99 protein-coding genes, 3 tRNA genes and 2 riboswitches are annotated in these 115,343 nt (G+C 35.0%); of the genes, 49 read left to right on the top strand and 53 right to left on the bottom strand.

Annotation, left to right across the window (positions count from 1 at the left end):
- Positions 1–117: 117 nt before the first annotated feature.
- A complete protein-coding gene (locus tag BZG02_RS14100; protein WP_101262085.1) occupies positions 118–927 on the bottom strand; it encodes an SDR family oxidoreductase in 810 nt (269 codons plus the stop codon).
- Positions 928–1,324: 397 nt separating this feature from the next.
- Between BZG02_RS14100 and BZG02_RS14095 the strand changes: the two genes are divergently transcribed.
- From BZG02_RS14095 to BZG02_RS14085, 3 genes are all read left to right on the top strand, one after another.
- Positions 1,325–1,397 (top strand) — tRNA-Lys (locus tag BZG02_RS14095).
- Between the two features lie 33 nt (positions 1,398–1,430).
- Positions 1,431–1,503 (top strand) — tRNA-Lys (locus tag BZG02_RS14090).
- A gap of 33 nt (positions 1,504–1,536) precedes the next feature.
- Positions 1,537–1,609, top strand: a tRNA-Lys gene (locus BZG02_RS14085).
- A gap of 72 nt (positions 1,610–1,681) precedes the next feature.
- On the opposite strand, the gene BZG02_RS14080 is transcribed toward BZG02_RS14085, so the two are convergent.
- A complete protein-coding gene (locus BZG02_RS14080) occupies positions 1,682–3,280 on the bottom strand; it encodes a hypothetical protein (protein ID WP_101262084.1) in 1,599 nt (532 codons plus the stop codon).
- A gap of 243 nt (positions 3,281–3,523) precedes the next feature.
- Here BZG02_RS14080 and BZG02_RS14075 point away from each other — a divergent pair, with 243 nt between their 5' ends.
- The 9 genes from BZG02_RS14075 (at position 3,524) to tenA (BZG02_RS14035) (ending at position 14,469) form a co-directional block, all read left to right on the top strand.
- Positions 3,524–5,722, top strand: a complete 2,199-nt coding sequence (locus BZG02_RS14075; RefSeq protein ID WP_101262083.1) for a glycoside hydrolase family 3 C-terminal domain-containing protein — start codon at positions 3,524–3,526, stop codon at positions 5,720–5,722.
- A 52-nt stretch (positions 5,723–5,774) separates the two neighbouring features.
- Positions 5,775–8,858 (top strand): VPS10 domain-containing protein, encoded by a 3,084-nt coding sequence (locus tag BZG02_RS14070; RefSeq protein ID WP_101262082.1) that lies wholly within the window; start codon positions 5,775–5,777, stop codon positions 8,856–8,858.
- Positions 8,859–9,035: 177 nt separating this feature from the next.
- Positions 9,036–9,132, top strand: a riboswitch (TPP riboswitch).
- Between the two features lie 68 nt (positions 9,133–9,200).
- Entirely contained in the window at positions 9,201–9,908 is a 708-nt protein-coding gene (locus tag BZG02_RS14065) for a class I SAM-dependent methyltransferase (protein WP_101262081.1), read from the top strand.
- Between the two features lie 5 nt (positions 9,909–9,913).
- Positions 9,914–10,711: a hydroxyethylthiazole kinase gene (gene thiM, locus BZG02_RS14060; RefSeq protein WP_101262080.1), complete on the top strand. Its 798-nt coding sequence runs from the start codon at positions 9,914–9,916 to the stop codon at positions 10,709–10,711.
- Positions 10,704–11,363 carry a thiaminase II gene (tenA, locus tag BZG02_RS14055; protein ID WP_101262079.1) on the top strand — a complete coding sequence of 220 codons (660 nt, stop codon included), beginning with the start codon at positions 10,704–10,706 and terminating at the stop codon, positions 11,361–11,363. The genes thiM and tenA (BZG02_RS14055) overlap by 8 nt, the downstream gene beginning before the upstream one ends.
- Positions 11,363–11,995: a thiamine phosphate synthase gene (gene thiE / locus BZG02_RS14050; protein WP_101262137.1), complete on the top strand. Its 633-nt coding sequence runs from the start codon at positions 11,363–11,365 to the stop codon at positions 11,993–11,995. The genes tenA (BZG02_RS14055) and thiE overlap by 1 nt, the downstream gene beginning before the upstream one ends.
- Before the next feature lie 5 nt (positions 11,996–12,000).
- On the top strand, positions 12,001–13,008 hold the full coding sequence (gene thiL / locus BZG02_RS14045; protein WP_101262078.1) for a thiamine-phosphate kinase: 1,008 nt from the start codon (positions 12,001–12,003) through the stop codon (positions 13,006–13,008).
- A gap of 4 nt (positions 13,009–13,012) precedes the next feature.
- Positions 13,013–13,825, top strand: a complete 813-nt coding sequence (gene thiD, locus BZG02_RS14040; RefSeq protein ID WP_101262138.1) for a bifunctional hydroxymethylpyrimidine kinase/phosphomethylpyrimidine kinase — start codon at positions 13,013–13,015, stop codon at positions 13,823–13,825.
- Positions 13,813–14,469: a thiaminase II gene (tenA, locus tag BZG02_RS14035; protein WP_101262077.1), complete on the top strand. Its 657-nt coding sequence runs from the start codon at positions 13,813–13,815 to the stop codon at positions 14,467–14,469. The genes thiD and tenA (BZG02_RS14035) overlap by 13 nt, the downstream gene beginning before the upstream one ends.
- Positions 14,470–14,739: 270 nt before the next feature.
- On the opposite strand, the gene BZG02_RS14030 is transcribed toward tenA (BZG02_RS14035), so the two are convergent.
- Positions 14,740–16,107, bottom strand: a complete 1,368-nt coding sequence (locus tag BZG02_RS14030; protein WP_180335731.1) for a peroxiredoxin family protein — start codon at positions 16,105–16,107, stop codon at positions 14,740–14,742.
- 319 nt (positions 16,108–16,426) lie between these two features.
- Between BZG02_RS14030 and BZG02_RS14025 the strand changes: the two genes are divergently transcribed.
- From BZG02_RS14025 to BZG02_RS14005, 5 genes are all read left to right on the top strand, one after another.
- Positions 16,427–17,443, top strand: a complete 1,017-nt coding sequence (locus tag BZG02_RS14025; RefSeq protein WP_101262075.1) for a family 16 glycosylhydrolase — start codon at positions 16,427–16,429, stop codon at positions 17,441–17,443.
- 474 nt (positions 17,444–17,917) lie between these two features.
- Positions 17,918–18,484: an RNA polymerase sigma factor gene (locus BZG02_RS14020; protein WP_101262074.1), complete on the top strand. Its 567-nt coding sequence runs from the start codon at positions 17,918–17,920 to the stop codon at positions 18,482–18,484.
- Between the two features lie 103 nt (positions 18,485–18,587).
- Positions 18,588–19,133 carry a hypothetical protein gene (locus tag BZG02_RS14015; protein WP_101262073.1) on the top strand — a complete coding sequence of 182 codons (546 nt, stop codon included), beginning with the start codon at positions 18,588–18,590 and terminating at the stop codon, positions 19,131–19,133.
- 49 nt (positions 19,134–19,182) lie between these two features.
- Positions 19,183–20,244, top strand: a complete 1,062-nt coding sequence (locus BZG02_RS14010) for a hypothetical protein (RefSeq protein WP_101262072.1) — start codon at positions 19,183–19,185, stop codon at positions 20,242–20,244.
- Positions 20,245–20,397: 153 nt separating this feature from the next.
- Positions 20,398–22,170: an aminopeptidase P family protein gene (locus tag BZG02_RS14005; RefSeq protein ID WP_101262071.1), complete on the top strand. Its 1,773-nt coding sequence runs from the start codon at positions 20,398–20,400 to the stop codon at positions 22,168–22,170.
- A gap of 35 nt (positions 22,171–22,205) precedes the next feature.
- Here BZG02_RS14005 and BZG02_RS14000 read toward each other — a convergent pair whose 3' ends face one another.
- The 4 genes from BZG02_RS14000 to BZG02_RS13985 form a co-directional block, all read right to left on the bottom strand.
- Positions 22,206–22,616 (bottom strand): secondary thiamine-phosphate synthase enzyme YjbQ, encoded by a 411-nt coding sequence (locus tag BZG02_RS14000; RefSeq protein WP_101262070.1) that lies wholly within the window; start codon positions 22,614–22,616, stop codon positions 22,206–22,208.
- A 132-nt stretch (positions 22,617–22,748) separates the two neighbouring features.
- Positions 22,749–23,189 (bottom strand): hypothetical protein, encoded by a 441-nt coding sequence (locus tag BZG02_RS13995; RefSeq protein WP_101262069.1) that lies wholly within the window; start codon positions 23,187–23,189, stop codon positions 22,749–22,751.
- A gap of 468 nt (positions 23,190–23,657) precedes the next feature.
- Positions 23,658–24,083 carry an arsenate reductase/protein-tyrosine-phosphatase family protein gene (locus tag BZG02_RS13990; protein ID WP_101262068.1) on the bottom strand — a complete coding sequence of 142 codons (426 nt, stop codon included), beginning with the start codon at positions 24,081–24,083 and terminating at the stop codon, positions 23,658–23,660.
- 81 nt (positions 24,084–24,164) lie between these two features.
- Positions 24,165–25,394 (bottom strand): dipeptidase, encoded by a 1,230-nt coding sequence (locus tag BZG02_RS13985; RefSeq protein ID WP_101262067.1) that lies wholly within the window; start codon positions 25,392–25,394, stop codon positions 24,165–24,167.
- Positions 25,395–25,579: 185 nt separating this feature from the next.
- On the opposite strand from BZG02_RS13985, the gene BZG02_RS13980 reads away from it, so the two are divergent.
- The 4 genes from BZG02_RS13980 (at position 25,580) to rocD (ending at position 33,174) form a co-directional block, all read left to right on the top strand.
- Entirely contained in the window at positions 25,580–27,991 is a 2,412-nt protein-coding gene (locus BZG02_RS13980; protein WP_101262066.1) for a TonB-dependent receptor, read from the top strand.
- Positions 27,992–28,048: 57 nt separating this feature from the next.
- Positions 28,049–30,106: a BatA domain-containing protein gene (locus BZG02_RS13975; protein ID WP_101262065.1), complete on the top strand. Its 2,058-nt coding sequence runs from the start codon at positions 28,049–28,051 to the stop codon at positions 30,104–30,106.
- Positions 30,107–30,194: 88 nt separating this feature from the next.
- On the top strand, positions 30,195–31,715 hold the full coding sequence (locus BZG02_RS13970; RefSeq protein WP_101262064.1) for an ATP-binding response regulator: 1,521 nt from the start codon (positions 30,195–30,197) through the stop codon (positions 31,713–31,715).
- 226 nt (positions 31,716–31,941) lie between these two features.
- Positions 31,942–33,174 carry an ornithine--oxo-acid transaminase gene (gene rocD, locus BZG02_RS13965; RefSeq protein WP_281253695.1) on the top strand — a complete coding sequence of 411 codons (1,233 nt, stop codon included), beginning with the start codon at positions 31,942–31,944 and terminating at the stop codon, positions 33,172–33,174.
- A gap of 108 nt (positions 33,175–33,282) precedes the next feature.
- On the opposite strand, the gene BZG02_RS13960 is transcribed toward rocD, so the two are convergent.
- The 6 genes from BZG02_RS13960 to BZG02_RS13935 all read right to left on the bottom strand — a co-directional run bounded on the left by BZG02_RS13960 (position 33,283) and on the right by BZG02_RS13935 (position 44,769).
- A complete protein-coding gene (locus BZG02_RS13960; protein WP_101262063.1) occupies positions 33,283–38,925 on the bottom strand; it encodes a T9SS type A sorting domain-containing protein in 5,643 nt (1,880 codons plus the stop codon).
- 275 nt (positions 38,926–39,200) lie between these two features.
- Complete coding sequence (locus BZG02_RS13955; RefSeq protein ID WP_101262062.1) at positions 39,201–41,138, bottom strand: PBP1 and LysM peptidoglycan-binding domain-containing protein; 1,938 nt, start codon at positions 41,136–41,138, stop codon at positions 39,201–39,203.
- Positions 41,139–41,320: 182 nt separating this feature from the next.
- Complete coding sequence (locus tag BZG02_RS13950) at positions 41,321–41,776, bottom strand: ferritin family protein (RefSeq protein WP_101262061.1); 456 nt, start codon at positions 41,774–41,776, stop codon at positions 41,321–41,323.
- Positions 41,777–41,954: 178 nt separating this feature from the next.
- Positions 41,955–42,413, bottom strand: a complete 459-nt coding sequence (locus BZG02_RS13945; protein WP_101262060.1) for a ferritin family protein — start codon at positions 42,411–42,413, stop codon at positions 41,955–41,957.
- Positions 42,414–42,424: 11 nt separating this feature from the next.
- The gene (gene gltA, locus BZG02_RS13940) at positions 42,425–43,927 is read right to left on the bottom strand and encodes an NADPH-dependent glutamate synthase (protein ID WP_101262059.1); all 1,503 of its coding nucleotides are present in this window, start codon (positions 43,925–43,927) and stop codon (positions 42,425–42,427) included.
- Positions 43,928–43,950: 23 nt separating this feature from the next.
- Positions 43,951–44,769 carry a sulfide/dihydroorotate dehydrogenase-like FAD/NAD-binding protein gene (locus tag BZG02_RS13935; protein ID WP_101262058.1) on the bottom strand — a complete coding sequence of 273 codons (819 nt, stop codon included), beginning with the start codon at positions 44,767–44,769 and terminating at the stop codon, positions 43,951–43,953.
- Positions 44,770–46,323: 1,554 nt separating this feature from the next.
- On the opposite strand from BZG02_RS13935, the gene BZG02_RS13930 reads away from it, so the two are divergent.
- From BZG02_RS13930 to BZG02_RS13920, 3 genes are all read left to right on the top strand, one after another.
- Positions 46,324–46,659, top strand: a complete 336-nt coding sequence (locus BZG02_RS13930) for a TraR/DksA family transcriptional regulator (protein ID WP_101262057.1) — start codon at positions 46,324–46,326, stop codon at positions 46,657–46,659.
- Positions 46,660–46,703: 44 nt separating this feature from the next.
- Entirely contained in the window at positions 46,704–46,907 is a 204-nt protein-coding gene (locus BZG02_RS13925; RefSeq protein ID WP_180335730.1) for a PLDc N-terminal domain-containing protein, read from the top strand.
- 99 nt (positions 46,908–47,006) lie between these two features.
- A complete protein-coding gene (locus BZG02_RS13920; RefSeq protein WP_101262055.1) occupies positions 47,007–47,342 on the top strand; it encodes a translation initiation factor in 336 nt (111 codons plus the stop codon).
- Positions 47,343–47,540: 198 nt separating this feature from the next.
- Here the strand turns inward: BZG02_RS13920 and BZG02_RS13915 are convergent, their stop codons facing one another.
- Together BZG02_RS13915 and BZG02_RS13910 are read right to left on the bottom strand one after the other, a co-directional pair.
- The gene (locus tag BZG02_RS13915; RefSeq protein WP_101262054.1) at positions 47,541–48,488 is read right to left on the bottom strand and encodes a phosphoribosylaminoimidazolesuccinocarboxamide synthase; all 948 of its coding nucleotides are present in this window, start codon (positions 48,486–48,488) and stop codon (positions 47,541–47,543) included.
- A gap of 236 nt (positions 48,489–48,724) precedes the next feature.
- Complete coding sequence (locus BZG02_RS13910) at positions 48,725–49,702, bottom strand: PhoH family protein (protein WP_101262053.1); 978 nt, start codon at positions 49,700–49,702, stop codon at positions 48,725–48,727.
- Between the two features lie 138 nt (positions 49,703–49,840).
- On the opposite strand from BZG02_RS13910, the gene BZG02_RS13905 reads away from it, so the two are divergent.
- The 12 genes from BZG02_RS13905 (at position 49,841) to BZG02_RS13850 (ending at position 61,503) form a co-directional block, all read left to right on the top strand.
- Complete coding sequence (locus tag BZG02_RS13905) at positions 49,841–50,629, top strand: SAM hydrolase/SAM-dependent halogenase family protein (RefSeq protein WP_101262052.1); 789 nt, start codon at positions 49,841–49,843, stop codon at positions 50,627–50,629.
- A complete protein-coding gene (locus BZG02_RS13900) occupies positions 50,619–50,900 on the top strand; it encodes a putative quinol monooxygenase (RefSeq protein WP_101262051.1) in 282 nt (93 codons plus the stop codon). Before BZG02_RS13905 ends, BZG02_RS13900 begins: the two co-directional genes overlap by 11 nt.
- 330 nt (positions 50,901–51,230) lie before the next feature.
- A complete protein-coding gene (locus tag BZG02_RS13895; RefSeq protein WP_101262050.1) occupies positions 51,231–53,180 on the top strand; it encodes an ATP-binding protein in 1,950 nt (649 codons plus the stop codon).
- A 150-nt stretch (positions 53,181–53,330) separates the two neighbouring features.
- Entirely contained in the window at positions 53,331–53,576 is a 246-nt protein-coding gene (locus tag BZG02_RS21035; RefSeq protein WP_218972247.1) for an aspartate/glutamate racemase family protein, read from the top strand.
- Between the two features lie 9 nt (positions 53,577–53,585).
- Positions 53,586–54,026, top strand: coding sequence for an aspartate/glutamate racemase family protein (locus BZG02_RS21030; protein WP_218972246.1), 441 nt, complete (start codon positions 53,586–53,588; stop codon positions 54,024–54,026).
- Positions 54,027–54,193: 167 nt separating this feature from the next.
- Entirely contained in the window at positions 54,194–55,339 is a 1,146-nt protein-coding gene (locus tag BZG02_RS13880) for a DEAD/DEAH box helicase (RefSeq protein ID WP_101262048.1), read from the top strand.
- A 51-nt stretch (positions 55,340–55,390) separates the two neighbouring features.
- A complete protein-coding gene (locus BZG02_RS13875; protein WP_101262047.1) occupies positions 55,391–57,598 on the top strand; it encodes a B12-binding domain-containing radical SAM protein in 2,208 nt (735 codons plus the stop codon).
- Positions 57,599–57,629: 31 nt separating this feature from the next.
- On the top strand, positions 57,630–57,878 hold the full coding sequence (locus BZG02_RS13870; protein ID WP_101262046.1) for a VF530 family protein: 249 nt from the start codon (positions 57,630–57,632) through the stop codon (positions 57,876–57,878).
- 19 nt (positions 57,879–57,897) lie between these two features.
- Positions 57,898–58,530 (top strand): class I SAM-dependent methyltransferase, encoded by a 633-nt coding sequence (locus tag BZG02_RS13865; protein ID WP_101262045.1) that lies wholly within the window; start codon positions 57,898–57,900, stop codon positions 58,528–58,530.
- Positions 58,531–59,003: 473 nt separating this feature from the next.
- On the top strand, positions 59,004–59,468 hold the full coding sequence (locus BZG02_RS13860; protein ID WP_101262044.1) for a hypothetical protein: 465 nt from the start codon (positions 59,004–59,006) through the stop codon (positions 59,466–59,468).
- Between the two features lie 218 nt (positions 59,469–59,686).
- Positions 59,687–60,736 carry a GNAT family N-acetyltransferase gene (locus BZG02_RS13855; protein ID WP_180335729.1) on the top strand — a complete coding sequence of 350 codons (1,050 nt, stop codon included), beginning with the start codon at positions 59,687–59,689 and terminating at the stop codon, positions 60,734–60,736.
- Positions 60,737–60,780: 44 nt separating this feature from the next.
- Positions 60,781–61,503 (top strand): hypothetical protein, encoded by a 723-nt coding sequence (locus BZG02_RS13850; RefSeq protein WP_101262042.1) that lies wholly within the window; start codon positions 60,781–60,783, stop codon positions 61,501–61,503.
- Positions 61,504–61,819: 316 nt separating this feature from the next.
- Here the strand turns inward: BZG02_RS13850 and BZG02_RS13845 are convergent, their stop codons facing one another.
- Positions 61,820–62,806, bottom strand: coding sequence for a hypothetical protein (locus BZG02_RS13845; protein ID WP_101262041.1), 987 nt, complete (start codon positions 62,804–62,806; stop codon positions 61,820–61,822).
- A 307-nt stretch (positions 62,807–63,113) separates the two neighbouring features.
- Here BZG02_RS13845 and mazG point away from each other — a divergent pair, with 307 nt between their 5' ends.
- Together mazG and BZG02_RS13835 are read left to right on the top strand one after the other, a co-directional pair.
- Positions 63,114–63,890 (top strand): nucleoside triphosphate pyrophosphohydrolase, encoded by a 777-nt coding sequence (gene mazG / locus BZG02_RS13840; RefSeq protein ID WP_101262040.1) that lies wholly within the window; start codon positions 63,114–63,116, stop codon positions 63,888–63,890.
- A 206-nt stretch (positions 63,891–64,096) separates the two neighbouring features.
- On the top strand, positions 64,097–65,386 hold the full coding sequence (locus tag BZG02_RS13835; protein ID WP_101262039.1) for a glycosyltransferase family 4 protein: 1,290 nt from the start codon (positions 64,097–64,099) through the stop codon (positions 65,384–65,386).
- A 69-nt stretch (positions 65,387–65,455) separates the two neighbouring features.
- Here the strand turns inward: BZG02_RS13835 and cbiD are convergent, their stop codons facing one another.
- From cbiD to BZG02_RS13805, 6 genes are all read right to left on the bottom strand, one after another.
- Positions 65,456–67,276 carry a cobalt-precorrin-5B (C(1))-methyltransferase CbiD gene (gene cbiD / locus BZG02_RS13830; protein WP_101262038.1) on the bottom strand — a complete coding sequence of 607 codons (1,821 nt, stop codon included), beginning with the start codon at positions 67,274–67,276 and terminating at the stop codon, positions 65,456–65,458.
- A 52-nt stretch (positions 67,277–67,328) separates the two neighbouring features.
- Positions 67,329–69,158 (bottom strand): precorrin-4 C(11)-methyltransferase, encoded by a 1,830-nt coding sequence (gene cobM / locus BZG02_RS13825; protein WP_101262037.1) that lies wholly within the window; start codon positions 69,156–69,158, stop codon positions 67,329–67,331.
- 175 nt (positions 69,159–69,333) lie between these two features.
- Positions 69,334–70,539: a precorrin-6y C5,15-methyltransferase (decarboxylating) subunit CbiE gene (gene cbiE, locus BZG02_RS13820; protein ID WP_101262036.1), complete on the bottom strand. Its 1,206-nt coding sequence runs from the start codon at positions 70,537–70,539 to the stop codon at positions 69,334–69,336.
- Complete coding sequence (gene cobJ, locus BZG02_RS13815) at positions 70,532–71,935, bottom strand: precorrin-3B C(17)-methyltransferase (RefSeq protein ID WP_101262035.1); 1,404 nt, start codon at positions 71,933–71,935, stop codon at positions 70,532–70,534. The genes cbiE and cobJ overlap by 8 nt, the downstream gene beginning before the upstream one ends.
- A 29-nt stretch (positions 71,936–71,964) precedes the next feature.
- Positions 71,965–72,702: a precorrin-2 C(20)-methyltransferase gene (gene cobI, locus BZG02_RS13810; protein WP_101262034.1), complete on the bottom strand. Its 738-nt coding sequence runs from the start codon at positions 72,700–72,702 to the stop codon at positions 71,965–71,967.
- A gap of 273 nt (positions 72,703–72,975) precedes the next feature.
- On the bottom strand, positions 72,976–73,197 hold the full coding sequence (locus tag BZG02_RS13805; RefSeq protein ID WP_101262033.1) for a hypothetical protein: 222 nt from the start codon (positions 73,195–73,197) through the stop codon (positions 72,976–72,978).
- 31 nt (positions 73,198–73,228) lie between these two features.
- A riboswitch (cobalamin riboswitch) is annotated at positions 73,229–73,429 on the bottom strand.
- A gap of 248 nt (positions 73,430–73,677) precedes the next feature.
- Here BZG02_RS13805 and BZG02_RS13800 point away from each other — a divergent pair.
- Positions 73,678–74,250 carry a hypothetical protein gene (locus tag BZG02_RS13800; protein ID WP_101262032.1) on the top strand — a complete coding sequence of 191 codons (573 nt, stop codon included), beginning with the start codon at positions 73,678–73,680 and terminating at the stop codon, positions 74,248–74,250.
- 49 nt (positions 74,251–74,299) lie between these two features.
- Here the strand turns inward: BZG02_RS13800 and BZG02_RS13795 are convergent, their stop codons facing one another.
- Positions 74,300–75,943 carry an AMP-binding protein gene (locus BZG02_RS13795; protein ID WP_218972245.1) on the bottom strand — a complete coding sequence of 548 codons (1,644 nt, stop codon included), beginning with the start codon at positions 75,941–75,943 and terminating at the stop codon, positions 74,300–74,302.
- 278 nt (positions 75,944–76,221) lie between these two features.
- Here BZG02_RS13795 and BZG02_RS13790 point away from each other — a divergent pair, with 278 nt between their 5' ends.
- Positions 76,222–77,841: an amidase gene (locus BZG02_RS13790; protein WP_101262030.1), complete on the top strand. Its 1,620-nt coding sequence runs from the start codon at positions 76,222–76,224 to the stop codon at positions 77,839–77,841.
- 58 nt (positions 77,842–77,899) lie between these two features.
- On the opposite strand, the gene BZG02_RS13785 is transcribed toward BZG02_RS13790, so the two are convergent.
- Both BZG02_RS13785 and BZG02_RS13780 read right to left on the bottom strand, forming a co-directional pair.
- A complete protein-coding gene (locus BZG02_RS13785; protein WP_101262029.1) occupies positions 77,900–79,876 on the bottom strand; it encodes an ATP-binding protein in 1,977 nt (658 codons plus the stop codon).
- A gap of 157 nt (positions 79,877–80,033) precedes the next feature.
- A complete protein-coding gene (locus BZG02_RS13780) occupies positions 80,034–80,249 on the bottom strand; it encodes a DUF5808 domain-containing protein (RefSeq protein ID WP_218972244.1) in 216 nt (71 codons plus the stop codon).
- Positions 80,250–80,453: 204 nt separating this feature from the next.
- On the opposite strand from BZG02_RS13780, the gene rarD reads away from it, so the two are divergent.
- Positions 80,454–81,356, top strand: a complete 903-nt coding sequence (gene rarD, locus BZG02_RS13775; RefSeq protein ID WP_101262028.1) for an EamA family transporter RarD — start codon at positions 80,454–80,456, stop codon at positions 81,354–81,356.
- Between the two features lie 130 nt (positions 81,357–81,486).
- On the opposite strand, the gene BZG02_RS13770 is transcribed toward rarD, so the two are convergent.
- Positions 81,487–82,257: a transporter gene (locus tag BZG02_RS13770; protein ID WP_101262027.1), complete on the bottom strand. Its 771-nt coding sequence runs from the start codon at positions 82,255–82,257 to the stop codon at positions 81,487–81,489.
- A gap of 17 nt (positions 82,258–82,274) precedes the next feature.
- Complete coding sequence (locus tag BZG02_RS13765; protein ID WP_101262026.1) at positions 82,275–82,502, bottom strand: putative signal transducing protein; 228 nt, start codon at positions 82,500–82,502, stop codon at positions 82,275–82,277.
- A 530-nt stretch (positions 82,503–83,032) separates the two neighbouring features.
- Between BZG02_RS13765 and BZG02_RS13760 the strand changes: the two genes are divergently transcribed.
- The 5 genes from BZG02_RS13760 (at position 83,033) to BZG02_RS13740 (ending at position 86,792) form a co-directional block, all read left to right on the top strand.
- Positions 83,033–83,407, top strand: a complete 375-nt coding sequence (locus BZG02_RS13760) for a response regulator (protein ID WP_101262025.1) — start codon at positions 83,033–83,035, stop codon at positions 83,405–83,407.
- Between the two features lie 224 nt (positions 83,408–83,631).
- Positions 83,632–84,489, top strand: coding sequence for an alpha/beta fold hydrolase (locus BZG02_RS13755; protein WP_101262024.1), 858 nt, complete (start codon positions 83,632–83,634; stop codon positions 84,487–84,489).
- 78 nt (positions 84,490–84,567) lie between these two features.
- Positions 84,568–85,023, top strand: coding sequence for a methionine-R-sulfoxide reductase (locus BZG02_RS13750; protein WP_101262023.1), 456 nt, complete (start codon positions 84,568–84,570; stop codon positions 85,021–85,023).
- 322 nt (positions 85,024–85,345) lie between these two features.
- Positions 85,346–85,951 carry a MarC family protein gene (locus tag BZG02_RS13745; protein WP_101262022.1) on the top strand — a complete coding sequence of 202 codons (606 nt, stop codon included), beginning with the start codon at positions 85,346–85,348 and terminating at the stop codon, positions 85,949–85,951.
- Between the two features lie 100 nt (positions 85,952–86,051).
- Entirely contained in the window at positions 86,052–86,792 is a 741-nt protein-coding gene (locus tag BZG02_RS13740) for a sulfite exporter TauE/SafE family protein (protein WP_101262021.1), read from the top strand.
- A gap of 118 nt (positions 86,793–86,910) precedes the next feature.
- Here BZG02_RS13740 and BZG02_RS13735 read toward each other — a convergent pair whose 3' ends face one another.
- The 6 genes from BZG02_RS13735 to BZG02_RS13710 all read right to left on the bottom strand — a co-directional run bounded on the left by BZG02_RS13735 (position 86,911) and on the right by BZG02_RS13710 (position 93,424).
- Complete coding sequence (locus BZG02_RS13735) at positions 86,911–89,376, bottom strand: TonB-dependent receptor (protein WP_101262020.1); 2,466 nt, start codon at positions 89,374–89,376, stop codon at positions 86,911–86,913.
- A gap of 420 nt (positions 89,377–89,796) precedes the next feature.
- Positions 89,797–90,651 (bottom strand): patatin-like phospholipase family protein, encoded by an 855-nt coding sequence (locus BZG02_RS13730; RefSeq protein WP_101262019.1) that lies wholly within the window; start codon positions 90,649–90,651, stop codon positions 89,797–89,799.
- A 17-nt stretch (positions 90,652–90,668) separates the two neighbouring features.
- On the bottom strand, positions 90,669–91,403 hold the full coding sequence (locus BZG02_RS13725) for a lysophospholipid acyltransferase family protein (protein WP_101262018.1): 735 nt from the start codon (positions 91,401–91,403) through the stop codon (positions 90,669–90,671).
- A gap of 151 nt (positions 91,404–91,554) precedes the next feature.
- A complete protein-coding gene (locus BZG02_RS13720; RefSeq protein ID WP_101262017.1) occupies positions 91,555–92,250 on the bottom strand; it encodes an SIMPL domain-containing protein in 696 nt (231 codons plus the stop codon).
- 266 nt (positions 92,251–92,516) lie between these two features.
- A complete protein-coding gene (locus BZG02_RS13715; protein WP_101262016.1) occupies positions 92,517–92,813 on the bottom strand; it encodes a putative quinol monooxygenase in 297 nt (98 codons plus the stop codon).
- An 11-nt stretch (positions 92,814–92,824) separates the two neighbouring features.
- Positions 92,825–93,424 carry a nitroreductase family protein gene (locus tag BZG02_RS13710; RefSeq protein ID WP_101262015.1) on the bottom strand — a complete coding sequence of 200 codons (600 nt, stop codon included), beginning with the start codon at positions 93,422–93,424 and terminating at the stop codon, positions 92,825–92,827.
- Positions 93,425–93,816: 392 nt separating this feature from the next.
- Between BZG02_RS13710 and BZG02_RS13705 the strand changes: the two genes are divergently transcribed.
- Positions 93,817–94,674 (top strand): AraC family transcriptional regulator, encoded by an 858-nt coding sequence (locus tag BZG02_RS13705; protein WP_101262014.1) that lies wholly within the window; start codon positions 93,817–93,819, stop codon positions 94,672–94,674.
- A 42-nt stretch (positions 94,675–94,716) separates the two neighbouring features.
- Complete coding sequence (locus BZG02_RS21215; RefSeq protein WP_281253694.1) at positions 94,717–94,839, top strand: hypothetical protein; 123 nt, start codon at positions 94,717–94,719, stop codon at positions 94,837–94,839.
- 147 nt (positions 94,840–94,986) lie between these two features.
- Here BZG02_RS21215 and BZG02_RS13700 read toward each other — a convergent pair whose 3' ends face one another.
- The 20 genes from BZG02_RS13700 to BZG02_RS13600 all read right to left on the bottom strand — a co-directional run bounded on the left by BZG02_RS13700 (position 94,987) and on the right by BZG02_RS13600 (position 114,163).
- Entirely contained in the window at positions 94,987–95,778 is a 792-nt protein-coding gene (locus BZG02_RS13700) for a glycine betaine ABC transporter substrate-binding protein (RefSeq protein ID WP_101262013.1), read from the bottom strand.
- A gap of 49 nt (positions 95,779–95,827) precedes the next feature.
- Positions 95,828–96,301, bottom strand: a complete 474-nt coding sequence (locus tag BZG02_RS13695) for a hypothetical protein (RefSeq protein WP_101262012.1) — start codon at positions 96,299–96,301, stop codon at positions 95,828–95,830.
- Positions 96,298–97,317, bottom strand: a complete 1,020-nt coding sequence (locus BZG02_RS13690; protein ID WP_101262011.1) for a zinc-binding alcohol dehydrogenase family protein — start codon at positions 97,315–97,317, stop codon at positions 96,298–96,300. Before BZG02_RS13690 ends, BZG02_RS13695 begins: the two co-directional genes overlap by 4 nt.
- Before the next feature lie 767 nt (positions 97,318–98,084).
- Positions 98,085–99,719, bottom strand: a complete 1,635-nt coding sequence (locus BZG02_RS13685) for a glycoside hydrolase family 43 protein (protein ID WP_101262010.1) — start codon at positions 99,717–99,719, stop codon at positions 98,085–98,087.
- 52 nt (positions 99,720–99,771) lie between these two features.
- Positions 99,772–100,479: a hypothetical protein gene (locus tag BZG02_RS13680; RefSeq protein WP_218972243.1), complete on the bottom strand. Its 708-nt coding sequence runs from the start codon at positions 100,477–100,479 to the stop codon at positions 99,772–99,774.
- A gap of 188 nt (positions 100,480–100,667) precedes the next feature.
- Entirely contained in the window at positions 100,668–101,888 is a 1,221-nt protein-coding gene (locus BZG02_RS13675; protein WP_143470479.1) for a TonB family protein, read from the bottom strand.
- A 136-nt stretch (positions 101,889–102,024) separates the two neighbouring features.
- Positions 102,025–102,630 carry a hypothetical protein gene (locus BZG02_RS13670; RefSeq protein ID WP_101262007.1) on the bottom strand — a complete coding sequence of 202 codons (606 nt, stop codon included), beginning with the start codon at positions 102,628–102,630 and terminating at the stop codon, positions 102,025–102,027.
- Between the two features lie 145 nt (positions 102,631–102,775).
- Positions 102,776–103,675, bottom strand: a complete 900-nt coding sequence (locus tag BZG02_RS13665; RefSeq protein WP_101262006.1) for a hypothetical protein — start codon at positions 103,673–103,675, stop codon at positions 102,776–102,778.
- Between the two features lie 182 nt (positions 103,676–103,857).
- Positions 103,858–104,277 carry a hypothetical protein gene (locus BZG02_RS13660; protein ID WP_143470478.1) on the bottom strand — a complete coding sequence of 140 codons (420 nt, stop codon included), beginning with the start codon at positions 104,275–104,277 and terminating at the stop codon, positions 103,858–103,860.
- A gap of 122 nt (positions 104,278–104,399) precedes the next feature.
- Positions 104,400–104,918 carry a hypothetical protein gene (locus BZG02_RS13655; protein WP_143470477.1) on the bottom strand — a complete coding sequence of 173 codons (519 nt, stop codon included), beginning with the start codon at positions 104,916–104,918 and terminating at the stop codon, positions 104,400–104,402.
- Positions 104,919–105,238: 320 nt separating this feature from the next.
- A complete protein-coding gene (locus tag BZG02_RS13650) occupies positions 105,239–105,799 on the bottom strand; it encodes a hypothetical protein (protein WP_143470476.1) in 561 nt (186 codons plus the stop codon).
- A gap of 145 nt (positions 105,800–105,944) precedes the next feature.
- Positions 105,945–106,607, bottom strand: a complete 663-nt coding sequence (locus tag BZG02_RS13645; protein WP_101262002.1) for a flotillin-like FloA family protein — start codon at positions 106,605–106,607, stop codon at positions 105,945–105,947.
- A gap of 70 nt (positions 106,608–106,677) precedes the next feature.
- Entirely contained in the window at positions 106,678–108,135 is a 1,458-nt protein-coding gene (locus tag BZG02_RS13640; RefSeq protein ID WP_101262001.1) for a hypothetical protein, read from the bottom strand.
- 412 nt (positions 108,136–108,547) lie between these two features.
- Positions 108,548–108,946: a hypothetical protein gene (locus BZG02_RS13630; RefSeq protein WP_101261999.1), complete on the bottom strand. Its 399-nt coding sequence runs from the start codon at positions 108,944–108,946 to the stop codon at positions 108,548–108,550.
- 45 nt (positions 108,947–108,991) lie between these two features.
- Entirely contained in the window at positions 108,992–109,594 is a 603-nt protein-coding gene (locus BZG02_RS13625; protein ID WP_101261998.1) for a murein L,D-transpeptidase catalytic domain-containing protein, read from the bottom strand.
- A 117-nt stretch (positions 109,595–109,711) separates the two neighbouring features.
- A complete protein-coding gene (locus BZG02_RS13620; RefSeq protein WP_143470475.1) occupies positions 109,712–110,167 on the bottom strand; it encodes a hypothetical protein in 456 nt (151 codons plus the stop codon).
- A 263-nt stretch (positions 110,168–110,430) separates the two neighbouring features.
- The gene (locus tag BZG02_RS13615) at positions 110,431–111,660 is read right to left on the bottom strand and encodes a Type 1 glutamine amidotransferase-like domain-containing protein (protein ID WP_101261996.1); all 1,230 of its coding nucleotides are present in this window, start codon (positions 111,658–111,660) and stop codon (positions 110,431–110,433) included.
- Positions 111,661–111,835: 175 nt separating this feature from the next.
- Positions 111,836–112,249 carry a WapI family immunity protein gene (locus BZG02_RS21360; RefSeq protein ID WP_425432624.1) on the bottom strand — a complete coding sequence of 138 codons (414 nt, stop codon included), beginning with the start codon at positions 112,247–112,249 and terminating at the stop codon, positions 111,836–111,838.
- Positions 112,250–112,514: 265 nt separating this feature from the next.
- A complete protein-coding gene (locus tag BZG02_RS13605) occupies positions 112,515–112,931 on the bottom strand; it encodes a hypothetical protein (protein WP_101261994.1) in 417 nt (138 codons plus the stop codon).
- The gene (locus BZG02_RS13600; protein ID WP_101261993.1) at positions 112,928–114,163 is read right to left on the bottom strand and encodes a DUF3289 family protein; all 1,236 of its coding nucleotides are present in this window, start codon (positions 114,161–114,163) and stop codon (positions 112,928–112,930) included. The genes BZG02_RS13605 and BZG02_RS13600 overlap by 4 nt, the downstream gene beginning before the upstream one ends.
- 362 nt (positions 114,164–114,525) lie before the next feature.
- Here BZG02_RS13600 and BZG02_RS13595 point away from each other — a divergent pair.
- On the top strand, positions 114,526–115,343 hold an 818-nt coding region (locus BZG02_RS13595; protein ID WP_101261992.1), incomplete at its 3' end, for a tyrosine-type recombinase/integrase.

Raw genomic sequence — 115,343 nt, 5'->3', positions numbered from 1 at the left:
AGCAGTAGTAATAATTGCAAAATTATCACAATAACGCGGTATACTGATATCCCCTTTAAAGGTTACATTAAGAAAAATAGTTGTCGGAAATTACACTTTTCGAACCTGTTTCCCTTCCTATTTTAGGGGAGAATTAGGTTCTTTAGCCATATGATTATAGATAAGCCTCTCTAATAAAGCCGGAAACCATTTTTTTAACCAAACTGTTAATTTCCCTTCCATAAATGTTAGGATCAATTCCCGTTTGCGGTTCACCACTGCCTTGGCAATTAAGCGGGCACATTCTTCGGCACTCATCATTTTACTTTCGTCGCGAGGAGTTTCCCCTTGCATAGAACCATCAGCAGTTAAAGCAACATTTCGAACATTTGAAGCAGTAAAACCAGGAGCTGCAACCAACACATGAACACCGGTTTTTAGATTTTCGACACGAAGTGTATCTAAAAATCCACGAATTGCGTATTTAGAAGCGGAATACCCCGATCTTGCAGGCAAACCAATATAACCAGCAATCGAAATTACACCTACCACAGAACCTTTTGATTTGGTAATGTATGGCATTGCAAATTTAGTGCAGAAGACAGTCCCCCAAAAATTAACATCCATTAAATTCTTGATTACCGATAAATCTAAATCTGTAAAAAGAGCTCGCATCGAAATTCCTGCATTGTTTATCAATACATCTACACCGCCAAATCGTTTTACCGTCTCTGTAATCAAGTTCTTGCAATCCTCCTCAACACTTACATCTGTTTTAACGGTTAAAACTTCGCTTCCTAAAGCAAGAATACTTTTCTCTACCTCTTTTAATTTCTCGAGGTTTCTTGCTGCCAAAACAATTTTCGATCCGCGCGAAGCAAATTCTAAAGCCAATGCTTTTCCTATTCCAGAAGAAGCCCCTGTAATCACAACAATTTTTTGTTCCATTAGGAATATATATTAATAGATTATAAGTGGAAGAAAGTAAATTCCGATATTTTTTAATGGGTACAAATTTAAAAATATTTTAATGTATTGAAATTTAAAAACAGCAAAATGAAGTTTTATGGTGGATAATACACGAATTTTCGGCAAACCTATGCTTGAATAAAAAAGCTCCACGACACAAAAAACAGTCCATTATCATAAGGAATTTAGGGCGATTAAAAAAAAATGACATTTTTTCTGACTCTTTTTTCACTCCACTATCAATTTACGAACCAATACAATAAAGCAAACCGACTTCACTTCCACTTGGAAAATATAGATAATTCTGCTATTTTCAGTTTGCGATTTAAATTTAATCACTCTATATTTGCATCGCTTTAAAAAACGAAGTTTATCAGATTCCTTAGCTCAGCTGGTAGAGCACATCACTTTTAATGATGGGGTCCTGGGTTCGAACCCCAGAGGGATCACAAAAGACAAACAAAGTCTTTAAAAAATAGGATGATTCCTTAGCTCAGCTGGTAGAGCACATCACTTTTAATGATGGGGTCCTGGGTTCGAACCCCAGAGGGATCACAAAAGACAAACAAAGTCTTTAAAAAATAGGATGATTCCTTAGCTCAGCTGGTAGAGCACATCACTTTTAATGATGGGGTCCTGGGTTCGAACCCCAGAGGGATCACAATTGGAGATAATCCCAAAAGAGCTTATAGAACATTTGTTTTATAAGCTTTTTTTTGTTTAAGTTCGTAAGCTACAATTCCGCGATAAAATAACTTAGACTTTGCTCTCTGGTAATATTCATTTTTTTCCGGATACGATATCTGGAAGTATGAACACTTTGCAAAGAAATATTCAAAATTTGAGCCATTTCGTTACTATCGAAATTCAATTTAATAAGCGCGCAATGTTTTTGCTCGGTTGCCGTAAGATTTGGATACTCTTCCCGTAGCTTTGCATAAAAATCGCTATTCACTTCCACGAAACGCATATTAAACTCGTTCCACAACTTACTATTTCGATTTAAATATTTACTAGATAAAACGCTGTATTTACCAGGCGCAACTTCTTTTATTGTTTCCAACAATTCATGCAACACTTTCTCTTTATCGATCATTTGCAATGCATATGTGGTAAGCTCCTTACTTTTCACATCCAAAATGGCACTATTTTTCTCCTTTTCCATTCTCTGTTTCAAATTAAGCTTATGCAGTTTTGCCCGAAGCCGAATGAGTAGAAAACCCGAAATTCCAATCAGTAAAATAAATCCAATTAAAAACTTTAACAAAACCTGTGTTGTATTCTTCTGTTTGATAAGAGAGATTTGCTTTTGAACCAATTTATCTTTCTCGATGAGTGTTTCTTTGTACTTGTTTTTAATTTCGAACAATTGACTATTGTTTTCACTTTTAGCATTAAACAAACTATCCGAAACTTCTGCGGAAGCATTTAAATAATTATATGCTTTCCCATAATTTGCCTTCGACAAATACAATAAAGACATTTTTCGAAGTATTTCTGGTTTAAACTCTACAAATGCCTTTTTAGCATTTATAGTTTTTAAGCTGGTAGTGAAAAAATAAAGTGCACTATCAGTTTTGTTTTGTTCGATCTTTAAATCACCCAGAAAAGAATAATTTACGGCCAAATACCGTTCATCGGTGATACTAAGGTTCTTATTTGCATTTATTAGATGTTTTTCGGCCAATTTTAAATTGCCAAGTTTCAAATACAAATATCCTTTATCAGTTTCGACATAAGGCAGAGCCTTTTCGGGATTTAATAAATTGCAAGAATCTAAATACTGCAATGCTACCGAGTATTCTTTATTGTCTCGGTAGATAGAAGCTAGGCTAAAATAAGAAGCCGTTGTTTCCGATATTCTCATCTTCTCTCCCTTAAGAAGTTTAGTTTTCCTTAGTGCAATACTTAAGTGATTTATGGCGGCACTATCCTTATTAAAAATGCCGTACAGAATGCCAATATTCCGATGAATGATCACCACATTTTTATGATCGATCTGCTTCTCGCCTGCCAATAACAATGCATCCCAAAGTTTTTCAAAAGCAATATTATAATTTCCTCTAAATCGTTCCACATCGGTAATACCAATTAAACAATGAACAGCATTCTCAAAGTCTTTTTTTTGCATGCAGTACTCATAACTTCCCCTAAGTAATTTCAAACTTTCTTCCGGATCCGATTGAACTTTATCCAAACCTAGTTTAATAGTATCCAAATAGTCTTTATTGATGTCCTTCTTTTGAAAACTTGAATTTGTATAGCCAGTACAAAACAGAAAAACTGTAATCCCTAAAAATACAAAAACACACAAACGACTGATAATAATCATGATAACAAATATAATAAGAATAAACAAAGCTGCTTTTTAATAGAAACAGAAAAACAATTGTCTAGTTACAAATAAATAAAGATTAACAATTGTCTAGTGAAAACAGCAAACTGCATATGAATTGAATAGTGCAATACGGGCAAAAACGATATTCCATTTGCTAGATTTACAATATTAAAGAAAAGCAGAAACATTAAAAATAGATGTTTCTTAAATTCCAGTGAAAAATTTTAAAAATAAGATATGAATCGTATTCACAAATTAGTAGTATTAGCCATTTTCCTACTAGTTGCTATTGCAAATTCAAATGCTCAGGAAGTGGATTTCACCTTCCAAGATCCTTCGATGTCGATAGAAGACAGAGTAGACAACTTAGTTTCCCAAATGACTTTGGATGAAAAAATTAGTCAACTAACAAATAGTGCGACCTCCCTACCCCGTTTCGATATTCCGGAATATGACTGGTGGAACGAAGCCTTGCACGGAGTTGCACGGAATGGTAAAGCCACGATCTTTCCACAAGGAATTGGCTTGGGAGCCACATTCGATCCAGAATTAGCCAAACGGGTTGCATCCGCAATTTCTACCGAAGCAAGAGCCAAATACATTATATCTCAAAGCATGGGCAACCGCAGTAAATATGCTGGATTAACCTTTTGGACTCCCAATGTAAATATATTTAGAGATGCGCGTTGGGGACGAGGCCAAGAAACCTATGGGGAAGATCCATTTTTAATGTCGAAAATTGGCGTTGCATTTGTTCAAGGATTGCAGGGCGAAAACCCTTCCTATTTAAAAACTGCCGCTTGCGCAAAGCATTTTGCAGTTCATTCGGGCCCTGAAGAATTACGCCATAGCTTTAACGTTTCGCCAAGCAAACAAGATTTATACGAAACTTACCTACCTGCCTTTAAAGCCTTAGTTACCGAAGCAAAAGTAGAAGGTGTAATGACTGCATACAATGCTGTTTATGGAGAACCAGCAAGTGCAAGCACTTTTTTAATACAAGATATTTTACGAAACACTTGGGAATTTGATGGTTACATTACTTCCGATTGCGGTGCAATAGGCGGTATTACCAGCGGGCATGATTTTGTGAAAACTAGAACCGAAGCCGCTGCCCTTGCCCTAAAAGCAGGCACTAACTTAAATTGTGGCGCCACCTATAAATTGCTGAACAAAGCAGTAGAAGAAGGCTTAGTAACGGAAGAATTGATTACCGAACGCACCAAGCAACTTTTTAAAACACGTTTTCGATTAGGAATGTTGGATGAAGCTGCAGATAATCCTTACCGAAACATCAGTCCTGATAAAATTCATTGCGATGAACACGTAAAATTGGCACGAGAAGTCGCTCAAAAATCAATTGTACTACTCAAAAATAGAAACAACACATTGCCTTTATCAAAAGATATAAAAATACCTTATGTTACTGGCCCATTTGCGAATTCGGCCGATATGCTGATTGGAAGTTATTACGGAGTAAGTTCTAATTTAGTGACTATTTTAGAGGGAATTGCAGACGCTGTATCCTTAGGAAGTTCGTTAAACTACCGTTCAGGAGCATTGCCTTTTCAGGCAAATATCAACCCCAAAAACTGGGCCCCGCACGTGGCTGCCGAATCGGATGTAACTATTTGTGTGGTAGGACTTACTGCCGACAAAGAAGGCGAAGAAGTGGATGCAATTGCCTCATCGGATATCGGTGACAAAAGAGATTTGAAGTTACCCGAAAACCAAATTAACTACATTAAACAACTAATCGAATATAAAAAAGGCCCTTTAGTAGTAGTGGTTGCAAGTGGAAGTCCAATATCTTTGGAAGAAGTAGAAGAAGACTGCGATGCGATTGTACAAATTTGGTATCCTGGCGAACAAGGTGGAAATGCGGTTGCCGACGTTTTGTTTGGCGACATCTCTCCATCGGGCCATTTACCCATTACCTTCCCTAAGAATGTGGATCAATTGCCTCCATATGAAGATTATTCGATGAAAGGTCGCACCTATAAATACATGACGAAAGAACCAATGTATCCGTTTGGATTTGGTTTGACCTACTCCAAAACCGAAATCAGTAATTTGAAACTAAATTCGAAACAGCTAAAAAAAGATATGGTACTAAATGCCGAAGTTGACATTAAAAACAGTGGCAATTACGATATCGACGAAGTAGTACAAGTCTACATTAGTCCGAAAGATACCACCGGCGGATTACCTATTACCAGTTTGAAAGCTTTTAAACGTATCTCGCTAAAAAAAGGAGAACACAAAACCATTTCGTTCACCATAGCACCCGATCAATTAAAAATAGTGGATACAGAAGGAAATAAAGTTTGGAGAAAAGGAGAATATCAAGTTATTGTTGGAAACTCCTCGCCAGGTAAACTTAGTGAAACACTCGGGGCCGCTACTGCTCAAAAAGTTGGCATTCAATTGAAATAATAATAATAATAATAAGTTATCCGTTAATAAATCTCCATTTAAAATCGTAACGATGACAATTAAACCAATTAAAATTCTAATGTTTTCATTATTACTAAGCATTGGAATACAAGTAATTGCTCAAACTAAAGATGCAAGTGATTTTTTTAATAGCCTATCTGCAGAACGAGTAGCCTCCGACAATTCCATACTTTGGGAACAAGTAGCACCCGGAAATGCAGGATTTGCAAACTTGCTACGCTACCACCCTACTATACCCGAATTGGTTGTTTTATGTCCTGATATGTGGAACATCTATCAATCGAACAACAATGGAAGCGAATGGTACAGCATAAAAGATCCGGATGGCAATGGTGATTTTTACCACATTCGCGATTTGTACTATTCACCAAGTGACGCAAACTTTGGTTTGGCCATTGAATCTTCGAGATTGTGGAAAACAGTAGATACAGGGAAAACATGGTCTCAAATTCCCAATTGCCCTTGGTACACAAAAGATGCAGATGGTTTCGATAAAGATGGCTGGAAAAAAAAGGTAGCCTCTTTAGCGATCGATCCAAACAATAAGAATGTTTGGTTTGTTGGTGGTGGCTCAAATGTAAGAGGACAAGAATGGCTATCTTGTTATAAAGAAATAACAGCAACCCAACCGCACGGAACAACAGCAGATAACGAAGGTAAATTGTGGCGGACAAAAGATGGAGGCGCCAGCTGGCAACTTACCAATTCGGGAATAGATGCCAAAGCACAAGTGGGACGAATTATTGTGAACCCAAAAAATTCTCAACAAGTATTTGCCGCCTCCAATTACGGAATATACCGATCGGATAATGGAGGAAGTAACTGGACTCAAATATCAGCAGGCAAGCTGCATAACGATATTGTTATGGACATGGACTTCTATTACAATGCAACAACAAATCAATTTGCACTCTATGCCATCGATCAGGTTCAATATCATGCCAATGGAAACACAACAAAATGTACCGGAGGAATATTCAAATCGATTGATAATGGAGACAACTGGACTTCTATTACTGGTGATTTAGGCTTAGATATCAACCAATTAACAGGCGGAACGCCAGCCAGCTACTACAAATACATTGCCAATTGGTTCGGAATTACCGAAGCGGTTGCAAAATCAACTTATCCTAATTTGCCAACCCATGCTCTTCAATGCTTTAACATGATAAGCGTTGATCCTAGTCGCGAAAATGCTTTGTACATCGGATTTGCGGACCCACAAATTGCAAACTCAATTGTTCCCGGACGAATTTGGACAACAAATAATGATGGCGAAAAGTGGATAAATACGGCTCGTTTATACGGCGATATTTGGGCTGCCGATAAAGAATATTGGGAATCGAGAGGCAATCCCTATCACGAAAACATGAGCGTTGGCCATGAATCTCCTCACATGCAATCGGGTAACAATTATGCCTTGCGCTCGACACGAGGAATTGCTGTTGGTGTAGATGGAAGCGTAATGATGATTTCGGATCACAGCACCATGCTAAGCACCGATCATGGGGAAACATGGCATCAAATGGATGAAGATTACACCGCCGAAGGAAATATTATTGGTCATGGAAACAGCAATTTGCCAGCGCTAACAATTGCACAAGATAAACGCTACGAAACTGCGATACTCGGATCTGGTGAGCATCGCGTGTGGATTCCGACCAACGACAGTCCGGATGATCGCCAAGCACTAAAATTTATAAAAAGCGCTCAAGAATCGGTAATCTCAATGGCTTTTGATCCTTACGATAATCAAACCATTTATTCAACCTCTAGTCGTCAGGCAAAAAAACAAAATATATTTAAAAGTACCGATGGAGGATTAAATTGGGAAAATTATGGCGTGGCAACACCTGCAACAAATGCCTGGCTTGATGACTTTTACACCAACGCATTAACTATTGATCCGATTGACAACAACTATTTTTACTTTGGAATTACAAAGATTGAAAATGCCTCGAAATCGAAGCAAGGAGGATTTTACTTTTCTGATGATCACGGAAAAACCTTTTCGCAACGCAACAATGGCTTGCCTTCCCCTTCAAGAATAAAGGACATTGAATTTGATCCTCGAGATAATACCAGAGCCTCTTTATTTGTGGCGGCAGAAAAAAACGCATTTAGTCAGGAAGTCCCTATTGCTGCAGGTGGACTTTATCACTCGAGCGATAGAGGTGCTAATTGGACCAAGGTAAATACGCCCTTATCGGTTGAAGGAGTGAACTATATTGCCATAGATCACACCAACCGAATGTATATCACTACAGGATACCGTGGTGGTGGCGATGGAGTTTGGTATACCGATGATTTCGGAACTACTTGGAATCAAGCATTTAAATATGCGGGTGCCGAATGCATAGACATCTCTCCTTTCGACCACAATTTATTAGTGATTACGGTAGAATACCTCTCTAAAAATCCAGGTGTTTTTGTAAGTCGCGACCGAGGACTTACTTGGGCAAAGAGCAATAAAAATATTGGATCTCCAAACCACATAGAAGATATAAAATTTAACATTCAAAATCCATCAGAATTGTGGCTGGCAACATTAGGATGTGGCTTTTACAAAGGAAAAATCGAAAATGGAAATTCAATACAAGCCATAAAAGTTTCTCCTAAAGTGATTGAATATAAAGCTGGTAATAACCAACAAATAACCGCTGAAATAATCCAAAACCAATACAAAAACGAAACCATAGTGTGGAAATCGGATAACCCAGCTGTTGTCACGGTCGATCAGAATGGATTAATTACACCTGTAAGCAATGGAAAAGCAACAATTTGGGCTACGATTTTCAATGGTCGATTTTCAGACCAATGTGTTGTTGTAGTTCCAGAAAATACTGTTGTTGGTATTGGTGAAATACTCGATCCAAAAAATCAGATCCCAACAAACAATAATGTATTCATAAATCCAACAATAGTGAAAGATGCATTTTCAATAAGCGGAGCAAATAAAGAGAGTGCTATAAATATCTACTCGATGCAAGGAAATAAAGTATTTGAAACAAAAAACGTGAATACGATTAACATTTCGGACTTTAAAGCTGGCATTTACATTGTTGAGATTCTTTATGAACAAACGCGTATCACCAAGAAAATAGTGAAAATATAAGCTTGTATTTTTCGTCGATTTAATTCAAAACAAAACGTAGCCTGCATAAAACCACCAAAGCAATTTGGTGGTTTTTTTTATGCTTTAGCTTTTGCAGATTTGTAATCTTCAGATTTCGAATTAATATTAGTCCCAAGTAATTATTAAAAAGCTACATGATTTTTTATACTTTTGCAACAATACTATTAGGGGTGCCTTGAAAATATTAGGCTGAGAAAATACCCTTGAACCTGATATGTGTAATTACATCGTAGGGAAATGGTTTTTGATATAAAATTATTATTATTATTATCATATAGGCCGTTTCGTTTTTTACGAAGCGGCCTTTTTATTTTAAACTAAATGAATAAAAAAAATAGTTTTGATGAATATGCAAGTGCATATGATTCTTGGTTCTTCGATAATACCAATTTGTTACAATCTGAAGTAAATTTAGTAGCTCACTTCCTAAAAAATGCTGGTAAAGTTTTTTCTGTTGGATGTGGTAGTGGATTGTTTGAGTCGATTTTAAAAAAGGATTTCAATATTGAAATAAAAAACGGAATAGAACCATCATTGGGTATGGCAGAAATTGCCCGTAAACGTGGCATGAGTGTCGAGGTGATAACATCTGAAGATGCCGAATTCGGTATTGAGCAGTACGATACTGTTTTATTTAATGGAACACCAAGCTACATAACAGATCTTGAGTGTGTGATAAATAAGGCTTATGCATCCGTTAAAAAAGGTGGTAAACTTGTAATGATTGATGTGCCCAAAGAAAGTTCTTATGCAACCATGTATAATTTGGCAAAAGCGGTAGATACTTGGGAACATCCCTTATTAGAAGGGATTAACCCCAAAGACCCTTATCCGATTGAATTTGTGAGAATTGCTAACTGGCGAACAACACAAGAAAAAGTGGAGCTTTTAGAAAAGGCAGGATTTAAAAAATTTGAATTTGCTCAAACCTTAACAAAACACCCATTATACTCCAATAATGAAATTGAACAGCCTATCGAAGGTTACGATTCAGGAGATTATGTAGCAATTTGTGCAATTAAATACTAGAATTTATGATTAAGATAGAACAAGTAATTCAAGCCTTAAATAAAGTACGCGAAAATTCACCTTTGGTACATAACATCACAAACTATGTAGTAATGAACAATACTGCAAATGCGCTTCTGGCTATTGGAGCTTCTCCGGTAATGTCTCATGCAGTTAACGAAGTTGAAGATATGGTTGAGATAGCATCCTCATTGGTTATAAACATGGGAACTTTGAGCGAAAAGTGGGTAGATGCCATGCTGTTAGCCGGTGAAAAAGCAACCAAAAAAGGAACGCCGGTAATTTTTGATCCTGTAGGAGTTGGAGCAACACCTTATCGCACTCAGGTTGCAAAACAAATAATTGAGACCTGCAAGCCTACTATAATTCGCGGAAACGCATCTGAAATAATGGCTCTAACAAATTCGAATGTTATCACAAAAGGTGTTGACAGTACGGAATCATCGAATACTGCACTCGATTCGGCTAAGTTATTGGCAAAATCAAAAAATGCAATTGTTGTGGTAAGTGGCGAAACCGATTTTATTACTAATGGTACAGAAATAATTAGCATTACAAACGGAAGCCCGATGATGGCAAAAGTTACCGGTATGGGATGTACGGCCACTGCAATGATTGGTGCATTTGCCGGAACCGGGGAAGATAAACTAATTGCAACTGCGAGCGCTATGGCAGTAATGAGCATAGCCGGCGAAATTGCCGCTCAAAAATCGGCAGGCCCGGGTAGTATGCAAGTAAATTTTCTCGACACCTTATATACTCTCAACGAAAACGACATTGTAAATATTTTTCAGCATGAGTAAACCATGGAGCGAAGTGGCTTGGGATAAAGCCACACCAATTTTCACGAAAATAACACAACATCCGTTTATTAAATGCCTAATAGATGGAACTTTATCTCAGAAACAGTTTATGTTTTATATTGCTCAAGATTCTATTTACTTGAGTGAATTTGGTAAGGTGCTTGCCGGAATTAGTGCGAAGCTTTCCGATTCGCAACAGCGTAGTGCCTTATTAAAGTTTGCCACTGATACTGTTTTTGTAGAACAAAATCTGCACAATGGTTTTATCGATGCTTTAAAAAGCAATCAAAAGGCAAAGGCAACACCAAGCTGTATGTTGTATACATCGTTTCTACAAAAACAATTGGCAACACAGCCCATTGAAGTGGCTTTAGCTGCAGTGTTACCATGCTTTGTAATTTATAAAAAGACAGGCGATTATATTGTGCAAAACCAAACAGTGCAAGCCAATCCTTATCAGAATTGGATCGACACTTACGGTGGCGATGATTTTGCCAAAGCAGTGCAACAAGCGGAAGGTATTGCCAACAATTTGGCGGAAAAGGCAAATGAAGCAATGCAACAAAAAATGACAGATGCTTATTTAACAGCTTCAAAACTAGAATGGATGTTTTGGAATAGTGCTTACGAACTTGAAAAATGGCCAATATAATGAACCCCTTAGATCTTAGTTTATACCTGGTAACCGACCAAAGTCTATCGAAAGGACGAACGCACGAATACATCGTTGCAGAAGCTGTAAAAGGTGGAGTAACAGTTGTTCAATTGCGTGAAAAAAATATCTCATCGCGAGAGTTTTACGAATTGGCAAAAGCCCTAATGTTAATTGTAAAGCCATTAGGCATACCTTTAATTATAAACGATCGATTGGATATTGCTCTTGCAGTAGATGCGGACGGCCTTCATATTGGACAAAGTGATTTGCCATATGAAGTTGCACGTAAACTACTTGGGAAAAATAAGATTATAGGCTTGTCCATTGAAACGATAGAACAGGCATGGGAAGCAAATAAACTAGATGTAGATTATATCGGATTATCCCCGGTATTTTCTACAAATACCAAACTCGATATTAATACACCCCTTGAACTATCAGGAGTAAAAAAAATAGCAGGTTTCACAAAACACAAAACCGTTGCTATTGGTGGAATTAATAACGAAAATGCAGAAAGTATTATTTCAAGTGGAGCAGATGGTATTGCTGTAGTTTCTGCAATTGTATCACACGATAATCCACAGCAAGCTGCATCGGAACTTAAAGCTATTATTGATAAAGTAAAATAGTTGATATGGAATTAAAAGATATAGGTGAATTTGGTTTTATAAAGCGTTTTGCCCATAAATTTGATAAGCTTATAGGTAAGGAGGAAATGGGCATTGGCGATGATTGTGCACTACTACCCCTTAATGATACAGAAACCTATGTTGTAACTACCGACTTGCTTATTGAAGATATCCATTTTTTAAAGACGAAGATTACTCCTGAAGATTTGGGACATAAATCGTTGGCTGTTAGTTTAAGCGATATTGCTGCGATGGGTGCATATCCAAAATTTTCTTTTTTGTCTTTAGGTGTCCCAAAACAAACTTCGGTAGAATATCTCGATGCTTTTATGAATGGTTATCAAAAGCTATCAGAAAAGTATCATACACCATTAATGGGAGGAGACACAACAAAATCATCCGATAAATTGATGATAAATGTAGTGGTTGTTGGACAGTGCAAAAAATCGGAGGTGCGTTTACGTTCCATGGCAAAAGATGGTGACTTAATTTGCGTAACAGGCAATCTAGGTGATTCAGCTGGAGGATTACATGTTTTACTCAACAATGCAGCCTTAACCGGAGAAAGTGAATCCCTGGTAAAAAAACATCACAATCCCGAACCACGAATTAAAGAAGGTATCTGGCTGTCGAATCAAAATTCTGTTCATGCTATGATGGATATTTCCGATGGAATTTCATCGGACTTAATGCATATTTTAAATGCTTCGCAAAAATCGGCTAATATTGATGTAAAGCAATTGCCAATAAGTAGTTTGCTGCAAAATATGGCAAAAAAATATGCCTGGAATGAAATTGAATTGGCATCATCGGGTGGAGAAGATTATGAATTGCTTTTTACCGTTGACAGGAAAGATATCGATAGATTACACAAGGAATATAAGTCACGCTTTACGGATGAAATTTCGGTAATTGGAGAAATAAAACAAGGACAAGCAGAAATAAAGTGGTTTGAAAACGGGAACGAAATTTCAATAAACAAAAGTGGTTTTAACCATTTTGCAAACAGTTAAAAAAATGAAGCAATATAAAAGAGTGCTGGCGATAGCTGGCAGCGATTCTGGCGGAGGAGCTGGTATTCAGGCTGACATAAAGGCAATTTCGGCATGTGAATGTTTTGCCACAACAGCTATTACTGCCATTACAGCGCAAAATACTTTAGGTGTAACTGATATTCATGCAATACCTGTTAATACCTTAAAAAATCAGATAAAGGCTGTTCTTGAGGATATTGGTACCGATAGTATTAAAATAGGTATGCTTCACAATTCAGAAACCATTTTAACTGTTAGTAAATTGCTAAAGCAATTTGTAGTTTCAAATATTGTGTTAGATCCCGTAATGGTTTCTACTTCGGGGAGTAAATTGTTACGAGACGAAGCTATTCATACTTTGCAAACAGAATTGATACCACAAGCCAGAGTAATAACACCAAATATTCCAGAGGCTGAGATATTGCTTGGAAAACAGATGGTAAATCAAGCTGATCTGCCCGAATGTGCCAGAAAACTAGGCGAAATGTATAAAGTATCGGTATTGTTAAAAGCCGGGCATTTACACGACAACAACTTAATTGACGTATTTTTCAATAGGGAAACAAACGAAATAATCGAGCTTGCATCTAAACGGATAACTACACAAAACACACACGGAACAGGTTGTACTTTATCATCGGCACTTGCAGCATTTTTAGCCAGAGGATTTGAATTAAATGAGGCTGTTAAGCAAGCAAAAGATTATATAAACAATGCAATTATTGCTGGTAAAGATTATAGCATAGGCGCAGGACATGGTCCGGTTAAACACTTTTATGAACTATGGAAACAATAAAGCCTGAAGGTGATTTTACCCATAGTTTATGGGAAGCGATACAGCCCGTTTATAACAAATTAATTGATCATTCTTTTGTAAACAAATTAGCAGACGGAACACTTGCACACACCAGTTTTGCTCATTATCTGTCGCAGGATGTTTTGTACATAAGAGATGATGCAAAAGCATTAAAAGAACTATCCGAAAAGGCTGCAAAATCTACTGAGAAGTCTTTTTTTATATCATTGGCTAATGATGGTATAGCCATTGAACAAGAACTGCACAATCATTTTTTAGAACACTTTAAAGTTATTGAGGCAAAAGAAAAATCGCCTGTGATTAAAGCATATACCAATTTCCTGCTTGAGCATTCAGCTAAATCTTCATATGGCATTGCTGCAGCAGCTTTATTGCCGTGTTATTGGATTTATTATGTGGTAGGAAAACATATTGTTTTAAATGCAACAAAAAACAATAAGTATCAGAAATGGATTGACACTTATCAAGGAGATGAATTTGGGTACTACACCAAAAACTTTATTCGAATAGTAGAGCGCATAGCAAAAACAGCATCCAGTACTGAAAAAGAAAAAATGACAGATGCTTTCGTTACGGCAGGCAAATTTGAATTAAACTTTTTTAATGAGGCAATTATGAAGTAATAAAAAGCCTGTTCTACTTGGTAAGTACATTTTATGGAGCCCAGCGGCACCAAAAAACACCTTGAAAACAAATAGCAGCCTACACTCTATACCGAAGAAGAAGACCTTGGCAAACGCCCTTTGTCTAAACTAACAAGGGATATTGCCAAGGACGTGGGTTTTATAAAATGAATGTAATCACCGTAAGGACATTCCATGCAATATCCTTACTACCACACAACAACAAATATTGCTATGGTCGGTTTTAACCCTAAAAACTTACATATATTTCTACTTAAAAAACTCCATCAACTCCCTTTCCAACTGAAAGAAAGTTTGAGGAACAGCAACTGTTTTTAAAGACGGATCGATTAAAAACATACTAGGAGTAACGTAAATACTAAGCATATTTGCTGTGGTTCCATTTAATCCTTCGGTATCGCAAGCATTAACCCAAGGGTAATAATTTTGTGAAACCATGTCCTTCCAATAACCCAAATTACTATCTAAAGATACCGCAACCACCTCTAAACCCATTTCATGATATTCTGGATACAAATCTTTAATTCGCTCCAACATTTCGCGGCTATGCACACATGTCCCCGACCAAATTATCAGCAAGGTTAAATCACTATTCACCTCTCCTAATGATTGAATTTTTCCATCGAGAGTATTATACAAATCGATATTAGGCACCAGCCAACCTGCATTGTTGGCTCGCGAATTTTGTATTCGGTTTTGTATCACTTTATTTCCCATAACGTACTCGCAGGTATTCATCACCTTATAAGCATCTACAATTAAATGATATATTTTCGACACTTTTTGTTCGGGATATCGACTCATTAAATAGTTTGCCAAATATTTTTGGGAGCTTGGTTCCAATTCTGTTAACCAAAACAGCTTACTGATTACATCATTTATTCCCTCGTAATTTTCTGCTTTTATCAGCTCTTCGATATGATTTACTTTTAGAAATTTTCCAATTTTCTCGTAATAAATAGGCGTTGCTTGCAGCACCGAATCCGAAATTGCAAAATAATCGAAAAAGTGTTTTTGATAATAGTCATCGTACTTCTTTCCTTTTAGCTTTATATCGGGAATCAGCTCCTGTTGTGCCAATGCCATTCGTGCCGGCCACGAGTCGATGTGCGTTCTCCATAATTCCTTCAGCAAAACCTTTTTCTCTTTTTGCACCGACTTAAATTCGGCATATAATTCTTTATAGGAGGAATCACGCTCGTTTAGTGTTAATAAATTTTCTCTCAAATTACCAATGGCTTGATTCAGCACATTAAATTCGGAGAGGTAATAATGAAACTGATTATTTTCATCGTTAGCAGGAAAACGAAGCTCTCCAACTACAGGTTTTCCCAATAATGAAAAATGAAAATCAGAATTAGAAAGGTAAAAATCGATATTCCCTAAATCGCTCACCAATCTATAAAAGCCATAATCGCCTTCCCATACAAAGGAAAGCATTCCATTATCGTCCACCTTCTCCTGTCCAACAACAAACGAGCCTCCTTCATCGCCTCGCACAAGTACAAATTGTTCGCCCTTACAATCGTTCATCTGAACACTTAGCTTTTGTTGTATTTGTCCAAACATGGTTTGTGAAATCAATAAAAATACAACTACAATAATTTTATTATTCATGAATATCATGCTCCTGTTTATATAAAAATAAGTACTAAACTAAGGTATAAAGGTACGTATTCTTAGGTTGGATAGCCAAAGCTTCCCCTTAATTTCAGCAGATTCGTTTCATTTATTACAATACTTATTATCAGTCATTATTTTGAGTTACCAAAAATTAAAACGAGGAAACAAAATCATACAATAAGCACCTACAATAAAAAAAATACAGACCAAATAAGTAAATAATCAATTACATAACAATAATAATATATGTTACATCGTTACTTAAATCATATAAAATATGTGTGCAGTTTAAATTTAACTAAAACAAAACTATATGATTTACGGAAAGAATAACAAAAAGAACCACTTTTTCCTTCTAACATGCTTACTTTCAGTTATCAGCTTTACTTTTTTAAGTTGCGATGACGAGACGGAAATTGACACCACACAAAAGATGGAGGATACGCAAGAACTATCCCTTAAATCTTACCCTTATTATGATTCTTATGCAGTAAAAAACCTACCAGCACCACCAACAGGTAAAACATGGGAATTTGTACCTGCTTACTCTGATGAATTTCATGGTCCAAATTTAAATGAATCGAAATGGATTCCAAAAATAGCAACATGGAAAGGCCGCGTACCAGGATTTTTTGTTTCAGATAATGTGTCGATTGTTGATGATAAATTAGTTTTATCAAATACCTGGTTAGATACTCCTATTTGGGATAATGGTAATAAATACACCATAGGATGTGCTGCCGTAATGTCTAAAAATTCAGAATTAATTTATCCTTGTTATACCGAAGTAAGTATGAAAGCTTCTGATGTTCCCTTAAGTTCAACCTTTTGGCTAATGGCCGGTTCTAGTAAAAAATATCCAAATGACTACAATTGCCAATATAGCTATACAACAGAAATTGATGTTATAGAAACCGTAGGAGGACCTTATTCATGGGATTCAGACATTAAAAGTTTTGCTACACAAATGAAGTCTAATACACATTTCAGAACTCGTCCTTGTAACGGAGGTAGCGAAACTTTTCATAGCATTCACCCTAACGCAAAAAATTTAGGTTTCACAACACAATCAGGTTATCATACCTACGGTATCTATTGGATAAATGCTGAAAAATGTAACATCTATGTAGATCACAAGTATTTCTATTCCATTAACTTTTACAAAGATTTAAAAAACAATCCTTTTGATTTAACAATGGGTTTACGAATGGTTACAGAAACATACGATTGGCTTAAACATCCAAGCAAAGACATGCTAAAAAATAACCCTGAAAACGCAAAAACACACTATGATTTTGTAAGAACCTACAAACTAGTTAACAGCAAATAGAGTGCTTAAAAACTTTAAATCGGGTTACAACTTATTTTTACTCGATTAAAATTAAAATAAGCAGCTTATTATTTATCACCTTAAGAATAAATTAACTTTTGAAGGTGGACTAATATCCAATAAAATTACCTACACATATTTTATAAAATATTTAACGAGGCATCTTATTCTAAGATGCCTCTGTTTTTTATAAAACACATCAACATTAATAAAATTAATCACCACTCCAACCTACTGGCATCACACATTCAATTAACCACGTTTACACTGCCAGCCAACACTATACAGAATTAGTTTTCACAATTTATAATCAGATAAAATTAACAGCTATCCATTTTTGGTGAAAAATTTAGCTGCAAGTATTTTAAACATTTTACTTATATTTAATGACACAATACCTAATTAAATTGGTATAATTTCAACAAACATGCAACGCATGATTTCCGCATTCGTCATTAGAATAGAAATTGATTAATGAGCTCATTGTATAAAAACATTCATCAGGACCTGATTGAGCTTTGCGGAAAAAACGATCCCAAGGCCCAATTCAAAATCTACAAGTTATACTACAAAGCAATGTATAACTCATCTTTACGCATTGTAAAAGATGTTGCGGAAGCAGAGGACATTATGCAGGAAGCATTTCTTGCTGCATTCCGAAACATTAAAAAATACAAAGGAGAGGTTAGTTTTGGTGCCTGGTTAAAAAGAATTGTTGTAAACCGCTCGTTAGATAGTTTAAAAAAGAAAAAACTGGAATTATTTCCTATCGACAATGAGTTGTATAAATTATCTGAAGAGGAGGCTAATGAAAATATTGAATATTCGGAAGATCAATTTATACTAATAAAAAAAGGAATAGACCTGCTACCAACAGGCTATCGAATTATCTTGAGTTTGTATTTAATTGAAGGCTATGATCATGAAGAAATAGGAAGCATTCTTAATATTACCTCCTCTACTTCACGATCGCAATTCCTTCGGGCAAAGAAAAAGCTGATTCAGATAATTTCGGAAAAAGAAAACCAAAAAATGCGATGAAACCCTCTATTCTTGCACCAAGTATGCCAAGTACAAAAGTTGTTGCTTGGAAAAAAAAAATGAAAAGATGGTTACATACTGCAATCTTTAAAAATTTGTAAGTATGAAAAATTTAGAGAAAATAATACGAGAACATAAAAATGAATTTGATGAGAATGAGCCACAAGAAGCTCATTTTAAAAATTTCCTTGAAAAATTAAATACTCCGAAAAAAAGAAATTTATTCGAAAGTATCCCAAATTTTTTAAAAGTGGCTGTAATAATTACTTTTGTTATTTTTTCGGGCTTCATTGGATATCAAATTAGAAACATGCAGGAAAACACCTACGGTTTAGGAACAATATCGCCCGAATACCGAGAAGTAGAGGCATTCTACACTGCTAATATCAACAGTCAGCTTGGCATGCTAAAACAACTTGGTAGTTTTGATAAAGAACAACACCAAAGCATACTAAGCGAAGAACTAAAAGATATGGATGAACGCTATTCGCAGCTAAAAAAAGAGCTGAAATTGCATCCGGATGATGACAGAATAATTCAAGCAATGATTGAATATTATCAGGTGAAAACCAATGTTTTAAACCGAATAATAGAACAATTGTATCAGATAAAAAAACAAAACAGAAACAAGCTAAATACTGCCGTTTAGCAAAGCAGTTAGTCAAAACAAAGTAAAACATACCCTAAATACACAAACTATGAAGACATTAAAATTCAAATTTTCCACACTCCTATTTGTTGTACTACTCGCGTTTACAACAAATGCTTTTGCTTTGGATGACTTCGAGAAACAGATTAAGGAAGTATTTTCAGCCAATGAAGGCACCGAATTTAGCATTACCAACAAATACGGAGATATTAACATTAAAAATTGGGATCGCGATTCCCTATCCATTAATGTGATTATCACCCTGGAAACTTCCAGCGAAGAAAAAGCCAAAATACTATTTAGGAATATCAATATAAAGCTCAATAAATCGGGGAATAAAATTACCGCAGTAACCGAAATGTCGCATCAATTTAAAACAGGAAATAAATTTAGTATCGATTACGAAATATTTATGCCTAGTTACATAAAGCTTGATATTTCGAACAAATTTGGAGATATCTACATTAACACCCTACAAGCCAAAACGAATATTAATTTAAGCTACGGAAACCTTCAGGGGGGAAACTTTCTTTATTCGGAAGATAAACCAGTAAGTACCATTAATCTTAGCTATGCAAAAGCAACTATAAATGAATGCAACCGTACTAAATTAACCCTTAAATATTCGAAAATGAATATTGGTACTAGTAAAGCATTAGTAGTGGTTAGCCGCTACTCAAAACTACATCTCGATAACAACGAAACAGTTCTAGCGGATAGCAAATACGATGCTTTTAACATTGTAAATACCAATACATTTATTGTTTCAATGGGGCAATATTCCGATTTCAAAATAGAGAATGTAACTAAAAACTTAGAATTGAATCTTCGTTACGGGAATTGCAAAGTAGAAAACGTATCCAAAAACTTTGAATCTATTAAAGTTGACAATCAGTATGTTGCTAGCAAAATTGCCATTGAAGAAGGTGCAAGTTATTCTTTAAACGCAGAAACAAAATATTGTGGAATTAGCTATCCGGAAGATGCTCAGGTAATTGAAAAAATTGTGAACAACTCCGAAACTTCCCTAAAAGTTATTGTAGGAAAGTCTGCCACTCCAAAAGGCAAAGTTCAAATTAACAGTCAGTATGGTAATGTAAGTCTTAAATAGACTAAAGAATAAGTTATTAAATCATCCCTCTTTGCCTGGCAAAGGGGGATTTTTTAGTGAATAAGGAGCTAAGAGGTAAAAAATTATCCGATTTTCTCCCGATATAATTCATAATATTGTAATTTTAGCCCTTAAACAATTCGAAATCTAAAAATGACTGTTGCTGAGAGAGTAAACGCTTTGCGTTCTTTAATGCATGAAAAAAATATACATGCATACATTATTACTAGTTCTGATCCTCATATGAGTGAATACGTTCCAGACAAATGGACCACTCGCCAATGGATGTCAGGATTTACAGGCTCGGCAGGAACACTTGTCATTACTCAGGAAAAAGCAGGTCTCTGGACCGATTCCAGATACTTTTTGCAAGCAGAAACCCAGCTACAGGGAAGTGGAATTAAACTATTCAAAATGGGAACTGCAGGAACTCCTTCCCAAAACGAATGGTTATCCGAAGAATTACCTGTAAACCCAAATATTGGCTTCGATGGCACTTGTTATTCTGCGGCTCAAACCAGAGAGTTAAAAAACAAATTAGGAGATCTTGGAATTCATATTATTGAAGAATTTGACCTTGTTGATGAAATTTGGGTAAATCGACCAGCACTTCCAAACAATACTATTTTTGATCATGAAGTATGCTTTTCGGGTCAGAGCCGATATAGTAAGTTGATGAAAATCCGCAAAAAAATGGAAGAATGCGAATGCAACTTTCATTTCGTAGGTAGCTTAGACGATGTAGCTTGGATTTTTAACATTAGAGGAAGCGATATCGATTACAACCCACTTGCCCTAGCCTACGCCGTTATTGGAGTTGAATCGGCAACTCTTTATATTAGTGAAGATTATATATCTAATGAACTGATACAAAAACTAGCCGAAGATCAAATTTATATTGCTGATTACGCTCAGATTTTTAACGACCTACTTGAAATTCCTGGATCGGCAAGTGTTCTGCTTGATATTAACAGAACCAATTTGAATGTTTTCAGATCGATTTGTTCCAATATTGTCGAAAGAGAAAATCCTTCTCAGCTATTAAAAAGCATAAAAAACGAAGTGGAAATTGAAGGAATGAAAAATGCCATGAAAAAAGATGGCGTTGCTCTTACTCATTTTTACTATTGGCTAGAAGAAAATATTGGAAAAAATAAAATTACCGAATTCACGGTAATGAATAAACTCAAAGAATTTAGATCGTACCAAGAAAATTTTAAAGGCGAAAGCTTTGGAAGTATTGTTGGTTATAAGGATCATGGTGCGCATCCACATTACTCTACCACGCCCGAATCGGATGTGGAGATTAAGGCTGAAGGATTACTGCTTATTGACTCGGGAGCTCAATTCCTGGAAGGAACCACTGATATTACCAGAACCATTCCCATGGGCGAATTAAACGAAGAGGAGAAAACAGATTTTACTTTGGTTCTAAAAGGAATGATTCAATTGGCAATGGCTAAATTTCCGCAAGGAACACGTGGTTGCAATTTAGATATTTTAGCCCGTCAGGCTTTATGGCACAAGGGCAAAAATTACGGACATGGAACTGGTCATGGAGTTGGATGTTTTATGAATGTTCACGAAGGTCCGCAAAGTATTCGACAAGAAATTAAAGATCAGGCACTATTGCCGGGAATGATAACTTCTGACGAACCAGGGTTTTACCGCGAAGGACATTATGGAATTCGCCATGAAAACCTAATACTTTGTTGCCTTGAAGAAAGCACACCATTTGGAGAGTTCTTAAACTTTGAAACAATTACCTTGTGCCACTTCGAAACCAAAGGAATTATTATTGAACTACTTACCCCCGAAGAAAGAACTTGGCTGAATGATTATCATCAGAAAGTTTATGAGGCATTATCTCCCGAATTGGATGATAAGCATCAGAACTGGTTAAAAGAAAAAACCAAGAATATATAATATCAAAAACGCCTCATTAGTGAGGCGTTTTTTGTTTACGAATAGATGCTTGCCACCAAATTTCTTCGTCCGCCACTATTTCTAAACTCGCAAAGATAAATTCCTTGCCAAGTGCCTAAGTTTAATTGATGGTTGGTAATTGGAATGCTTAGTTCGGAACCAAGTAAAGAAGCTTTAATGTGAGCAGGCATATCGTCTGCCCCTTCCAAAATATGTGTGTAAAAAGATTTATTTTCAGGCACTATTCGATTCATGATGGCTTCGAAATCGACACGAACCGATGGATCTGCATTTTCGTTTATACTTAGAGCTGCTGAAGTGTGTTTTAGAAATAAATGAAGAATTCCTGTTTTAGGCAAAACCGGCAAATGCTTGTTAAGTTCCGAATCGATAAGGTGATAACCTCTGGCATAAGCTGGCAAAGAGATTTCTATTTGTTGAATCATAAAAGGTTTTTTACTATTTGTTTAGTACAAGATAATACAATCAAAAGAAAAAAATTCCCACAATTGGTTTTTTTAAGCCTTAAAAACATCCAATTATGGGAACTAACTTACAATTCGAAATCCCTAAAATAATTAATGACGAATACGAACATTTACTTTAACCGGCTTCTGTTCAAACACCTTCTTCACACAAGCAATCATTTGGTTTTCTGTCAAATGATCCTCCGACTCAATTTTACGAATACGATCTTTAAGCGTAACTTCTTTACTGATATGCTTTGCAAGGTGCACCTTTGTTTCAGCAGGTCCGAACAAATAAATTTCTTCAGCCTCGTATAAATGATCGGTAATCGCTTCAAAATAATGTTTCATTTGGTGCCGCCTCTTATGAGTTATTTTGGTTGCGGGATTTATAAACTGATTGCCCATACGAGAATAAGGTTTTGTTTCTCCTTTGAAACGCAATCTCGATTCAATATCGGATTCAATTTTATCAACTCTGGCTCCATTATCCTCAATCGTAATAATGTAGGCTTTTTCGGTATCTAACCAAACTCCAATGTTTTTTTTCATTTTCGTCTCCTTTTAATGAATTGAATTTAAACTAATTTGAAACAGTTTGTAAAGGGCAGGAATAAGAGAAGTACGATCTTGCTATAGAAAGCGGATTTTTATTGCACTATAAAAATGAATTATCATAGTCTATTTAGTATTACAAGCGTTTGTTCTTTAGAAGTAGATCTAATTAAATTTACGAAATTCCTAGCCTCTTGTCAAGTTTAAAAATGATACCAGAACACAATTCATACAATAATAAATCAAGCACTTACATTACAGCTCCTCTTAAAACATTACATTAAAAAAGAAGATCGTGAACATCAAAAACGAGTTTGAACTGTTTATAAACTAACTAAAATAGAGGCGCATACAATCAAAAAAAAACGGAATTCATTTCTGAATTCCGTTGTCTATTTAAATCTGTCTTAAACATTTAAAAACAGAATATAACCAATAAGCAGCTTATCAATAAAAACTAATAAATCAGCTTACAATTTGAAATTTATCTTGAACAAAGCTAAAGCAAATATCATCTACCGCATTACATATAGCATTATAAGCCTGCAACTTAACATTCTCCTCACCTTCCACATCCGCTGGATTAGGAAGCTCAAACAACAATACTTCAGGATTTCCATTCAAAGCAGGAAGCCTGTTCTCCACCTCTTTATCGAAACACAACACAAAATCAAAAGTATCCTGCGAAAGATCCGAAACTGCCTTCGACTTGTATTCCGGAATATCCATTACCGCCTCGGCCATTGCTTTTTGTGCCAATACTTGAATAGATCCTTTTTCCAATCCAGCACTCCATACCTCTAAATTTCGTTTGCCGTAATAGTTCAACCACTTTTCAGCCATTTGAGAACGAGCCTCATTTTTATCGCTTAACACCAATACTTTCTTCACAATTTGATCTTTTAAAATTAGCTGTTACAAATGTATCCTTTTGCTTACAAAGGAAATAAGTTACAAAACAGCAACAATTCATTATCCGGCTATTTTTTTACTCTTTGCATATGTTTCCACATCTTTAAAAACACGCATAAAGTTACCACCCCAAATTTTACAAATATCCTCTTCGGAGTAATTCCTCTTGACTAATTCTTTGGTAATATTCATCATCTGACTAACATCTGCACAGTCTTTTAAACCACCACCGCCATCAAAGTCGGTTCCTATACCTACATGTTCAATTCCCACCAAATTCACAATATGGTCGATATGATCTACTGCATCGGCAACCGTAGGCTTATCTTTTGGATAATCTATATGCATTTGGCGCCATTCGCCCCATAATTTTTCCTCTTCCTCTTTCGACATTTTTCCAGCATTCCGATATCGAGCACGTAACTCCAGCTCCTTTCGATAAGCAATAGTGGTAGTATCGGGAGCCTTCACGTAATCATCCAAAATACACATTTGTATCACGCCTCCATTTTTAGCCAACGCTTTTAGCATCTCATCGGTTAAATTTCTTGGATTATTACAAACCGCTCTTGCACAAGAGTGTGATGCAATTACTGGAGTTTTAGATAGTTTCAGCACATCAAAAAATGAACTATCCGAAATATGCGATACATCAATTAAAATTCCTAAATCATTCATTTCAGGCACCACCTTTTCGCCAAAAGAACTTAAACCATTAAACTCGGCACCATTTTTATCGGTAGATGAATCGCAAATATCATTATTCGAAGTATGACATAAAGTAATGTAACGAACCCCCAAATTAAAATACCTCTCCACCTCTAAAATATCTTTTCCGATAGGGAATCCATTCTCGAGCCCAATAAAAACAGCTCTTTTCCCTTCTTTTTCTATACGATATCCATCTTCAACCGACAAAGCAACTTCTGCTAAATTACTATGTTTATGACAAGCAGCATAAGTTGAATCAATTAATTCATTGGCCTTACAACGTGCTGCAAGAATGTTTTCATCCGTTCTTTCTCTTTGCGAAGTAAAGGCAGCAAAAAAGATTCCATCCAATCCACCTTCTTTCATCCTGGGAAAATCAACGCAAGTTCCTCCATTTGCAAAAGGATGAGAAATACTAATATCAAAATCCTTATCTAAAAGCTGATAAGGCGTATCCACATGAGTGTCAATAGTAAAAGCATCATTATGGATTTTTGCCACTTTTTGCTCCATACTTTCGCATGAGGACAGACTTATAACTAGACTAAGGAACAAGCCTGAGAAATAAACTTTTTTCATATGTTATTCAATTTTCGGTTATAGAATAGGTAAAGATAAGGTCCTTATCTAAAAAAAAGATGATTCTGCTTTTTTTTTATATTTTATGAAAACTATTCCTATATTTAGAATGGCTTTTGCATCTTAATAATTTAGTAATTGCAATTATTTTTCCGACAATAAAACTTAACAGTCTGTATTCCATTATGGTTCAATCAATATATCGATTTATTCTTTTAATAAGCATATTGCTTCCCTTCCAATTAAAAGCACAACAACATGCTATTATCAAAGGAAATATAACTGATGATAAACAAAATAAAATTTCTGGGGCTCATATTCAAATTGAACCTATCGCTAAATACACTACCAGCGACACAAATGGAAATTATACAATAAAAGTACCCTCCAATACAAACATCACCTTAAAAATATCGCATATTAGCTATCAAAACTTCGAGGCGAAATTTCAATTAAAATCAGGGGAAATAAAATCTTACAACCATATATTACAACTAAAACAGGAACAACTAAAAGAAGTTGTTGTTGCTTCCCAAGAATCCATTTCCAATAAGAATATTAGTATTGGAACGAAACAACTAGAACTGCTACCTGTAACAGGAAGTGGTGCGGTGGAACAGATAATAAAAACCCTGCCGGGAGTAAGTTCTAACAATGAGTTAAGCTCTCAATACACTGTTCGTGGTGGTAATTTCGATGAAAATTTAGTGTACATCAACGACGTTGAAATATACCGTCCCAATTTGGTTCGATCCGGTCAGCAAGAAGGACTCAGTGTTATTAATCCCGATTTAGTTTCATCCATTCAGTTTTCTTCGGGAGGATTTGATGCTAAATATGGAGATAAACTCTCATCGGTATTGGATGTAAAATACAAAACACCTACGAAATTTGAAGCCTCTGCGGAAGCTAGTTTACTAGGTAGTTCTTTTCATTTTGCCAATAGCAGCAAGAATAGCAAACTAAGCTATTTAGCGGGTATTCGATACAAAACAAATGAATATCTACTTAATTCATTAGACACGAAAGGAGAATACAAACCAAATTATACCGATGTTCAGGCGATGCTGAATTACCGTTTTTCCAACTCGTTAAGTCTGCATTTGTGGGCAAGTATGAGCCGAAACAATTACAATTTTAAACCCGAAACCCGAAATACATCATTTGGGACTATTAGTGAGGCGCTGCAACTTAAAATTTATTTTGAAGGTAAAGAAAAAGACAAGTATGAAACCAACCTTCAAGCACTTACCTTAAAATTTCACCCTAACAGCATATCCTTGTATCGTATTATTGCAAGCAGATACGAAACCACCGAAAAAGAAACTTTCGATATTATGGGACAGTATTACCTGAGCGATTTATTTGTATCGCAAGGAGGAAATTCATCGGAAAGTCTTGAGAATATAGGAGTGGGCACATTTATAGATCACGCGAGAAATAAACTGAGTAGAAATGTTAGTACCATCGACCTAAAAGGGGATCACAATATCGACGATTTATTTATTCAATGGGGAGTTGGAGGAAAGCACGAAGAAGTAGATGATCGGATAAATGAATGGCAATATCAGGACTCAGCAGGCTATTCGGTTCCTGTTTCCAATTCAGGAGTTGTACTTGCCTACACAAGAAATGCAACGAATAAAATTAATAGCAATCATATTACCTCTTTTGGACAAGCTACCTATGTATTTCAAAACAGTAAAGGTGAATTTCAGCTCACCGGAGGACTAAGATATCATTTCTGGGATTATACGAATGAGAGTTTCTTCTCTCCCCGCGCATCCGTTGATTATATTCCAAATTGGGAAAAGAAGGTTAAATTTCGATTTTCCTCCGGATTTTATCAACAAACCCCATCGTACCGAGAAATGCTAAATTATAATGGAAAGATTAACCCAAACGTGAATCTACAAAAATCGATTCACTATGTTTTAGGGCAAGAATATTTCTTTCAAGCATGGAATCGTCCGTTTAAATTCTCCAGCGAATTATATTATAAAGATCTAAAGTCATTAACTCCTTATGACATTGAAAATGTTCGAATTAGATATTATGCAGATAAAAAATCGAAAGGCTATGCCACAGGTTTAGATTTAAGAATTAATGGTGAATTTGTTCCTGGAACCGAATCGTGGGCAAGTTTATCGATAATGAAAACTGAAGAAGATATAATTGGTGATGAGTTTGGTTATTTGCCTAGACCAACTGATGAAAGAGTTAATTTTGCGATGTTTTTTCAAGATTACCTGCCAAACAACCCCTCCTACAAAATGCATTTAAGTTTATTTTACGGTGGAAAGTTGCCGGTATGGACACCTAAAAAAGGAAAAAACGGGGATAGTTTTAGAATGCCAAATTACAGAAGAATTGATTTGGGATTTTCGAAAGTCTTAGTGGATGAAAACACCGACTTTAAAAATGGTTTGTTAAAACATTTTAAATCGATGTGGATCAGTCTGGAAGTTTTCAATGTTTTGGATATAAATAATACCATATCCTATTTATGGATTAATGATGTATCGGGAAATCAATATGCAATTCCCAATTACCTTACATCCAGAAAAATTAACCTGAAGCTTAGTGCTAAATTCTAGCCAAAAGCCTATTAATCAGGTAGAAAATTTGTGCAACAATACAAATAAAGCGTAAATATGTTTCATTTTTTACATCCAGAGGTTCTTTGGGCGTTAACCGCTCTCCTGCTTCCTATTATCATACATCTTTTTAATTTTAAGAGGTATCAAAAAATATACTTCAGCAATTTAAAATTTCTTAAAAATCTGAACGTTGAAAACAAACGTCGTTCAAAAGTAAAAAGGTGGTTACTTCTCGCACTTCGACTTCTTGCCCTTGCCTGCATTATTATTGCCTTTGCACAACCTTACCTGCCCAACAACAATCTAGATAATAACACATTACAAAACGAAAACTTTTCAATCTATATCGATAATTCATTTAGTATGAATGCCGAAACAGAAAGTGGCAATGCTTTAGAAATTGCAAAAAACAAAGCCATTGAATTAATCAACAGCTTTCCTAAACATTCCAAAATTAGAGTTTACAATAATAATTTCTTTTCTTTTTCATCCAATTTAAACACGCAACAAGCCATAGCACGAGTGATGGATATAAATCCATCTCCAATTCCTGTGGTTCTTTCAGAACAACTGAAAAAGATACAAATTAATAATACAACGAATACTTTTCACCTATACGTATTCTCCGATTTTCAGAAAACACAAAGTGATATAGAAAATATCGAAAATAACTCCAGCTGTTCCATCACATTTTTACCCCTTTCGGTTCAACGATCGAACAATTTACTAATTGATTCCTGTTGGTTCGAAAAACCTTATCATCAAATTAAGCAAAGCCAAGAGCTTTTTATTAGAGTAGTAAATACCTCGAACCAAAACTATGAAAAAATACCCATTAAACTAAGTATTAATGATACTACTAAATCCATTTCCAATTTCGATATTGAAGGAAACTCAAGCAAAATACTAAGCCTAAAATATGTGAATCAAAGGGCAGGAATTTACCAGGGAATGATTGAAATTAATGACTTTCCTATTACCTACGACAACAAATTCTACTTCTCGTATATAATTAATAGTAAGATTCAGATTCTGGCCATAAATCAAAATGAACCCAATAAATATCTAAACAAATTATTTACAGGAACAGAAACATTTGAATTTAAAAACCTTGATAAATCAAGTATTTTCAATGAAAATCTGGATACCTATCAATTACTTATTTTAAATGAAATTGAAGAGATAGAGAGTGGATTTAATCAGGTAATTAAAAATTATCTTCTCGAAGGAGGACCCATTCTATTTATACCTGGCAATCAATACGATAATTCGGTAAATTTATTTTTAAATGAAATTTCGGCTCCTCAATTCATGCAAATAGATTCGAGCAAACAACGACTCTCTAGCCTTGAGTTAAACTCCGAACTTTACCAAAATGTTTTTGAAGAAGTAAAAAACGACGCTAGACTACCTGATATTTACAAGCATTATAAATTCAACAACTCAACCAATAGCTTAGTAGAAAATATCTGGAAAACACAGGGTGGCAATAATATCTTCACGAAAACAAAATATGAAAATGGAAATTTTTATCTGTTAGCAATGCCATTAAATCCTAAATGGACGAATTTAATTACCCATCCATTGTTTGTACCAACATTTATTAACTTAACACGCAACAGTAGTAATAATCACTCTTTATATTACACATTGGGTGCTCAAGAACCTATTAAAATAAATTCATCACTTAGGCATTCCACTAAAGAACCATTTCATCTTATCAATAAAAAAAATCAGACCGATCTAATCCCCAATCAGGAAAATAACTTCGACAAAGGAATACTTCTCTATCTTGGCGACGAAATCGCTCAGGCTGAAAACTATTTTATAAGTAGAAATGATTCATTAGTTTATTCCTGCTCTTTGAACTATTCACGAGTAGAATCGGATCCAGAACATCATAGTTTAGAGGAGATTGAAACAATATTAAAATCGCATAATTTATCTATTTTACTTATTTCTCCTGAAAAAATGAAACTATCTGGTTTCTATAACGAACAAAGTAATGGTAAACAGTATTGGAAGCTTTTTGTACTACTCTGTCTGATCTTTTTTATTTCAGAAACACTATTAAATAGAAGTAACTTATGGAAACCTTCCAGAAATACATAAGTGTAAATTTAACAAGAATATATCAACCTTTAAATAAGTAACTTAGAAAAATAAATATACACATAACACAAGAATACCTCTCCAAACCATGAAACTTGATACCTCTCTACAAATAAGACAATTAGAAAAAATTCATCGGATAGCAGGTATAGGCTATTGGGTGTATGCCTATAACTCCAATAAAATGTGGTGGTCCAATATCACCTATTCTATTTTAGGATACGACAAGCAAGACATCAATCCAAGCCGACAAAACTTCCTTAAACACCTCCATCCTGAAGATCTTGAATTCTTTCTAACTTCTTTGGAACAAATGAAAAAACAATTGATAGAATTTGAGTTTCGTTTTTTTAAAAATGGAGAATTAAGACTTGGTAAAATCACAGGAGAAGTGTACTCTGACGATTTAGACGGACTAATAGAAGAAGTTCTTTTTCAGGACATTACAGAAATTAAAATTAAAGAATATGAAATTGAAAAAGCCTGGCACAAAGCGTTGGAAGCTGAAAATTTAAAAAATTCTTTTCTCGCAAATATGAGTCACGAGTTAAGGACTCCCTTGAACTCAATAATTGGGTTTTCGGAACTATTAGAAACCAGTAGTCCTAACGACAGCGTTCGCAAATTTGCTTCTACAATAAAAGGATCAGGGATACAATTATTGCATATTATTGAAGACTTACTAAAAGTTTCCATGCTAGAAAGTCGTGTATCTAAACCTATTAAAAGAAATTTCCACTTAAATCAAATGCTTTTAGACATTAAAAACATTAGCCAATTACAACTAAAAACAAACAACAAGGAACATATCCAAATCAATTTTAATTTTGAATTGTCCCCCACAAATGACATTATAAAATCGGATCAAATAAAGATCAGAACTATCTTTAAAAACCTAATAAACAATGCCATAAAGTTCACCGAAACCGGTAGTATTACTTGTGCTTACAAAATAATAAAAGACACCATTCACTTTTGGGTTACTGATACCGGTGTTGGCATTCCCTCAGAATATGAGAATAGGGTATTTAAACGTTTCCAACAAGCCGATGAATCTGGACTAAAGTACTATGGAGGCATGGGCTTAGGCATGTATATTTCTCGGCTTGAAGTTGAATTGCTAGGCGGAAAAATTTGGTTTGTATCCGAAAAAAACATAGGAACAACAGTCAACTTTTCCATTCCAAACATCTTAACATCAAACTATCAGCACGAAGAAACCCCGATTACAAACAGCTACAATTGGGAAAATTACACGGTAATCATTGCCGAAGATCAAATCACCAATTTTAAAATCCTTGAGGCCTATCTGTTAAAAACAAACATTAACATTTTATGGGCTAAAAACGGACAAGAGGTGATTGATACCTGCATTCAAAATCCAGAAATAAATATTGTATTAATGGATATTAATCTACCCATAGTAAATGGATTAGAGGCAACTAGAGCTATTAAAGAAAAAAGACCCAACCTAACTATTATTGCACAAACTGCATTCGCCTTAGTTGGCGACAAAGAAAAATCACTTCAGGCAGGTTGTTCGGACCATTTACCAAAACCAATAAGTAAAAGTGATCTACTAGAATCGATGGCTAAATTTCTCCCATAAATCGAACAGACTGTATTTATGGGGAGAGTAGCTAAATCTTCTAATCATAAAATTATAGTTATTTTAACACATCGCCTTATGATAAAAGTCACTTTTAATATTTATTTCGAATACAGGACTAAAAAACACCCCAAAAGAGTTGGTTTATAAAAAAATAATTGCAAATTTGACCTACAGGATTTTAAGAGTTTAATCCGAATTAATAAATCTTTTAAACATTGTAATTATGACAAATGCAACAACATCCATGACTGCGAAAGATTACATGGAGAAGGAATCCAATTTTGGTGCTCACAACTACCATCCACTTCCAGTAGTTCTTGAACGTGGAGAAGGTGTATATGTTTGGGATACTGACGGGAAAAAATATTTCGACTTTCTTTCAGCATATTCTGCGGTGAATCAAGGTCATTGTCATCCAAAAATTGTAAACGCATTAATAGAGCAAGCTCAAAAACTTACTCTTACCTCTCGTGCTTTTTACAGCAATAATTTGGGGAAATATGAAGAATTTGTAACTAAATATTTCGGATACGACAAGGTATTACCTATGAATACAGGTGCCGAAGCCGACGAAACAGCTCTTAAATTAGTACGTCGTTGGGGATATGATGTAAAAGGTATTCCCGATAATGAAGCAAAAATTATTGTTTGCGATGGTAATTTCCACGGACGAACAATTACAATAATCTCTATGTCGACTGATCCAGATTCTTACAAAGGTTTTGGACCGTTCACTCCGGGTTTTGTTGTTATTCCTTACAACGATGTTAAAGCGTTGGAAAAAGAGCTGAAAGATCCGAATGTTTGTGCATTCCTAGTAGAACCAATACAAGGCGAAGCTGGAGTTTACGTTCCTGGAGATGGATTCTTAAAGAAAGCTTTTGATCTTTGTAAGGCAAACAATGTACTATTTGTTGCAGATGAAGTGCAAACTGGTATTGCTCGTACTGGTAAATTATTAGCTTGTGACCATGAAGGTGTGCGTCCTGATGTTTTGATTCTTGGAAAAGCAATTTCAGGCGGTGTAGTTCCAGTATCTGCAGTATTAGCCGATGATGAAATTATGCTTTGTATCAAACCAGGAGAGCATGGATCTACTTTTGGTGGAAACCCAATTGCATGCGAAGTAGCAATGGCTGCATTAACTGTTATTAAAGAAGAAAAATTAGCTGAAAATGCTGAAGCAATGGGAAAAATTTTCCGTGAAGAATTACAAGCAGTAAAATCAGACATGATTGAATTGGTTCGTGGAAAAGGTTTACTTAACGCAATAGTTATTAAACCAAAAAATGGAAAAACAGCCTGGGATGTATGTATCCGCTTACGCGATAACGGAATGCTTGCTAAACCAACTCATGGTCATATTATCCGATTTGCTCCTCCATTAACAATAAACGAAACACAATTACGAGAAGCTATTGAAATTATTAAGAAAACAATGGCGGAATTCGAATAAATAATTGGATCATTCTTACTCTACCATAGTCCGATCGTCGGACTAGTAGTGATACGATTGTTAGACTTTAAAAAACGGGCTTTCCAAATTGGAAAGCCCGTTTCTATTTTATTGAATTATTAATTTTGTTCGAACCACTTTGGTTGGATACTGAATACTTAAGAAATAAATACCTCCTGTCAGATTTTTTAGATCGAAAGCAATCCGACTGTTTCGAAGGCCATTTTCGATATTTCTTGTAGCAACCAATTTTCCTGCCTGATCGAATATTCGCAAGATTCCATCCTGATCAGAATTGGAAATTTTTACAAAAAATTCGCCCTTACTTGGATTTGGATAAATTGCCACTCCCGTTTCTTCAATTAAATCTTCAATACCGGTAGTAATAAAAATCTGTTGGGACTTTTTACTATCCGGACAGGCAAAATTAGAAGCCGTTAGGCTAACTACATATCCAGATCCATTAGCATTCGTTAATGCGAACGAATGACTAGGATCAAACTCGCTACTGATTACTCCATCACCAAAATCCCACAAAATATCTGTTGCATTCACGCTTAAATTTGTAAAATCAACCCGATTGTAATCCATTTCAAAAGTAAAATCAGCAAAGGGTGGTTCAATTGGACTCACAGTAACCGCATTGGAATATTGAGTAGTAAAACCTTCTTTTGAAACCTTTGCCCGATATATCGCATTTTCAACCACTTCATCGGAAATAAAAATCTCAGAAGTTTCTCCTACTACATCTTGATAACTATCATTCAGATCATCGAACTTTTGCCATTGAATATTCCCATCAGAACCGACCAAAGTAATGCTGGAGCTGGCTCCATAACAAACCATTTCAGGATTTACTTTCGCCGTTCCTGCCCTATTAACAAGAGGTTCGGGAATTGTAAAAGACTGAGATAACTTAGGAATTATTCCCGTTCCTTCAAACTCAAGTCGCGCTCCAACAACCTCCCTTTCACTTTTTGCACTTAAATCAGTAAACTGAACCAATCCGTTACGTGCAATCTGAGTTAAACTTCCTGCAAGCAACCAATCCCCAGTATCTGCTCTTTTAACAGCTATTGGTGTTTCATTATCGGTAATACACATATTACGAAACTGATCTTGTAACTTAAGTTGTGGCTGTACCAACAACACATCTCCATTTTTTTGTGGAGCCGATGGTTCTTTTACAATTACCAGATATTTCGATTTTCCATGATGAATGCTTTGTTCAAACCGAACAGTATCGTAATTACCAGAATAGATATATATGGAATCGACCCCTGATTTTTGAAGAATTGAAGTCACACTTGGATCAAATGTAATTTTCCCAGGTTCAGAAATATCATAATTTCCCTCTAAGCTTCGAATACCGTATCGAATATCAAAAATAAGCGACCTCCAGGTTTTATTGTCGGTAAATTCCACAAAGAAACTTTCATCAACGCTAGCATTAACAGCACCAGCAATTACTGGTGGTATTGGAATTACAATATTAAAACTATCCGACACCACATTCGGCAAAGAATTGGAAGTGAACAACAACCGTGCCCCTTCTACCCGATCCTCACTAGTTGCAGTTAAATTTATATAGCTTACTATACCTCCAAGAGCGCTTATGGTTTTAGTTCCTCCCAAACTCCATAAATCTACCTCATCAGTCTCCGATCCATCGGAATATTTCGACACTAAAATTTGAGTCGAATTATCTTTTTCACACTTATTTTTATATTGATCCTTTAATTGTAATTTAGGTTGTTTTGCAAGAGTATCTCCATTATTTTCAGGCCCAATTGGTTGCTCAATTATTACCATTTCTGTGGATATACCATGTCCAATTTCCTGTTCAACCATTGCATTTGCATACCCGTTAGCAACAACAATAATAGTATCGGTTCTTGCAATCTGTAACAATGAATCCCGATCGGGATAAAAAGTAATACTACCTGCTGTAATTAGGTAAGAAGTATCTACTAACGTTTTACCGGCAAATGATATAGCAGCAATTGAATCTCTCCAACTAGCATTATCTGTAGTGCTTATGGTAAAGGCATTATCCACAGTAACATCCGAAGCCTCAATAAGTTTAATTATAGGAACTGGGAGTTTAAACAAACTAGAAACCACCGTATCTTTATCGAATGAAAATTGTAAATAAGCGGAATCGATAGCAATTTCGCTTGTTGCAGTTAAATCAGTAAAACGAAACTCTCCGCCTGCCGATTGAACCTGCATAGTACCACTTAACGACCAAGCTTTCTGATCGTATTTAATCACATTTACAAGTGTCGCATTATCTCCAGTACAATCATTTAAATATTGATCGCTCAATTTTAAAATAGGCTGTTGTACTAATAATTCGCCATTAACAGTCGGACCTATTGGTTGACTAGTAATAAGAAGACTATCCGCTACTCCATGATCAATTTCCTGCTGTATTGTATCGTGTGCAAATCCTCTAGACTGTACAATAATCTGGAAAGTTCCACTTTTCTGCAGAAATTCCGATTCCGATGGAATCAACTCTAACTCTCCGGCTTGACTCGCATTATAACTTGTAGTACTCAATGCACTTTCGTTAACAGTCACCACATTAATACGACTTCTCCAAACAGAATCTTCTGCAAAAGTAATTTTGAAAGGATTATCGACGGTAACATCACTAGCTGCAGTTAAAACAGGAGATCCACTAACATCTGGAATATCAAAAGATGTAGAAACTACAGTAGTTAAATCGGTAGCACTAAATTGTAATGTTGCACCAATTACTGGAGCTGTGCTATATGCCGATATATCGGTAAAAGTAACAATACCATTAACAGCAGTTTGTTCTATAGTTCCAGCTAAACTCCAATTGCCAGTATCATTCCTAGCAAGCGTAATAGTCTTCTGAATTTCTGTAGTACATTCATTTGCGTACTGATCTAAAAATCGCAAAATAGGTTGTTGATCGAGCAAATCACCATTCGTTACTGGCGCTGTTGGTTGTTGAGTGATCTCCATACTTGCAATTGCTCCGTGACCAATTTCTTGTTCCACCAAAACATTAGTATAACCTAAAGAATGAATCGAAATGGTAAAAGTTCCTGCCTTTTGCAGCAATACCTCTTGCGAAATATGAAAAGTAATTGTCTCTGTTCCTACTGTGTAAGCCGAAGCAAGCAAAGTATCTCCCGCGTAAGTAATTGTTTTGATACTGCTACTCCAGCTGTCGTCATTAGCAGAAAAATTTAAGCTAAAATCGGCATCAACAGTAAGTCCAACTGCAGGATTAATATTTGGAGGAGTTAATAGTTCGGCAATATTAAATAGATTCGAATTTACAGCAGTAACACCAGCTCCGGAAAAGCTTAGAAAAGCTCCAGTAATAGCAGTCTCACTCGAAGCACTTAAATCATTATAAGTAAGCTCTCCCGACGAGACCGTTTGCACGAAGGTACCACTCAAATTCCAAGCCTGAGTATCGCCTTTAGCTACAGTAAGCTCGAAAGTACTGTTTCCCACACAACTATTACTATATTGGTCACGTATCGAAATTTTTGGTTGATTCTCTAAATTTCCACCATTTACAAGGGGAGCCGTTGGTTGCTGATCAATAAATATAGTATCAGGAATACCATGCTTTATTTCCTGCGAAACCCTCGCATTTTGATATCCTCTGGCATACACCAAAATATCTTTTGTTCCCGATAATTGTAAGTCGGTACTTTTCGAAGGATCGAAACCAATGATCCCTGATTGTGTTGCATCATAAACATCTGTTGCTAAAAGACTTCCACCATAAAAAATAGAATCAATCTCTCCCTGCCAACTTGCACTTTCCAAGAAAGTAACATCAAACTGAGCATCCACAGTCGCATTTGTTGATGCAATAAGGGAAGGAGCAATAGAAGGTGCTGGAATAATAAATGAATCAGACTCCTGGCTTGTTAGTCCTGTACCAGAAAAGGTGATTGTTGCATCGCTTACCTGATCTGTACTTCTGGCGGTCAGATCGGTAAAATCAACAATCCCATTAGTTACCATTAACGAAGTAGTTCCCTCTACTACCCAGCTTCCTCCTGTTGCATTTGCAATAATTGTTAGTGTACTATTTGCAGTACAATCATTTAAATATTGATCGTGTAGTTTTACACTTGGTTGAGTTTGTAGTAGAGCTGCATTACTTGCAGGTTGTTGCGGTTGAGCAGTAATAACTATAGATTTAGCTACACCATGTCCTATTTCCTGTAACACTGAATCTTTCAAAAATGAAGTAGAAAAAATAGAAATATATTTGCTGGCTACAGTCTGCAAAATAGACGATTCGGCGGGTTTGAAGGTTATTGCACCTAACTCAGAAGTATCGTAAGCTCCTACAGGCAAAACCTCTGTTCCGTATCTAATTTCTGTAATTTTATTTCTCCAAGCTTCATTATCAGGAAATGTAATGGTAAAACTTGAATCAACCGTAGCATTCAATGCCGCGGTCAATGCCGGAGCAGTAGCTAAATCAGGAATAATAAATGTATCTGAATTAACCTCTGTAAACCCTGTTGCTGAAAAAGCAATAAAAGCATCTTCAATTTCTGCACTACTCGATGCGGTTAAATCTGTATAACCAGCAGAACCATTAGTTACTTTTTTCACTACTGTTCCTCCTAAGTTCCAAACAAATGAGTCTCCTTTTGTTGCTGTAATTTCAATCGTATTTTCGCTTGTACAATCATTCTCATATTGATCTCGAAGCATGATAACCGGTTGATTTGCCAATGCCTCGCCATTAGAAGCTGGAGCCGTTGGTTGCAAAACAATTACCATATCCGAAGCAATCCCATGCTTTATTTGTTGAGAAACACTTGCATTAGCATATCCTCTAGCATAAACAATCATATTTTTTGTTGCCGTTTTCTGCAAGTTGACATCTTCGCTGGGTGTAAACGTAATTTTTTCCGATTGTGTTTTATTGTAAGCATCTTCACTTAATTTAAACCCTCCATAGGTAATTGAATCAATAGTCGATTGCCAATTCGTATTTACAGCGAATCCTATTTCAAATTCGTTATCGACAGTGGCTGTTGAGGAAGCTATTAAATTTGGAACCGGTTTCGGTGCTGGAATGGCAAATGCATCCGACACTAATACAGGTAAGCTTTCACTTGTAAATGTGATGGTAGCCGTTGTAAGTTCCGCATCGCTCCTTGCTTTCAAATCATCAAAAGTAAAGGTACCACCTGATGCTTGTTTTTGTTTGATACCATCTAAAAACCAAGTCCCTCCCGATTCACTTGCCGTGATTTCACTAGTACTATCACCCGTGCAATTATTCGCATACTTATCCTGTAATTTCACATGAGGTTGTGTTCCCAAATCTTCTCCATTTGCAGACGGAGCTGTTGGTTGATCCACCATAACAAGACTTGCAGCAACACCATGACCGATTGTTTGTGAAAACACGGCATCCAAGTAGGTGCTATTTGTTACGATGGTAACATCTAATGTTGTATCGTTCTGAAAATAAACACTTAGAGAAGGTGTAAAAATAATTTCTCCACTAGTAGTAGCTGTATCATAAGCAGATGGATCGATAACATCATCCCCATAACGAATTTGAGAAATAAGACTTTGCCATGTACCATCATCGGTAAAAGTAAGAGTAAAAGGAATGTCAACAGTTACTCCCGACACTGAATTTAATACTGGAGGTGTAGTTTGAGCATGAACAATAATAGTAGTGAAAACCCATAGGATTCCCAAGAGTAGATATTTTTTCATAATTACAGGACTTTAGATAACTAACACTTAGCTACTACCAAAGCCTATACCACTATAAACAACACGCTAACAATCTGAACGATACAATAAATCTATTTTCTCTCATATTTGTCCGATAATGGATAATAGAAAGAGAAACGTAAAAAAAACAGTCCCTACAGGCTCTTTCTTCTTCAAAAAAAAAGACCTCCTATTATGGATGATTTATCCGTAAACGGATAAAAAAAAACCGAATCGTTAAGATTCGGTTTCTAATAAAAAATTTTCAGTCGCTGCTATTTCACCTCCGAAGTATATTTATATTTTGGAAAGGTATGTCTAATTTTAAAATCTCGAGAATAATTAACAACGTGTACACCTTGATTTTCAAGACCTCCAAATGCATTTACTCTTTTAAAATGGAAGTTTGATTGCAATAAATCCAATTTAACTTCATTTAAATGATCAGGAAAACTACTTCCATAAGCACCTACGGCTTTGGAGAAATATCGACACAAATCAAACGCCCTAAAACTAAAATCATTTGGTTCACACTTAAATTTCTCTCTAAAATCGGAGACAAATAAATCCACCTTATCCTCCTTATAGTCAATATTATATGGTGTAATTACACTTAAGTTTAAGTTATAGAATAGCTCTGCATCCAAACTGTTATATCGTTGCCAAACAGGAAAACCCATGAGTCTAATATCATAACGCTGACTTAGCACATTTAAATTAGAAATAATATTTTCGACGTAAGGTTGTTTCGTAGAAGGCACAATAATTACATTTTCGCAGGTATCACTCAACATTCGTTCAATTCCAACAAGTCCATATTCGTCAAAGGAAATCTTTTTGTAAGTCATTGCTCCATTTTCCCAATACTTTCCTTTTACAAACATATTTCGTTCTATATCTGTCACCAATTGAAATTCGTTTAAATGTTCATAACGATCGGGATGAACAACAACTAAATTCTTGGTATCTAAATCGAAACAAACATAATCCGATATCGCTCCACAAATCGACTGAATAGAAGTATTCATCTGAATAACGAACGGATTCGTTGTTAACTCCGAATTCTTTGGAGAGAGAGGAGATATAATAGGAATTCTTCTTCGCTGAGCAAAATCTGCCACAATCGAGAAGGTATTTTGATACACCGGTCCAATCATAAAATCCAAATCGGTATACTGCAATCCTGCAAGAATTCCTTGAACACGCTCTACACTTTTTTCTGTATCAAAAACATGAAGATCAATTGATAATCCTTCTTTTTGAAGGGAATCTACTGCCAAAAGAACACCTTGATAGAAACGAATAAAATCGTGAGATTTACTATATAAAATTCGTTGATTTCTTTCGGTAACAATTTCGAAGGTATCTCGATAAGAAACACTCCTATTTATAGAATCGTTGGCATTTAAATATAGAGGAAGAAATAGTGCGATTCTTATTTTCTTCTGACTTACTGGAATTGGAACCACCTCACTAACAACAGACTCCAGCTGTTCGTATTTTTTCACAACTGAATCCTTCACTACTTTCTTTTCTACAAAATATTCTGGAGGCACCAAATACCTAGGAATTCGAACCCAATCTCCAATTTTTAAAGCCGTACTTTTCAATTTTGGATTTAATTTCTTGAATTTTCGGAGGTTCATAGAAAAATTTCGAGATATAGAAGATTCTGTATCCCCCTGTTTTATCACATAATAGTAATAATTCTTATCGTGTTTCGGAACCGTGCTAACCTGTGGTTTTTTTACAATTTTTGGAACTTTAACAATTGTACCTAAACGAAGGCTCTCCCCCATTTCTGGATTTGCGGCTTTTATTAAAGCCATTTCCACCTCATATTTTTTATACAGAGAAAATAAGGTATCTCCTTTTTTTACTATGTGATAAAAGAAATTATTGTCTTCTTTTTCAACTAAAACAGGAGAAAGAACGGTTTCGGCATCAACAACCGGAATTCTTAAGACTTCACCAATCTTCACCGTTGCTTCCGTTTTACGGTTCACTTGCAAAATAACTGCAAGGTCGACACCATATGCTCTACTAATAGAAAATAAAGTTTGCTTCTCTTTTACAAGATGCAAAAAACAGGTTTGTCCACCCACAACAACCTTATTATTAGATAGCTCTACTGTTGTAGTTTGAGCTTTCGTAACATGTACTGCCCCAACAAGGAGGCATATCAGAAGTATACTTCGAAAAAAATAATGCATTAATTATCTGTATTTCAAATATTTATAGTTTACCAGCAATAACTAACAAAAATACTAAAGTCCGCTTGGAAAACAAAATATCTACAATAATTGAACCGTAAAAAACGAAAATCGAAATTCCGGAATAGAATTTCGATTTCATCGAGCCTTAAGACTAGTAGTTTCGCTTAAAACTTACTAGATCAATTTTCCACTAAAATATGTTCCTCATACTCTATTTCAAATTTCAATCTTTGTCGTGCTTCATCATTTGCCAAAGCTAAAAATGTTTCTTTGCATTCCTTATTTAATGCACTATCGGCCATATTCAAATAGAATTTAAATTTGGCCTTTTCTTTTTTCATAGCAAGAATTAGTGCATCCTGATAGTTGAGATCGTTTTTTGAGTGATCTATATTCTCAAGACTATTTGTAATTTTCATATCCTGAACTTGGTTCATATTTAATTCAGGTTTTGCATCCTTCATTTTTTCTAAACGCAGCATTCTGGCCGTTTTTTCCAATGCAATGTTTCGAAAAAGTCTCTTTACGTTCTTACTGTCCATTCGATTCGCAACCTCGGAGTAAAACTCAATTTCATCCATTTCCTCATCAATTGCATAATCAATAATTTCCTCAAAAGTCCTAAAAATTTTCATCCTTTGTTTTTGTTAATTTATACTATCAAACCATTTTTAAAAGCAATATTAAATTGATTTATTTTCCTTTTTCACTTGACCATATAAGTTACAAAATATTCATATTCAAGACAAAAGAATTTTTAAGCAAAAAAAAGAGCCTTGATTTCTCAAGACTCTTTTCCATATAATTATCGTTCTAATTCTCGGTTAAAATATTACTATCGTATTCCACTTCAAAACGCAACTTATGCTTTGCTTCTTCTTGAGCAAGCATTAAGAATAACTTTTTTGAAGGCTCATCGATAGCCGCAGATGCAAGATCATTATACAATCGAAAAGCAATTTTTTCCTTTTTCATGGCTAAAATCAATGCTTCTTGATAGGTAATATTTGTTTTATCCACATCTACATCCAGCAAATAATCAGCAATTTTTAAATCGGCAATTTTGGCTTCCGACACCTTATATTTTTTACCATTTTTAATAGCTTCCAGCTTAGCGCGATGACCAAGTTCCTCTAAAGCATATTGCTCAAAAGTATTTTTCATCTCCTGGTGCTTCATTTTACCAGCAAGTTCTGTATAAAAATCAGCTGCCAATTGCTCTTCATTAATGGCAAAATCCAAAATATCTTCAAGTGAATTAAATTCTTTCATAGCTATCAATTTTAAAGTTCTACTTTTTTTGACAAATACTTCTCTTTCAAATATACATCCATATTCGCTGCTGCTTTTCGACCATCACCCATAGCCAAAATTACGGTAGCACCACCACGAACAATATCGCCACCGGCAAAAACTTCTGGTATTGATGATTGCATTTTATCTTTAACAACTTCAATAGTTCCCCATTTCGAAACCTCTAATCCTTCTACCGAATTTGGAATCAATGGATTTGGAGAGACCCCAACTGCAACAACCACAACGGTTGCATCAATAGTATATTCAGAACCTTCCATTGGAATTGGTCTTCTTCTTCCGGAAGCATCCGGCTCACCCAACTCCATTTTCTGAACTTTAATTTGACTTACACGATGATTATCGTCAGCAATATATTCTATTGGATTTGTTAAAGTAAGAAATTCTATTCCTTCTTGTTTTGCATGATGTACCTCTTCTAAACGAGCTGGCATCTCTTCTTCAGAACGACGATATACAATCATTGCTCTTTCGGCACCCAATCGTTTTGCAGTACGAACCGAATCCATAGCCGTATTACCACCTCCAACAACTACCACGTTTTTACCGCGTAATATTGGCGTGTCCGATTCTTCCGAATCAGCACCCATTAAATTTACACGGGTTAAATATTCATTTGATGACATGATTCCGTTAGAATTTTCACCTGGAATATTCATAAATCGAGGCAAACCAGCACCACTACCTACATAGAATGCTTTGAATCCTTCTTTCTTTAAATCATCTAAACTTGCTGTTTGACCTACAATATAATTGGTAATGAATTTTACGCCCATTTTACGTAAATTTTCAATTTCTACGTCAACAACAGCATTTGGCAAACGAAATTCAGGAATACCATATTTCAAAACTCCACCAATTTCATGAAGTGCCTCAAAAACGGTAACATCGTAACCCGATTTCGCCATATCGCCAGCAAAAGATAAACCCGATGGTCCAGAACCAATCACGGCTACTTTAACACCATTCGGCTCAGCCAGCTCAGGAACTGAAATTACACCCGATTCTCTTTCAAAATCGGCCGCAAAACGCTCCAAATGACCAATTGCCACAGATTTAAGGTTCAATTTCTCAACATAAAAACATCTCGCCTCACATTGTGCTTCCTGTGGACAAACACGACCACAAACTGCTGGCAATGCACTTGTTTCTTTTAAAACTGCAGCTGCACCCAAAATATCACCGCGTTCAATATTTTTAATAAATTTAGGAATATTGATGCTTACTGGACAACCTTCCATACAGGTAGGATTTACACAATCCATACAACGAGTAGCTTCTAACATTGCTTCCTCTTTGCTCAGTCCGATATTTACCTCAACACGTTGCGACTTAATACGCTCTTCGGGAGCCATTTCGTGCATCTCAACTCTTTCAATCGCCATGCGATCTTTAGCTTTTGTCTTCTTTTGGAGTTCGACTCTCCACTCTTGTTTACGCTCGTTTTTTATATATTCCTCAGACCTTTCCATTGTCCTGTTTTGTCTTTAGTTGATTAATTTTGAAAATGATCCATTTTATCATTTTCCTCTTCCTTGTAACCTCCTAATCTCGACATCATTTCGTCAAAATCAATTTTATGAGCATCAAACTCAGGTCCATCCACGCAAGTGAATTTCGTTTTACCATCAACAGTAACTCTACATGCACCGCACATACCAGTTCCGTCAACCATAATACTATTCAAACTCGCCATGGTAGGAATTTCATATTTCTTAGTTAGTAAGGAACAGAATTTCATCATGATAGCAGGACCAATGGTAATACACTCATCAACTTTTTCGCGTTTAATTACCTCTTCCATTCCTTCAGTAACCAAACCTTTCCGTCCATGCGATCCATCATCAGTCATCACAATTAGCTCATCGGAATGTTTACGCATTTCGTCTTCCAAAATCAAAAGTTCTTTCGACCTTGCAGCAATAACAGTAATTACACGATTGCCTGCTTTTTTATAGGCTTCAACAATAGGAAGCAAAGGCGCTACACCTACACCACCACCGCTACAAAGCACAGTGCCAACATTGTGAATTTCAGTTGGTTTTCCTAATGGACCAACTAAATCGGTAATATACTCTCCAACCTCAAGATTACACAACTTGGTAGACGATACGCCCATTTTCTGAACGATAATGGTAATAGTTCCTTTTGCAATATCAGCTCCGGCAATAGTAAAAGGAACACGTTCCCCTTTTTCACCTACTCTAACAATTACAAAATTACCAGGTTTACGAGCCTTAGCAATTAGAGGTGCTTCCACCACAATTTTCACTACTTTTTCTGAAAAATTTTCTTTTTCAACTATCTTGTTCATTACTTTTCTTAGATAAATGAATGAATAAAATGCTAAATAACCGTAACAACCAAGTCAAATGATCTGATATGCAATCGATCTCACTCAGATATTACGGTACATATTTATCGTTCAAAAGTATAAAGAAGTAAGATTACAGCCTAGCCAAACACCTATAAATTAGAGGGGGAAAATACTTTAGATTGAATCTAGATAATCAATATTCTCATCAATTCTATTCCCGAACACAAAACCTCACCTATCGTGCTGAAATGATGAATTTGCAAATAAAAACTAGTCAATAACTATCTGTCTCTGCGATGGAGCCTAAGCGACTAAAGTAATCTGTTATTGGTAGAGCTTCCAAAGCTACTTTTTAAGTGCCAACTTTATAACTTATCAAAATTGCTAGCCTTATGGTACGGTTTCTAATAATTGTTGCCATGATTATAATGTTAATCCTTTACGGAGACATTTTTAAATTCAAAAGCCACTGCTTGTGAATGATTAGATGTAGCATATAACTTATAGAATCGATTAAACTCTTCTAGGTTTCTATAATCAGATTCATTTTTTTTAGCCAACTCTTTTTCGAAATTTGCCCAAGTGTCAAATATCTCAATTATCATTGAACTTAGTTCGTATTTTCCATTATCCAAATGGTTTGAGAATATAATTGCTTGCAAAAAACCATCCAAATCTTAGTAAACTCACAATGGTTTTTATCTCTATTCTCTTAGTTTGAGATTACTTCACTCGCTTAGGCTCATTCGTAATGACAGGTATTAAACAACTATTGAGAGCCTCACTAAAAATGAAGTGAACCCCAAAAGTTGGACGGTCATGCTCTGACTATAGGCAAGCTGTAACTATCATTCTATAACTATGGTTTTTCAAACACATTGAGAGCCTCACAAAAACCCGACAGCGTCGAAGACCTGTCGGCGTTAACATTTGCCAAAGCGAAAATCAGTAAACGCTGTCGGGAACAAACACGCCGACAGGTTGTTCAAATTCAAGCTTTATTAATCCCGATTTTCGGGAACAAAAAAAGTGAGACCCTCAAAATATTGACCATCATGCTCTAACTATAGGCGAGCTGTAAATGTCAGGGTATGACTAAAGTTTATCCACTCCTAATTATCATTAAGAAAATACCCCAAACCCCTAAAGGGCTTATTGGTAGCATTTATGAAAGTCCCCTTCAGGGGATTTAGGGGTAAAATGAAGATTTCATTAATCCCGATTTTCGGGAACAAAAAAAGTGGAACCCTCAAATTCACATTCCGTCATGCTCTGACTATAGGCAAGCTGTAAATGTCAGGGTATGACTAAAGTTTATCCACTCCTAATTATCCTTAAGAAAATACCCCAAACCCCTAAAGGGCTTATTGGCAGCATTTATGAAAGTCCCCTTCAGGGGATTTAGGGGTAAAATGAAGATTTCATTGATCCCGATTTTCGGGAACAAAAAAAGTGGAACCCTCAAATTCTTATTTCGTCATGCTCTGACTATAATAAATAAACGTAAGATTTTCTGTTATCTTTGATAATCCCGAAATTAATAAACAATAGATGATACAGGACGAAAAGATCAATATTGAAACCCATATAAAAGAAAAAATAGAACAGTTGGGAAAAGATATCGTAATGCTAAAGGATTTAACAACTCCAGAGGCTCCTGATTGCGCCATTGGCAGAGTTAGCAGAATGGATGCCATAAACAACCGAAGTGTAAACGAAGCTGCTTTGCGTAAAAAAGAGGTTCAACTATCAGCATTAAAAGAAACACTCAAAAATATCGATTCAGATGATTTTGGAAAATGTATAAAATGCGGAAATCAAATTCCAATTGGAAGAATCATGATTATGCCCGAAAGTAATAAATGTGTAAATTGCGCCAGCAAATAAGCCTATTTAAGTTATCTAACAGCATCTCACGAAATAAAAACTCAATGATCTTATCCATACTATTTGACATTTGGCTACTAACCAAACTAATAGGAATCCTACTTCCAGTGCTTGCAATTATCGATATTCTTCGTCGAGATTTATTGGGAATAAACAGGTTAATCTGGATATTACTTGTGGTATTTATCCCTTTTGTTGGCTCAATCATCTATTTCTATGATCGCTTTACCTACAAAGCTAAAATTTAAATATCTTTGTTCTGATAGTAATAATTGACTTGTGCTTGGTGGTGAAATTCCCATTTTAGACTATTTTCTATACACTAACGTCTAACCTACTTTATTAAAATGGCAAAAAGTAAAAAAAATATCGTTTACTCAACGAATCCCGATTACAATTACGAATACGATGAAGAATCGGTAGAAGAAACCTTAGCTCCTAACAAACAAAAGCTAAGAGTATTACTAGACAAAAAACAACGAAAAGGTAAGGTTGTTACTTTAATTGAAGGTTTTGTTGGTACTGCTGATGATCTAAAAGAATTAGGCAAAATATTAAAAAGTAAATGTGGTGGCGGAGGTTCTGCAAAAGATGGAGAAATCTTAATTCAAGGCGATCATCGCGATAAAATAATGGATCTTTTAAAAGCAGAAGGCTACCAAGTAAAACGCGTGGGAGGATGATTTTAAAGATCTTAGAAATGAAATTTCTGATATTAGACAAATCAAATCTCATTCTTTTATACGATTTTAGATACAAAATTACACAAATGATCTAATACAAAAACCGAAATCCATTACAGATTTCGGTTTTATTTTTTCTTCCCTTTTAGTCCCATTTAGGGGATTTATGGGTAATTATCTTATGGCGTTTCCAACTTATTACAAAGTCTTCAAGCAATCCGAAATATTTTTTTCAATTCTAGCATTAACACTTTTGGCATCTGCCTTTACAAATTTTTCTCCAATTATTTTTTCGTACAATTCGATGTAACGCTCCGAAATCTGATTTACTTTTTCATCGGTCATTTCAGGAACTTTCTGTCCATCCTTACCTTGAAAACCATTCTCCATTAACCATTCGCGAACAAACTCTTTCGACAATTGTTTTTGTTGCTCATTCTTAGCCAAACGCTCAGCATATCCTTCCGAATAAAAATAACGGGATGAATCTGGAGTATGAATTTCGTCGATTAAATAAATAACACCCTCTTTTTTACCGAACTCATATTTAGTATCCACTAAAATCAGACCTTTTTCGGCAGCAATTTCAGTTCCTCTAGCAAATAAAGCTTGAGTATATTTTTCAAGCGCTTCGTAATCTTCCTTTGCTACAATGCCTTGTTTTAAAATTTCTTCTTTAGAAATATCCTCATCGTGACCTTCCATAGCCTTGGTAGTTGGCGTAATAATAGGATTCTCGAATTTCTGATTTTCTTTCATTCCTTCGGGCATTGGCACACCACAAAGCATACGTTTCCCAGCTTTATACTCCCTCCAGGCATGACCAGTTAAGTAACCTCTAATTACCATTTCGACCATAAAAGGCTCTGCTAAGTGTCCAATAGTTACCATTGGATCTGGAGTTGCAATTTTCCAGTTTGGAACGATATCAGCAGTAGCATCTAAAAAGCGAGTAGCAATTTGGTTCAATACTTGCCCCTTAAATGGAATCCCTTCAGGCAACACAACATCAAAAGCTGAAATACGATCAGAAACAACCATAGCAAGATACTCGTCGTTAATATTATAAACGTCTCTTACCTTACCTACGTAGAGATTCTTTTGATTCGGAAAATTAAAATCTGTTTTAACAATTGCTTCTTTCATTGCTCCAAAAATTCAAATAATTTATAAAAATGGTTTATACAATTAAGCCGATAGTCGAAACTATCTGCTACTGTCTGATTTTCAATGCAATCCACTCCTTTCAAATGGATTCTGAGAAAATCAGAATTCAATATTAATGCGAAGATAGATAAAAGTAAAAACGTAGAAAAGCAGGAATAACTATTTATATTCCTCCCTGTCGTCTTTTTACAAAACTATTTACTACTTAGGTATTTTTACTCCTCCTTATTTTCTCTCCATTTATCTTTTCTTTCCTCTTCTATTTCGTAGGCACTAACAATCTCTTTTACCAAACGGTGGCGAATAATATCCGATTTATCGAACTCGACCATTGCAATGCCTTTTATATCCTTTAATATCCGAAAAGCCTGAATTAAGCCTGAATGTTGTTTTCTAGGCAAGTCAATTTGTGTAATATCACCAGTAATCATAAACTTACCACTAATTCCCATACGAGTTAAAAACATTTTTAACTGCTTAGTGGTTGTATTTTGTGCTTCATCTAAAATTACAAAAGCCTCGTTTAAAGTTCTTCCCCGCATGTAAGCCAAAGGCGCAATTTGAATTATTTCAGCCTCTAAATAATCTGCCAATTTACGGGCCGGAATCATATCCAATAAGGCATCGTATAAGGGTTGCAAATAAGGATCAATTTTCTCCTTTAAATCGCCAGGTAAAAACCCCAAATTCTCGCCAGCCTCTACGGCAGGCCTGCTTAAAATAATTTTTTTCACTTCGGAATTCCGCAATGCCTTCACTGCCAATGCAATTGCAGTATAGGTTTTCCCCGATCCTGCTGGTCCAACCGCAAAAATCATATCATTTTTAGCCGCTTTTTCTACCAACTTTTTTTGATTGGCAGTGCGGGCACGAATAATCTTCCCATTATTACCAAAAAGAATAACACTTTTAGGATCATCAGGATCTGCAATTTCAGGAGTATTTTCCAACACAATTCGTTTGATATTTGCTAAGGTTAGCACATTATACTGGTTGTAGTGCTGTATCAACAAATCCACCTTCATTTCAAATAAATCGAGCGTTTTTTCTTCACCACTAGCAAATATCTCGTTCCCTCTGCCAACTATTTTCAATTTTGGAAACATCTCCTTTAAGAGTGCCAATTTTGAATTATTAATTCCGTAAAATTCAAGAGGATCAATTACCCCTAAAGATATGCTCTTTTCAATCATATATTCCGTTCAATATTCATTACTTTTGAGCCTACAAATTAATTATTAATTTGATTTGTTTAGCAGTACAAAAGAGAAATGTGAATAATATTTTCGATATTAATAAATTCTCTTTCTTTTTAAAATTTAGATCCGTTTATGGCAATAATAAGTTTAACTACCGACTGGCAACACCGCGATTACTACTTAGGAGCACTTAAGGGGAGACTGCTATCTATCTGTCCAGATGCTCAATTAGTCGATTTAAGTCACAATGTAGACAACTACAATATCTCTCAAGCATCTTTTATTATAAAAAATGCCTTTATTCACTTTCCCAAAGGAAGCATTCATATAATAGGCGTTAAATCGGAGGAAACTCCCGAACACCCGCACTTAGCAGTAAAATATCAGGATCATTATTTTATTGGTGCCGACAATGGTATTTTTAGTTTGGTAATGAAAGGCGATCCTCAAGAAATTGTTCGCATCGAAAACACCGAAAAGGAAGCTCAATTCCTTACTTTCCCAGAACTAAATATCTTTTCCAAAGTTGCAGCTCACATTAGTAAACACAATAGTCTTGCGGGATTAGGACCGACACAAAAATCATTATACCGCTTAGTTCCCATCCGCGCATTAATTCAGAAAGGAACAATTACCGGACAGGTAATTTACATTGATTCCTATGGAAATGTAACCACCAATATTTCAAAAGAATTGTTCGAATCGATGAATCAGAAAAGAGAATTTGAAATATTGGTACAAAGTAATCATTACCGAATCACCAAAATCAATAAAAATTATTTCGAAAACTCCGAAGGCGATTTTTTAGCTCTATTCAACTCCTCGGGATTACTAGAAATAGCAATAAACAAAGGCAACTTAGCCGAATTGTTGCAATTAGATATTAACTCCGATATTAGAATCAAATTTCATGATCATTAGATTTGTTAAACTAGAAATACATCCAGAACACATTCTCGATTTTAAAACCTTCACCAGTGCCGAAAAAGAGGATATTATTACTTTTCCTGGCTGTTCTCATCTCGAAGTTTTACAGGATGTAAACAATCCATCGGTCTTTTTCACAGTAAGCCACTGGCAATCGGAGAATGCTTTAAACCAGTACCGAGATTCCTCTTTTTTTCAGACCAACTGGAAAAAAGTAAAACTATGGTTTACCGCCAAACCCGAAGCCTGGAGTTTATCTAAATAACTTATTTGGACGTATCCCTCTTCCCCCGCAAACAGGCCAGCACAATCGGGTCAGGCTTTTCGTTCCTACTCCGCACCACTCGCACAAAAAGCCTAAACTGCGTGGTATCCACTACAATCCTTTACGCAAACTTCCCATAATACGTATACATAACTTTTTTCAAACAGAAAATCAAAATTTCTGTTCTATAACTTTTCGAATATCATAACCTCTTACAATTTGCTCCGTAAACAAATATTCGTAACTTAACAATACGCATTAATAAAACAAATAGTCATTATTGACTCCTCTCGTTTTACGTTATCACAAACACACATTAAAGATCTATAAATGAGCAAAGGAATTAGATATATCACCAATTTTTTCATTCTAATTATTATATGTATCACCCTACTAATAGGTAGCTCTTTAGCTTGGAATATCCACAAAGAATATCAAACATCTTACGAATTAGCTAAAGTAGAAGCACTTGGCTCTTATAATAAAGATTTAGCCTTTCGGCGATGGGCATCCTTACATGGAGGCGTTTACGTTCCCATTACCGACTCCATTCAGCCAAACCCACACTTAAACTTTCTGCCCGATCAAAATATAAGCACCACAACAGGAAAAAGCCTAACCCTAGTAAACCCGGCATACATGACTCGTTTGGTTTTTCATTTTGAAGAGGAACAATACGGACAAAAAGGACATATTACCAGCTTAAAACCTATTAATCCGGGTAATATGGCGGATGAATGGGAAGCAAAAGCGCTAAAACTATTTGAAAAAGGAGAAACAGAATACTCTAGTGTTGAAACGATGAATAACCAAAAGTATTTACGTTTAATGCTACCAATGATCGTTGAAAACAGTTGCTTAAAATGCCATGCCAATCAAGGGTATAAACTTGGAGATATCCGAGGAGGAATTAGTGTTTCGATGCCAATGAATAAATATACCTCTATTGTGCGAGCTAAAATTGATGGCATGATATTCACACATCTAATTTCATATATTGCCATGCTGTTTTTCTGCACCTTAGGCTACCGAAGAATTAGAATTGAAATGAAAAAACACGATGTTGCTCAGAAAAAAGTAATAAAAAATGAAGCACTACTTGTACAACAAAATAAAGAATTAATTCAAGCAGAAGGAAGAGCTGTAGAAAGCGATCGATTAAAAACTATTTTTCTACAAAACATGAGTCATGAAATTAGAACTCCAATGAATGCCATTATGGGATTCTCTTCCCTACTCTCTGATCAACTAGACAATAAAGAATGTGTTGAGGAGTATTCTAATATTATTACTCAGCGATGCAACGATCTTCTTTCCATTATTAATGATATTATAGATATCTCGAAAATAGAAACCGAACAAGTCCTTTTTGAAATTGAAGAATGTAACTTGCCAACAACTATTCTTGAAATTGAAGCATTGTTTAGAGAAGAACAAATTCGACAAAATAAACAAACTATTCAATTGGTAAGTAACCATTCGGAAATCAATATGGAGACTTTTATCACCGACAAAGAAAAACTAAAGAAAATAGCAACAAATTTAATTAGTAATGCACTAAAATTCACCGACAAGGGCACAATTAAAATAGATCTTGAAATAGATACTCATAAAAATATCATTCTTCGGGTTTCGGACACTGGAATTGGAATTCCAAATTCAGAATTTAAACATATTTTTGAACGTTTTGCCCAAATTGAACAAGGTGCCAATCGTATTTTTAGTGGCACTGGATTAGGTTTATCAATTGTTCAAGGACTTACAAACTCCCTGCAGGGAACAATCCATATCGATTCTGATCTTGGCAAAGGAAGTACATTCACAATTACTTTGCCTCAAAAATCTATTCGTAAAAATAGTAATGCCAAACCAAAATACCATGCAAGCATGCAGGAATACGATTTTGATGGAAAAACCATATTAATTGTTGAAGACGACGAAACCAATGCACTTTACTTGAAAGAAGTTTTTAGCAGAACTCCTGCCAAAATTATTCATGCCAATAATGGAGCCACTGCGGTAAAAATTGCATTATCGCAAAATATAGATGTCGTTTTAATGGACATTCGTCTACCCGATTTTAGTGGCTACGAGGCTACCCAACAAATTAAAAAAGGCAAGAGAGATATGGTAATTATTGCCCAAACCGCTTATGCGTCTAGTCAAGACAGACAAAAAGCGTTCGATTCGGGATGCAACGAATACCTCAGTAAACCTGTGAAAGCAAAAAACCTTCTCGAATTAGTCAATAAACACCTAAAAGAAAGTGCAATTTTTTAAATTAATTGTTCCAGACAGCTTCGTAACCAATAAAATACTTTAAAAAACACAGCTGTTTATTTGGTTCGTTCTATTTGTACACACCAAATTGTAAATAATAAACCGCATCTTTATTCGATCTTTTTAACCTCTTACTAAATTTAAATTAGAATGAAAACAATAGGACTAATAGGTGGAATGAGCTGGGAATCATCTGCTGTTTACTATGATTTGATCAACAAAAAAGTAAGAGAATTATTAGGCGGATTTCATTCCTGCAAAAGCATACTACTCACTGTTGATTTTGATAAAATTGTAGCATTACAACACGAAGAAGAATGGGAAACTCTCGATAATATGATGGTAAAAGCCGCACAGCAATTAGAACGTGCTGGGTCAGATATTATCGTTCTTTGAACCAACACCATGCATTTATGCAGTCCGGCAATTATTAAAAGCATCTCTATTCCATTTTTGCACATTGCAGAAGCTGCTGGCATGGCAATTGCTGAGAAAAACATCAAAAAAGTGGCCTTGCTAGGCACAAAATTCACGATGGAAAAAGATTTCTACAAAAAATATCTAAACGATAAGTTCAATATCGAAGTAATAATTCCAACTGATGCAGAAAGAGAGCAAATTCACCATATTATTTATCAAGAATTAGTTCATGGTAACTTCAAAGATGAATCGAGAAATATCTATAAGAAAATAATTAAAAATTTGGAAAAACGAGGTGCCGAAGGAGTTATTTTAGGTTGTACCGAAATCCCTCTACTTATCTCAGAATCGGATGTGGACATTCCGACCTTTGATACCACCACCATTCATGCCGAAAAAGCCGTTGAATGGGCTTTACAAAGCTAATAAGAACAATACAAACCACTTTAAGCCTAGAAAACAGTCTTGCACAAATGCAAACAATTCTTTAAAACCCGTTAAGGGTTTGAGGACAAGAAATAGGTAGTTGAGCTTTATTTCCTGTATCTTTACACGCGGAAACACATCCACAACAATAATCAGAATAAAAATATATGTCGTTTGCATCTTTAGGATTACCTTCATCATTATTAAAAGCTCTAACCGATCAAAATTACAGCGAAGCCTACCCTATTCAAAAAGAAGCAATTCCAGCCATTCTTAAGAAAAAAGATGTATTGGGAATTGCCAAAACAGGATCGGGAAAAACCGCCAGCTACGTGCTACCTATTCTCTGTAACCTTCAGGGAGGAAGTATTTCCAAAAACAGATTCATTAAGGCATTGGTATTGGTGCCTACCCGCGAACTTGCTATGCAGGTTTTAGAAGTATTCCAGCAATTTTCTTCTGCTCTGTCCGATCCAATTAAGTGCTTAGCCGTTCATGGTGGTGTTTCTATTAATCCACAGATGAAGGCAATGAATAATGTAGATGTTTTAGTTGCTACACCCGGTCGATTATTGGAATTGGAAGCTTCGAATGCCGTACACTTATCGGAAATTGAAGCATTGGTGCTTGATGAAGCCGATAAAATGCTGAACCTAGGTTTTAAAGATGAAATGAACCGCATATTTGCCTTGTTGCCTAAAAAACGCCAAAATCTTTTGTTCTCGGCTACTTTAAGCAACGATTTACAATCCATAAATCAGGTTCTTTTAAACAATCCTCAAATTATAAAAATAGAGGAAGAAGAAAATACGCTCGATTTAATCGATCAAATAGCCTATTCGGTATCCGAAGAAAAAAAGGGCCCACTTCTTCGACATATCATTAAGAAAAACAATTTAGAACAAGTGCTTGTATTCGTATCGTCGGCACACAGAGCCGATGCTGTTGCTTACAAATTAAGTAAAAATGGCATACAAGCCACCAGCACGCACAGTAAAAAAAGTCAGGGAGCAAGAACCGAAAATCTGCGCAAATTTAAAACCGGCAAGCTTCGAGTTCTGGTTGCCACCGATTTATTAACCCGAGGTATCGATATTGAATTTTTGCCTTACGTAGTTAATTACGATTTGCCCCGTTCTCCTAAAGATTATATTCACAGAATTGGACGAACTGGTCGTGCAGAATCACCAGGAGAAGCCATTTCGTTTGTGCCTGAAGAGGATGAACACCACTTTAAAGTGATTCAGAAGAAAATGAAAATAAGACTGAACCTTATCCCTGCAAAAGACATCAATTTTAACGACTGCAAATAAATTCTTGTCGCAAAAATCCATCACAACGTCCAATTTTTAAAACACCAACACGTGAAAGACCTTTTTCTGGTAACTCCACCTTTTACCCAATTAAATACCCCTTATCCATCAACAGCCTACCTTAAAGGGTTTTTAAATGAAAAAAACATCAGTTCTTTTCAAATGGATTTAGGAATTGAAGTTATTTTGGAACTTTTCTCCCAACAAGGATTATCGGAGCTTTTCGAAATTGCTTATGCGCAAGACCGGATTATTTCGGAAAATGCACAACGAATTTATGCCCTTCGCGAGCATTATTTATTGACAATAAACGACGTGGTTTCTTTTCTGCAAGGAAAAAATCAGACTTTAGCCAGACAAATTTGCACAGAAAATTTCCTGCCACAAGCCTCTAGATTTCAGCAGGTAGAAGATTTAGAATGGGCTTTTGGATTGATGGGAATGCAGGACAAAGCGAAGCATTTAGCAACCCTTTTCCTAGAAGATTTGTCGGATTTCATTAACGAATGCATCGATGAGCATTTTGGTTTTAGTCGCTATGCCGAACGATTGGGGCGTAGTGCATCTACATTTGATCAACTACAGAAACATTTGCAAGAAAATGCATCTCACATCGATATGCTCAGCGCCAACATTCTGTGCAAACAAATTGAATTGCACCAGCCTAAACTGGTTTGCTTTTCGGTTCCCTTCCCCGGTAATTTATACAGCACTTTTCGTTGTGCACAATTTATTAAAAAAGAGTATCCTGCCATTAAAATTGTAATGGGTGGCGGATTTCCAAATACCGAATTAAGAAGTTTAACCGACCCCAGAGTCTTCGATTTTGTAGACTACATTACTTTGGATGATGGAGAATTGCCTTTAGAACTTTTGGCGAATAAGGTACTACATCCGGGCAAAGAAACAGCTGGTTTAAAACGCACTTATGAACGACTTAACAAGGAAGTAAAGTATAACAATACAACAAACATAGCAGATTACAAGCAACACGAATTAGGCACTCCCGATTACTCCGATCTTTTGCTAGACAAATACATTTCAGTAATTGAAATAGCAAACCCAATGCATAGTTTGTGGAGCGACGGACGATGGAACAAATTAACCATGGCACACGGTTGCTACTGGAATAAATGTGCTTTTTGCGACGGATCGTTAAATTACATTAAAGATTTCGAACCCATTACTGCCAAAATTCTTGCAGATAGAGTAGAGAAAATTGCCGCACAAACTGGAGAAAAAGGTTTTCATTTTGTTGATGAGGCAGCTCCCCCAGCACTTATGAAATCCTTTGCTATCGAAATTATTAGGCGCAAACTAAACATTACCTGGTGGACCAATGTTCGATTCGAAAAAAGCTTCACTAAAGATCTTTGCCTTCTATTAAAAGCTTCGGGTTGTATTGCTGTTTCGGGTGGTTTGGAAGTAGCCTCGGATCGATTATTAAAACTAATAAACAAAGGAGTCACCCTAAAACAAGTAGCTCAAGTGACCAATAATTTCACCGAAACTGGAATTATGGTTCATGCCTATTTAATGTATGGATTTCCTTCGGAAACAGTGCAGGAAACCATCGACAGTCTGGAAGTTGTTCGACAGATATTCGAATTGGGAATTGTACAGTCGGCCTTTTGGCATCAGTTTGCCTTAACGGCTCACAGTCCGGTCGGTTTAAATCCAGAAGCATATGGCATTACTCCCCACTACAATAAAATTTCCTTTGCCAATAACGATATAGAATTTACCGACAAAACAGGAATCAATCACGATTTATTTAGCTATGGCTTAAAAAAATCACTCTATAATTATATGCACGGTCTTGGTTTTGAAATTCCTTTACAGGATTGGTTCGACGAGTTACCCTCCGGATTTAGAATTCCGAGAACCAGCATCCAATCCGATTTTATTCAAAACTGCTTGGAAGCAACCGAATATACCATTCCTAAAGATTCGGCAAAACCAATTTGGTTAGGTGGCACGCCAGAAATTATAAGTCTTACCAAATCGAAAAAAGGTCGAACTTGGGAATTATATAAGATGTATTTTCATGAAAAAACCGAAAGCTTCGAAATCTCGCTCGAAAAAGAAAAAGGCGATTGGTTGTTAGAAGTACTGAAAAAAATATCCGTTATGGAAGAAAACGAGCTAACTTTAGGAGATTTAAAAGCCGATTTTGAACAACAATTCGATGAATTTGAACTGTTTTGGTATTCGAAACCAATAAATCAGTTACGCGAAAATGCTTTATTGGTGCTATAAATAGTAATAGAAAAATTAGAAATTAGTTAATATGGAATCGAACGAAAACAGTACTATCGACAGAGAACAAAAAAATAATCCATTACATGGCGTTAAATTGGCTGAAATTTTGGAGTTTTTGGTGGCTTATTACGGCTGGAAAGAATTGGGTAGTATGATAAAAATTAATTGTTTTACTAGCGATCCTTCCATAAAATCGAGTTTGAAATTTCTAAGAAAAACTCCTTGGGCTCGCGAAAAAGTAGAAGGACTTTATCTGAAATGCGTGAGGAAACACTAAGCTTGTAAACCATATTACTATGCCACAAACATGTCCTCTTTGCAAAAGTAGCACCACACTTTTTTTCGAAGGAAAAAATCGCATTCATTACCAATGCAACACTTGCTTTGGCTTAGTTAGCGATACCAGTTCTCTGCCATCAAGTGAACTAGAAAAAACGCATTATCAGCAACACAATAATGATATTGAGGACAAGGGATACCAACAATTTGTATCTCCCATTACAACTTCTGTTCGCCGAGATTTTACCACAAAACATAAAGGCTTGGATTTTGGCGCTGGAACAGGTCCTGTAATCACTAAAGTACTCGCAGATCATTCTTTTTGCATTGCTCCATACGACCCCTACTTTCACAACTACCCCGAATTACTAAATGAGCAATACGACTATATTACCTGTTGCGAGGTAATAGAACACTTTTTCTATCCACACAAAGAATTTAGCATGCTGAGAAACTTGCTGAAACCCGGTGGAAAGCTGTATTGTATGACACATTTGTACGACAAAAATATCAATTTTGCCAATTGGTACTACAAAAACGATCCTACTCATGTATTCATTTATCAGCAACAAACATTGGAGTGGATTCGCAAAACATTCAAATTTTCGGATCTCCAAATTGAGAATCGACTTATTGTATTTTCGGTATAAAAGGCTTCGGCACATCCTTATATTCTGCATTATATTTATTCTTATTTCAGTGTGGTAAAAGCGCTTTATATTCTTGGTCGAAAATTTAACCCCAAAGAAATTCTAAGCACATCACAAAGAGTTCTAAGAAAATTAAATGCTACAAAATTTCATATGATTATTATTTGATTTTTAGTTGCCATATGGAACTTACCATGTTGGGATAATCATTTCCCTGTGTGTTAAAATTCCTTTGACATGGACGTTTCATATTCCTATGTGATTCTTTGCAGTTTCTGTGGTGAAAAAAGGAAACTAGTTACCACCTAATAAGTACAGCTTGTTTATATTCAGGATATGACGGGCGAGGCAAATTTTGCACCATCAAGCTCAGCTACAAACAGTCAATCCTTTCAAAATTAAAAAATCACCAGTTTTTTATGTCAATATCAAAATAGATTAATTAACTTTTCGTGCTATTTAATCTGAACCCCATGATCTTAAAATACACAACCGGAAAATTACCTCCCAATTTTTTTATGCTGGGTGTTATTTTATTGCTAATAGGCATACTAGCCATAATTATGTCGGAATATACAGGCATTGTAGCTATTCCATTTGCCATTCCATTACTATTTATCCGAACAGGTATTTTAATTGATACTAAAGGGAAGAGAATTAAAAAATACATCGGTTTGTTTGCGTACAAAACCGGAAAATGGGAAAGCATAGCCCAAGTTCACCACCTGCGAATTATTAGAGTACAACAATCTGCCAGCATGGCGGTTTTATCCATATCCCGATACGACACCAATATTGTTTATAAATTGATACTGGTATTGCCTAATGAAAATATCGAACTGCTATCAGGCGAAGGCCGGTTTATTGGCACCGTTGCCGATGAAATTTCAGATAAACTACAGGTTGAACTAAAGGCACCGGTTATAGGAGAAAAGTAATAACTCTTGCCAGAAACAAATAAAAAAGGTTTTAAACCGAAAATATAAAATTCAAGAAACAGAAAGCTTTCTTTCTCTACACCCACGAAATAAGAACTATAGGCATTTCCTGACAAAATGTGTACATCCTTCAGGCAAATGCATAATTCGTTAAATATGGTAGTTCTGAATAAATGCTTATTTTAGTTTTTTATTTAAATAAAAAACCGTTTTCATCTATGAACAAAATTCAAATATCCCCTATTACTATTGAAGATATTCCAGCAATTGCCTCCCTCCAATCCGAACTTCTTTTAAAAAACACAAAAAATGCTGAAAAAGGTTTCTTAGTTTCAGGATACAGCAATAAGGAATATGAAAAGTTTTTAGCTTGCTATGATTTCTTTTTCAAAGCCTGCATAAACGATAAAATAGTTGGATGCCTAATGGCTTTTAACAGCGAAAATATTTTACCCGATGATGAAACCAATCTGATGTTAAAATTCACTGCAAAAAAGGAATTTGTGCTGATTAAGCAGGTGTTTGTAAGTCGCAATTATGCGAAAAGTGGAATTGCAGCTTTATTGTATCAACATTTAGCTACCCTTATAAAAAAAGACAGGGCTATGTTGGCAGTAATTGTTTCGGAACCTTTGAATGTTGCAAGTTGTAAATTTCATAAAAAAATGGGGTTTACCGAATACTTGCACTTTACTCCTAAAGCCGATAAGGATGGAAAAATACGCAAGCGTTCTACTTGGATACATTTACCGAATAAAGATTCTCTGATATCGGATTACGTGAAACTTTCGAATCGAAAAATGGACGATCAAGGCGAAATGCTAATTGCCCGCTCGACTCAAATGACCGATTTATATACCCACGAGGACAACTTAAACTGGACCAAACTAGGAATGCAAATTACCTTGTTGTTTGCCCTAATGGCTGCCTTTGGTTTTTTCTATCAGCGCTCGATAACAAAAAGTGCTTTTCCTGTTCTACTGCCACTTGCAATGTGGGGAGGTATCATTAACTATGTATTTTATCTGAAAATTAAAAGTGGCATTGAATTCATGACCAAACACAAGAATAACATTATTCAACTCGATAAAGAAATACGATTTTATTATCCCGAAGTAAATCCTTTATTTCCGGATGGCAGTAAAATCACTCAAAAGTCGAAAACCGTAAAGATGCTGCCAAATATATCCTTGTTTGGATTGTTAATTTGGGCAGTAGTATCCTTACTACTTTTACTTAAAGCGATAGGCATATTTTCGGCTGTTTAAAACAAGTATCCCCAAATATTTATAAAATAATAAAAACATATAAAATGGATCAAATCTTCTTCATTTTTATTCTGATAGTAGTGGCAACGATTTTCTTCCTTGTCTTTTATTTTAGTAAAAATGCAATCATCAAGCGAAAACTTAAAAAATCGGAACTAAAAAAGATTGCAACTATTAAAGATGGCGAGATAGTGCGAATTGTTGGAAATGTAGAATTTATCGACCCTCCTCTATTCGCTCCTCTTTCGAAACGAAAATGTTCTTACTACCATGTACTCATTGAACAAAAAGTGTCGTCTGGAAAGAATTCTAAATGGAAAACCATTATTGAAGAAGAAGTATCCAACCGTTTTTTAATTAAAGACGATAGCAAATTCGCATTTATTAACGATAGTAAAATTAGATCGTACATCGTTACCGATCAAAGTTATTCGTCGGGCTTTTTTAAGGATGCTACAGATAATCTTGAAACCTATTTGAAAAGTAAAGGTTACAAAAGTGAGGGATTATTAGGGATTAATAAAACGCTTCGCTACAAGGAAGGAATATTGGAGGAAGGAGAACGAATAGCGGTTTTGGGAAAAGCAGAATGGAAGGATGTTGCGGTATTAAATCTGCCAAAAAAATACGAACGGATACTCGAAATAACCTCTAGCGAGGAAGATCCTATTTATCTGAGCGATGATCCAACAACGGCAGAGGCAAATACAGCTAATCCTCATTCATCAGTAAAAGAAAGTAGCCCAAAAAGACGTTATCGAAAATAAATCGGATCGTTACAAAAGTGAAGCTAGTAAGTACTTATTTAGGTCTCCCAAACTTATAAGCTTATAATAACTAGCTACTTAAAGAATTGAACAGATTCTTTTATAATTACAAACATGATTTATCTCACAAATGAAATCAAAAGAAATTGAGCCAAAAATAGTTATTTCAAAATGGAAGAATTCTTAATTTGAAGGCATCAATAGAGCATGAAATCAAAACTCGCACTTGCTTTTTAAGCCTTCACCATATAAAAAAACAGGAGGAATCAAAAACGATCTCCTCCTGCTACAGGTTATAATTTATGATAATATAAATCTACATTTTCACGTATGTAAATTCAATTATTTTTTCATCCCCATTTTCATCAGAATAAGTAAATACCAGCTTAAAGGCACTATCATCTTCCAATAAAATTTTGACCTTCGTTGAATTTTTTAGTAAAATCGTATTCTCATCTTTTACAAAATATTTCACTTGACTTGTTTTTACAAACTGACAATTAGCTTCGGTATCAAAAACAACTGTATCGTCACCTTTAGTAACACTCGCTGAAAATACTGCAGGCATAGGATAACTAACACTTATATTGTAGTTTAACAAATCAGATCGATTAAAAGTTGCTTTATGTTGAATAAACTCGAAAATAGTATCCGATTTAAATTCAATCGTATTCATTTTTAAACATTTATCCGTTTGCCCACTTATTTTCCATTTCCCCAATAATTTAGAAATAACAGCTGTTCCATCATAAGTATTAACTACATCCGAATCATCGTTCTCTTCCTCTATAACATCCGAGCCTATATTATTTTGTTCTTGCAACTCTTCACTATCACTTCTAATAAAAACATCAACCTGTGTTTGTTCTTTGCCACTAACTCTAGCTACAGAGGTGATTTGAAGCCTACTTTCCTTTAGTTGAATATCAGAAGATGAATTAAAAAAAGAAACCTGATTAATTCCATTTACTACATACGTTCCAGTCTCAGTACTTGTTGAAACATTGGAACCTGAATCATTCGAAATCCCTGTTTTATAAACTAATTTGTAGGTATTATCCTCATAAAAATCAGCCTTGGATTGTTTTACTATTTCAAACTCAGAAGAAGCCACATTTTCATTATCAATAGTACTACTTATTAATACCCATTCCCCAACTAAATTTGCTTTTGTTTCTGCAATAGTATCAACAACTTCTTGATCAGCAGAATCAGAATCCTCATCATCGCAACCCACCATTAAAAGAGAAAAAGCAAAAAGAGATAACACTAAAACCCTTGATTTACTAATTAACCAACTCATACAATTTAAAATTTAAATATTAGTTTTTTACTTAACAAAAGCATAACGACAAAAAAATGTAGTCTATTGTAATAGTAACTAAACATTCTATTCAACAACTCGTTAAACATCTAAAAACCAACAGGAAAAATACATAAAATAAATAGTGTCCAATAAACCCACTCTTTAGTAAGCAAAATAACTCAGAAAAATGGAAATAACAGTTCCCATTCTAATTTTAAAACTACTTATCATTGATATTTGAATTAATCCTTAAACTCCAAAATACTTTTGTAAATTTGATTTTCGAATATCAAATGCAGAACAAATGGAAAAAAAACTAAAAGCTTTTGAGCGCTTACTAAATATTATGGATCAGCTTCGTGAAGGCTGTCCTTGGGATAAAAAACAGACCTTTGAAAGTCTGCGTACCCTTACCATCGAAGAAACATACGAATTGGCCGATTCCATTCTAAAGGGAGAAACACAGGAAATTAAGAAAGAATTAGGTGATATTCTTTTACACATTGTTTTTTATGCAAAAATTGGCTCCGAAACAAACGATTTTGACATTGCGGATGTCTGCGATGGAATCAGTGAGAAATTGATATACCGTCACCCACATATTTTTAGTAATACAAAAGTTGCCAATGCCAAAGAGGTGGAAGAAAATTGGGAGCAATTAAAACTAAAAGAAAAAGGAGGCAACAAAACAGTATTGGAAGGAGTTCCTACATCATTACCCGCCATGGTGAAAGCCAACCGAATTCAGGATAAAGTGCATGGCGTTGGCTTCGATTGGGATGAAAAAGAACAGGTTTGGGAAAAAGTGAAAGAAGAAATGATGGAACTGGAAACCGAAATTAAAACAGGCAATCAGGATAAGATGGAAGCCGAATTCGGCGATATGTTCTTTTCCTTAATCAATGCAGCCCGCTTGTATAACGTAAATCCTGAAAATGCATTAGAACGCACCAACCAAAAATTTACGAAACGATTTAATTACCTGGAAAGCAAAACCTTGAAACAAGGTCGCCGTTTGAAAGACATGAATTTAGAAGAAATGGATAAGATTTGGGAAGAAGCAAAGCAGTTTGATAAGTAAAGGGAAAAGGAAGAAATAAGCTTAAAGAAAAAAGAAGACCCAAACAGTTGTCATTCTGAACGAAGTCGTAAAATCCTTTTAAATTAGAAGATGTTTCGACAAGCTCAACATGACGTATAATTATTGAATGCTTCCTTTTTTGAGCAGTCACTTTTTCACTTTAAAATTTTAACTTTAAGCTTTACACACCTTCAAATTTCATTTCCATGAACATTCTTCAAATTATCCCTGGCTCTGGTGGCAGTTTTTATTGTGGAAATTGCCTACGCGACGATAAGTTTCATCTTGCTATGAAAAAGCAAGGACACGAAGTGACTAAAATTCCCATGTATCTCCCTTTGTTTTCTGATGAACATGATTTGAATGAAATTCCAGTTTTTTATGGTGCCATTAGCATTTACCTAAAACAATTGTATCCCATTTTTAGACATGCTCCGGCTTGGATAGATCGTTTATTGAACTCTGCCCCGATGTTGAAATTAGCAGCTAGCATGGCAGGATCGACCAATGCCAAAGGTCTGGAAGAAATGACTGTTTCGATGTTGATGGGAGAAGAAGGAAAACAGAAAGAGGAATTGAACCGTATGGTAAACTGGATGGCTGAATACCTGAAACCTGATGTAATACATTTATCGAATGCTTTACTATTGGGTTTGGCTCCTAAATTAAAACAAGAGTTTCCCAACGCAATATTAGTTTGTTCCCTGCAAGATGAAGATGTTTGGGTAGATGCCATGAAAGACTCCTTTCGCAACAAAATTTGGGCGTTAATGAGTAGCAAAGCAACACATTTAGATGCTTTTGTTGCTGTAAGCGATTTTTATGCAAGAGTTTCCATAGAAAAAATGAGTCTAGCCAAGGAGAAGGTATTCACCAACCATTTGGGAGTTGATCCGGATGAATATACTTTTACAGCACCCAATACCAAAGCACGAAACATTGGCTACATCTCCCGAATGTGTGAGGCAAATGGTTTCGACCTTATGGTAGATGCTTTTATGGAACTTAAAAAAGACCACAATTTTAATGATGTGAAATTGATCTTAACGGGTGGATCAACTGGCGATGATAAAACGATAATTAAACAAGTTCGCCACAAATTAAAAGAAAAAAAGCTTTTGGAACAAGTTGAATTTCATGAAGATTTTGATGGCGCAGGAAGACATGATTTCTTTAAAAAAGTTCGCATGATTTCGGTTCCTGTGCGCAATGGGGAAGCCTTTGGATTGTATTTACTAGAAAGTATGGCTTCGGGAGTGCCAGTTGTACAACCAAATTTAGGTGCGTTTCCCGAAATTGTAGAAAAATCTAAAGGAGGAATTATCTACAAGAACAATACTGCGAAAGAATTAGCAAAAGCCTTAAAAGAGCTTTTAAAAGAGGAAAACAAATTGCAAGAACTTGCTGTTACTGCCCGCAAAGGAGTTGAAAAGGGATTTAATATTTATACACAGACAGATCAATTAATCGAAATTTATCGAAAACTTAAGAATTAATTTCTCCAAATACTATTCTATAAACCATTACCTATTCGAAACACCCCTTTTCTTAACTCTTACTTTAGTCTAAATAATTTCCCCCTCGTTATTCATTAAAAAAAGCTCAAAACCATAGCCTTCCACTACTCGTTCGCAAACCTCAATACATTTCTTTTTAAGTAGTTGAAAAAACGGCTCCGTCGCCTGAAACGAAAATAGCTCTTCTAATTCCCGAGCCATTTTTACCTGTCCAATTTTTTGAACAAGCTCTTCAGGATACTCACAATCTTTAGCCAGCGCCATTAAAAAATCATGATCGAAAACCACATTTTTACTATGTGTATCCAAATTTCCGGCGGCTAATTTCACCGCTTTTCCTGTCATAATTCCCATACTCACTTTCTCAACGCCCGAGTCTATTAACATCGTCAACATTTCGCCAATAAAATTTCCATACTGCAAAAATGCCAACTCGTTTAGTTGCGGAAATTTCTGCTTAAGATAACGCTCGCTTCTACCTCCCGAATTCACCACAATGTGTTTATTATCATTCTCAACAGCCAAAACCACCTGTTTCCCAATACTCTGCATGTAAGCTTCCAATGAATATGGTTTTATCCTCCCGGTGGTTCCAATAATCGAAATACCACCTACAATCCCTAATTTTGGATTAAAGGTTTTTGCACCCAATTTTTTTCCAAGAGGAACAAACACCGAAACATCTACACCACTGTTCCAATCATGCTCTTCCATCACCTGTTTCAATTCAAAAGCGATCATTTTTCGAGGAATTGGATTCACTGCAGGTTCACCGATTGGAATGCCCAATCCATTTAAAGTAACGGTTCCAACTCCTTCCCCTTTCACAAATCGGATGCAATTCTCCGCATTCCATTTTAAGCTTACTCCTATTTCTGTGCCATCGGTAACATCCGGATCATCGCCAGAATTCTTCACCACCGAACAAAGAGCAAAATCCTTTCCCAATTTGTTCTGATACAACTGCATTTCGCATATTCCACCATCGGCTAAAACAATACTTTCTTTTTGATTAGCAGACTCTCCAAGCAACAATTTAATAGCCGCTTTTGCAGCTATGGCAGCACAAGTTCCCGAAGTAAAACCATGTGCCAACTCTTTCCTTTCCAATCCAAAACGATTTTTCAAATATTTCTGCAGAGTTTCCCGATTACTTATAGTATCATCGTAATCAGGAAGTGCTGGCCGGGCAATCACGTACAAGGGAATCTGATATTTTATTGCCAATTCCATTTTCTGATCTAATAAACCCGAATAGCCACTCTCTTTTGTTAGCATTGTCTCCATTCCCTCTCGAAGCAACAAAGCTTCTACCGATTCCATACCTTCGAACGCATCCGTAACAATTAGTTTCTCGACTTCAACCCCTGCATTTTGTGCAATTTCTAATGAAGAAGTAAAATCAAGAATCCGATACCAAATATTCGCATTGGGCATAATTTTGTGAATCACCGGCAAAGATTTTACACCAACCAAGGATAGAATTTTTGAAAACTTTTTAGACTGTAAATCGGCCAATATAGAAGGTAAACTCTGATGGTAACGAATCCATTCGTTCTCCACTCGAGGAACAGCATCGCGCTCCACTCTAATTACCGGCAGACTTACCTGATTGGCTGCATCCGAAATGCTATGATGCAAAACCTCGGCAAAAGGATGTGCCGCATCAATTAATAAATCAATCGCCTTTTCCAAACAAAAAATGCAAATCTCCTGCACACTCATGGCACCACAAATTCGTTTTCCAAACTTCGATTCGTAATTTCCCGAACTCGTTTTTGTCGAATAAAAATGTGATATTTCCAAATCATCCAACCAATTAGACGTTGCTTTCCCCTCTGTCGTTCCCCCGAATAATAGTATTTTCATTGCAATTTATTTTGTCTATTTCCCCTTTAGCAGACGAACAATTATTTTTTACTTAACTATCAATTCCTTTTCTACACCCATGTGTAAACTTCGGATGATACAAAAGTGATCTGTTTTTACGATTCCCGATTGCCTCGCCAACAACAATCATTACGGTTAAGGATAGTTTATTTTCCTTCACAATTTTTGCCAAATCTTTCAATTCACCTCTCCAAATTTTCTCCTCTTTCCAAGTTAGTTTGTGACAAATCGCTACAGGAGTATTCTCTGGATATCCTTCCAATAAATCAGCTTGCAATTTATCTACCAAAGTCACACTTAAAAACAAACACATAGTTGCCTGAAACTTAGCAAACTCAGCCAATTGTTCCTTAGGAGGCATTGGCGTTCTGCCTTCTCCACGAGTCAAAATAATGGATTGAACCTTTTCCGGAATCGTAAATTGAGATTTTAAGCGCGCCGCGGCAGCTTGAAAAGAAGAAATACCTGGAACAATTTCGTAATCCATTTCGTGCTGATCGAAAAAATTCATTTGCTCTTGAATAGCACCATAAATACATGGATCACCTGTATGTAAACGCACAACTAATCCACCTCGATCGTAATGCTCCTTCATCACATCAAACTGCTCTTCCAGAGTTAAATCGGCTGAGTTACGAATTGTACAGCTTGCTTTTCCGTAATCAGTTAATTCTCTGGGCACTAAACTTCCAGCATATAAAATTAAATCGGCTCTTTGCAACAAACTCTTTCCTCGAACCGAAACTAAATCTGGCGCTCCCGGACCCGCTCCAACAATAAAAATCTCCCCTTTACGCTCCTGTTTTGCATCCATCGCCAAAGCCAATGTAAAATGCTTGCCATTGTCATCAACATGTTTGCTTTTGGTTTGAATCAAAGCTTTTGCACCACTTGCTATTAGTGCCGATGCCTCGGATACATTTACAGCTCCCACCTCACGATACGCCGCTTCGGAATAGGAAACCTCCCCTTCCTTCTCATTCAATTCTTCCGAAGAATAAGTAATAAAGGATAGATTAGTTGTTTCACTAAATTGTTTGTATGCTTCTTCGTTAGCTTTTACAGTGATACTATGAATGCTTTTTAGGGCAGAAAAAGACAGGTGATTTGCCTCAAAACAAGCTCTTAATTCCTTTTCGAACGCTTCCACGCCAATTCCTTTTTGTGCACCAGTACCTACAACAATGCATTTTGGTCGAAAAAACAAGCTTGGAATATTTGTTTCGTACAAAGCAGGAGTCACTGCAAGTAGCAAATCAAAATCTTCTTGTCTAATCTGATCAAATTGATAGAAAACCTCTACAAAATCAGGACAAGAATCCAACAAAGCTTGTGTTCCCTCATTTTTTACCTCTAAAAGCAATGCCGTTTTCTTCTGATTTACAAAAGCAGCAATTAAATCATTCTCCCTGGCATTCTGGTATTCATTTATCCAATCATATTTTCTTCCGAAGATATCCAAAGGCCATAAATCCAAGCTATCGCTTGCTGTTGTAATAATCGCAGTCCCATTGGTTATTTTTGCTATCTCTTTAGCATATTCGTTCGCTCCCCCTTTATGTCCTGACAATACCGATTGCACATATTTCCCTTGTAAATCCATATTAATCACTGCCGGATCGCTAGCTTTATCCTGAATAAAAGGAGCAATACTTCTTACGCAAATACCCATTGCTCCAATAAAAATTAATAAATCGCAGGCATGGAAAGAGTGTGTAAGAAAATCTGGTAACGAAGTAATCTTATCGCTCCCCGAATATCCGGCAACGGAAACAATTGTGCTCCCTTCCATTTTTAAAGCAATGCGCTCGGCAGTAGCCATTGCAAAACTGTTATTGATAATAATGAATGTATTGCTCATGTATGTATTTATTTAAACTATAAAGGGTTCACTAAGTTTATCCCAAAGACTGACAAAGTATTTACTCCTTCACTATTTTTAAAATCTTCTAATTATATACTCTTCTCAAAAAACAAATCGGCAAAATACAAGCACATCAAACTAATGAATGCTTTATATTACTTTGTGTAGTAATTTATTGTCCTTTGTGTATAATTCTCTTCTTTGCCTGAAATATCACAATTGCATTGTGTTCATCCTGCTGTATACTCATCTGATCAGTAATTTCTAATTGCAATTCTTTCGCTGCTTGTAAAAAATCCTGCTTTGTTGCTTCGCTAACGGCATTAAAAACAATAATTCCATTTTCCTCTAAAACCGAATACAAACGACTCATCATTTCCTTTAACTTACCTCCATGTCCGCCAATAAAAATTCGATCGGGGTGATCCAAAGTAGCCAAATCAATATCAAAAAAATCATCGTGAATCCCTTCAATTCCTGGAACACAGAACTTTCGTTGATTCAATTTTAAAAGCGCTTTCGATTCTTCTCTTCTTTCGAAAGCTGTCACTTGTAAATGTGGAGCAAACTGCTTAGCTTCAATAGAAACCGAACCAGTACAATAGCCAACATCCCACAAATGTTTCGCACTATTCAAGTCTAAAAATGATATAGAATTTAAACGGATGCTTCGTTTGGTAATCATCTTAGGCCTGCCTTCCAAAATATGAAAATCACTTTCGTGGATTCCTAAAGTTCGTTTAATCTCTTTCTCTTGAATCAAAATCAGACAATTGGGATGATCAAATTCCTTATCCACAACTTTCTGCAAACAAATTTCAGTACAATATTGCTCTTCACCACCTAGTTTCGAACCAACCAGCATCTTGTAATTGTCGAAGCCGGCATCTAACATTCTAGCCGCAATAGCAGCGGGTGTTTTTTTCTTATCGGTTAATACTCCAATACACTTTTTACCACCTATTAATTCCTGATCCAGATTCACCCAATCTCTTCCTGTTAAGGTACATACAGTCATTTCCCCATAAGCCAGCTGAAACTCATGAGCCAATAATTGTAGACTATTGAAATAGGAATAAACCTTCATTTTTGCTTCCGGAAAACGTCGTTTAATCGTATTTCCAATCCCAAAAAACAAAGGATCACCTGACGCAATCACCACAATCGGTTCTTCAATCGGCTCATAAGCCTGAAAAGTACCCTCTAATGGAACAACAACATCAATCCATTCCGCATTTCCAGGCAAATAACTAGCAACCAAATCTCTATGGCGCTTTCCTCCTGAAAAATAGCGATGCGTCTTCATCACTTCAATCACTTCTTCGGAAAGACTCACCTCCATTTGATCGGGAATGCCTATAATGTAAAAATTAAACATCTCTACCAGGTTTTAAATCATAAGCATCTTCCAAAGCTAAAATAGCATTCACAATAGTCGCAGCCAATGTGGAACCACCTTTTCTTCCTTCGATAATAACCGCAGGCAATTCGCGAAAGCTTTTCACTCTGTGTTTCGATTCTTTTACATTTACAAACCCAACCGGAGCTGCAATAATTCCAGCTGGTTGAATATTTTTACTTCTCATTAAATCGGTCAACTCGATTAATGCCGTAGGTGCATTTCCAAACACATACAGTGCATCAGGATGCTCCTCAACAGCCAAACGAACTCCTGCTTGAGTGCGCGTTATACCATGTTTTTCCGATAATTCCATGGTACGAGGATCGTGCAAATAACATTTAACCTCTACACCCATTCTTTCGCAGGCTTTCTTACGAATTCCTGATTGAGCCATAGTAACATCAGTTATAATTACTCCTCCTTTTTGAAGGTATTCGTTCAATTTTATAGCTGCATCATTCTGAACCTTCAAGATCTTAGCCAATTCAAAATCTGCCGAAGTATGAATACAGTGCAATAGTATCCATTTAGTTTCCAGAGGCAAATCCAAGCCTTTTAATTCGGAAGCGATGGTTCGAAAACTTTCCTGCATAATTAATGGCCCAGGTCTACCCTCCTTCTCCTCCTTCGAGTAATATCCACGTGGTGTAATAAATCGATCCCCCGAAATATAAGACTGGGAATTTCCAATAATTACTATAGAGAACATATCTACCATTTCCGGATCGAAATCGCGCAAGTTTGTCAAGCTAATTTGTTCCTCGGCACGAGCTACCTGACGAACAATCGCAACCGGTGTAGTTTCCTCTCGCTCCTCTAAAAACAGTTCCCGCAAGCGATACAATTGCCAGTATCTTTTTTTACTTTTCGGATTATAAATAGCGGTTACAAAATCGCCCATAGCCGCTGCTTTTATCCTTTTCTCGATTAAGGCATAACTAGTTAATAAATCCGATAAGGAAAGAATTACCAAATCGTGACTTAAAGGAGCTCCCAATTTTGCTGCGGCTGCTTGAAAAGCTGAAATACCTGGAACCACCTTTAATTCTACTTCTGATTGTGTTTTTTCAGCCATTTCGTAAACCAAAGATGCCATTCCGTAAATTCCCGCATCACCAGAACTGATTACTACCACATTATTGCCTTGTTCAGCCAGCTCAAAAGCCTTTGCAGCACGTTGTACCTCCTGGCGCATTCCTGTATCCATACATTCTGTTCCTTCTTTCAGAAAGGTTTCAATGAACTGGAAATAGTATTTGTATCCGATTACAACATCTGCATCTCTAATCGCATCGATAGCAGGATTCAAGAACATCTCTGGATTTCCTGGTCCAAGACCTGCAACGGTAATTTTTCCTAATTTATTTGGCATGATAATATCTTCTGATTGTAATGTAATTTCTATTTTTCTTCCGGCCGTAAAGGTCGATTGTTTCCATAAAATATGATAATTGCGAAGTAGGGAATTCTTCGAGCTTCCAAGCTTTTAATATCCGCGCAACTAAACTGCTTTTCGGTTCCCAGATATTCTCCATAAAAGAACTTCATATCGTGTTTTTTAATAAAGTCTTTAATCCAGTTGCGCACTTTCGATATCTTCATTAAAACCACAGTTTCGTTCTTACTTAACAAAGTTTGTAATTCCTCCTCGCTTTCTATATCTGGTACAATCAACAGTTTATCCTTTAGGGTACAAAGTGGTAATTTGCCAACCGAACCACCTAAAACAAAAGCCGGCACTCCCGGAATCATCTCAAAATCTATATTATTAGAGTTTAAACCATCTAACAAATAAGAAAACGTACTAAAAAAAGAAATATCGCCTTCGCTAACAATTGCTACTTGTTTTCCTGCGAATGCATCTGCCTGTACTTTTAAAAACAATTCGGCATAAGCTTTTTCTGCATAAGAACGATCCTTACTCATCGGCACAGTAATAGGTACAAACCTACTCTCCTCCAAATTCAGCTCCTTTAAAATCACTAAAGAAAAACTATCCGAACTTCCTTTTGCTGTTTCTGTTGCTGGATAATAAATTTTATCCACCTTTTTCAAACAATTCAAAGCTTTTAGAGTTATCAATTCGGGATCTCCTGGTCCCAACGCTACGCCAAATACTTTTCCACTCCTATTTTGCATTCTCCACTTATATTAATGATGATGATATCTTACGAAAAAAACTACTTCCTATTTTCCAAATAATTACATCAATAACTACCTGCATTTTTATGGCTCAAACAACCCTACTAAATGCTATTTATGAACTAATTAACTCAAATTTAAACATACTAACTTTTCCTGTTTCACAAGTCACACTATTGCGATTTAAAAAATTTAAATAACAATTTACCTTACTTAAAACCACAGCAATTCTAGCCTGTTGTAAACAACAAACCACACTATTAAATTGTATTAATTGGGAATACCGTTTAACTCCAAAAAATATAAATATTGCAAATAGCACATTGTGGCTTTTGCTTCTTTAATTAATTTGAAATTCAACCAGATTATTTTATCGAGAAACCAGATGATCAGAACGTCATCTTTAACTGATTTAAAATTGAAAAATTGATTCCGTACTAACGAACCAAGCATAATATGCCTTTTAGGCATATATTTAGTAATTCTCTTCATAATCTTACTTTTAGTCCCGAAAGTGTCGATTAAACAAAATTGCTTTTAGGCAGGTTTTCTGACTTTCTCCCTCTTGTTGCGCCTTCCCATATCTTCCATAAGATACAGTGACATATTGCAACAGAGTTTGGTATAGAGATTACAGCTGCGGGTACAGTTCCGGACTAAAACCGGATTCCCTCTTTAATATTCTATCAAGTGATAGGATATTGCCAAATCGCGAAACAAATGTATCAATATTAATTTAAGATACGAACAAACTTCCTTATCCAGATTATTTCCACAAAATTACACCAAGCCTTAAACATTGACTATCTGGCGGTTAAAACGATAGTTCTCTGGCAAATCTGTCCAAAAACATATCTTATTGTTTTCTACTATAAACGAATAAAATGATTTATAAAATTGCAAAATTATTCCTCTTTTTCTTTTACGGTAACATAATAGTTTATAAATTTAAGTAAACCAAAACCTAAAATCATGAGTAAAGTAAGACTTGAAATTGATGGAATACGCATCTATCGTCCCAAAAAAAGTTGGAAATTGTACTTTGTTATAATTGCCGATCACCCAAGCGAAGCTGACAAAATGATGGTTACTACAATTCCTCAGGAGCCGTTTAAATTAAGCAAACGCCACAATAATGAGTATTTTTTCGACACCGATCAGACTGGTTCAGAAGGCTTATATATCCTAAGTAGGGAAATTCCAGCCGATCGAGAAGTGAATGTTCATATCTACCTAAGACACACAAGAAACAATCAGCGCGACTTAGGAGAAATACTAACACAAATTGAAAGTGGTATTGCTGGTGATGCTTTTGGAATTGTTACCGACCTAGTTGGTGTTGCTACTGTTCCTTGGCTAGTTATTTCAAAAAAAGCAGTGTCGCTGGTTGGGAAAATAATTAAAGACATTCCCGATAGAGATTTTGGATTTTTAAGTGCTTTTGAACGTTTTGGCCCCGAATTTGAGTCCCAAACTGAAATTGATAGAGAGAAAGACTTCACTGGGGATGCCTCTCTTATCTATAGTTGGTCTCTGGATCACTAGGAAAGTAAAGGGTATAAAAAAAGGCTGAATTATCAGCCTTTTTTATTATTTAGTGGTATAAAAATCGTTTAATTTTATGCGTTGCAGTTTTTTGAAAAGGATCGATTTGAGCTACAACCATTTGAACCTGCGAAAATTTATTTACTCGTGAATTCACATAAATTTGTAATTCCTTCTTTAAATCATCAACAGTATCCTCTACATAGTTTCCCACCTCTTTTTTCAGATGGTGATATTGATGTTCTAACTCCTCATAATTAAAGTGGACCATTGCCACCAATTTTCCTTTCTGCTCAATAACAACAGATTCAACTACATGCTTAAAGTTATTAATTACAGATTCTATTTCTTCAGGATAAATATTTTCACCCCCTGCTCCTAGAATCATATTTTTCAATCGACCTTCAATAAACAAGTAATTGTCCTTATCTAATTTTGCGAGATCACCAGTTTTAAACCAACCATCCTCGGTCAAAACTTCTTTGGTTTTTTCTGGTTCTTTATAGTAACCCATCATTACACTATCTCCTTTTGCCCAAACTTCGCCAATTTGAGTCTGAGGATCTGGATTATGTATTTTTATATCGATACCAACTAAAGCAGGTCCTGTAGACTGATATTTAGTAAGCGCTGGACCAATTCCTGCAATTAAAGGTGCAGTTTCTGTTAAACCATAACCAATTGCATATGGAAACTTAGCTTCTCGTAAAAACAGTTCCACCTGAGAATTTAATTTAGCACCACCGATACCAAAAAAGGTTAATGCTCCACCAAAAGTTTCCATTAATTTTTTCCCAGCAATTGCATTCAGCTTTTTACGGAAAAAAGGAATTTTATACAAATATTTGGTAATTGCCTTGCCATTAATCGATGGCAAAACTTTACCGCGATAAATTTTCTCTATAATCAATGGTACCGAAAACATAATTGTTGGACGCACCTCTTTAAATGCAGCCATAAGTAATGAAGGCACGGGAGCTTTACCTAAATAGTAAATACAAGCTCCAGCAATCATAGGAATTACATAACCTAAGGTATTTTCATAGGTGTGCGACAAAGGTAAAATGGAAAGAAAACGATCGGTTTCATCGATAGGATGAATTGTTTTTGAACGAATCGCATTAGAGCAAATATTTTTATGAGACAACATTACTCCTTTAGAGTTTCCTGTTGTGCCAGATGTATAAATAATTGCAGCCATATCATCCTCCTGCACCTTATAATCCTGTTCTGGTTTCGCAGTAGGATCAAACTTAGGCGAAGATTCATTCGCATGAATCAAATTAAAATCTTCAATTGCTAGAATCGATTCTAAACTTTCAATATTGAGTTTTTCAATTTTAGAACGCAAGCCTTTTGAAAGAAAAACAGCTTTTGCTTCAGAGTGTCTTACAATATTTTCAACTTCAAACTCACTAAAATCGGGTAACATTGGAACTACAACTGCCCCCATAAAAGTGGTTGCATAGTACACCATTCCCCAATTGGGCATGTTTGTACTCAACAGAGCAACTTTATCACCAGGTTTAATTCCTATTTTTTCAAATAGTGCAAGTAATGCTTGAATATTTGTATAAACCTCGTTATAAGTAAAGGGAGTTTGCCCCACAAGGGCCATTGCGTTACAGTTGCCGAATTTCTCTACAGTTTCCGAAAAAAGTGTAGGAAAAGTTAAACTTTTGTACTGTTTCATTATGGTTTTATTTGTCCGTTGCAGTTCAATTATTAAGGTTGAATTAACACAAACTACAGGTGCAAGTTAAAAAAAAAACAACATCAGCATTGTCTTTTCAACGAATTGCTTGACATCCTATCTGTACGTTAAATCCTCTATAAAGTTCTCAAACCTCTACAAAATAACACTTTCAGATCATAAATATAAGGAGAAAATCATAAAATAATTCGACCATTTTAATCCTGAAATAATTCTTTTTTTAATACTTTTAGGGCACTAAACCTAACCCCGAACCCATGAAACGTCGTCATTTTATCTCCTTATCGGCTCTCGGAGCCAGCTCTATTGTCGGATTCAGTTTACCTGCTTGCCAAAATCAAACAATATCGGAAACAAAGAAGTTAAATCAGGAAGATTTCAATACTTTCGCTTTTAATGAAAAAAGTATCACTGAATTACAAGAAATGATGAAAAGCGATCAACTAAATTCGGAAGAATTGGTAATTGCTTATTTAGAACGAGTTGAGAAAATTGATAAAAACGGACCAACTACTAATTCAATCATAGAAATTAATTCGGATGCCTTAGCTATTGCAAGAACTTTAGACAAAGAACGAAAGGCAGGAAAACTGAGAGGCCCAATACACGGCATTCCAATTCTTTTAAAGGATAATATCGACACTGCTGATAAAATGATGACTACTGCAGGATCCTTAGCTATGGAGGGAAATTTCGCAGCAAAAGATGCCTTTATTGTTGAACAATTACGAAAATCAGGAGCAATAATTCTAGGCAAAACTAATTTAAGCGAGTGGGCAAATTTCAGAAGCACACGTTCGTCAAGCGGATGGAGTGGTCGTGGCGGACAAACACACAACCCATATGTTATCGATCGCTCGCCATGTGGTTCCAGCTCTGGATCGGCTGTTGCAGTAGCTGCAAATATGTGCGTTGTTGCTCTGGGAACAGAAACGGATGGCTCTATTGTTTGTCCTTCGGGACACAATGGCGTTGTTGGAATTAAACCGAGTTTGGGACTGGTAAGTAGATCCGGGATTATTCCAATTGCACATTCTCAGGATACTGCTGGTCCTATTGCCAGAAGTGTACAAGATGCAGCCATACTTCTAACAGTAATATGTGGTAAGGATACGAATGATTCTATTAGTCTACATGAAAAAAACAGTGGCATCAATTATGCCGAGAATCTCTCTAAAGAAGCATTAAAAGGAGCAAGAATTGGGGTTGTTCGAGAACTATTTGGATTTCATGCCGAAGTAGACAAAATAATGGAACAAGCCATTGAAGATCTTAAACATACAGGAGCAATACTTGTTGATGTAGAATTGGAAAACATTCACCAATATGCTAATGAGGAATTTGAAGTACTACTCTATGAATTCAAACATGATTTAAATAACTATTTGAATAATTGCAAATTCCCAATTGTAAAAAGCCTCGAAGATATTATTCACTTTAATGAGCAATACAAACATCTTGAAATGCCTTGGTTTGAGCAGGAAATTATGGAAATGGCGAACCTAAAAGGCGATTTAACCGAAACAAAATACCTAGAAGCATTAGCTAAATGCAAGGAACTTTCAGGGAAAAAAGGAATTAATGCTAGTATAGAAAAATACAGGATAGATGCTCTAATTGCACCAACAAATGGTCCTGCCTGGAATATTGATTTAGTGAATGGTGATCATTATGGCGGAGGAAGTAGCGCACCTGCAGCGGTTTCAGGATATCCTAATATTACAGTTCCTGCAGGTTTTATACATAGTCTGCCAATAGGAATCTCTTTCTTTGCTGAAGCTTTTTCGGAACAAAAGTTAATTCAATATGCATATGCCTACGAGCAAGCTACAAAACATCGAAAATCACCAGAATTTTACTCAAGCATCATGCAATAAAATATTTCCTTCAAAAACAAGGTTCATATTCCTAATAGCTTATTAGTTCGCTAATTTGCTACAGGCTGTCTGCTTTTTCAAAAGGGAATTTAATCTCGAAACTAGTTCCTTTGCCTAACTTACTTTTCACCCCGATAGTTCCTTTGTGAATTCGAATTAAATCGGCACAAATACTTAAGCCTAAACCGGTACCTTGTTCTTTATGCAAACCTATAGTACTAGTCGTTGTTTTTGCATTATCAAACAAACTATCCACAATATCTTCCGACATTCCTATTCCATTATCTTTTACTGTAATTTTAACAAAGGAATTTGTTCTTTGAGCATGTAATTGAATTAAACCTCCCTCGTTTGTAAATTTTATGGCATTCGAAATTAAATTAATTAAGATCGTTCTTAGAATATCAGCATCGGCCAAAATTTCTTCCTCAATTAAATTAGTGAATTCCATTTTCACTTGGTAGCGTTGTTGCTCCAAATCAAAAAAACCAGCTAACTCCCCAAACAGCCAATTTAATTTTAAAGGACTTGATTTAAATGTAATAGCCCCTGTTTGTGACCGAGACCAATCCAACAAATTGGTAAGTAACTTAAGCCCCTCTTTAGAAGATTGATTCATATAGCTCGTAAAAGTCTCCACATTCTCATACTTCCCTTCTTTAACCTCTTCCAATAACAACTCACTAAATCCAATTAATGAATTAAATGGATTTCTTAAATCGTGCGAAATCACCGAAAACAATTTATCCTTTGTTTGATTTATTTGCGCCAACTTAAGATTTATTTTCCGATGTGATTGATAACGCCAATATAGAACCAAGGCAATTACCAACATTAAAATGAGAATAATCACCAAATATCTCTCCTGAATTTTTCGGGATTCCAACTCCTGCTCTGTCTCCGATAGCGTTTGATGCATGGAAAATCTATTCTGCATCTCATCAATAATCTCAAACTGATGAATAGAAAGAATTGAATCATATACGATTGAAAAGTTTTTATACGTCTCAATCGCCATATCCTGATCTCCAATAATTTGATAAAGTTCAGCAAATGCGTTATGTACTTCAAGTATCTTGGTATTTAATCCTAATCGATTTGCGATACTCAATGCTTTTTGCAGATTGAACTCTGCTTCCGCTCTTTTATTTTCATGAGCATAAATCAAGGCAATCCCAATATAATCATCCACTAATCCAAAATCAAAATTTCGTTCTTGATTTAACTGCAGCGCTTTCTGGTAATATTTATAGGCTTTACTATACTCTTTTTTAAGAATGAATATATTGGCAATACCATGTAAACAGAAAGCAGTATATCTAGCATTTCCCGAGCCAATACTTTTTTCATAAGCCTTTTGATAAGAAAGCATTGCCTCATCAATATTTCCTATTGCCTCGTAGGTACGTGCCATTTCAAGAGTAACTGAACCAACTCCTAATTCTTGTCCCAGCTCCTTCCATGCCACTAATGCAGTTTCAAAATAATCAAAAGCTAAATCGTAATTTTTTTTCTCACGATACACCAAACCTAAGTTTACGCAAGCGTAAGATATTCCAGCAGTATGATTTAGCTTCTCGAATAATTGTAATGAATTTTCGGCAAATTCTAAAGCCAAGGGTAAATTTCCAGTCAATAAATATAAGTCGCCTAAATTATTATAGGAATAAGCTAGTTGTACCGAGTCTTTTTCTTGCAAACTATACTCCAATGATCTATGTAAGAAGGGGATTGCCTCCTTTGTTTTGTACAGATAGTGCAATTGAACAACTCCAAGATAACCATACAGTTTCGGAAACTCCTTTCTTAAATTATGTTTGATTGCCAAATTCAACGCCTGTTGTCCGATAATAATTGCAGAATCGGAATTAGATTCTCTTAAGCTCCAGCACTGTTCCTCTAATAACCTTACCTTTTCTGTAATTTCAACCTCCGAAAAAAGTTCCGATACTGTTTTACCACCCGATTGTGCAAATACAGACAATGAAGTAAAAAGAATTAAGATAGAAATAATAAAATAAGGGAGTCGTATCATCTAAATGTTCGATTAAAAGGCGCAAATATAAAACAAATTGATATGGAGTAATTGGGATAACACGATTTTAAATAGACTTTTTAACTTGTACAATTCAAAATAATCATCCTCCATACAAATCAGGATATTATAAAAATATGGAAATATAGATATAAAGCTATAATAATATTTGAGAACCTACAATTAGAAGCACAATAACGATAATCGTAATAAATGCATATGGACTCGCGAAATTAAATGTCCATCCCAACATCGGATCGTATTTTGGAACCATTAATCGGGAATCTTTTCGATTGCAATAAAATGGCCCATGCCAGTTAGCCAAATCCTTACTCATTGTGTCTAAAATGTGCTGATCTAGTTTCTTTTTCATGGTAAGTAATTTATAGAAATTAAGTACGGATGAACTAACACTTCCATCGGTTTAAAACAAATATAAATAATTAAGAGCAGTATGAACGGAACAAATCATGTGAATTAGTAGCCTTTTTACAATAAAATCAATACAATGCAAATAGCTAGTTATCGGTTTTTAATTACTTTTGCCAACTATAATTTATTATACATTTAAATTTCTATGGACGATACAAAGAATATTACAATGGGCTACATATATGCCATTCAAGCTTTTTTTGCTTGGGGAATTCTGCCAATATTCTGGAAATTACTTTCCGATGTTCCTGCAATAGAAATTTTAGCCCATCGAATTTTTTGGTCCTATATTTTTCTTATGATTTTACTATTTATCAGTAAAAGAAAAAATGTATGGAATTTATTAAAACAAAAAAAATCTCGCAACAGCTTAATTATCTCCTCTCTGCTTATTGGTGTAAATTGGGGACTATTTATTTATGCCGTTAACACCAATCAAATTGTTGAGGCAAGCTTGGGATATTACATCAATCCTATTGTAAATGTGACACTTGGCATGCTTATTCTCGATGAAAAATTAGACAAACTTAAATATATTGCTGTACTAATTGCCTCTATAGCTGTTATTTACTTAACCATTGATTACGGTAAATTCCCTTGGATCTCTATTCTTTTAGCCTGTTCCTTTGGATTATATGGTCTCACAAAAAAAACTGCAGGAATTGAAGCTGTACCTGCCTTAGCAATAGAGACCTTCCTGCTAGCTCCTTTTGCTCTCGGATTTATTATCTACAAAGTAGGAACAGGAAGCGGAGCTTTATTTACGGGCACTATTTCCACATCCATTTATTTAATACTAACTGGCATTGTAACCACCCTGCCTTTATATTGGTTTGCAAAAGGTGCACAACGAATACCATTATCTGCATTAGGATTTATGCAGTACATCGGACCAACCCTTATGTTACTAATTGGTGTACTATTGTACGATGAACCATTTAGATACGAACAAATCACTGCCTTTAGTTTAATTTGGATAGCCTTAATTTTGTACACAACATCTATAATTCGGAATACAAGAAAAAAAACCAAATTAATAAAAACCTGATTCTCTAGTTTAAAGTTCCAATTTTTGCAAATCAAATGTATATTTCCAATCGTACGTTTAACCTACAAAAAAAAGCTTGCTCAGTGATTCTGAACAAGCTTTCTTCTGAATTGATGTATGCAATACCCTATTAAGGCATTCTAATTGATAAGCCTAAGCTAACAAAAAAATCTGGAGAAACCTTACTTAATCCAATTCCTGTTGCGAAATCGAGTTGCAAATCCTCATTTACAGAGTAAGTCATTCCCGCATCCCAACGATGATCATTTTTACCATCTTTAGGCAGAAAACCGTATAATTCTGCAAAAGCACCTAGCTTTTCCGATAAACTCATTCCAATTACAGCAGTATAAACTCCTACCGCTGTATTACCAGCTTCAGCACCACTCCAAGCCACTCCTAAATTAGCACCTAGCGACATTGCTTCATTTAGTGAATATTCCCCATTCACTCGAAAATCTGCACCTAAATATTTATTTTCATACACGTTTGCTCCTGTGTTTGGAAGGGAGAAAGTAGTCATTAAAGCTAATTTTGGCAACCCTTCGCTTTCCTCATTTAATTGGAATTTTGCACCAACAACAATGGGAGCAAATCCACTTTCATCAAAACTACCTCCATCAAATGAAATATTTGTACCTAAATAGGCAAGTCCTAATCGAAGTTCTATTTTCTCACAAAGTCCATATCGAACTAAAGTTGAATTATAAGTGGTATTGTTAATATCAGAATTGTATCGTTCAAACGAAAATCCGGTTTCTATTTGAAATCCATTCAAAGTAACAATACTTGCCGATTCCGTTTGATCCGGTCGGTCCGTTACCATGGGAGCCTTTTCCTGCGCTATTAACCATCCTGATAGTAGCATGGCAACAGCAAAAAGAGTAAGTGTTTTTTTCATCTTTCTTAAAATTCTGATTATTTTTTTTGTAATTCTGCAATACAATTTCTAGCCGATTCAACATCAGAATCGGCAACTAGCAACTCAACAGAATCAGGAACACCGCCTAATCCAACTATGGTACCCGAACTAAATTCATCCTTCCATAAAGAAGAAATCCCAAGTTCCTCTAGTCTTTCCTTATAATATTGCACGTCAATGATCGATCCTATAAATACGCAGGTTAATTCGTTTCCGTCAGTCATAGTAAGTGTTATTTTTAAAATTTATGTTTTCTAAACCGAAGATATGGAAAACTTTTCACATTCCTATTTTCCATCTCTTTAAAAACAAAGAATAAAATGGCTAAAATACTTTACCTCCACCTTAACCCCTTATTGTTTGCTATAATAGTTTTACACGTGAACTAAAAACCTCTTCATATAATACATTCATCCAGTTTACGATTCAAATTCTATTCACCCACCCCAATAACAGGAATCGAAAAAGAAAAATTAACAGGTTTGAAAAAATAAACTGAATAAACACCATTCAAATATTACAAATTATTAGATATAATACTCTTATTTTATTTTTCTTAGAAAAGAAATGATTAAAATATCATTATTATTAAAAAGCCTTCACCTAACGCTTTCATATTGCCTATCAAGTCCTTACCTCGACATACCTCCTAAAAAACCACAAAGAACTACTATTTAATTTGATGCATATATTAAATTTGATTTCGATAGCTCGAAAAGATATTTTACATTTGAGAGAATAAATAGATATTTATATGAATAAGGTAGCGAACAAACTTATACTGGTTGTTGAAGACGAAGAATTCAACAAAATATATTTTGAAGAATTACTAAATCAGATTCATTGTAACGTGTTAATTGCCAGCAATGGAGTCGAAGCTGTTGATATTTGCGAGAAAAACGATAAGATCGATCTAGTTCTAATGGATATAAAAATGCCACTAATGGATGGCTACGAAGCAACGAAAAAAATAAAAAAAATAAGACCCAACCTACCAATTATCGCTCAAACCGCATTCGCTCTCCTTGGAGATAAAAACAAATCCTTAGAAAACGGCTGCGATGATTATATCGCCAAACCCGTAAAAAAAGATGCCTTAATTCAATTAATTAGAAAACATCTCGCCTAAGTTATTTCATCTTCATATTTATTGTATTTAATTCACAAAACTTCTTGTTGTTAGTAATGAACTGACTTCTATTTCCGCATCTCCTTTTCTATTACATCCAACACCCCCCACCACTCCAACTCTCTTAGCAATCAATAATTTAAGAATTTATAACACTTGCAAGCTTGCAATTAAGACTAAAATGTATTTTATTACAAGCAAGTGAAATTTTAATCGCTAGGAAGATGAGGAGATGGATTAAAAAGTTGTTGTATGTTTTTGGCTTTACGATACTAATACTAATTGGAATTGGGTTTGTATTGCTTCAGAAAATAAGAAATGAATTCGATAACCAAACTGTTCTAAAAGAGTTAAATAATCGAAATATTTTTCCTCGAAGCGAAATGATTCCTTACGACAAATATCAAATTCACACTAACTATATAGGTGATTTATCCAAACCAAAAGTTCTATTAATACATGGATCTCCAGGTTTCTGGTTCGACTTTAAAAATATTTTTGCGGATAAAACACTTCAAAAAGAATACTGTATTATCTCCTACGACCGTCCTGGCTATGGCAAAACTACTGTTCCTGCAAAAAAACGACTAAGCGATCAGGCAAAAGTATTGGCTAGTGTTCTGAACCACTATGGCCAAGTAAACGAGAAATTTACTCTCGTAGGACATTCTTATGGCGGAGCAGTGCTCGAACAAACAATTCTCGATTTTCAAAATAAAATTAGTCATGCCATATATCTAGCTCCCTGCTTATCGCCAAAATTTCAAAAAGCAAAATGGTATAATTTAATGATATCGGGAAAAATAACGAATAAATTTATCCCCTACGAATTGCAAAACAGCAATATCGAAATGATGGCTTTGGAAGAGGATTTAAGTAAAAATGAAAGGCGATTACACGAAATAAGTATCCCAACCAGTTATATACAAGGGAAAAAGGATTTTTTAGTGCCTTTTCAAACACAAGCCTACTATCTTAAATTTCATAAAAACGTGAATTATATTCTACTTGATGATGTAAACCACTTTATTCCATGGTCGAATCCAGAATTAATAATTCAAGCAATTAAAGAACAAATTTAACCAATAGACATCGTAAATTTTGAACTGATTATTTTTTCAACTAACTTTAGAATCATTCAAAATAAGGAGGGCAAATATATGAAGAAATGTATCATTTTACTTGGACTAATCCTATTTGTTAGTAGTAACCAATTCGCACAAAAAGCAATGACAAAAGATAATTATAGGGTGCTTAGCGCAGATGAAAAAAGAGTAATTATAGATAAAGGAACTGAGTATCCGGGAACCGGAAAATATTTAAATAATAAAGCAAAAGGAGTATACACCTGTAAGCAATGCAATGCTGAATTATACCGATCGAATAGTAAATTTGAATCGAATTGTGGCTGGCCTAGCTTCGACGATGAAATTGAAGGTGCTGTAAAACGAATTACCGATGCCGATGGCAGGCGAACTGAAATTGTTTGTGCTAATTGCAACGGACATTTGGGCCATGTTTTTATTGGAGAAGGCTTTACACAAAAAAATACCCGCCATTGTGTAAATAGTATCTCTCTAAATTTCGTTCCATTAGAAACATCTAATGAGAAATAAAAAATATCTTGACTAGTCCTAAAGACCTACCACTTGTAGGTCTTTTTTTTGCTCCAACTACTAAGAGTGCCTCTTTCTTTTAAAATTTCTCGTTCAACTTAGAGCCAATCTCAAAAAAAAATATACCTTCGCGAAAGTTTAAATTTTAAACACAACCACTATTCTTTTGTTTTATTTTTAACAATTATATTGATTGTGCATTTATTTTTAACAAAAATAGTTTACTTAAAAGAAAAATCGCGACTATACAACTTACACAATCGATCAATTAATTTGTAAGTTTAACCAAAATCTATTGTTACAATTCCAAAATTTTATTGTTATGAATTTCAATATCATCCAAATTATCACCTCATCCATGGTTCTTTTTGCAGTAATCGATATTATTGGATCTATTCCAATCATTTTAGATTTGCAGAAAAAAGGAGGTAAAATTGAAGCATTAAAAGCGACCATAGTTGCTCTAATTGTACTAATCGCCTTTACTTTTTTAGGACAAAAACTGCTTGGATTATTTGGAGTTGACATTTCGAGTTTCGCTATTGCTGGTTCATTTATCCTATTTATAATGGGAGTAGAAATGGCTCTAGGTATCGAAATTATTAAATACGATGGTCCAAGTGGTGTTTCCATAGTTCCTATTGCTTTCCCCTTGGTTGCCGGTGCAGGATCCTTTACTACAGTACTAGCCTTACGTGCAGAATATGCGATGGAAAATTTAATTGTAGCCATTGTATTAAATATGATATTTGTTTACATCGTATTGCGATCCACTAATATTGTTGAGCGTTTTTTAGGAGAAGGAGGCATTCATGTAATGCGTAAAGTTTTTGGAATCATATTACTAGCTATTTCGGTAAAACTATTCATGACAAACGTAGCAATTCAAATACATTCCTTATTCCCTTTCTTAAGGGAGGTTTTATAACATTTTCTGAAAGGTAGTTTTAAGATTATTTAACGCCCAATTTTATTGTATATCCACTAACTTTGTATCATTCACATACAGATTCTTAATTGGGTTTTCCATGCACGACATTACTATCATTCAAATCATTCTTTGTGGTATCGTTATCCTTTCAGCTGCATTTATTAAAGGAATGACCGGCTTTGGATTTGCACTACTTGCAGTTCCTTTTCTCTCTTTTATATTCCCAATGCAGGTATTAGTGCCTGCCATGAGTTTGTTCAATTTAATTACGAGTTTAGTAATTCTATTTAAGTTACAGGAAAAAATAAAAGCCTACTACTTTATCCCTATGTTTATTGCCAGCCTGGGAGGAATTCCTTTAGGTATTTATGCCTTGGAGTATGTAAGCAGCGATACATTGCGACTAATAACAGGAGTTCTAATTATCCTGTTCTCGATACAGATGGTAGGGAAAGTAAAATTGGCCAAGCGATTTATAAATTTTCCAATTGTTTTTGCTGGATTTATTAGTGGCGTTCTTAATAGTGCCATATCTGTTGGAGGGCCTCCATTGGTAATTGCTATGAATAGAAAAGGCTATGAAAAAGAACGATTTAGAGGCGTATTTGCCTGGTTCAGTACCTTTTCTGCCTTCTTTACTACGGCAGCTTTTTTAATGAAAGGAATGATAGAAATGGAATCGGTAAACCTGGCTCTTTTTTGCCTTCCCATTCTATTTTTCGGATCACATATTGGAGCTAAATTTTCTGGAAAAATTGAGCCGGATAAGTTCAGAAAAATAGTCATTGGAATTAATATTGTAACAGGATCCTTTATTGTGATTTCCTCTCTTATTTAATACTTATCTGCTTCGGTTTTTAACCGGATTCAAAACTAAATATAAATTGGTAGTAGGACATAAAAAAAAACTCACGAAATATTTTCCGTGAGTTTCTTCCTTATTTCGTTAATCGTTATTACATCTCAAATTCTTCTACATCAACTCCACCTTCAGATCCACCTCTTTCACGTTTGGTTTTGTAGTTATTTATTTTAAAACTTAGTTTCAAATTAAAGCTTGGTGATTTATGATTAAACTGGCTAAAGTTGTAAAAGTTATCTCCTTCATACAATGTTTCGTGTTTTGCCGTTCCGAATATATCTTTAACCTGGAAGGTAGCAGATAGCTTGCGCTTCAAAAAATCTCGCTTTAAAGCTGCTGAAGTTGTAAAAAAGCCTTTTCGCTCCCCTTGAGCCCATTTTGTATCCGACTGATAATTCGCCGTAAACTGCAATCTAGTATTCATATCTACTATTACTGTAGAGTTATTTCTAACGCTCCAGTTATAACTTTTAGTAGAAAAATCCTGATAAGTATCCTCATTAGCAGCATTGGTAATGGTAAAATCGCCTTCCTCTTTATAATGGTAAAAGTTACCAATTAAATCATTTTTAAAGGATTTGCCAAAAGATAAGTTTATGGTTGCTTCTATCCCCAAAGAATAATCATTTCCTACATTAACCGAAGTACTTTTCATTACATTCCCCTGCTCTTCCCAAGGATATCGAACCCGTTCTATTTTATTGTGTGTTACCTTATAATAAGTTTCGAAAGAAACAGACTGATCGCCAAAACGTTTCATATAACCCAACTCATAGGAGTCGATATATTCTGGATCTAAATCGGGATTTCCCTGTCGAACATTATAGGCATCGGTCCAGGTAACAAAAGGTTCCAAATAGTAGCCACGAGGACGCTGAATACGTCGAGTATAACTTGCCATTACCTGATTATCTGAACCTAAATCCATTTGAGTATGTATGGTTGGAAAGAAATCCCAACGCTTAATCGTAAACTTCTCTGCCCCATCAATAAAATCAATTTTTCGATTGGTATACTCCGATCGAAAACCAAGTTGATAACCAAAACTTCCAAATTTAGCAGCATAAGTAGAATACAAACCATGCACTTGCTGATCGTAAGTTACATCGTGACTATACAATGGTTGTGGCTCGTATCCACCTCCAACAACAAAATCCTCTTGCTTTGTATCTGCTTCGCTAGAACGAATCTGACCTTGGTATCCGAATTCAAACTTTGCATCCTCGCCCAATGGTAAGGTATAGTCGGAACGAATTTCCCATCTGGTTCCTGGTCCATCTTCTATAGCAATTTTTCCCTGCATTTGTTCCCCATTGGCATCAAACAACTCGTTCGTGGAACGCTCGTCGCCACTTCCGCGATGCGAATAACTTACCTGAGACGCCAATTGATGTCCTTTTCCACTAAATTTCCGGATGTATGAAAAGTCGGTATTCACAAAAGTCATTTCCTTCTTCCAAAGATCCCTACTATCGTAGGACGTTATTTCTGGATTTTCAGAATCAAACTCCTGGTAATCAAGCACTGAACCTCGTTCCATGTCTCTGTTTCCAAATCGGAAACCAAAAGAGAAGGTGTTTTTGTCATTCATATCAAAATCAAAACCAGTACGAATACCATATCCCGTACGATTCATAACCGATTCTCCATCGGATAAAACAGAACTTGTTGCACCATTAAAAGTGGTTCTATTTTCGGTTTTACTAGTCCCTTCAAACTGACGGTTATCGTAATCTAAACCAAAATTCCAATTCCATTTCTTTTTGCGGTAGTTAATTAAAATGTCGCCACTTCGGTTTTCCTGACTACCTACCGATAAATTTACCACTCCATTTAATCCGTTTTCGGTATTCTTTTTGGTGATAATATTAATGATACCTGCTGTTCCTTCAGGATCGTATTTCGCAGATGGGTTGGTAATAATTTCGATATTCTCAATTACACTTGCAGGCATTTGCTGTAAAATATCCGAAGCATCTAAAATGGAAGGTTTACCGTCTACCAAAACGGTAAAGTTTGAATTCCCTCTAAGACTCACATTCCCCTCAATATCAACACTAACCGAAGGGACGTTTTCTAAAACATCTACTGCTGTTCCGCTAGCCGCAGTAATTTGGCGACTCACCGGAATTACCTTTTTATCGATCTGATATTGAACTGGAGCACGCTCCGAAGTTACTACAACCTCGCTTAATGCCTCGCTCGACTGTCGCAAATTCACCACTTTTAAATCAGCCAAATTATGACCTTTATCAATAGGAATATTTCGAACTGCCGCTTTATTATATCCAATAAAAGAAACCTCTACATAGTATTTTCCGGGCTTCAACTTTTTAAGTTCAAAAGCACCTTTTTCATCGGTAATAGTTCCATCAATAAGGCTTGAGTCGGCCATATTGTAAACAGAAACGGTTGCATATTCTACAGGAGTATCCAAAGCACTGTCCATAACAAGACCCTTTATTACTCCACCTTTTATTTCCGGTTTTACCACCGGTTCTACTGCCTTAGTCGAAATTACAAATAAGCTAAAGCAGATTAGAAGAATTAATCTATTCATTAAGGTTGATTATAAGTTTCACAAAATTATCTACACAAACATACTATTCATAAACTTAAAACATTCACAAAAATCGGATTTTAGATTTTCGTTAACATTTCGGGGATCAAAAAGTATATTCGCACGATTTCAGTACTCTTAAGACAACAGAATAGATAAAAGGTTTAATGATAAAAATTATTTATACGGTTTTTTTTTCCTTCAAGCTCATTAGTAATTGAGAATAGAGGATTAAGTTATTTATCCCTGTTTTCCGACCAACATTTATTTATCCCTTGCGGAAAAATAACCATACGCCTGTTTCATTGATTTTGCAAAGTCATATCCACCAGATGGAACTATTTATAAGGTTAAAACATTGTGGAAAAAAATATTGGCTTGTGATCCTATTTAGCTTGAATGATAGTAAATGAGGTAAGTTTACTGCAACGATTGCCACTTTTCGATTGCAATTCGTCCCATTTCCCGTCCTAACTCATAATCATTTACCAAAGTGGCATAATCTTGAGTAAATCGTTTGGTTTTAAAATTTTCGGGAGGACAAACATCCAAAATTTGAAGATTTTCCGGTGGATTTTGAATGAAATCGATAGATGAATTATAGTTATTTGGCCGATTTGACAAGGCTTTTACCAAGCCTGGATGCTTTCTAAAAAGGAACGCTCCCAATTTTGATTCCATTCCTTTTTTCATCCGAAAAGAACTGGGACGAGAACGAATCACCATAATTTTGTTTGCTCCTTTTTCTACAGCTCGATGAATTGGAATAGGTGCAGAAACACCTCCATCGGATACGATTTGATTGTCTATTTTTAGAAAATTGCGATAAAACAAGGGAACTGTGCAACTAGCTTTCATTACATGGCTAATAGTTTCTGCATTGGGCTTAATAAAAACCGATCGACCATCGGCGTTCATAGTAACACCAATTTCGAAATCAGATTTATTGGCAAATAGCACCTCCAAATTTATTGGTAATTCGCGGGAAGTAATTTCCCACGACCAATCCAAATCCATTAAATGACCACCTCTCACAAACTTCTTCCAACTAATATATTCTGGTCGCAAAGAATAATCGGTGAACATTTTAAAATTTCGCTCTTTTTGCATCGAAAGGTAAGCCGCTGCATTTACAGCACCCGCAGAAACACCCAAAACCGTATGAAACGGATTAAAGTCCATTTCAATGAAGTAATCCAAAACACCAGCAGCAAAAATGCCACGCATGGCTCCTCCTTCTACCACCAATGCTGTTTTTGTATATTGCTTACCCATTGAATTTTAGCTCCTGTTTATTGATTCAATTCTTTCTTGATTAAAGTCTCCACCATTTCGGTTAGTTCTATTGCCGTATATCCTGCAGGCTCGATTGGCTCCAAAACTTTGTAAGCCACTTTAGCACCCAAGCTTAATGGAAACATGCCTTTTTCTTCAATTTTATAATTTCCATCGACTACAAAAGGCACTATTAACGCATTCGGTGCCGCTTTAAGTAAAGTCTCTATTCCACCCGCTTTAAAGGGTTTCATTACACCTGTTTTACTTCTTGTTCCCTCGGGAAAAATACTGGCTGCATAATTGTGTTTTGCAATTAACTCGCCCAATTTATATATTTCTGGTATTGCCTGAGCTCTATTCTTTCTGTCGATTAAAGCAGCGCCCGAATGACGAAGATTATAAGATACGCTTGGAATGTTTTTAGCCAATTCCTTTTTGGAAATAAACTTTGGATGGTGTTTCCTAAAAATCCAGACAATGGGAGGAATATCGTAAACTCCCTGATGATTTGAAATGATAATTAATGGTCGATCGGTTGGCAAATTAACTTTAGGCAAAGAAGTGATACGTACCCCTAGAAAAAAAACCACACGCATTAAAAAAAAGTTTAAAACATCTACTGAAGTTTTGTGCGCCTGATATCCAAACAGCTTCCGACAAATTACCTGTACCGGATGAAAAATAACCAGCAACAATAGGAAGAGGATGTAGAATACACAGCTGAGAATATAAGATAAGATCTTGATCATTTATATTAATTTGTTTTTTTATTTCTCCACAAAAGAACAAAAAAATCATTTATTGATAAAGGCTTGTTGAAAAAATTGATGAATTCCCAGAATAAAAAAAAGATCCCTATTTACATAAAGGGATCTTCGTTGTATTTGTGCGTTTCATCCGTTATTCCAAAGCAAAGCTAATCATTACAGAATATTCCAATTTTATCTTCTGAAAATCAAGATCAGGCATTTCCATATCGGATGCGTAACCTTCACTTTTTACCCGCATCATTGTATTTGCCATTTGTCGACCATAAGGAGATGAAATTTCATTAATATAAATGGCTTTCCCAACTTTTTGACCAATTGCCTCGGCCAATGCTACTGCTTTTTCTTTTCCGGCAATAACCGCATTTATTTTGACCTGCTTGCGAAACTTTTCAATTTCGGAATGATCTACCCTAACAATACTAATATTCGATATTTTAATTTTATCCAACTCCACAAACACCTTTCCTAATGTTTTTGAATCGTGCACCAACAATTCAAAATCTTTCGATTTCTTCATATCGGAACGTTTGATAAAATAGCTATTCAAATTACCTGCAACATCGGATACAGAAAGTTGTTTTTCCAGATTGATCCCCGCTTTTTTCAAAGCCACAAACATTTCCTTTTCTAAAACCTCAACACTTTCCTTGTTCTTGGTATCCATCTCATCCAAATGGATATTTAGGTAAATCTCATCTGGCACTACTTCCAATTCTGCCAATCCCTTTACTTCGATGTAATTTTGATCGATAAAGTTTTTTTGTGCCTGTGCCAATGCACTACAGCTTAGGAAAACAGCCAACAATACAATTACATTTCTTTTCATTTGTTTTTATTTATTTGTGTGTATACTCAGATAATTTACAATGTTTTTGTAAGCAAATACCATGCTAAACCGTATTCTTTATCTTCAGATGATGAAAATTAGTAAGTATAGTTGCGTTCTCGACTGCTTTTTTCGGTAAAACTATATGCTTTTAGGTAGAAAGCCTTTCTAAATTTAAATATAAAAAAAGCACGGAAAGTAAGTCCGTGCTAAAATCATTTTTATCTTTAATCGAAACAATTTCTATCCTCGATTCAGGATCACAATTATGCAATCTTGGTCATTTCGTTTACCGAGAACTCCTCATTTGCATCTTTTGTTGCATCAACAAAATTTACGAAATGCTTACTTTCTGCATGTTGTTGCAAAGAAGCCCGATTTTCCCAATTTTCATAAACAAAGAATAGATTTTGATTTTCTTGGTCTTGATGCAAATCGTAATTAATACATCCTTTATCGGATCTTGAAAAGCCAACTAACTTTATTAATTCCGCTTTTACTGCTTCACTTTTTTCAGCTTTCGCTAAAATTCTTGCTACGATAGTAATTTTTTGATTGCTCATTCTTTTTAAAATCAGTTTGTTTTTATTACTTGATTTAATGCTTTTCTGGTTTTGGCTTTTTTCTCTGGCTGATTAAAATCCTCAACATTTCTGTATCCTATTGCCACAGCTACTATCGCATGACTCTCTTTTGAACCTAGTATTTTATCGTATTTATCAGGTTCAATTCCTTCCATTGGAGTAGAATCGATCTGCATTTCGGCACAAGCACTTAAAAACACTCCTAATGCCAAATAAACTTGTTTTTCGAACCATGCATTTTTCTTCTCCTCGGAAAGTGGTTTTAAAAAATTATTGTAGTAATCTACCGCGCCTTGTGGCAATCTTTCTGCCAATCCCTCTTCAAAAGCCTGAATATTGTTTATTCGGCTAAACACCACTACACTGTCGCAATCTTGCACTTTTTCGGTATTATGAAAGGATGCTTTTGCCAATTCATTTTTAGTTTCCTGATCGGATATAAAAGTGAAGTTCCATGGCTGACTATTTATTGAAGATGGGCTAAGTCTTAAAATTTCTTTCAGCTCCTCTATTTTATTCGACTCTATTTTTCTAGAACGATCATACATTTTTGTTGCATAACGTTCCTGCATGCTTTTAATAAAACTCATACTCTTTTTTATTTATATTGATAAAATTAATAAGCCCTAAATTCACTCTCACTCAACGAATGATTAGTAAAACTAGTTAAGCCAAAAATGCATCCTTATTTTAAAATAAACACTATTAATTAGTGATTTTTAAGTTTATTTTTGAATTATCAACACTGCAACCTATAATCCAACACAATTAATCAATGTAAATGAAACCGGTAGAATACAAAAACATAAACTCCCAAAAATATGTAAACTAACAGGAGACAACTAAGGAATAATTGTAAGCAAATTGGAATAAATTGTACAATTATAGGCTTTTGTGGCGTATTTGTGCTAAATAGAGCAAGTTAAAAATTTAAAACGATTAATTTTGCCTATATTTACACCAACAAACCAATTTAACTACAATGTTCACAGAGTCGCTAAGTAAACTATTCGAGATTCATATTGAAGAACTATCTTCATGGGAAAAGAGACCGCACAAACACAATTTTTTTGAAATTGTTTATGTTGAAAAAGGCTCTGGTCTTCAATGTGTAAATCAACACGAATTCGAATATCAAGAAGGAAATATTTTCCTACTTCCTCCCTTGGATTGTCACTCGTTTAAAATTGCAGAACCATCTCGGTTTTACTTCATCCGGTTTACCGACCATTATTTTTTAAAAGATGAAGGACTAACGAATTACAATGCTTGGTTTGATCGGATTGCATATATTATTGCGAATTATAACAAGGTACCTGGAGATATAATTGCAACCGACAGAGAAAGGCAATTTATTATCAACAATATTAAATCGATCTATCAGGAATATTTAGCCTCCGATAGCTTTTCCGAATCTATTATTTCTGGAGCTATAGCTTCTATATTGAATATTCTAGCGAGAAGTATAGAGAAAAAATATGTTGATAAGGCTAATGAAATCGACAATCGCTTTGGTGATATTTTACGATACATTAATACGAATATTTTTAATAGTGAAAATGTACGCGTACCGAATCTTGCCGAAAAGTTTAGCATCTCTAAAACCTATTTTTCCGAATATTTTAAAAAACAAGCTGGCGTAAGTTTGGCCGATTACATTATAAAATCGAAACTTCGAATTGTAGAGACAAAGGTTTTACATACCGACCTCTCTCTAAAAGAAATTGCTTACCAGCTGAACTTTACAGACAGCAGTCACTTATCGCGCTCGTTTAAAAAGGCTTACGGAATGACCGTTAAGCAATTTAAGAATACAAGTGGACAAATTTGTTGTGCATAAGTAATGCTCCTTTTCTCCAATTAATTATCGATGTTTTAATCCATGAATGAATCGAATCATTTAAGTCTAGAAGGATGTCTTTATTTTTCAGCAAATTCGTTGTCTCGTTACATGAATGAAATGGCCGATGAAGCCTTTAAAATAACCGGCATTGCACCAGCATAGGCTTATAGGTTACCTGCGATTATTGAAGAGTCAGGTATAAATCAAAATGAGTTGGCAAAAAAACTAACAAACTCTATTCAAGAAGCTAATTTAGCCTTATCTGAATAGAGTTCGTTTTTTATAATATAATAGTCTATTTCAACAAATCTATATTTGATTAGCCAAGAATTTCCCACTCAGCTCATCCAAAGGTATTTTGTTATAGAAAACCTGATAATCCAAATTTGTAATAATCTCATTAGAAAAACGCATTGCTCCTAAGCGTTCCAATTCTTTTTGCGTAAATAAATCCTTTCGATCTCCCCGAAGAAGGGCTACCGCTCTATCAGAAGTTCCCAAAATACCTTTCGGATCTTTTAGTTCACGAATGGTGTGAGAATGATGTAAAAATTGAGGTTTCCATAAAGGAAGAACCATCCATTCTTTGTTCTTTACCGCTTGTTCGAAAGTAGAATAGCAACACTCTTCACAACCAGAAAAAAAGCGATAGCCATTTTGACTGAGACCATACGAATCCATTATTTTTAGGGAAGAACGCGTGATGCCAGCTACTGAATAAATCCCTTGAATTGCGGGGCGCATTTTTTTCCGAACATTTGGCTTACAAAGATCTGAAATCTCTTCAACATCTTCAAGAGGAACATAATCAGGCACACCCCACAATTCATAAGGCTCATAATGCAACCCCAACTCTATAAGAGCAACCTGTTCCTCTACTTCTGCTTTATAAATACCATCGCTAGAAGGCAACCAGGCAGAGCTTAACATATCTACCGCTCCCGATTTTAACTTCTCAAAGTTATCTGGGTGCGACGAATAAATTCGATTCACCAAAAAACCCATCTCTGTTAAAACATTCGCAAGCAAAGAGGCTGTAACGCGATGAAAAGACAAATCGGATACGCCAAGAGTAATTATTTTATTTGATTTTCTATTCATAGTCAACTTATCGGCTCAGATTAAAAAAAACATAAAGTAGCTGGTTTGATTACTTAGCAATTTGTATATCCTTAAATTTAAGAACATGCATTATTGCTCGAAGAATCAGAACTATTGTAAATTTCTCCTTCGAAAAATCCAAGTGAAGTACCGATGCCGGCACTCCGGCTATGTAGTCGAAATAATCCAAATTAACAGCCTCTATTTCAGCGAATGATATCACATCACCAAGCTTTTTTCCAAAAATCTCCGGCAAAAGTTTATGATTACAAACCAAACTCTCCTTCTCATTCATCAACGCTTTATTGCTCAATGCTGTCTCTTCCACGTAATAAATGGAAATCTCCACCTCATCGTCTTTGGGAACATCCCCTTTAAAGTACTGTTTACAGACATAATCTGAGCCAGCCTGAATCGTGATTTCATTCTTTAATTTTCCTTCATCAAAGAAACTAAAACGAAGTAAATCTTCTTCTATTTGTAATAACCGCACCGGTAAAAACCTATCATTTAAAATTCTCATTTTGCAAAACCATCCAATACATTTTTCCCAATAACACTGCCACTTTCCTGTTGCCTATGCGCTTCGATAAGTGTTGCCGCACTCATATTCCCCATATTATTTGTTACTGTAGAGATCAATTTTCCTTCGTCGACAAGTTTCGATACCCGATTTAATAATTCGTGTTGTTTATCCATATCGGCAGTTTTAAACAAAGATCGCGCAAACATAAATTCCCAACTAAAACTTAAAGCTTTCAATTTGATCGAAGCAATATCTAATGTTTCAGGATCATCAATCAATGCAATATGTCCACGTGGCTGAATTAATTCTACAATAGCCGGAAAATGTTGCTCAGTACCATTTAAAGAAGCTACATAGCGTGGCGTTAATCCCAAAGCTTTTACCTGATCGGCAAGAGATTCGCGGTGATTAATTACATGATCGGCACCCATTTTTTTCACCCATTCGATGGTATCTGGGCGAGATGCAGTAGCAATCACCGTTAAACCAGTTAATTGCTTTGCTAATTGAATTAAAATAGATCCTACTCCACCAGCTGCTCCAACAATTAAGATACTTTCCCCTTTTCCTTCACCTTCTTTCAATGCAAACGAATCGAATAAAATTTCCCATGCAGTAATCGAAGTCAATGGAAAACCTGCTGCATCGGCAAAACCCAATGATTTTGGTTTTTTACCTACAATACGCTCATCAACCGCCTGAAACTCGGAATTAGTACCCGCACGCGTAAACTCACCCGCATAAAAAACCTCATCACCCACTTTAAATTTACTTACCTCGCTACCCACTTCCCGAACGATACCTGCGGCATCCCATCCAATAATTTTGGTTTGACCAGCTTCGGGACCGAACTGCGCCATGGCACGAATTTTAACATCTACCGGATTAACCGAAATCCCTTTTACCTCCACCAAAAGATCACGAGATCCGATTTCTGGTTTTGCAGCTTCAAAATTAATTAATGCCTCGACTGCGTTAATAGCACCTGCTTGTTTGTATCCTATTGCTTTCATATGATTATAATTTTAAGTTTTTGCCATATGGAACTTACCATGTTGGGATAATCATTTCCCTATGTGTCAAAATTGTTTTGACATGGACGTTTCATATGATTATAATTTTAAGTTTTTGCCATATGGAACTTACCATGTTGGGATAATCATTTCCCTGTGTGTCAAAATTGTTTTGACATGGACGTTTCATATGATTATAATTTTAAGTTTTTGCCATATGGAACTTACCATGTTGGGATAATCATTTCCCTGTGTGTCAAAATTGTTTTGACATGGACGTTTCATATGATTATCTATTATTTAAACTGAAATTGATTATTAATCAGACTTTTCCATATTATTTCCGAAAAGCCTGTTTCCTTACCAGGAATTATTACAAAACAAATTTAGACAATCAGCAAGTGAGAAATATGGTATTAAAAGCGCATAAAATTGTATTTATATTGGTATTCCCTATCCATTTTTCACCAATCGCCACCAGAAGGTATGCAAAACAATACTTTTTGCCAATTAATCTTCAAGTTAAGCCTTATTAATACAACAAGCATCCTAATATTGCCTCATCAGGAAATAAAAAAGCCCGGAATATTCTTCCAGGCTTTACTATTCTATGTTTTAAAATCATGATTATTCAAAGGAATCTGTTTTCAATTCCCGTTTATAGTTGCCTATTTTGGCAATTCTATAATGCTATTTAAGCTAAACGCCTGCTTTTTCCAACGAAAACAGAACCAGCTTTACTTGTATCAAATTTGGCAGGTGATCCTCTAATCCTCTTTGCCCATTACAAACCAATCAAAGTTTGCAAGCTGTGTACTTGCTTCGCCAAACGAACTAGCATATATTCCCACATACACTCCATTAAACTTTTGAGCCACTTCGTCGGAAACTATGGTATAATCCTGAATTTGACCAATTGGTTTTAAATCATTCTCATTTTCGCCATAAAAAAACTGAACTTCGATTCCCCTCACTTCTGCTTTTAACACGAGCACCTTCTTGTTATAAGGAATCGAAGCTACAATTTCAGGCTCCAACTCCCCTACATTATCTTTCTGAAAATTTTTAATTAAAACCAATTCATCCTTCCCTTTTAAAAGCTGGTAATTATTGCCATGTCGGCGATAAATAACCAATCCCGCTTTTTCATTCTCTTTGTTTGTAGAGAAGCTAAGCTTAGTACTTGCCGAATAGTTGAAATACCTTGTACGCTTTGCTAAAAAGGATGGATTTACAAATTCGGTTAACATTTCGGGACGTAAGATCAGCTCCATTACTCCCTTTTTTTGATGGTACCATTTATAGCTGGGAGTGCGAAGAAAATTCCATTCCAGATCAAGAGTTTCGCCATCGAAATCGTCTCTGGTTTTTATTGCTGCAACAGGTGTCCACGCTAAATCAGGACGTTCTTGTTCTTCCTGCAAAAGTCCTATTCCGGGATTGTAAATTGGCGTAACACCGCTTTCCTGTTCAGTCATTACCACTTTCGCCAAAAAAGTTTCCCTGGCAAGAGTCACAAAACCATCCACTTTTCTTTTTGCAAGTAAAACACTCCACCAATCTCCATTTTGAGTTTGAACCAAATCGGCATGACCGGTTTGTCCTATTGGGTGCGTGTCGCCCAAGTGTCTGTGGCTCATAATAGGATTGGCATGATTTGGAACATAAGGCCCCCAAATATTCTTGCTGTTAAATACGGTAACCGAATGATATTCGCCAGTACCACCCTCGCCAATTAACAGTAAATACTCCCCGTTAATTTTATATAGGTGTGGCCCCTCGGCCCAACGAGCATTCGAAGCGTGCCCATAGGTAAGTTGCTTTTTTTCGCCTAATAATACGCCCTTATCTGGATCGATTTCCTGCATCCAAATACCATTTTTCCCAGGCCATTCCTTACTCGAATCATCAATCACTCCAGCTCCTGTGTAGTAACACTTCCCATTATCCCAAAAAAGAGATGGGTCGATTCCCGGAGCATTTTCAATCCAGATGGGTTTGCTCCACGGACCAGCAGGATTTTGTGCCTTTATTATAAAATTGCCATTTTGCCCTACCATGGTACATATAATATAAAAAGTGCCCTCGTGAAAACGAATAGTTGGTGCAAAAATGCCATTCGAATCAGCAAGCCCATCCTTATATTCAATTTGGTCGGTACTATGAAAACCATAACCAATCTTCTCCCAATTTATAAGATCTTTGCTTTTATGAATAGGCAATCCCGGAAACCATTCAAAACTTGAATTAACTAGGTAATAGGTATCTCCAACACGACAAATGGAAGGATCGGGATAAAAACCCGGTACTATTGGATTCTGAAATTTATCAGGCGCCACTTGTCCCGAAACCTGAAAACAGATTAATAATCCAAGAAATAGTTTTGTTGCTTTTAAAATCATAATGCTAAATTTTCCATATTATTTTTACTACCGCCTTTTATTGAATATCGGTTTATTCTTTTACCAGAACATTCCCTTCTTCGTTTAGAAGTTCTATTTTTGGATTATTATCAGTGTCTATATAAATCCTTATTCTTGGTCTTCCCTTATTATCATTAATAAATAGTCCGATATCATTGTTCATTTTCTTGCCAACAAACATTCTATCTTCTGCCAACAAAGAATCCTGTTTCATTTTTAGGTAGGCATCTCTTTTCTCCGCTTCATCTTCTATTTTCTGCAAAGCTTCGAAAGCATTATTTCTTTGCTGATAGCTGTCTTCTTTAGGATAATCCCAAAATTGCATGCCATAGGTTCTGGCATTATTTTCCGTATTCTCGATGTATCGCAGTTGCATTACTTGGTCGTCACGGTATTTATCTACCGAAAGTACTAAGCCTGCACCTTTGTCATTTCCATCATATATCAATCCACCACATTCATCTCCTACCGAGTTGAAAAAAATTAATCCCGCTTGTCTCTCTCTTTTCGGTAATGGTTTTCCATTTATTATTCCCTGATGCTGTCTGCTGCTATTACTAATCACCAATTTTAAATCCCCATTACTTTCAACAATATTAATTCTCTCTACAGTAAGTTCTTTAAGCTTACTTTCTGTGCTTTGGTTTATTACATAAAAAATGACGCCCAAGAGTGCAAGCGTCAAAAACCCAGAATATATTTTCAAAAAATTAATCTGTTTTGTTATTTTATCATCCATAATTGTATCGTAATTTAATTGCTTAGTTATATTTAAAATCCTATCATCTTAATTGTTTGTTATTTAACAATCCCCAAGGAATTCTACGTTTATAGAATAAATATCCTCCCTTTTTGTTTAACCCCTATGGGATCATATCCTGTTATTGTTTTGTTCTCTATAAATAGTTGAATCCTTCGGATTCAGCATTACATATAGTCAAAATTTATTGGAACTGTAAAGCTTATCTTCACAGGAATTCTTGATGCAAACCCAGGAATCCAAAAAGGGGATGAATTAACTACATACAACGATTCCTGATCTATTAATGGATGAACAGAATTATCTAAGCTTACCTCTTCTACTTTACCTTCCTTACTAAGAACAAAACTTACATAAACCTTTCCTTTTATTCCATTGTTTAAGCATGAAATAGGATATTTTACAATTCTCGAAATAAAATATTGGAAAAGCTTTAAATCATTTCCTTCAAATTTTGGCATATCCTCTATATTTATAAATCGTTCGTTAAGTTTCAATGTAAAAGTCTCAGTTGAATCTACTTTTAATTTTTGGGTGAGCAGATATTCCTTAGTATGACTAAATCCTCCGACAGGATTATAAAATTTCCATGTGCCAATCATATTTCCTTTCTGATATTGTCCAGTAAAAATTTTATATCCATCGTAGTTATATCCTATAATTTCCCCGTCTAAAAGTGAATCTTTAAAATTTCGCACCAGAAGTACTTGTTCTTTATTATCCTTGAAATTAACAGTTCTCAAGATACCGTTGCCGGCCGTTAAATTGCCTGAATAATTAGAATTTATAGTAGAATCACTTTGAACCTCTAAACTAAGAGGAATGTCTTTTTCATAGATCAGCTTAGAAATAACCGCACCATCTTCAGCATATCTAACATTCTCACCATGAATCATATCATCTTTATAATTAGTTACCTCCTTTATTTTCCCATTGGAATAATATCGTTTTTCAACTCCATTCCTTTTTCCCATTCGATAGATTAACTCGCAAGCGAGTGATCCGTTTTCAAAATAACCAAATTGTTTTCCTTCCAATAATCCACTCGTATAGTTTAAAATCGAAATCTGAGTACCATTTTGAGTATAGAGCCACTCGCCTTCCTTCCTGTTCTCTTTATAGTTCCCTACAATTCTAAAATTTGAACTTGGAGTATAGATCCATTCCCCAATTTTATTATTATTAAAATATTCCCCTTTTACTTGTACTTTACCTCTATACTTAAAAAGATATCTCCCCTCTTTAATATCATTTTGATCTTGTCTAACAAAATATTCTTCTGATGTTTTAGCTTTACTATTCACATCTAGAACCTCTAAATATTCCGTTTGAGCAAATAGTATTGATGAGGAAAAACTAAAAATTAATCCTAATAATATTGATTTCATTTGTTCTGTATTTTTAAGAGTATGATCTGTGGTATTATTAATATTGTGACTATAAGTTTTGTGAACTCCCAAAAGCTTTCGGGATATGCAATACTGCCTATTATAATTTTGTTTTCGCTGTAAATAGTAGTTTGCTTTATTTAAACTCTTTAAAATTAATTTCAAAATAATTCACAAAGGATTTCTCCCTATTAAATTCCCCATCTTTATTCTTTCGAAAGAAAATAGAATTTTTGTCATTGTCAATTAATACCGTGTCTGGAATAAAGTCATTGGAATATGGTTTATTTAAAAAGATAATTGAGTCATTTTTCAATATATATTTACCTCTAATTTTTTCTGAATAGCCAAACATACCTGAAACATTTGTCTCGAAGGTTCCATTTTCTCTAAAAATTAAATCAATTCGACTTAGATCATCTATCAAAGACGCATCCATTACTTTATTTGATTTTAATAGCTCCGAATTATATAGGAAAAACAATAGTATCACCAGCAAGCTCAAAGCATGAGATATTGAAATCAATTTATTATTCTTAATTCCTTCTTTTATTATCAAGATTATTGAAATGAGCAATGTTATACCAAATAATATAACTATTGGAATTATTAACCACCATAGCATTACCAAATGAATAATCATTCCTCCAAAAAAGTCTGAAATAAGCCAAGCCATAAATCCAATCGAGGATATAACTGTTAAGTATTTTAAAATTGTTCTTAATAGCGATTTCAGTTTCATGTTAAATTCTATTGCTTACGTTTAGTACAGGAATAGAAGCCGTTTGCGAACTGCAAACCTTTCAACCTAAACAAAAGTTGAAGCGGCTTAAAACCCTTGAAATTACTGCTGTTTCGGCTATTGTTTTTATGCGTTAAAAGCAGTGTTATTGATAATATTCTATCTTATTTATGTCAATTGTCCTTATCACATCATCTTTTACATATACCTCAATCACTTTGTGTCCTTCGTTATCATATTTAATGATGTATCTAACATGGTCAACCTGATTATTGTCTTTGTCAAATGATTTTATTGCTATAAGGTCATTATTGCTGTTGTATCTTAAGTATGCTTTCTCTACAATATCTTTATTTTTGTCGTAACGAATTGTTTCCACCTTATTGTTATTTTTATCATAAACATTGAAATCTTTCCACTTTAAAGCAACTTTATAATCATACATTTCTTGTGATTGTAGATTGTCGCAATTATCATATTTGTAATTAGCAGATTCCTCTTGTTCCTTTATTATATGCGTCATTTTATAAGTTATTTTTCTTCCTTTAGAATCATAAGTATAATGGTTTGTCCAAAAATTCTTTCCATCAGAATCAAAATACCGTTGCAGTTTAATATTATCGCCTTCAAATTCATATTCATACCTCTGAAACAACCTGTCTCCATGATATTTTATGTCTTTATAATTTTTCCCTTGCTTATTATAGAAGTAGACCCATTTAAATGTAAAATAATTAGATTCTCCAATCCATTCCGTTCTATTTCCAGTGTCATTATATTTGTAAGTGGCGACATGGTCAACCTTACTATTACTATATGAGGTTCTTTTGATGATTTTCCCACTTGAATTGTAAACTTTCTCAGTTGAAAGAGTTTTTGGAATTGATAAAACTATATCAATATCTTTCTCAATATCTTGTATCAATAGCTTCTCAGGATTATTAACCGTATAATTCTTGCTTAACTTTACAACTGAATTTTGTCCGTTACATATTCCTGTAAAAACTGCTAAGAATATTGTATAAGTTAATATAATTCTTTTCATTATTTAGTTTTTCTATTATTGAGTCAATCCTGTGGTTAATACTGCCTAACGGATGGCAATATGCGGAGGCCGGGATTTCGAAGCTCAAACTTGTCAAACCGTTACAAATTTGAGTAAATGTACAAAACATAGATTTACCCACAATCCCCGGCTTACGTATATTGCGTGTTGTAAAACGTTTTTTATTTTCTACACTCAGTTTGTCCGTCAATTTTCTCAAATACTTTTAGCTTAATGAGTTTATAAGCTTTTATGTCCTTATATGAAATATCATTTGTCAAAGCTGAAATATGAATTTTCTTTCCCTCTTTTTTTAAATCAAAACATTTTAAACTATCAAATCGCTCGTAAATATCTTCATCCATGTATAGCATTATCTTTTCATTTTCTGAAGTCTGCAATCTAATATATGGCAATCGAAGAACATCTTGGTCAATCGCATATTTAATCAGTTCATATACTTTTCTATCATTCTCAGCTATCGTATCCAAATCTATGTTCGTCATTTGATTCTCAATTTTAGTCAGTATAGAATCTGGTGCATTATTGAAATTGAAGAAATCTACCATTTGAAAATATAAATCTCCTTCGATGAGTATCACGCTTGTTGTTTTACATGATAACAACATGGTAATAGCAAAAAATGTGATAATTAAATATTTAATCATTGTTGTTATTTATTTTAAGCTTTGTCATTCAGCAAACAAATAGTTTTGTGTTTAATTTATGCTTCTCCATTTACCTTGAAATCAAAATATGTCTTTCGTGTCAAGTTAATCTTAATCGACCAGTAACAATCACCTCCGTCATTTACCATCATAAAGGTATTTTTCCAATCGCATGGTCTCATAATCCAGATTCCTGCAGAATCAACAGGTATATTTAATACTCGACAAAATGCATTAATAAAAACTATAGAATCATTATTTGAGTTTGTATAGAAAGTATATTGTCTATGATATTTTTTAACTGTCAAAGTATCAAGCAATGACCAGTATTCATTCATATTTTCTTTAATCGCTGTCTTGAGAATTGATTCAGTTATGTTTAAATCATTGGTATTTGGTGTCCACAATGAATTTAAATCTCTCGCAATCCAATTGAGCTGTGATGTGTCGGAAATTACAGTATGTATAGAATCAAATTGAAAATCTGGAGTTTTATTTTCTTGACTATTTTGTTTACATCCATTGATTATCCAAATGGTATTAATCAAAATCCAAATTTTGAAAATCGTTCTCATTGTCAACTTATTTTTCATGCAGGATGTTTCTTAAAATGTTTTACAACTCCCAAATAAAGCAATAGGCTTTATTTCGTTTATAATATTCTTTGAAAAAGTGTCTTTACCGACCCATATAGGGCAGTAATTAACACATATTATCTTTTCGTCCCTGAATCTACAAAACAATAAAGCTGCAACAAAAAATTATTATAATTATTTTACAGGGCATTATCTCTTAAGAATATCATGATAACAGATACTCTTACCCAACTCCTATTATATTTTATGTGGCTAAAACCTATTTACCGATTCTCTTTTATCGGTTGCTTAAAATTTCCTTATTCTGCAAAGCTTATTTCTTTATAAATCTCATCATCATTAGCTTCAACGGACATAGGTTCAAGGTGAGCATGACCAACATCATACATCTCGCCAGTCACTTTTTTTATTTTATACCAAGACTCCACATATTCTGAAACCACGCTTATATCGTAGTATTCCTCGTTTTCACGAATAATCATTTCATCTTCAAAATTATCTACATCAGAAGCTTCCATATTATCAATTGCTTCGAGTACAAATTGAATATTCCTCTTTGTATCTTCATTTGGTTGATAAAATGGAAATGGCTCATTAATAGAATACCCTTCTGGATTTGCTAATGACTCTATAGAACCAGATTGCCCAAGAAGACCTACACCAGCATCACAATAGAATACAGAATTAATGGGGAGGTATTTTATTGGGTTTAAAAATGACACAAATACTTCTTTACCATTGGTAAGTACTTTAATTTCTGCAAAATTTTCTGCACGCATTTTTTCACCAAGCAAATCTATGGCCATCTGAACAATAGAATCTTTTCCCAATTGAATAATTTCTTCGACTTCCTTACTCATTTCAACATCTTTTTCAGTACTGTTTTGAGAATAACAACACAAACAATTTAGCTGTATCCAAATAAAAATGAGAGCTGTAACTTTTTTTATTATATCTATTTTCATAATTATCGTTAGTGAAAATCATCCTGACCACTCATCACAATTAATCTTTTATTGGCTGTAAAGTTACTTCTTGATTGACTAGAATAAGTCCTTTTGACTCCCAGTACTTATCGTCAAAAATCACTTCTGATAGAATTTTATTAATTCGACTATTTCCTATTGGCTCTGAGTTTTCAAGATACTTAGTCAGCTTTTCTTTTACTTCTTTAATTAGTTGTTTTTTGTCTATTGTAGCAAAACAAACACCTCCAAAATTCAGCTTATACTCTCCTTTAAACTCAAACTTAAAAAAATTAAGTTTTGAATCTTGAATTCTAGATTCAGAAAATTCCAGTTTAAATATTTCCTTCGTTTTATTGATAGCATCAATCAAATCTTTGCCAGCAAGATCCGCTCCAGCCACCAGTGAAAACTCTAAATGTATTCCTTTCTGTTTTGCATACTCTAAAGCTTCAACACATCTCAACGGAGAACCTCCTGCTAAAAAATGAGCTTCAAGTATATATAAATCAATATTATAATTTAATTTCTGAGATAAGGCAATAGCTTTTATCAACTCCATCTTAAACGTTTTTCGAAAACTCATCCCCATACCCCTCTCAAATGAAATTTTTGCCCCCATTCGAATTGCCTGAATAAATTTAAAAATAGTCGGTGTAAAGATTAAGGCAATAATTATTGAAACGATAAAAATTTCGATCATGTTCGATATATATAATGTTCTTAAAAATCTTACTAAGTCTATTCCTCACACATATAATTGTAGCAACCAACTATCCTTCTTTTTCTTCTTCGGTGTGCTTTACCAGTATAAAATTTGAACCATCAAATTCAAAAATACAATGACAATTTTTCTCAATCCCTTCCTCATCATTCTCATCGGAATCTTTCGATTTGTGTTTGGTAAGCCTATTCGAACAATCACAAGTAGTCGTTAAATCATCTGTCACATAATCTGAAACAATTGTATTTGTTTCCGGATCATACGAAACACCTGTATCCCATTCTCTCAAATATACTGAATAATCAAAATCGAGCTCAAACTGATTCGAATTTAAGTGTACCAATTGAACAAAAGTAAGATGACAGGATGAACAACCTCTGACATAACCTGTAAGCACATATTTTATTCCTACATTAGTAGTAATTGCATAAATCCCAGTGAAACCATCACCTTCAAACACTGAAAAGATAGCGGGTAATTTTTCAGAAGATTTAAAATCTAAGCTTTTATAAAGATCTGTAGCATTTATCCCAACAAAATTCATCCATGAAATACGACTTCGATATGTTCCTCCCGTTTTTTCATCCAAAGAGAAATTGTATAATTTTCCATCGCTTGATTTCACCACAACAAGATCTCCTCCTGAATTCAATTTCGCTAAATTAGCTTCATTAAAATCTTTATGATCAAAAATCTCATTGAGCTTATTCTTTATTTTCCCCTGCAGATAAACGATTAAATCATAGTTTCCAATAGAATCATTCGTAACAAATTCAAAGTCTTCCTGATGTTTTAAAATCTCATCCCTATCATTTGGCAGTAATTTAATCTGATTAAAGGCATGATGAGAATCATCAAATGGTGAAAGTTGCCCATAAGAATCTAAATAACTATTGGCTTCCGCAACAAGCATATTGAAAGTTGGATGCGCCTTACTTAAAGACAAATCTCTAACTCGATGATAGATATCAGCACATCGCTCGGCATAATTAAAGTAGATACTATCATCTAAATTTTCGAAATAAATTTTATCAAAATGCATCTTTTCCTTTATAGCAGGCAATTTTACAAGCTGATTTTTCACCTCATCATAATAGTTCCAATTTCCAACATAACCAGAGGTTAACAGGTTAACGCTTGACTCTCCACTTCCATCATTTGAAGCATTTCCAAATTCATATCGACTCATTCCAATAAGTCTTATTTTTTTGAATTTATTATCGTATCTAAATTGCAGAGAATAACCAGAACGCATCCAATTATTTTTCAGATAAAACCCATTCCTAGCCTCCGTAAGCAATGCATTTTCATCAAGAATATCGAAAGGTTTAGTTTGCAATGTCTTAAATCCACTACTCGACAACTGACAACAAATTATTGATTGCAAGTGATCGATAGAAACAGTATCTATAATACCATCAAAGTCAAGGTCTTTCTCTATTTTCGCTTGTGAATAAACGAAAGTATTGAATAAAATTAAGAGTAAACCTGTTAAAATATTCTTCATAATTTATTGCTATTTTTTTATGTCAAAAAGTTTGAATATTAAGGTAAATCCAATAGAGCACACTCACAACTGAAAAAATTAGTCCAATAGTCTTTATATTTTTATTTGTAATGGCGAAGGGAATTAGTAAAAAACTAAGGCTGCTAATAAACCAAAAAAGTCTTTGAATATATACAACTGATTCTCCAAGCCAACTTGAACCCAACCGGGGCATTACTATACTTACAAGAACTGAAACAAATCCAATTATAATAAATATAAGAAGAAGAGAATCCTTAATTTCATCTTCCCTTTTTGGTTTTAAGTTCGTCTGTAAATTTGTTCCACATAGCTTGCAAAAATTAGCATTTCCTTCATTCTGCGTTTGACATTTTAAACAGTTCATCATTTTATATTTTATTGATTACAATAGTTATTTCTCGTTACACTTAACAAGTGTATCTATTCTATGATATAAGATGGAATTAAAGAGAAAAAAGAGCATCACAGCCCAAAATCCGAAATGGATATTTACCCACGAAGCTCCTCCAAAGCAATGAGCGATAAACACAAATAGTAAAAAAATACTCGCCCATTTTTTAGGTAGGTAATAACCCAAAAGAACAATTAAACCCAACCATAAAGCGGAAAGTATAAATAAGCCTGATGTGTGATATTTCATAACAAAAGCGCCTATTGGATTTGCTTCGTTGGCCAAACTTAAATCGCCACTCCAATATTCTGCTGGCTGATAAACCAAAGTGATTATAACATCAAAAAGACAAACCCAAACTGCAGGGATAACGGCTACTAATTTTATTCTATTTTTCATTTGTATTAAAATCTGAAACCTATACTAATTCTTTTAATTAAGTAGCTATTCATAAACCCATAACAAAACCGGCTTACTGCTATTTTTTAACAGGCTATCGATATTTCTCATTAAACCATTTGAAACAGCAGGACAGCCCCACCCTTCGGGCGTACCAACCGGAAAAATCTCTTCTTCTGAAACCATATCCCAAGCATGAAGAACGATAATTCGTGAATACGCATTATCATTAGAATCCTCTAAGCCATGAAGTTTATAATTAATATTAATTCCCCAATTACTATAGCCCCTTTTTCCAATTTTATACTTGCCCACTGAGGTGCAATGAGAATTATCTACATTCGAAAACTTTGGATTCGTCTTTGTTTCTTCTGTTCCCCACTTGTTAACGCCACAACCATGAGCACAAAGTCCCTTATCTACAATTGAATCTTTTTTAAAATCGTAAATGAACAACCTATTTTTTCCAGAATGAATACTCATGTCTACTAGCAAACAGAACTCTGTACTAAAACCATTCTTTCGACAATATTGATAGGCTGCATCAGCTTTAGTCTTAGTATAATATTTACTAGATTCGTACTTAACAGGAGTAAAACCTAAAGTAATTAATGATAAGAATATAATTTTAAGATAACTTTTTTGCATATATGTAATTTGATTGCCTATAATAATCTTACTAAATACCAGGCACAATGAAAGGCTTTTGCCTTCTAAAAGCACCAAAGCAAGACAAATAGAATTGACTGTCTTATTTTTTCTATTCTAAGATTCATTTAAATTATCTTTCCAAGGTTTTATCCAAAACCCTGCAATTTTATTCGAAGAGTTTATTACAACTCTAATTTCAAGGGGTACTATACTTCTCTCAAATTTTCCTTTAAACCTAATAATTTCAATTCCTCTTTTTTCATTTTCAATCCAAGTCTCTGAATAGTATATTGACTTAAAATTTCCCACAGCTTGTTTTATTTGCAAATAGGATTGCATTTGCAATTCGGGAGTCATAGACTTTTTAAATTGAATTGTTGCTTCGTCTTTAAAATCATAATGATTTCCAGTCTTTAAGGTTTCAAAATATGAACATGCAATTTTTGATGCAAATTCAATTTTTCCTTTGTCTGTTTTTTGTTCAGGCAATTTTTCGAATTTATTTTGGCAAAATGTAATTTGGAAAGAAAATAGTAAAACTGTCAGGATAATAATTTTTTGCTTTTTCATATTGATTATAACTTTAAGTTTTTGCCATATGGTCCCAAAAGCTTTCGGGATTACCATGCTGGAATAATCATCTCGCTGTGTGTGGAAAGCTTTATACATGGACGTTTCATATAGTTTTTAATTTCTATCTGTTAATTTTCATGTTTGCAGTGGTTTCTCATAATTTGAGCTAACGTTTAGTACAGGAATAGAAGCCGTTTGCGAACTGCAAACCTTTCAACCTAAACAAAAGTTGAAGCAGCTTAAAACCCTTGTAATTATTACTATTTCTCCATTATTGTCTTTTTCACTTTTCCTAAATGCATCTTTGCGTTTTCTCTAAATGCAATTTCGGCTTCTAATACTGTTGCTCCACCGAAGTATTCTCCAGCATTCAGCCATTTACCATTTTCCTGATAAAAAAACCATAATCCATAATAATCATGCATTCTATTCACCACTCCTGCAACCAAATCATTATAAATAAACACCTTACTTACAACAGTATTCAGATGTTTATCTCTGGTTTTATTATCAACTATTGTATTAGGAGTATCCTCATTTAATCGACTTTGCATAGAGAAACAACTTATTTTTTTATATTTTGAATTCTGCCCATTGACAGAGAGATATTTAAAAGAAATAAATGCATCTAGAGGGCTATCTTGTATATTGATTTCGGGATATTCTTTCAAGCTTTTGTTTACAACTACCGATTTATAATCTTCAACAGATAAAGCATCTTTATTTACCAGTATTCTTGTTAACAACTTTGTCGACTCAACGACACCATTGTTTAGAGCAACATAATAAGAATTGTTAATATCATTCAAGCTAACTGTTTCGATATACTTGCCGTTCCTAAATAAAATACCAGACTTATCGTCACAAGCATAACCTGCTTTAATGGTTTTGTTTTTAATTTGTTCGTGATAGACTTCTTTTTTTAGCTTATCGGAATAATGTGGACAATGACTAAAAGGAAGAAAAGACATACCATCGATCACAGATAATTTTACTGGACGAGAGTCGCTAATTCCTGATTGAAACCAACAAAGTGATCCAGCACTTCCTCCTGCTAAAATAATGCCTTTCTTTAATGCTTTCTGTAAGAGTGTATCAATACCTTGAGCTTTCCAAATACCCAACATATTCAATGTATTTCCTCCGCCAACAACAATCGCATCCATATTAAGCAAAATATCTTCAAACGATTTATTTTCTTTGTTCGATGCCACCCAAACTTTCAGTATATAGGGTGTTAATCCCAGTTGTTTACAGAAGTAGTTCCAGCTTTTAATATTATTTTCGTTATCTGCACTTGCGGTAGGCAGAAAACAAATTTTGGGATTCTTTTTTTGAGTTAAATCAGCAACATATTGAGTGAATTTCAAATTTTGATTCCCGCCATAAACAAATATGGTCTGTTCTGGATCTTTTGAATTAGTGTTATTTTGTGAAAAAGCAATTTGACAAATACTCGCTAATAAAATAAATAATAGTATTTTCTTCATTTGTTCAATTTCTAACTTTGTTTCATTTACTTGCCCATAACGATCTTGCTAAAATTTGTGGGCGATTGCGGAGCGTCTTTCTGTCGAACCACACTAAAGATATTGCGGGCTTTAAAGCTGATTGTCAGCACAAAACCGGCAATTAATTATAGCGACATGTTACCAACAGGCGTTCTCATCTTTTAATTTTTCGCTCAGGAAATTTGTCCAATTCATTGGTCAAGTCTGCTGATAATTGTTTAAGTCCGTTGAGTGAATAAAAAAAATCCACAAAATATTCGTTGTCTGTGTCAGCTGATTGAGGTCTGGATTCAAGTGCAAATCGCATTCGAAACTTTTTATCGCTGTCACTTGTCTCAAAATACTCGAAGGACAAGTTTGGCTCTGTAAACTCGATTGGATTACATTTTAATTTCTCATTATTAGCTAAATCTGTAAACCAACCTATCAACTCTTTTACCTCCCAAGTTGTCAAGGAAGGGTCATGGGATTGCCAATGCCCGAGGTCACTTTGAACATTTAAGTAAATTAAAAGCCAATTTCCGTCCCAATCTCCAAAGTCAATCTCTGGATATTGATAATTGGTTATTTTAAACTCAACTGTCTAGTCATTTATGCCTTGTAATATCATCTGCCTGTCTTGTTTACGCTTGTTGGTAACGGTGAACTAGATGTGTAATGTGCCATTAGAAATCAATAATCTTTCTAAACATCACAGAGCCAAATCAGAGATTTTCAGAGTAACTTTCAAATTCAGACTCTGTCAAATCTCTGATTTGGCGGAGCTAATTAAATGCGCAAAAGCCCCGTAAACCACTGAGCCACTTATGTTTTTTATACATTATTACAAAACGTTACTTATTCAACATATCTGTTTTATATGCAATCCATTCATCTGGGTTGTTATGAGTTTTTATTTTTAAAGACCAGTTATTATGCTCATCCTTTTTAGCAACTGCAATTAAATCATCTAAATGGTCAGCAATAACATCTGAAATGAAAGAATGGTCTTCTTTATAATCTCTTGGCGTGTCCCTTGTCTCCTTATAAAAATGAGAGCTGTAATTTTTACCGTACCCTATGGATTTAGAGTCAACATAATACAATATTTGAAATGCTAACGAATCCAGATTGTCTGATGGTGCAGTCATTACATAGAGCTCATGTAGCACATACTCATCTTCATATGTTAAATCATTTAACTTGCAAAACTCATTTCTGTTAGAACAACTAGAAAGAATAACTAAAAATAAAAACACTATATTTTTCATAATTCTACTACAATTGATTTTTCAAAACTAACTTTAGTAATAAATGGCTTATAATTTCTAACATGCTGTAATACAAACCAAGCTCTAAATCCCGCACCAAACTTGTACACCTTTTCCATATCTGGCTTATCTAAACCAAAATGGTCGTATAATTCAACTTTGTATTTAACATGGAGGGAACCTCCATTAATTTGTGCTTCAGTGATAATTACCTCATACGCCCATGTATCATTCATACAAATTGTTAAGCCTCCATTAAATGTATCCTTTAATGTATTAAAACGAGGATGACCATATGGGGCATCATAATACCTAGGATCATTTGTTTTTGATTCATTATTTTCACTAAATCTTATATCATTAATTGATGAGTTTTTATTAACTCTTTCTTTGATTAAATCTTCCATACTAGTACAGAATCTATGGAAAGAAGGATGCTCAATGATATGTTTTGTTAAAATTGAATTTGAATATTCTTCTCCTGTGTTACGTCTAAAATGATTAATCATACCACCTGCCACAACTTCCATTTCCCCTACAGAAAATACGGTTTTCACCATCGAATTAAAGTCTACCCACAAAGACTTTTCTGTAGACTTTAGCTGAATACTAAATAAACTACTCAAACTTTTTATCTCTTCAATCGAATATATTGAGTGTCCTGTATCTAGATGAATTCCATCTCCGTAACATAAGTCATTGGCAATAGCTGTTCCTTTTTCATTAAACCCTGCTTTTTTATATCTATCTAAATAAAACGGAAACGAAATAACAGGAACTTCAACACTTACTTTTTCGGCAGGACTTGCCACATAGGCATAAATCCTGATTTTTTCTGCTTTCTTTACTTTGTATTTAAAACAAAGAACTTTTTCTTCATCTAAATATGGATTCTCATCCCTTTTATATTCCAAATCAACAATATCTCCATCGTCAATTTTTTCCGCCCACCAAATATGTTTTATTGGTGTAAGTGTTGATTTTTGAAATTCCGTAGCCTTAAAGATATACTCTTGCCCCTCTATCATTTCTTTAACAAGTTTTCCTTGTTCATTAAATGGTCCTTCTACTTTTTTTACCAATGGCTTTGGCATTTTCAATGAAGCACTTTTACATGTTTTATCATTCTTAGGCTCTCCATTTATGTTTACTGTAATTGTCAGTTTACTAAACTCTTCTTTCTTCCTTGGTGGATTTTCTTTTTCCACCATTTGAATTGTATTATCACTCATGATTAATTATTTGCAGTCTGTTTTAAATTCTGACTAACGTTTTTGCTAAATTTCGTGGGCGATTAAAAGAGTTTCCTTATCAAAGCGCTAAGTAAGCAAGCCGATTAAATTTACTTATTTATATTTTAGGGCAAGCCAAATTTATAAGGCTTGCTGGTGTTTATTAGTTGAACTAAACTTTCAAAATGAACATCAGCGCCCATGAAATTTAGCTTTTGTTGAACGAAACCTAAAGGTAGCTAAAGAACCCATTTACTTACCTTTAGATAGTATTTAATTTAAAATTCGTATTATGAAAAAAAAGCACATTAATCGAACGGGCATGTAATTCATGCGATGAATTTAACAATATTTATCGGAAGATGAAACGCTCTATTGAGCTTTCTGGTAAAAGTTTGAGTACGCTGACCAATTATGCTCGTTGTCTGGCTACATTAACACTTCATTTTAACTGTTCACCTCTCGATTTAGATGCTGAACAAGTACTAGATTACCTTCATTATCTGCAATCGAAAAAGAAAACACCTTCATCGTCTTATTTTAAGCATACACTTTATGGTTTGCGTTTTGTTTACAAACTCTATGGGAAAGAGCCATTACTTCATAGCTTACCATCGCTAAAAAAAGTTCACAAACTTCCCGTAGTACTGAGTGTTCCAGAGATAAAACGCTTAATAGAAACACCTAAGTTACTAAAACATAGAATGCTGATTGCTTTGATGTATGGTTGTGGATTAAGGCGGTCGGAGCTACTCAATATAAAAATTCCAGATGTGGATTTGGATCGTAAAATGCTACACATCAAAGAAGGTAAAGGGCGAAAAGATCGCTATGTACCTTTGGGTGATAACTTATCTTATGCACTAAAAAAATACATAGGTATTCTTCGCCCATACATCTGGTTGTTTAATGGCAATGGACCCGATGGAACGGTTCAACATTTTTCAGCAAATGGTGTGAGGTGGATTATTAATGAAGCTCGTAAGAAATCGGGAATCAAAAAACAGATCAGTTCCCATATTCTTCGTCATACTTACGCGACTCATCTTCTGAAAATGGGAACTGATATTATGACACTTAAAGATCTGTTGGGACATACCGATATTAAAACCACCATGCTTTATCTTCACATCTGCAATCTGGATAAGCATAAAGCCTTTTCACCTATGGATAGAATCTA

It is taken from the genome of Labilibaculum filiforme (assembly GCF_002843315.1).
GTDB classification, from domain to species: domain Bacteria; phylum Bacteroidota; class Bacteroidia; order Bacteroidales; family Marinifilaceae; genus Labilibaculum; species Labilibaculum filiforme.
The sequence above is the reverse complement of the archived record's forward strand: the minus strand, read 5'-3'. Positions and strand labels throughout refer to the sequence as shown.

What these genes read in the sequence shown, in the direction of transcription:
- BZG02_RS14100 (WP_101262085.1), bottom strand. Translation starts at nt 927, where the DNA reads ATGGAACAAAAAATTGTTGTGATTACAGGGGCTTCTTCTGGAATAGGA.
- BZG02_RS14080 (WP_101262084.1), bottom strand. Translation starts at nt 3,280, where the DNA reads ATGATTATTATCAGTCGTTTGTGTGTTTTTGTATTTTTAGGGATTACA.
- BZG02_RS14075 (WP_101262083.1), top strand. Translation starts at nt 3,524, where the DNA reads ATGAATCGTATTCACAAATTAGTAGTATTAGCCATTTTCCTACTAGTT.
- BZG02_RS14070 (WP_101262082.1), top strand. Translation starts at nt 5,775, where the DNA reads ATGACAATTAAACCAATTAAAATTCTAATGTTTTCATTATTACTAAGC.
- BZG02_RS14065 (WP_101262081.1), top strand. Translation starts at nt 9,201, where the DNA reads ATGAATAAAAAAAATAGTTTTGATGAATATGCAAGTGCATATGATTCT.
- thiM (WP_101262080.1), top strand. Translation starts at nt 9,914, where the DNA reads ATGATTAAGATAGAACAAGTAATTCAAGCCTTAAATAAAGTACGCGAA.
- tenA (WP_101262079.1), top strand. Translation starts at nt 10,704, where the DNA reads ATGAGTAAACCATGGAGCGAAGTGGCTTGGGATAAAGCCACACCAATT.
- thiE (WP_101262137.1), top strand. Translation starts at nt 11,363, where the DNA reads ATGAACCCCTTAGATCTTAGTTTATACCTGGTAACCGACCAAAGTCTA.
- thiL (WP_101262078.1), top strand. Translation starts at nt 12,001, where the DNA reads ATGGAATTAAAAGATATAGGTGAATTTGGTTTTATAAAGCGTTTTGCC.
- thiD (WP_101262138.1), top strand. Translation starts at nt 13,013, where the DNA reads ATGAAGCAATATAAAAGAGTGCTGGCGATAGCTGGCAGCGATTCTGGC.
- tenA (WP_101262077.1), top strand. Translation starts at nt 13,813, where the DNA reads ATGGAAACAATAAAGCCTGAAGGTGATTTTACCCATAGTTTATGGGAA.
- BZG02_RS14030 (WP_180335731.1), bottom strand. Translation starts at nt 16,107, where the DNA reads ATGAATAATAAAATTATTGTAGTTGTATTTTTATTGATTTCACAAACC.
- BZG02_RS14025 (WP_101262075.1), top strand. Translation starts at nt 16,427, where the DNA reads ATGATTTACGGAAAGAATAACAAAAAGAACCACTTTTTCCTTCTAACA.
- BZG02_RS14020 (WP_101262074.1), top strand. Translation starts at nt 17,918, where the DNA reads ATGAGCTCATTGTATAAAAACATTCATCAGGACCTGATTGAGCTTTGC.
- BZG02_RS14015 (WP_101262073.1), top strand. Translation starts at nt 18,588, where the DNA reads ATGAAAAATTTAGAGAAAATAATACGAGAACATAAAAATGAATTTGAT.
- BZG02_RS14010 (WP_101262072.1), top strand. Translation starts at nt 19,183, where the DNA reads ATGAAGACATTAAAATTCAAATTTTCCACACTCCTATTTGTTGTACTA.
- BZG02_RS14005 (WP_101262071.1), top strand. Translation starts at nt 20,398, where the DNA reads ATGACTGTTGCTGAGAGAGTAAACGCTTTGCGTTCTTTAATGCATGAA.
- BZG02_RS14000 (WP_101262070.1), bottom strand. Translation starts at nt 22,616, where the DNA reads ATGATTCAACAAATAGAAATCTCTTTGCCAGCTTATGCCAGAGGTTAT.
- BZG02_RS13995 (WP_101262069.1), bottom strand. Translation starts at nt 23,189, where the DNA reads ATGAAAAAAAACATTGGAGTTTGGTTAGATACCGAAAAAGCCTACATT.
- BZG02_RS13985 (WP_101262067.1), bottom strand. Translation starts at nt 25,394, where the DNA reads ATGAAAAAAGTTTATTTCTCAGGCTTGTTCCTTAGTCTAGTTATAAGT.
- BZG02_RS13980 (WP_101262066.1), top strand. Translation starts at nt 25,580, where the DNA reads ATGGTTCAATCAATATATCGATTTATTCTTTTAATAAGCATATTGCTT.
- BZG02_RS13975 (WP_101262065.1), top strand. Translation starts at nt 28,049, where the DNA reads ATGTTTCATTTTTTACATCCAGAGGTTCTTTGGGCGTTAACCGCTCTC.
- BZG02_RS13970 (WP_101262064.1), top strand. Translation starts at nt 30,195, where the DNA reads ATGAAACTTGATACCTCTCTACAAATAAGACAATTAGAAAAAATTCAT.
- rocD (WP_281253695.1), top strand. Translation starts at nt 31,942, where the DNA reads ATGACAAATGCAACAACATCCATGACTGCGAAAGATTACATGGAGAAG.
- BZG02_RS13960 (WP_101262063.1), bottom strand. Translation starts at nt 38,925, where the DNA reads ATGAAAAAATATCTACTCTTGGGAATCCTATGGGTTTTCACTACTATT.
- BZG02_RS13955 (WP_101262062.1), bottom strand. Translation starts at nt 41,138, where the DNA reads ATGCATTATTTTTTTCGAAGTATACTTCTGATATGCCTCCTTGTTGGG.
- BZG02_RS13950 (WP_101262061.1), bottom strand. Translation starts at nt 41,776, where the DNA reads ATGAAAATTTTTAGGACTTTTGAGGAAATTATTGATTATGCAATTGAT.
- BZG02_RS13945 (WP_101262060.1), bottom strand. Translation starts at nt 42,413, where the DNA reads ATGAAAGAATTTAATTCACTTGAAGATATTTTGGATTTTGCCATTAAT.
- gltA (WP_101262059.1), bottom strand. Translation starts at nt 43,927, where the DNA reads ATGGAAAGGTCTGAGGAATATATAAAAAACGAGCGTAAACAAGAGTGG.
- BZG02_RS13935 (WP_101262058.1), bottom strand. Translation starts at nt 44,769, where the DNA reads ATGAACAAGATAGTTGAAAAAGAAAATTTTTCAGAAAAAGTAGTGAAA.
- BZG02_RS13930 (WP_101262057.1), top strand. Translation starts at nt 46,324, where the DNA reads ATGATACAGGACGAAAAGATCAATATTGAAACCCATATAAAAGAAAAA.
- BZG02_RS13925 (WP_180335730.1), top strand. Translation starts at nt 46,704, where the DNA reads ATGATCTTATCCATACTATTTGACATTTGGCTACTAACCAAACTAATA.
- BZG02_RS13920 (WP_101262055.1), top strand. Translation starts at nt 47,007, where the DNA reads ATGGCAAAAAGTAAAAAAAATATCGTTTACTCAACGAATCCCGATTAC.
- BZG02_RS13915 (WP_101262054.1), bottom strand. Translation starts at nt 48,488, where the DNA reads ATGAAAGAAGCAATTGTTAAAACAGATTTTAATTTTCCGAATCAAAAG.
- BZG02_RS13910 (WP_101262053.1), bottom strand. Translation starts at nt 49,702, where the DNA reads ATGATTGAAAAGAGCATATCTTTAGGGGTAATTGATCCTCTTGAATTT.
- BZG02_RS13905 (WP_101262052.1), top strand. Translation starts at nt 49,841, where the DNA reads ATGGCAATAATAAGTTTAACTACCGACTGGCAACACCGCGATTACTAC.
- BZG02_RS13900 (WP_101262051.1), top strand. Translation starts at nt 50,619, where the DNA reads ATGATCATTAGATTTGTTAAACTAGAAATACATCCAGAACACATTCTC.
- BZG02_RS13895 (WP_101262050.1), top strand. Translation starts at nt 51,231, where the DNA reads ATGAGCAAAGGAATTAGATATATCACCAATTTTTTCATTCTAATTATT.
- BZG02_RS21035 (WP_218972247.1), top strand. Translation starts at nt 53,331, where the DNA reads ATGAAAACAATAGGACTAATAGGTGGAATGAGCTGGGAATCATCTGCT.
- BZG02_RS21030 (WP_218972246.1), top strand. Translation starts at nt 53,586, where the DNA reads ATGCATTTATGCAGTCCGGCAATTATTAAAAGCATCTCTATTCCATTT.
- BZG02_RS13880 (WP_101262048.1), top strand. Translation starts at nt 54,194, where the DNA reads ATGTCGTTTGCATCTTTAGGATTACCTTCATCATTATTAAAAGCTCTA.
- BZG02_RS13870 (WP_101262046.1), top strand. Translation starts at nt 57,630, where the DNA reads ATGGAATCGAACGAAAACAGTACTATCGACAGAGAACAAAAAAATAAT.
- BZG02_RS13865 (WP_101262045.1), top strand. Translation starts at nt 57,898, where the DNA reads ATGCCACAAACATGTCCTCTTTGCAAAAGTAGCACCACACTTTTTTTC.
- BZG02_RS13860 (WP_101262044.1), top strand. Translation starts at nt 59,004, where the DNA reads ATGATCTTAAAATACACAACCGGAAAATTACCTCCCAATTTTTTTATG.
- BZG02_RS13855 (WP_180335729.1), top strand. Translation starts at nt 59,687, where the DNA reads ATGAACAAAATTCAAATATCCCCTATTACTATTGAAGATATTCCAGCA.
- BZG02_RS13850 (WP_101262042.1), top strand. Translation starts at nt 60,781, where the DNA reads ATGGATCAAATCTTCTTCATTTTTATTCTGATAGTAGTGGCAACGATT.
- BZG02_RS13845 (WP_101262041.1), bottom strand. Translation starts at nt 62,806, where the DNA reads ATGAGTTGGTTAATTAGTAAATCAAGGGTTTTAGTGTTATCTCTTTTT.
- mazG (WP_101262040.1), top strand. Translation starts at nt 63,114, where the DNA reads ATGGAAAAAAAACTAAAAGCTTTTGAGCGCTTACTAAATATTATGGAT.
- BZG02_RS13835 (WP_101262039.1), top strand. Translation starts at nt 64,097, where the DNA reads ATGAACATTCTTCAAATTATCCCTGGCTCTGGTGGCAGTTTTTATTGT.
- cbiD (WP_101262038.1), bottom strand. Translation starts at nt 67,276, where the DNA reads ATGAAAATACTATTATTCGGGGGAACGACAGAGGGGAAAGCAACGTCT.
- cobM (WP_101262037.1), bottom strand. Translation starts at nt 69,158, where the DNA reads ATGAGCAATACATTCATTATTATCAATAACAGTTTTGCAATGGCTACT.
- cbiE (WP_101262036.1), bottom strand. Translation starts at nt 70,539, where the DNA reads ATGTTTAATTTTTACATTATAGGCATTCCCGATCAAATGGAGGTGAGT.
- cobJ (WP_101262035.1), bottom strand. Translation starts at nt 71,935, where the DNA reads ATGCCAAATAAATTAGGAAAAATTACCGTTGCAGGTCTTGGACCAGGA.
- cobI (WP_101262034.1), bottom strand. Translation starts at nt 72,702, where the DNA reads ATGCAAAATAGGAGTGGAAAAGTATTTGGCGTAGCGTTGGGACCAGGA.
- BZG02_RS13805 (WP_101262033.1), bottom strand. Translation starts at nt 73,197, where the DNA reads ATGAAGAGAATTACTAAATATATGCCTAAAAGGCATATTATGCTTGGT.
- BZG02_RS13800 (WP_101262032.1), top strand. Translation starts at nt 73,678, where the DNA reads ATGAGTAAAGTAAGACTTGAAATTGATGGAATACGCATCTATCGTCCC.
- BZG02_RS13795 (WP_218972245.1), bottom strand. Translation starts at nt 75,943, where the DNA reads ATGAAACAGTACAAAAGTTTAACTTTTCCTACACTTTTTTCGGAAACT.
- BZG02_RS13790 (WP_101262030.1), top strand. Translation starts at nt 76,222, where the DNA reads ATGAAACGTCGTCATTTTATCTCCTTATCGGCTCTCGGAGCCAGCTCT.
- BZG02_RS13785 (WP_101262029.1), bottom strand. Translation starts at nt 79,876, where the DNA reads ATGATACGACTCCCTTATTTTATTATTTCTATCTTAATTCTTTTTACT.
- BZG02_RS13780 (WP_218972244.1), bottom strand. Translation starts at nt 80,249, where the DNA reads ATGAAAAAGAAACTAGATCAGCACATTTTAGACACAATGAGTAAGGAT.
- rarD (WP_101262028.1), top strand. Translation starts at nt 80,454, where the DNA reads ATGGACGATACAAAGAATATTACAATGGGCTACATATATGCCATTCAA.
- BZG02_RS13770 (WP_101262027.1), bottom strand. Translation starts at nt 82,257, where the DNA reads ATGAAAAAAACACTTACTCTTTTTGCTGTTGCCATGCTACTATCAGGA.
- BZG02_RS13765 (WP_101262026.1), bottom strand. Translation starts at nt 82,502, where the DNA reads ATGACTGACGGAAACGAATTAACCTGCGTATTTATAGGATCGATCATT.
- BZG02_RS13760 (WP_101262025.1), top strand. Translation starts at nt 83,033, where the DNA reads ATGAATAAGGTAGCGAACAAACTTATACTGGTTGTTGAAGACGAAGAA.
- BZG02_RS13755 (WP_101262024.1), top strand. Translation starts at nt 83,632, where the DNA reads ATGAGGAGATGGATTAAAAAGTTGTTGTATGTTTTTGGCTTTACGATA.
- BZG02_RS13750 (WP_101262023.1), top strand. Translation starts at nt 84,568, where the DNA reads ATGAAGAAATGTATCATTTTACTTGGACTAATCCTATTTGTTAGTAGT.
- BZG02_RS13745 (WP_101262022.1), top strand. Translation starts at nt 85,346, where the DNA reads ATGAATTTCAATATCATCCAAATTATCACCTCATCCATGGTTCTTTTT.
- BZG02_RS13740 (WP_101262021.1), top strand. Translation starts at nt 86,052, where the DNA reads ATGCACGACATTACTATCATTCAAATCATTCTTTGTGGTATCGTTATC.
- BZG02_RS13735 (WP_101262020.1), bottom strand. Translation starts at nt 89,376, where the DNA reads ATGAATAGATTAATTCTTCTAATCTGCTTTAGCTTATTTGTAATTTCG.
- BZG02_RS13730 (WP_101262019.1), bottom strand. Translation starts at nt 90,651, where the DNA reads ATGGGTAAGCAATATACAAAAACAGCATTGGTGGTAGAAGGAGGAGCC.
- BZG02_RS13725 (WP_101262018.1), bottom strand. Translation starts at nt 91,403, where the DNA reads ATGATCAAGATCTTATCTTATATTCTCAGCTGTGTATTCTACATCCTC.
- BZG02_RS13720 (WP_101262017.1), bottom strand. Translation starts at nt 92,250, where the DNA reads ATGAAAAGAAATGTAATTGTATTGTTGGCTGTTTTCCTAAGCTGTAGT.
- BZG02_RS13715 (WP_101262016.1), bottom strand. Translation starts at nt 92,813, where the DNA reads ATGAGCAATCAAAAAATTACTATCGTAGCAAGAATTTTAGCGAAAGCT.
- BZG02_RS13710 (WP_101262015.1), bottom strand. Translation starts at nt 93,424, where the DNA reads ATGAGTTTTATTAAAAGCATGCAGGAACGTTATGCAACAAAAATGTAT.
- BZG02_RS13705 (WP_101262014.1), top strand. Translation starts at nt 93,817, where the DNA reads ATGTTCACAGAGTCGCTAAGTAAACTATTCGAGATTCATATTGAAGAA.
- BZG02_RS21215 (WP_281253694.1), top strand. Translation starts at nt 94,717, where the DNA reads ATGAATGAATCGAATCATTTAAGTCTAGAAGGATGTCTTTATTTTTCA.
- BZG02_RS13700 (WP_101262013.1), bottom strand. Translation starts at nt 95,778, where the DNA reads ATGAATAGAAAATCAAATAAAATAATTACTCTTGGCGTATCCGATTTG.
- BZG02_RS13695 (WP_101262012.1), bottom strand. Translation starts at nt 96,301, where the DNA reads ATGAGAATTTTAAATGATAGGTTTTTACCGGTGCGGTTATTACAAATA.
- BZG02_RS13690 (WP_101262011.1), bottom strand. Translation starts at nt 97,317, where the DNA reads ATGAAAGCAATAGGATACAAACAAGCAGGTGCTATTAACGCAGTCGAG.
- BZG02_RS13685 (WP_101262010.1), bottom strand. Translation starts at nt 99,719, where the DNA reads ATGATTTTAAAAGCAACAAAACTATTTCTTGGATTATTAATCTGTTTT.
- BZG02_RS13680 (WP_218972243.1), bottom strand. Translation starts at nt 100,479, where the DNA reads ATGGATGATAAAATAACAAAACAGATTAATTTTTTGAAAATATATTCT.
- BZG02_RS13675 (WP_143470479.1), bottom strand. Translation starts at nt 101,888, where the DNA reads ATGAAATCAATATTATTAGGATTAATTTTTAGTTTTTCCTCATCAATA.
- BZG02_RS13670 (WP_101262007.1), bottom strand. Translation starts at nt 102,630, where the DNA reads ATGAAACTGAAATCGCTATTAAGAACAATTTTAAAATACTTAACAGTT.
- BZG02_RS13665 (WP_101262006.1), bottom strand. Translation starts at nt 103,675, where the DNA reads ATGAAAAGAATTATATTAACTTATACAATATTCTTAGCAGTTTTTACA.
- BZG02_RS13655 (WP_143470477.1), bottom strand. Translation starts at nt 104,918, where the DNA reads ATGAGAACGATTTTCAAAATTTGGATTTTGATTAATACCATTTGGATA.
- BZG02_RS13650 (WP_143470476.1), bottom strand. Translation starts at nt 105,799, where the DNA reads ATGAGTAAGGAAGTCGAAGAAATTATTCAATTGGGAAAAGATTCTATT.
- BZG02_RS13645 (WP_101262002.1), bottom strand. Translation starts at nt 106,607, where the DNA reads ATGATCGAAATTTTTATCGTTTCAATAATTATTGCCTTAATCTTTACA.
- BZG02_RS13640 (WP_101262001.1), bottom strand. Translation starts at nt 108,135, where the DNA reads ATGAAGAATATTTTAACAGGTTTACTCTTAATTTTATTCAATACTTTC.
- BZG02_RS13630 (WP_101261999.1), bottom strand. Translation starts at nt 108,946, where the DNA reads ATGAAAAATAGAATAAAATTAGTAGCCGTTATCCCTGCAGTTTGGGTT.
- BZG02_RS13625 (WP_101261998.1), bottom strand. Translation starts at nt 109,594, where the DNA reads ATGCAAAAAAGTTATCTTAAAATTATATTCTTATCATTAATTACTTTA.
- BZG02_RS13620 (WP_143470475.1), bottom strand. Translation starts at nt 110,167, where the DNA reads ATGAAAAAGCAAAAAATTATTATCCTGACAGTTTTACTATTTTCTTTC.
- BZG02_RS13615 (WP_101261996.1), bottom strand. Translation starts at nt 111,660, where the DNA reads ATGAAGAAAATACTATTATTTATTTTATTAGCGAGTATTTGTCAAATT.
- BZG02_RS13605 (WP_101261994.1), bottom strand. Translation starts at nt 112,931, where the DNA reads ATGAAAAATATAGTGTTTTTATTTTTAGTTATTCTTTCTAGTTGTTCT.
- BZG02_RS13600 (WP_101261993.1), bottom strand. Translation starts at nt 114,163, where the DNA reads ATGAGTGATAATACAATTCAAATGGTGGAAAAAGAAAATCCACCAAGG.